This window comes from Actinoplanes sp. NPDC051851, from assembly GCF_040681165.1.
Taxonomy (GTDB): Bacteria; Actinomycetota; Actinomycetes; order Mycobacteriales; family Micromonosporaceae; genus Actinoplanes.
In genome coordinates, this window is the sequence record NZ_JBFAYF010000013.1 from 1 (window position 1) to 114,572 (window position 114,572).

At 72.8% G+C, this 114,572-nt stretch carries 105 protein-coding genes and 1 pseudogene (1 of these 106 running past the window's edge); 41 read left to right on the forward strand and 65 right to left on the reverse strand.

The window, feature by feature from the left end; genetic code table 11:
* The first annotated feature begins 176 nt into the window (after positions 1–176).
* Positions 177–779, forward strand: a complete 603-nt coding sequence (locus AB0M08_RS15285) for a hypothetical protein (RefSeq protein ID WP_364492897.1) — start codon at positions 177–179, stop codon at positions 777–779.
* Positions 780–784: 5 nt separating this feature from the next.
* Here the strand turns inward: AB0M08_RS15285 and AB0M08_RS15290 are convergent, their stop codons facing one another.
* Complete coding sequence (locus tag AB0M08_RS15290) at positions 785–1,624, reverse strand: NAD(P)H-binding protein (protein ID WP_364492899.1); 840 nt, start codon at positions 1,622–1,624, stop codon at positions 785–787.
* 85 nt (positions 1,625–1,709) lie between these two features.
* Here AB0M08_RS15290 and AB0M08_RS15295 point away from each other — a divergent pair, with 85 nt between their 5' ends.
* Positions 1,710–2,471 (forward strand): TetR/AcrR family transcriptional regulator, encoded by a 762-nt coding sequence (locus AB0M08_RS15295; protein WP_364492901.1) that lies wholly within the window; start codon positions 1,710–1,712, stop codon positions 2,469–2,471.
* On the opposite strand, the gene AB0M08_RS15300 is transcribed toward AB0M08_RS15295, so the two are convergent.
* From AB0M08_RS15300 to AB0M08_RS15380, 17 genes are all read right to left on the reverse strand, one after another.
* On the reverse strand, positions 2,419–3,078 hold the full coding sequence (locus tag AB0M08_RS15300; RefSeq protein WP_364492903.1) for an HAD family phosphatase: 660 nt from the start codon (positions 3,076–3,078) through the stop codon (positions 2,419–2,421). The genes AB0M08_RS15295 and AB0M08_RS15300 overlap by 53 nt on opposite strands.
* A complete protein-coding gene (locus AB0M08_RS15305) occupies positions 3,079–4,422 on the reverse strand; it encodes a hypothetical protein (protein WP_364492905.1) in 1,344 nt (447 codons plus the stop codon).
* Between the two features lie 42 nt (positions 4,423–4,464).
* On the reverse strand, positions 4,465–5,277 hold the full coding sequence (locus tag AB0M08_RS15310; protein WP_364492907.1) for an HAD family hydrolase: 813 nt from the start codon (positions 5,275–5,277) through the stop codon (positions 4,465–4,467).
* Positions 5,274–6,689, reverse strand: coding sequence for an AMP-binding protein (locus tag AB0M08_RS15315; protein WP_364492909.1), 1,416 nt, complete (start codon positions 6,687–6,689; stop codon positions 5,274–5,276). The genes AB0M08_RS15310 and AB0M08_RS15315 overlap by 4 nt, the downstream gene beginning before the upstream one ends.
* Complete coding sequence (locus AB0M08_RS15320; RefSeq protein WP_364492911.1) at positions 6,686–7,285, reverse strand: phosphopantetheine-binding protein; 600 nt, start codon at positions 7,283–7,285, stop codon at positions 6,686–6,688. Before AB0M08_RS15320 ends, AB0M08_RS15315 begins: the two co-directional genes overlap by 4 nt.
* 35 nt (positions 7,286–7,320) lie before the next feature.
* Positions 7,321–8,712: an aldehyde dehydrogenase family protein gene (locus AB0M08_RS15325; protein WP_364492913.1), complete on the reverse strand. Its 1,392-nt coding sequence runs from the start codon at positions 8,710–8,712 to the stop codon at positions 7,321–7,323.
* 20 nt (positions 8,713–8,732) lie between these two features.
* Entirely contained in the window at positions 8,733–9,845 is a 1,113-nt protein-coding gene (gene truD, locus AB0M08_RS15330) for a tRNA pseudouridine(13) synthase TruD (protein ID WP_364492915.1), read from the reverse strand.
* On the reverse strand, positions 9,842–11,401 hold the full coding sequence (locus tag AB0M08_RS15335) for a GMC family oxidoreductase (protein WP_364492917.1): 1,560 nt from the start codon (positions 11,399–11,401) through the stop codon (positions 9,842–9,844). The genes truD and AB0M08_RS15335 overlap by 4 nt, the downstream gene beginning before the upstream one ends.
* Entirely contained in the window at positions 11,391–11,978 is a 588-nt protein-coding gene (locus AB0M08_RS15340) for an AAA family ATPase (RefSeq protein ID WP_364492919.1), read from the reverse strand. Before AB0M08_RS15340 ends, AB0M08_RS15335 begins: the two co-directional genes overlap by 11 nt.
* Positions 11,971–13,233, reverse strand: coding sequence for an aminotransferase class III-fold pyridoxal phosphate-dependent enzyme (locus AB0M08_RS15345; protein WP_364492921.1), 1,263 nt, complete (start codon positions 13,231–13,233; stop codon positions 11,971–11,973). The genes AB0M08_RS15340 and AB0M08_RS15345 overlap by 8 nt, the downstream gene beginning before the upstream one ends.
* A 29-nt stretch (positions 13,234–13,262) precedes the next feature.
* Positions 13,263–14,516, reverse strand: coding sequence for a hypothetical protein (locus AB0M08_RS15350; protein WP_364492923.1), 1,254 nt, complete (start codon positions 14,514–14,516; stop codon positions 13,263–13,265).
* Positions 14,513–15,745: an acyl-CoA dehydrogenase family protein gene (locus AB0M08_RS15355; RefSeq protein ID WP_364492924.1), complete on the reverse strand. Its 1,233-nt coding sequence runs from the start codon at positions 15,743–15,745 to the stop codon at positions 14,513–14,515. Before AB0M08_RS15355 ends, AB0M08_RS15350 begins: the two co-directional genes overlap by 4 nt.
* Positions 15,742–17,118, reverse strand: coding sequence for a hypothetical protein (locus AB0M08_RS15360; protein ID WP_364492926.1), 1,377 nt, complete (start codon positions 17,116–17,118; stop codon positions 15,742–15,744). Before AB0M08_RS15360 ends, AB0M08_RS15355 begins: the two co-directional genes overlap by 4 nt.
* Positions 17,102–18,340: an aminotransferase class V-fold PLP-dependent enzyme gene (locus tag AB0M08_RS15365; RefSeq protein ID WP_364492928.1), complete on the reverse strand. Its 1,239-nt coding sequence runs from the start codon at positions 18,338–18,340 to the stop codon at positions 17,102–17,104. Before AB0M08_RS15365 ends, AB0M08_RS15360 begins: the two co-directional genes overlap by 17 nt.
* Positions 18,340–19,248: a TauD/TfdA family dioxygenase gene (locus AB0M08_RS15370; RefSeq protein WP_364492930.1), complete on the reverse strand. Its 909-nt coding sequence runs from the start codon at positions 19,246–19,248 to the stop codon at positions 18,340–18,342. Before AB0M08_RS15370 ends, AB0M08_RS15365 begins: the two co-directional genes overlap by 1 nt.
* A gap of 34 nt (positions 19,249–19,282) precedes the next feature.
* Positions 19,283–20,485, reverse strand: a complete 1,203-nt coding sequence (locus AB0M08_RS15375) for a condensation domain-containing protein (RefSeq protein ID WP_364492932.1) — start codon at positions 20,483–20,485, stop codon at positions 19,283–19,285.
* Positions 20,486–20,547: 62 nt separating this feature from the next.
* Positions 20,548–21,726: an MFS transporter gene (locus AB0M08_RS15380; protein WP_364492934.1), complete on the reverse strand. Its 1,179-nt coding sequence runs from the start codon at positions 21,724–21,726 to the stop codon at positions 20,548–20,550.
* Positions 21,727–22,477: 751 nt separating this feature from the next.
* Between AB0M08_RS15380 and AB0M08_RS15385 the strand changes: the two genes are divergently transcribed.
* Positions 22,478–25,846 carry a PAS domain S-box protein gene (locus AB0M08_RS15385; RefSeq protein WP_364492936.1) on the forward strand — a complete coding sequence of 1,123 codons (3,369 nt, stop codon included), beginning with the start codon at positions 22,478–22,480 and terminating at the stop codon, positions 25,844–25,846.
* Positions 25,847–25,906: 60 nt separating this feature from the next.
* On the opposite strand, the gene AB0M08_RS15390 is transcribed toward AB0M08_RS15385, so the two are convergent.
* On the reverse strand, positions 25,907–26,347 hold the full coding sequence (locus tag AB0M08_RS15390) for a hypothetical protein (RefSeq protein ID WP_364492938.1): 441 nt from the start codon (positions 26,345–26,347) through the stop codon (positions 25,907–25,909).
* A gap of 168 nt (positions 26,348–26,515) precedes the next feature.
* Positions 26,516–26,788 (reverse strand): hypothetical protein, encoded by a 273-nt coding sequence (locus tag AB0M08_RS15395; protein ID WP_364492940.1) that lies wholly within the window; start codon positions 26,786–26,788, stop codon positions 26,516–26,518.
* A gap of 84 nt (positions 26,789–26,872) precedes the next feature.
* Here AB0M08_RS15395 and AB0M08_RS15400 point away from each other — a divergent pair, with 84 nt between their 5' ends.
* The 3 genes from AB0M08_RS15400 to AB0M08_RS15410 all read left to right on the forward strand — a co-directional run bounded on the left by AB0M08_RS15400 (position 26,873) and on the right by AB0M08_RS15410 (position 31,080).
* Positions 26,873–28,771, forward strand: a complete 1,899-nt coding sequence (locus AB0M08_RS15400) for a hypothetical protein (protein ID WP_364492942.1) — start codon at positions 26,873–26,875, stop codon at positions 28,769–28,771.
* Positions 28,772–28,984: 213 nt separating this feature from the next.
* Positions 28,985–30,406 carry a hypothetical protein gene (locus tag AB0M08_RS15405; protein ID WP_364492944.1) on the forward strand — a complete coding sequence of 474 codons (1,422 nt, stop codon included), beginning with the start codon at positions 28,985–28,987 and terminating at the stop codon, positions 30,404–30,406.
* Positions 30,407–30,435: 29 nt separating this feature from the next.
* Positions 30,436–31,080 carry a SitI3 family protein gene (locus tag AB0M08_RS15410; protein ID WP_364492946.1) on the forward strand — a complete coding sequence of 215 codons (645 nt, stop codon included), beginning with the start codon at positions 30,436–30,438 and terminating at the stop codon, positions 31,078–31,080.
* Positions 31,081–31,190: 110 nt separating this feature from the next.
* On the opposite strand, the gene AB0M08_RS15415 is transcribed toward AB0M08_RS15410, so the two are convergent.
* Positions 31,191–32,735: an alpha-L-arabinofuranosidase B gene (locus AB0M08_RS15415; protein WP_364492948.1), complete on the reverse strand. Its 1,545-nt coding sequence runs from the start codon at positions 32,733–32,735 to the stop codon at positions 31,191–31,193.
* 112 nt (positions 32,736–32,847) lie between these two features.
* Positions 32,848–33,774: an Lrp/AsnC family transcriptional regulator gene (locus AB0M08_RS15420; protein WP_364492950.1), complete on the reverse strand. Its 927-nt coding sequence runs from the start codon at positions 33,772–33,774 to the stop codon at positions 32,848–32,850.
* 55 nt (positions 33,775–33,829) lie between these two features.
* Here AB0M08_RS15420 and AB0M08_RS15425 point away from each other — a divergent pair, with 55 nt between their 5' ends.
* From AB0M08_RS15425 to AB0M08_RS15435, 3 genes are read left to right on the forward strand one after another with little or no spacing between them, the layout of a single operon-like run.
* Positions 33,830–35,008 carry a cytochrome P450 gene (locus tag AB0M08_RS15425; RefSeq protein ID WP_364492952.1) on the forward strand — a complete coding sequence of 393 codons (1,179 nt, stop codon included), beginning with the start codon at positions 33,830–33,832 and terminating at the stop codon, positions 35,006–35,008.
* Between the two features lie 13 nt (positions 35,009–35,021).
* Entirely contained in the window at positions 35,022–35,999 is a 978-nt protein-coding gene (gene add / locus AB0M08_RS15430) for an adenosine deaminase (protein ID WP_364492954.1), read from the forward strand.
* Between the two features lie 20 nt (positions 36,000–36,019).
* Entirely contained in the window at positions 36,020–37,087 is a 1,068-nt protein-coding gene (locus AB0M08_RS15435; RefSeq protein WP_364492956.1) for an LLM class flavin-dependent oxidoreductase, read from the forward strand.
* A gap of 321 nt (positions 37,088–37,408) precedes the next feature.
* On the opposite strand, the gene AB0M08_RS15440 is transcribed toward AB0M08_RS15435, so the two are convergent.
* From AB0M08_RS15440 to AB0M08_RS15455, 4 genes are all read right to left on the reverse strand, one after another.
* Positions 37,409–38,026, reverse strand: coding sequence for an L-type lectin-domain containing protein (locus AB0M08_RS15440; RefSeq protein WP_364492958.1), 618 nt, complete (start codon positions 38,024–38,026; stop codon positions 37,409–37,411).
* A 365-nt stretch (positions 38,027–38,391) separates the two neighbouring features.
* Entirely contained in the window at positions 38,392–39,246 is an 855-nt protein-coding gene (locus tag AB0M08_RS15445) for a hypothetical protein (RefSeq protein ID WP_364492960.1), read from the reverse strand.
* Positions 39,247–39,523: 277 nt separating this feature from the next.
* Positions 39,524–40,198, reverse strand: coding sequence for a M15 family metallopeptidase (locus tag AB0M08_RS15450; RefSeq protein WP_364492962.1), 675 nt, complete (start codon positions 40,196–40,198; stop codon positions 39,524–39,526).
* A 254-nt stretch (positions 40,199–40,452) separates the two neighbouring features.
* Positions 40,453–41,295: a helix-turn-helix transcriptional regulator gene (locus AB0M08_RS15455; protein WP_364492964.1), complete on the reverse strand. Its 843-nt coding sequence runs from the start codon at positions 41,293–41,295 to the stop codon at positions 40,453–40,455.
* A gap of 103 nt (positions 41,296–41,398) precedes the next feature.
* Between AB0M08_RS15455 and AB0M08_RS15460 the strand changes: the two genes are divergently transcribed.
* From AB0M08_RS15460 to AB0M08_RS15485, 6 genes are all read left to right on the forward strand, one after another.
* A complete protein-coding gene (locus tag AB0M08_RS15460) occupies positions 41,399–42,103 on the forward strand; it encodes an SDR family NAD(P)-dependent oxidoreductase (RefSeq protein ID WP_364492966.1) in 705 nt (234 codons plus the stop codon).
* 405 nt (positions 42,104–42,508) lie between these two features.
* Positions 42,509–43,777 (forward strand): sensor domain-containing protein, encoded by a 1,269-nt coding sequence (locus AB0M08_RS15465; protein ID WP_364492968.1) that lies wholly within the window; start codon positions 42,509–42,511, stop codon positions 43,775–43,777.
* Positions 43,774–43,938: a hypothetical protein gene (locus tag AB0M08_RS15470; RefSeq protein ID WP_364492970.1), complete on the forward strand. Its 165-nt coding sequence runs from the start codon at positions 43,774–43,776 to the stop codon at positions 43,936–43,938. Before AB0M08_RS15465 ends, AB0M08_RS15470 begins: the two co-directional genes overlap by 4 nt.
* Positions 43,935–44,585: a response regulator transcription factor gene (locus tag AB0M08_RS15475; protein ID WP_364492972.1), complete on the forward strand. Its 651-nt coding sequence runs from the start codon at positions 43,935–43,937 to the stop codon at positions 44,583–44,585. The genes AB0M08_RS15470 and AB0M08_RS15475 overlap by 4 nt, the downstream gene beginning before the upstream one ends.
* A 475-nt stretch (positions 44,586–45,060) precedes the next feature.
* Entirely contained in the window at positions 45,061–45,681 is a 621-nt protein-coding gene (locus AB0M08_RS15480; RefSeq protein ID WP_364492974.1) for a permease-like cell division protein FtsX, read from the forward strand.
* 62 nt (positions 45,682–45,743) lie between these two features.
* Positions 45,744–46,370, forward strand: a complete 627-nt coding sequence (locus AB0M08_RS15485; protein ID WP_364492975.1) for a SigE family RNA polymerase sigma factor — start codon at positions 45,744–45,746, stop codon at positions 46,368–46,370.
* Positions 46,371–46,502: 132 nt separating this feature from the next.
* Here AB0M08_RS15485 and AB0M08_RS15490 read toward each other — a convergent pair whose 3' ends face one another.
* Together AB0M08_RS15490 and AB0M08_RS15495 are read right to left on the reverse strand one after the other, a co-directional pair.
* Positions 46,503–47,699, reverse strand: a complete 1,197-nt coding sequence (locus AB0M08_RS15490) for a GAF domain-containing sensor histidine kinase (protein WP_364492977.1) — start codon at positions 47,697–47,699, stop codon at positions 46,503–46,505.
* Positions 47,700–47,834: 135 nt separating this feature from the next.
* Positions 47,835–48,710, reverse strand: coding sequence for an alpha/beta hydrolase (locus AB0M08_RS15495; protein WP_364492979.1), 876 nt, complete (start codon positions 48,708–48,710; stop codon positions 47,835–47,837).
* A 95-nt stretch (positions 48,711–48,805) separates the two neighbouring features.
* Here AB0M08_RS15495 and AB0M08_RS15500 point away from each other — a divergent pair, with 95 nt between their 5' ends.
* The 3 genes from AB0M08_RS15500 (at position 48,806) to AB0M08_RS15510 (ending at position 51,079) form a co-directional block, all read left to right on the forward strand.
* Complete coding sequence (locus AB0M08_RS15500) at positions 48,806–49,822, forward strand: helix-turn-helix domain-containing protein (protein WP_364492981.1); 1,017 nt, start codon at positions 48,806–48,808, stop codon at positions 49,820–49,822.
* A 131-nt stretch (positions 49,823–49,953) separates the two neighbouring features.
* A complete protein-coding gene (locus AB0M08_RS15505; RefSeq protein ID WP_364492982.1) occupies positions 49,954–50,679 on the forward strand; it encodes a class I SAM-dependent methyltransferase in 726 nt (241 codons plus the stop codon).
* The gene (locus AB0M08_RS15510) at positions 50,672–51,079 is read left to right on the forward strand and encodes a hypothetical protein (RefSeq protein ID WP_364492984.1); all 408 of its coding nucleotides are present in this window, start codon (positions 50,672–50,674) and stop codon (positions 51,077–51,079) included. The genes AB0M08_RS15505 and AB0M08_RS15510 overlap by 8 nt, the downstream gene beginning before the upstream one ends.
* Positions 51,080–51,116: 37 nt before the next feature.
* On the opposite strand, the gene AB0M08_RS15515 is transcribed toward AB0M08_RS15510, so the two are convergent.
* The 3 genes from AB0M08_RS15515 to AB0M08_RS15525 all read right to left on the reverse strand — a co-directional run bounded on the left by AB0M08_RS15515 (position 51,117) and on the right by AB0M08_RS15525 (position 54,334).
* Entirely contained in the window at positions 51,117–53,183 is a 2,067-nt protein-coding gene (locus AB0M08_RS15515) for a UvrD-helicase domain-containing protein (protein ID WP_364492986.1), read from the reverse strand.
* 145 nt (positions 53,184–53,328) lie between these two features.
* Positions 53,329–53,568, reverse strand: a complete 240-nt coding sequence (locus AB0M08_RS15520; protein ID WP_364492988.1) for a hypothetical protein — start codon at positions 53,566–53,568, stop codon at positions 53,329–53,331.
* An 85-nt stretch (positions 53,569–53,653) separates the two neighbouring features.
* Complete coding sequence (locus tag AB0M08_RS15525) at positions 53,654–54,334, reverse strand: helix-turn-helix domain-containing protein (protein ID WP_364492990.1); 681 nt, start codon at positions 54,332–54,334, stop codon at positions 53,654–53,656.
* A 121-nt stretch (positions 54,335–54,455) separates the two neighbouring features.
* Here AB0M08_RS15525 and AB0M08_RS15530 point away from each other — a divergent pair, with 121 nt between their 5' ends.
* A complete protein-coding gene (locus AB0M08_RS15530; RefSeq protein ID WP_364492992.1) occupies positions 54,456–55,076 on the forward strand; it encodes an alpha/beta hydrolase in 621 nt (206 codons plus the stop codon).
* A 14-nt stretch (positions 55,077–55,090) separates the two neighbouring features.
* Here the strand turns inward: AB0M08_RS15530 and AB0M08_RS15535 are convergent, their stop codons facing one another.
* The gene (locus AB0M08_RS15535; protein WP_364492993.1) at positions 55,091–55,804 is read right to left on the reverse strand and encodes a TetR/AcrR family transcriptional regulator C-terminal domain-containing protein; all 714 of its coding nucleotides are present in this window, start codon (positions 55,802–55,804) and stop codon (positions 55,091–55,093) included.
* 61 nt (positions 55,805–55,865) lie between these two features.
* Positions 55,866–56,495, reverse strand: a complete 630-nt coding sequence (locus tag AB0M08_RS15540) for a DivIVA domain-containing protein (protein ID WP_364492995.1) — start codon at positions 56,493–56,495, stop codon at positions 55,866–55,868.
* Positions 56,496–56,796: 301 nt separating this feature from the next.
* Between AB0M08_RS15540 and AB0M08_RS15545 the strand changes: the two genes are divergently transcribed.
* Positions 56,797–57,792, forward strand: coding sequence for a LacI family DNA-binding transcriptional regulator (locus AB0M08_RS15545; protein WP_364492997.1), 996 nt, complete (start codon positions 56,797–56,799; stop codon positions 57,790–57,792).
* A 97-nt stretch (positions 57,793–57,889) separates the two neighbouring features.
* Here the strand turns inward: AB0M08_RS15545 and AB0M08_RS15550 are convergent, their stop codons facing one another.
* A complete protein-coding gene (locus AB0M08_RS15550) occupies positions 57,890–58,504 on the reverse strand; it encodes an MBL fold metallo-hydrolase (RefSeq protein WP_364492998.1) in 615 nt (204 codons plus the stop codon).
* A 167-nt stretch (positions 58,505–58,671) separates the two neighbouring features.
* On the opposite strand from AB0M08_RS15550, the gene AB0M08_RS15555 reads away from it, so the two are divergent.
* Together AB0M08_RS15555 and AB0M08_RS15560 are read left to right on the forward strand one after the other, a co-directional pair.
* On the forward strand, positions 58,672–59,688 hold the full coding sequence (locus AB0M08_RS15555; RefSeq protein ID WP_364493000.1) for a hypothetical protein: 1,017 nt from the start codon (positions 58,672–58,674) through the stop codon (positions 59,686–59,688).
* A gap of 59 nt (positions 59,689–59,747) precedes the next feature.
* A complete protein-coding gene (locus tag AB0M08_RS15560; RefSeq protein ID WP_364493002.1) occupies positions 59,748–60,353 on the forward strand; it encodes a hypothetical protein in 606 nt (201 codons plus the stop codon).
* Between the two features lie 26 nt (positions 60,354–60,379).
* On the opposite strand, the gene AB0M08_RS15565 is transcribed toward AB0M08_RS15560, so the two are convergent.
* A complete protein-coding gene (locus AB0M08_RS15565; protein WP_364493004.1) occupies positions 60,380–60,946 on the reverse strand; it encodes a helix-turn-helix domain-containing protein in 567 nt (188 codons plus the stop codon).
* A gap of 138 nt (positions 60,947–61,084) precedes the next feature.
* Here AB0M08_RS15565 and AB0M08_RS15570 point away from each other — a divergent pair, with 138 nt between their 5' ends.
* Positions 61,085–62,641, forward strand: coding sequence for an MDR family MFS transporter (locus tag AB0M08_RS15570; protein ID WP_364493006.1), 1,557 nt, complete (start codon positions 61,085–61,087; stop codon positions 62,639–62,641).
* 587 nt (positions 62,642–63,228) lie between these two features.
* Positions 63,229–64,053: an SAM-dependent methyltransferase gene (locus tag AB0M08_RS15575; protein ID WP_364493008.1), complete on the forward strand. Its 825-nt coding sequence runs from the start codon at positions 63,229–63,231 to the stop codon at positions 64,051–64,053.
* On the opposite strand, the gene AB0M08_RS15580 is transcribed toward AB0M08_RS15575, so the two are convergent.
* On the reverse strand, positions 64,054–64,665 hold the full coding sequence (locus AB0M08_RS15580) for a TetR/AcrR family transcriptional regulator (protein WP_364493010.1): 612 nt from the start codon (positions 64,663–64,665) through the stop codon (positions 64,054–64,056). It lies immediately after the preceding gene.
* 74 nt (positions 64,666–64,739) lie between these two features.
* Here AB0M08_RS15580 and AB0M08_RS15585 point away from each other — a divergent pair, with 74 nt between their 5' ends.
* Positions 64,740–65,507 carry an SDR family oxidoreductase gene (locus AB0M08_RS15585; protein WP_364493012.1) on the forward strand — a complete coding sequence of 256 codons (768 nt, stop codon included), beginning with the start codon at positions 64,740–64,742 and terminating at the stop codon, positions 65,505–65,507.
* 7 nt (positions 65,508–65,514) lie between these two features.
* On the opposite strand, the gene purU is transcribed toward AB0M08_RS15585, so the two are convergent.
* The 5 genes from purU to AB0M08_RS15610 form a co-directional block, all read right to left on the reverse strand.
* Positions 65,515–66,414, reverse strand: coding sequence for a formyltetrahydrofolate deformylase (purU, locus tag AB0M08_RS15590; protein WP_364493185.1), 900 nt, complete (start codon positions 66,412–66,414; stop codon positions 65,515–65,517).
* A 116-nt stretch (positions 66,415–66,530) separates the two neighbouring features.
* On the reverse strand, positions 66,531–67,370 hold the full coding sequence (locus AB0M08_RS15595; protein ID WP_364493014.1) for a hypothetical protein: 840 nt from the start codon (positions 67,368–67,370) through the stop codon (positions 66,531–66,533).
* A gap of 151 nt (positions 67,371–67,521) precedes the next feature.
* Positions 67,522–67,740: a hypothetical protein gene (locus tag AB0M08_RS15600; RefSeq protein WP_364493016.1), complete on the reverse strand. Its 219-nt coding sequence runs from the start codon at positions 67,738–67,740 to the stop codon at positions 67,522–67,524.
* Between the two features lie 53 nt (positions 67,741–67,793).
* The gene (locus AB0M08_RS15605) at positions 67,794–68,108 is read right to left on the reverse strand and encodes a VOC family protein (RefSeq protein ID WP_364493018.1); all 315 of its coding nucleotides are present in this window, start codon (positions 68,106–68,108) and stop codon (positions 67,794–67,796) included.
* A gap of 44 nt (positions 68,109–68,152) precedes the next feature.
* Positions 68,153–68,881: an SDR family oxidoreductase gene (locus tag AB0M08_RS15610; RefSeq protein WP_364493020.1), complete on the reverse strand. Its 729-nt coding sequence runs from the start codon at positions 68,879–68,881 to the stop codon at positions 68,153–68,155.
* 81 nt (positions 68,882–68,962) lie between these two features.
* Here AB0M08_RS15610 and AB0M08_RS15615 point away from each other — a divergent pair, with 81 nt between their 5' ends.
* Together AB0M08_RS15615 and AB0M08_RS15620 are read left to right on the forward strand one after the other, a co-directional pair.
* Entirely contained in the window at positions 68,963–69,550 is a 588-nt protein-coding gene (locus AB0M08_RS15615) for a TetR/AcrR family transcriptional regulator (protein ID WP_364493022.1), read from the forward strand.
* Positions 69,551–69,554: 4 nt separating this feature from the next.
* Complete coding sequence (locus AB0M08_RS15620; RefSeq protein WP_364493024.1) at positions 69,555–70,055, forward strand: Stf0 family sulfotransferase; 501 nt, start codon at positions 69,555–69,557, stop codon at positions 70,053–70,055.
* A 7-nt stretch (positions 70,056–70,062) separates the two neighbouring features.
* On the opposite strand, the gene AB0M08_RS15625 is transcribed toward AB0M08_RS15620, so the two are convergent.
* Positions 70,063–70,734, reverse strand: a complete 672-nt coding sequence (locus AB0M08_RS15625; protein ID WP_364493026.1) for a hypothetical protein — start codon at positions 70,732–70,734, stop codon at positions 70,063–70,065.
* Positions 70,735–70,833: 99 nt separating this feature from the next.
* Between AB0M08_RS15625 and AB0M08_RS15630 the strand changes: the two genes are divergently transcribed.
* Positions 70,834–71,505, forward strand: a complete 672-nt coding sequence (locus AB0M08_RS15630) for a uridylate kinase (RefSeq protein ID WP_364493027.1) — start codon at positions 70,834–70,836, stop codon at positions 71,503–71,505.
* Between the two features lie 6 nt (positions 71,506–71,511).
* Here AB0M08_RS15630 and hutI read toward each other — a convergent pair whose 3' ends face one another.
* From hutI to hutH, 5 genes are read right to left on the reverse strand one after another with little or no spacing between them, the layout of a single operon-like run.
* The gene (gene hutI, locus AB0M08_RS15635) at positions 71,512–72,672 is read right to left on the reverse strand and encodes an imidazolonepropionase (protein ID WP_364493029.1); all 1,161 of its coding nucleotides are present in this window, start codon (positions 72,670–72,672) and stop codon (positions 71,512–71,514) included.
* On the reverse strand, positions 72,669–73,892 hold the full coding sequence (locus AB0M08_RS15640; RefSeq protein ID WP_364493031.1) for a formimidoylglutamate deiminase: 1,224 nt from the start codon (positions 73,890–73,892) through the stop codon (positions 72,669–72,671). The genes hutI and AB0M08_RS15640 overlap by 4 nt, the downstream gene beginning before the upstream one ends.
* The gene (locus AB0M08_RS15645; protein ID WP_364493033.1) at positions 73,889–75,103 is read right to left on the reverse strand and encodes an allantoate amidohydrolase; all 1,215 of its coding nucleotides are present in this window, start codon (positions 75,101–75,103) and stop codon (positions 73,889–73,891) included. The genes AB0M08_RS15640 and AB0M08_RS15645 overlap by 4 nt, the downstream gene beginning before the upstream one ends.
* Positions 75,100–76,770 carry a urocanate hydratase gene (locus AB0M08_RS15650; protein WP_364493034.1) on the reverse strand — a complete coding sequence of 557 codons (1,671 nt, stop codon included), beginning with the start codon at positions 76,768–76,770 and terminating at the stop codon, positions 75,100–75,102. The genes AB0M08_RS15645 and AB0M08_RS15650 overlap by 4 nt, the downstream gene beginning before the upstream one ends.
* A gap of 17 nt (positions 76,771–76,787) precedes the next feature.
* Positions 76,788–78,338 (reverse strand): histidine ammonia-lyase, encoded by a 1,551-nt coding sequence (gene hutH / locus AB0M08_RS15655; RefSeq protein ID WP_364493036.1) that lies wholly within the window; start codon positions 78,336–78,338, stop codon positions 76,788–76,790.
* Positions 78,339–78,415: 77 nt separating this feature from the next.
* Between hutH and AB0M08_RS15660 the strand changes: the two genes are divergently transcribed.
* Positions 78,416–79,213, forward strand: coding sequence for an IclR family transcriptional regulator (locus tag AB0M08_RS15660; protein WP_364493038.1), 798 nt, complete (start codon positions 78,416–78,418; stop codon positions 79,211–79,213).
* A 103-nt stretch (positions 79,214–79,316) separates the two neighbouring features.
* On the opposite strand, the gene AB0M08_RS15665 is transcribed toward AB0M08_RS15660, so the two are convergent.
* Genes AB0M08_RS15665 through AB0M08_RS15680 form a run of 4 tightly spaced genes read right to left on the reverse strand, consistent with a single transcriptional unit; the run spans position 79,317 to position 84,808 of the window.
* Positions 79,317–80,516, reverse strand: a complete 1,200-nt coding sequence (locus AB0M08_RS15665; protein WP_364493040.1) for a cytochrome P450 — start codon at positions 80,514–80,516, stop codon at positions 79,317–79,319.
* Positions 80,517–80,532: 16 nt separating this feature from the next.
* On the reverse strand, positions 80,533–81,321 hold the full coding sequence (locus AB0M08_RS15670; RefSeq protein WP_364493042.1) for an endonuclease/exonuclease/phosphatase family protein: 789 nt from the start codon (positions 81,319–81,321) through the stop codon (positions 80,533–80,535).
* Positions 81,309–82,250, reverse strand: coding sequence for an FAD binding domain-containing protein (locus tag AB0M08_RS15675; protein ID WP_364493044.1), 942 nt, complete (start codon positions 82,248–82,250; stop codon positions 81,309–81,311). The genes AB0M08_RS15670 and AB0M08_RS15675 overlap by 13 nt, the downstream gene beginning before the upstream one ends.
* Positions 82,247–84,808 (reverse strand): molybdopterin cofactor-binding domain-containing protein, encoded by a 2,562-nt coding sequence (locus AB0M08_RS15680; protein ID WP_364493046.1) that lies wholly within the window; start codon positions 84,806–84,808, stop codon positions 82,247–82,249. The genes AB0M08_RS15675 and AB0M08_RS15680 overlap by 4 nt, the downstream gene beginning before the upstream one ends.
* Positions 84,809–84,933: 125 nt before the next feature.
* Between AB0M08_RS15680 and AB0M08_RS15685 the strand changes: the two genes are divergently transcribed.
* On the forward strand, positions 84,934–85,770 hold the full coding sequence (locus AB0M08_RS15685) for an SAM-dependent methyltransferase (RefSeq protein WP_364493048.1): 837 nt from the start codon (positions 84,934–84,936) through the stop codon (positions 85,768–85,770).
* 16 nt (positions 85,771–85,786) lie between these two features.
* On the opposite strand, the gene AB0M08_RS15690 is transcribed toward AB0M08_RS15685, so the two are convergent.
* Positions 85,787–86,443, reverse strand: a complete 657-nt coding sequence (locus AB0M08_RS15690; RefSeq protein ID WP_364493050.1) for a uridine kinase — start codon at positions 86,441–86,443, stop codon at positions 85,787–85,789.
* Positions 86,444–86,447: 4 nt separating this feature from the next.
* Entirely contained in the window at positions 86,448–87,239 is a 792-nt protein-coding gene (locus AB0M08_RS15695; RefSeq protein WP_364493052.1) for a helix-turn-helix transcriptional regulator, read from the reverse strand.
* Between the two features lie 81 nt (positions 87,240–87,320).
* On the opposite strand from AB0M08_RS15695, the gene AB0M08_RS15700 reads away from it, so the two are divergent.
* A complete protein-coding gene (locus tag AB0M08_RS15700) occupies positions 87,321–88,472 on the forward strand; it encodes an acyl-CoA dehydrogenase family protein (RefSeq protein ID WP_364493054.1) in 1,152 nt (383 codons plus the stop codon).
* A 36-nt stretch (positions 88,473–88,508) separates the two neighbouring features.
* Here AB0M08_RS15700 and AB0M08_RS15705 read toward each other — a convergent pair.
* From AB0M08_RS15705 to AB0M08_RS15720, 4 genes and pseudogenes are all read right to left on the reverse strand, one after another.
* Positions 88,509–88,706 (reverse strand): annotated as a pseudogene (locus tag AB0M08_RS15705) (RNA polymerase sigma factor); the annotation flags it as partial.
* Positions 88,707–88,991: 285 nt separating this feature from the next.
* Complete coding sequence (locus AB0M08_RS15710; RefSeq protein ID WP_364493056.1) at positions 88,992–89,915, reverse strand: STM4015 family protein; 924 nt, start codon at positions 89,913–89,915, stop codon at positions 88,992–88,994.
* Positions 89,916–90,009: 94 nt separating this feature from the next.
* Positions 90,010–90,561 (reverse strand): thymidine kinase, encoded by a 552-nt coding sequence (locus AB0M08_RS15715; protein WP_364493058.1) that lies wholly within the window; start codon positions 90,559–90,561, stop codon positions 90,010–90,012.
* Between the two features lie 99 nt (positions 90,562–90,660).
* Positions 90,661–91,221, reverse strand: a complete 561-nt coding sequence (locus AB0M08_RS15720) for a DinB family protein (protein ID WP_364493060.1) — start codon at positions 91,219–91,221, stop codon at positions 90,661–90,663.
* A 50-nt stretch (positions 91,222–91,271) separates the two neighbouring features.
* On the opposite strand from AB0M08_RS15720, the gene AB0M08_RS15725 reads away from it, so the two are divergent.
* Positions 91,272–91,751 (forward strand): GNAT family N-acetyltransferase, encoded by a 480-nt coding sequence (locus AB0M08_RS15725; RefSeq protein ID WP_364493062.1) that lies wholly within the window; start codon positions 91,272–91,274, stop codon positions 91,749–91,751.
* Between the two features lie 74 nt (positions 91,752–91,825).
* On the opposite strand, the gene AB0M08_RS15730 is transcribed toward AB0M08_RS15725, so the two are convergent.
* The 3 genes from AB0M08_RS15730 to AB0M08_RS15740 form a co-directional block, all read right to left on the reverse strand.
* Positions 91,826–93,100 (reverse strand): DUF6745 domain-containing protein, encoded by a 1,275-nt coding sequence (locus AB0M08_RS15730; protein WP_364493064.1) that lies wholly within the window; start codon positions 93,098–93,100, stop codon positions 91,826–91,828.
* Positions 93,101–93,112: 12 nt separating this feature from the next.
* A complete protein-coding gene (locus AB0M08_RS15735; protein WP_364493065.1) occupies positions 93,113–93,430 on the reverse strand; it encodes a hypothetical protein in 318 nt (105 codons plus the stop codon).
* A gap of 160 nt (positions 93,431–93,590) precedes the next feature.
* On the reverse strand, positions 93,591–94,067 hold the full coding sequence (locus AB0M08_RS15740; RefSeq protein WP_364493067.1) for a GNAT family N-acetyltransferase: 477 nt from the start codon (positions 94,065–94,067) through the stop codon (positions 93,591–93,593).
* A gap of 107 nt (positions 94,068–94,174) precedes the next feature.
* Between AB0M08_RS15740 and AB0M08_RS15745 the strand changes: the two genes are divergently transcribed.
* Both AB0M08_RS15745 and AB0M08_RS15750 read left to right on the forward strand, forming a co-directional pair.
* The gene (locus tag AB0M08_RS15745) at positions 94,175–96,460 is read left to right on the forward strand and encodes a hypothetical protein (protein WP_364493069.1); all 2,286 of its coding nucleotides are present in this window, start codon (positions 94,175–94,177) and stop codon (positions 96,458–96,460) included.
* Positions 96,457–99,453, forward strand: a complete 2,997-nt coding sequence (locus tag AB0M08_RS15750) for a hypothetical protein (protein ID WP_364493071.1) — start codon at positions 96,457–96,459, stop codon at positions 99,451–99,453. The genes AB0M08_RS15745 and AB0M08_RS15750 overlap by 4 nt, the downstream gene beginning before the upstream one ends.
* Positions 99,454–99,522: 69 nt before the next feature.
* Here AB0M08_RS15750 and AB0M08_RS15755 read toward each other — a convergent pair whose 3' ends face one another.
* A complete protein-coding gene (locus AB0M08_RS15755; RefSeq protein ID WP_364493072.1) occupies positions 99,523–100,176 on the reverse strand; it encodes a TetR/AcrR family transcriptional regulator in 654 nt (217 codons plus the stop codon).
* A 55-nt stretch (positions 100,177–100,231) separates the two neighbouring features.
* Here AB0M08_RS15755 and AB0M08_RS15760 point away from each other — a divergent pair, with 55 nt between their 5' ends.
* Positions 100,232–101,110, forward strand: coding sequence for a 2-dehydropantoate 2-reductase N-terminal domain-containing protein (locus AB0M08_RS15760; RefSeq protein ID WP_364493074.1), 879 nt, complete (start codon positions 100,232–100,234; stop codon positions 101,108–101,110).
* A gap of 1,190 nt (positions 101,111–102,300) precedes the next feature.
* Positions 102,301–102,588: a hypothetical protein gene (locus tag AB0M08_RS15765; RefSeq protein WP_364493076.1), complete on the forward strand. Its 288-nt coding sequence runs from the start codon at positions 102,301–102,303 to the stop codon at positions 102,586–102,588.
* A 96-nt stretch (positions 102,589–102,684) separates the two neighbouring features.
* Here AB0M08_RS15765 and AB0M08_RS15770 read toward each other — a convergent pair whose 3' ends face one another.
* Complete coding sequence (locus tag AB0M08_RS15770) at positions 102,685–105,813, reverse strand: CHAT domain-containing protein (RefSeq protein WP_364493078.1); 3,129 nt, start codon at positions 105,811–105,813, stop codon at positions 102,685–102,687.
* A 51-nt stretch (positions 105,814–105,864) separates the two neighbouring features.
* Positions 105,865–107,028, reverse strand: coding sequence for a helix-turn-helix domain-containing protein (locus tag AB0M08_RS15775; protein ID WP_364493080.1), 1,164 nt, complete (start codon positions 107,026–107,028; stop codon positions 105,865–105,867).
* A 95-nt stretch (positions 107,029–107,123) separates the two neighbouring features.
* Between AB0M08_RS15775 and AB0M08_RS15780 the strand changes: the two genes are divergently transcribed.
* Together AB0M08_RS15780 and AB0M08_RS15785 are read left to right on the forward strand one after the other, a co-directional pair.
* Positions 107,124–109,340 (forward strand): aminotransferase class III-fold pyridoxal phosphate-dependent enzyme, encoded by a 2,217-nt coding sequence (locus AB0M08_RS15780; RefSeq protein WP_364493081.1) that lies wholly within the window; start codon positions 107,124–107,126, stop codon positions 109,338–109,340.
* 2 nt (positions 109,341–109,342) lie between these two features.
* Entirely contained in the window at positions 109,343–110,935 is a 1,593-nt protein-coding gene (locus AB0M08_RS15785; protein ID WP_364493083.1) for an FGGY-family carbohydrate kinase, read from the forward strand.
* A 54-nt stretch (positions 110,936–110,989) separates the two neighbouring features.
* On the opposite strand, the gene AB0M08_RS15790 is transcribed toward AB0M08_RS15785, so the two are convergent.
* A complete protein-coding gene (locus AB0M08_RS15790) occupies positions 110,990–111,403 on the reverse strand; it encodes a hypothetical protein (protein ID WP_364493085.1) in 414 nt (137 codons plus the stop codon).
* A gap of 145 nt (positions 111,404–111,548) precedes the next feature.
* Here AB0M08_RS15790 and AB0M08_RS15795 point away from each other — a divergent pair, with 145 nt between their 5' ends.
* Complete coding sequence (locus AB0M08_RS15795; protein WP_364493087.1) at positions 111,549–112,034, forward strand: hypothetical protein; 486 nt, start codon at positions 111,549–111,551, stop codon at positions 112,032–112,034.
* Positions 112,035–112,166: 132 nt separating this feature from the next.
* Here the strand turns inward: AB0M08_RS15795 and AB0M08_RS15800 are convergent, their stop codons facing one another.
* Positions 112,167–113,966 carry a cellulose binding domain-containing protein gene (locus tag AB0M08_RS15800; RefSeq protein WP_364493089.1) on the reverse strand — a complete coding sequence of 600 codons (1,800 nt, stop codon included), beginning with the start codon at positions 113,964–113,966 and terminating at the stop codon, positions 112,167–112,169.
* A 140-nt stretch (positions 113,967–114,106) separates the two neighbouring features.
* Between AB0M08_RS15800 and AB0M08_RS15805 the strand changes: the two genes are divergently transcribed.
* Together AB0M08_RS15805 and AB0M08_RS15810 are read left to right on the forward strand one after the other, a co-directional pair.
* Complete coding sequence (locus AB0M08_RS15805; protein ID WP_364493091.1) at positions 114,107–114,301, forward strand: hypothetical protein; 195 nt, start codon at positions 114,107–114,109, stop codon at positions 114,299–114,301.
* A gap of 85 nt (positions 114,302–114,386) precedes the next feature.
* Positions 114,387–114,572: the 5' end (the start) of an HIT family protein gene (locus AB0M08_RS15810; RefSeq protein ID WP_364493093.1), read on the forward strand. It continues 210 nt past the right edge of the window; 186 of the gene's 396 nt are visible here — the first part of the coding sequence; it begins with the start codon at positions 114,387–114,389; its stop codon lies beyond the right edge, outside the window.

The following is a 114,572-nucleotide window of genomic DNA, read 5'->3' on the forward strand; positions in this document are numbered from 1 at the left end:
TTGTCTGGGGCGCGGGGGGGGGCGGGTGGGTTTGTGCGGGCCCCGCCCCCCGCCCCCGGCTGCCGTGTCCCGCGGCGTCGTGTTCAGTGCCGTCGGGTTCAGTGCCGTCGGGTTCAGTGCCGTCGGGTTCAGTGCCGTCGGGTTCAGTGCCGTCGCCGCCCTGCCGAAGAACGAGTGTGGGGAGACATTCCCGCCCGCCGCCGCGCCGCGCCTGGCGCCGGGTCTGCCTGTGCGCCACCGCCGCGGTCCTCGCGGTGGCGGCGGCCCAGCTGCGCCCGGCGGGTGCCCGCTTCACCGCCCGGACGTCGAACACCGGCGACGCGCTGTCCGCCGGCACGGTGGTGCTCTCCGGCACCATCCCGGCGAGCGGCACACTCTTCACGGTCACCGGCGCCATCCCCGGCAGCACCGCCATCACCTGCGTCATCACGGCGTACACGGGTTCGCTGCCCGCGACGGTCCGGATGTACGTGCCGACGGCGACCGGCACGCTCGGCTCGTACACGGTCTTCCGGCTCCAGATCGGCACCGGCAGCAACACCGACTGCAGCGACTTCAGCGCCACGAGCACCCTCTACAACACCACCGGCATGCGCGCCGGGGCGTACACGCTGGCGTCCTTCATCACCGCCAGCAACACCTGGGCGACCGGCGTCGGCGGCTGGGCCGCGACCACCAACACGACGCGTACCTGGAAACTCGAATGGATCGTGCAGAGCGACGACGCGGCCCAGTCCCAGTCCACGTCCTTCACCGCCCGCTGGGAGGCCCAGCGCTGACGGGTTCAGAGGGCGTCGCGGGCGCCGCGCGGCTCGCGGCCGAGGAACTCGCCGAGCAGCGGGTCGGTGCCGGCGAAGAAGCCACGCCGGGCCGCCTGGTAGAAGCCGAGCAGGAAGCGCGTCATGTGCTCCGGCTGGCCCGCCGCGAGCCGTTCCGCGACCCACTCCGCCTCGTCGACCTGCCGGAACCCGATCGTGCGGCCCGCTATCTCGGACGCGATCCCGGCCAGTTCGGTGAAGGTCACGGCCGTGGGCGCGGTGATCGTCACCGGGCCGTCGTACGCACCGTCGGACGTCAGGATCGCCGCTGCGGCCTCGGCCGCGTCCTCGCGTGCAGTCCACGACACCGGGCCGTCGCCGGGGACCACGATCTCCCCGGTCTCCCGCCACGGGCCGGCGAGCCACTGCAGGCTGTGCGCGTAGAAGCCGTTGCGCAGCGACGTCCACGCCACCCCGGACTCCGCCAGCAACCGCTCGGTCGCGGCGTGGTCCCGGCCCGGCCCGAACGGGTTCGCGGGCGCCGCCGCCTGGTGACTCGTGTACAGGATCCGCTTCACCCCGGCCGCGACCGCCGCGTCGACCGCAGCCCGGTGCAGCGCGACCGCGTCCGCCGCCGGATCGTTCGACGAGACGAGCAGCAGCTGGTCGGCCCCGGCGAAGGCGGCCGGCAGCGACGCCGGTTCGGCGTAGTCGCCGCGGCGCACCGCGATGCCGCGCCGCGCCCAGTGCTCCGCTTTCGCGGCGTCCCTGACGACCACGGTCAGTTCGCTCGGCGGCATGCGTTCGAGCAGGTGGCCCACGGTCGCACCGTTGAGTGCCCCGGTCGCCCCGGTCACGATGATCATTGATTCACCCTCCGCGTTATCACTGGAAACACTTCGACCGTAACGCCGATAATCAGTGATAGCAAGCCGGTGCTATCGTTGATTCGTGAGCGATGTGGTCAAGAACCGGGCGGACACCCGGGCGGCGATCGTCGACGCGGCCGCCGCCCTGCTGCGCGAGGACGGCCCGGCCGCCGTGACGACCCGCGGTGTCGCCGAGCGCGCCGGTGTGCAGGCCCCGGCCATCTACCGCCTCTTCGGCGACAAGGACGGCCTGCTCGACGCGGTCGCCGAGCAGGTGATGGCCACCTTCGTCGCGGACAAGGCCGCCGGGGTCGCCGCCGCGACGGCCCACGGCGCCGACCCGCTCGACGACCTGCGCGCGAGCTGGCGCAAACAGATCGATTTCGGTCTCACCAACCCGGCCGTGTTCCGCCTGCTGAGCGACCCCGACCGGGTGCTCGGCTCCCCCGCCGCCCGCCTCGGCAAGCAGATCCTGGAGACCCGCGTGCACCGCCTGGCCACCACCGGCCGCCTGCGGGTACCCGAATCCCAGGCGGTCGATCTCATCCAGGCCGCCAGCGTCGGCACCATCCAGACCCTGCTGGCGACGCCGGCGGCCGACCGCGACCCGACCCTGGCCGAGGTGATGATGGACGCGGTCCTGACCCGCATCCTGACCGGCGCCCCCGCCGCACCTTCCACCGCACCCGACGAGCCCCTCGCGGCGGCCATCGCCCTGCGCGCGCTCGCCCCTCAGCTGGTGGCGCTCACCCCGGCCGAGCGCCACCTACTGATCGACTGGCTCGACCGCGTCACCGCGGTGCCGGGTGGACCGGTGGGACATCCGCCCAGCTCAGCGCCGTGACGTCGGCGCCGGCGAGGATCTCGGCGGGGTGGGTGGTGGCGAGGCCGACGCAGCGCATGCCAGCGGCGCGGGCCGCGGCCACGCCGGTCGCCGAGTCCTCGATCACCACGCAGTCGGCCGGTGGCACGCCGAGGCGTTCGGCCGCCAGCAGGAAGACGTCCGGCGCCGGTTTCGGGCGTACGCCCGGGACGGAGAGGTCGACCACGCGGCCCCCGAACAGCCGGGAGAGGCCGGTCGCGGTGTCGGCCAGGGCCAGCAGGCTCGGCTCCATCGACGTGGCCACGCAGGTACCGACCTCGGGGTGCACCGTCGCGAAGTACTCCCGGAATCCGGGCACGAAGCGGACGCTGCGCGCGAGCAGGGCCGCCATCAGCACCCGGCGCTCCGCGGCCAGGGCGTCCGGCTCGTCGTCGAGGCCGCAGACGTCGATGATGATCTCGATGGCGGCGCGTTCGCCCCGCCCGGTCAGCAGCGGCTTGAGCGTGTCGCGCGGGTAGGCGCGGCCCCGCCGGTTCAGCAGCTCCGCCTGCGCCGCGTCCCAGGCGCCCTCGGTGTCCACCACGACACCCTCGGCATCGAAGATGATGGCCCGTCCCGTCGTGATCATCTAGGCCGCGGCCTCCCATAGGACGTCGAGGATCCCGCGGAGCACGGCCGCGGTCTCCTCCTTGGTCAGGATGTTGGTGCGGACCGTGAGCGAGGTCTTGCCCGCGAAGTCGCTGAACGAGGGGCCGACCCAGAGACCGAGCCGTGGCGGCTTGCCGTCCAGCACGGTCCGCACCCGGGGATCGGGCCGGCGCTCGGGGGGCGGGTGCGCCGCCCGGGGCGTACCGGAGGATCTGTCGTTGCGGTGGAACTGCCCCCGGGCGTCGTTGAACTCGAAGCGGACGTTCTGCGCCCGGAGGAGGCCGTCGCTCACCCCCGCCCGGCGCAGCGCGAACGGGTCGACGCCGGCCCTGGTGTAGGCGGTGAGCGCGGCCGCGAACGTGTCCCGGAAGACGGTGTCCGGTTCGGTGCCGTCGGTGTAGAGCATCGTCGCCTCGCTCTTCAGTCGCGTGACCGAGGACTGGCGCCGGGCGTCGCCCCGGTCGGCGTAGCTCAGGGTGACGCCGACCGCCCGCTGATCCAGGCGGCGGGCGACGGTGTGGCAGAACGCCGCCAGCAGCACCGTGGACGGGCTCGTCGACAGCCTGGTGGCGATCCGGTCGCAGAGCCGGGTCACGGCGGCGCCCTCGCAACGGGCCTCCTGACCGAGATCTGGTGACAGCCGCGTCCGCGGGACGATCGCGGCGGCCCGGAGGCGGTCCGCCACCTGCTCCCGGTGCGCGATGGCCGCCGCGGTCCGCGCCCGTCCGGCCGGTCCCTCCTCCCACGCCACCTGGTCCAGCTGATGAAAAACGGCCGGCGGCTCGGCGCCGTGGCCACCCGTGCCGATCTCCCGCATGACGTCCCGGGCCAGGTTCGAGAACCCCCAGCCGTCCACGAGCAGCCGGGACGCGGCGATCACCACGTTCTCGCCGGTACCCCGGTCGCCGGTCACCCCGATCCGGACCAGGTGGCGGCCGCCGACGTCGATCATCTCCCGGCCGAACTCCTTCGCCAGCACGTCGGCGCCGCCGTCCGACCGCACCTCGCCGACCACGATCGGGAAGGTCTCCGCCGGGTTCACCCGCTGGGCCGGCCGCGGCTCCGCCAGATCGTGGACCGTCGTCCGGAAGCACTCGTGCCGGGCGGCCACCCGGGTCAGCGCCCGCAGCAGGTCGTCGATCGGCAGGCGCCAGCGGCCCCGCAGGTGGAGGGTGGCGTGCAGGTCGAAGTTCGGGCGGGTCTCCGGCGGCAGCGCGAGATCCTCCCGGTACCCGTTGGTGATCTCCAGCTGGGCCCAGGAGAACGGCCCGGACCGGGCCGCCACCGCGGGCAGCGCACGTCGCACCGTCTCCCCTCGGCTCATCTGCTCCCCCTCACTTCTGCTCCCCCTCACTTCTGCTCCCCCTCACTCCGCGGCGTGGGCCGGCCGCCGGCTCTCGGTCTCCAGCAGCACGGCGACGCCGTCGTCCGCGCAGGCCGGGATGACGACGTCCGCCGCCGCGAGGACCTGCGGCGACGCGCCCTCGACGACCGCGCCGAGGTGCGCCCACCGGAGCATGTCGACGTCGTTCCAGCTGTCCCCGGCCGCGATCGTCGCCTCCGGCGGGATGCCCAGACGGGCCCGGAGGACCTCCAGCGTGCGGGCCTTGGAGACGCCCTCCGCGATCAGGTCGGCCCAGGTGTGCCCGCCGCGGCGGTAGACGACCGGCGTGTAGGCCCCGAGCTCCGTCAACCGGCGGCGCAGGTCCGCGACGTCGGCGCCGGCGGTACGCAGGAACAGGCGCGGCACCGGCCGGGCGCCGACCGTGGCCCAGTCCGCGACGCGCTGCGGGCCGCCGAACTCGTCCGCCGGCAGTTCCCGGGTGCCCAGGTAGGCGCCGGACTCCTCCTCGGCGACCAGGACCGGGTCGGGCAGCTCGGCGGCGAGCGCGGACAGGGCCCGGCCGTCGATCAGCCGCCGGTGCGCGGGTACGCCGTCCGGGCCGTACAGCAGGGCGCCGTCGGAGCAGACCGCCCAGCAGCCGCGCAGCTCGGCGTACGCGTCCGGCAGCGTCCGGGTGGTGGCCCACGGCCGTCCGGTGGCCAGCACCACGATCCATCCACGACGGCGGACCGCGTGCACCGCGCGGCGTACCCGGTCCGAGACCCGGCCGTCCCGTCCGACCAGGGTGCCGTCCAGGTCGAGGGCGACGAGCCGCCGGTCCGGTGCCGGGGTCATCGCGGGACCTGGTCGCGGTACCGGAAACGCTGCACCTTGCCGGCCGGGTTCCGCTCGATGGCGGGCACCAGGTCGACGTGGACCGGGACCTTGTGCGGCGAGAGGGAACGGCGGCAGTGTGCCTGGATGTCGGCGGCCGCCGGAGCCGGGCCGTCGCCGTCCACCACGACCACCGCCGCCGGAACCATGCCCAGCAGGCCGTCGGGGCGGCCGACGACGACCGCGTCCCGGATCCGCGGATGCCGGAGCAGCACCTCCTCGATCTCCCGTCCGCTGACGTTGGCGCCGCCGACGATGATCACGTCGTCGACGCGGTCGGTCAGGAAGAGATAGCCGTCCGCGTCCAGGTAGCCGAGGTCCCCCACGCTGCAGAAGCCGCCGGGCAGGGTACGCACGTGCCGCAGCCGGTCCGGGGACAGCCGCTGGGTGGCGGCCGAGCGCAGGTAGATCTCGCCGACCCGGCCCGGTGGCAGGCGCCGGCCCCGCGGGTCGACCACCCGTACCTGGGTCATGAACGGCCGGCCGACCGTGCCCGGGTGCGCCAGCCACTGGTCGCCGCCGCAGAACACCGCGCCGACCATCTGGGTCGACCCGTACAGCTCGTACACCCGGTCCGGGCCGATCCGGTCCATCCACGCCCTCTTGACCCGCTCCGGGCAGGGCGCGGCGGTGTGCATCATGCCGTCGAGGCGGGCGGTCACCGCCGCGAACGTCGGCTCGTGCGCGGCGATCAGGCCCATCTGGTGCGGTGTCGTCTGGAACCACGCCGGCGGGTACCGGCGGGCCGCGTCCCGGGCCGCCGGGAGGCTCCACCGCTCCAGGACGACGATGTGGTCGCCGCCGGCCAGGCCGGCGAGCGCGGAGGTGAACGGGGCGGTGTGCGACAGCGGGCCCATCACCAGCTGGACGCCGCCGGGCCGCCAGTTCATCCGGCCGAGCAGCAGTTGCTGGCTGGCCACCACGTCGCTGGGACGCCCGCGCACCGGGGTGAGGGTCGGCAGGCCGGTCGTGCCGCCGGACGGGAAGAACCAGGCGAGATCCGGCTCCACGCCGTCCACCGGCCCGGCCGTGGGGGAGGCCGGGCCGGACGTGCCGTGCAGCTTCCCGAGCAGCGCGGACCGCTCGTGCTCGGAGAGGCCGTACGGCACCACCAGCGGCGGACGGCCGCCGGCCCACGCGGCGACCACGGCGGCCAGGAACTCCGGCCCGTTCGGCGCCTCCACCACGACGGCCTCGCCGGCGCCGACCCGGACCACGGTGGGCCGGGCGGCGAGGGCGCCGGCCAGGTCGGCGAACGCGCGCCGGGTCAGCGTCCGCCACCGGCCCGCGTGGTCGCGGACCGAGACGGCCGGTGACGCCGGGTCGGCGGCCGCCCGGTCCCGCAGCGCCTGCCACACCGTGGGACGGTTCACCGACGGGTCTCCACGACCGGCTCGGCGGCGGGTTCGGCGGCGGGTTCGGCGACCGGCTCGGCGACCGGCTCGGCGGCGGGCTCGGCGGCGGGCTCGGCGACCGGCTCGATGCCCCCGGCGAGGGCCCGGATGGTGCCGGCCACGTAGAGGTCGGGCGCCGCGACCGGGACGCCGAACCGCTCCTCCGCCTGGTTGGCGATGAGCACCGCGGAGAACGAGTCCCCGCCCAGGTCCACGAAGTCGTCCTCGACGCCGACGCGGGGCACGTCGAGCACCGACTGCCAGCACTCGGCGAGCGCCGTCTCGACCGGGCCGTCCGGTGCCACGTACCGGTAGGCGTCCTGCTCCACGGCCTCGGCCAGCCACGCCGGGTCGGGATCGCCGCCGCCGGTACGGACGATCTCCTCGGCCACGATCACCAGGGCCGGCCCCGGTGCCCCCGCCTGTTCCAGGTGCAGCCGGAGCTGGAGCCCGCTCAGGAAATCGGGCGACGCCACCAGCAGCGCGGTCTCCCCGGTGCCGGGGAGGGTCCAGACGAGAGCCTCGCCGACACCGTCGTGGGCCAGTGCCGCCTGTTCGATGCTTGCCGTGTCCATGTCCTCTCCCAGGTGTGCGTACGGAACTTCTCGGTTCAGGCGGGCGGCGCGTACCAGAAGTCACGGGGCTTCCCGCCGGTGTGCACGGTGGTGACGCGGCGGCGCAGGCACTGCTCGTACCGCGACGCCAGGCCGGAGTCGCCCGCGTCGCGCCACCCGGTCCAGTGGTCGGCGCCGGGGAGGTTCACGATCGGGTCGTTGATGAAGACCATCCCGGCCTCCAGGCGGTCGGCGACCCGGTGCGCCCGGTCGACGTCCGTGCCGAAGACCGCCGCCGAGAGCGACAGCCGGGACTCGTTCGCCGCCGCGACCGCGGCGTCGTCGTCCTCGACGGCCAGGATCGGCACGACGTTGCCGAAGGTCTCCTCGCGGACCAGCTCGCACGCCTGGTCGCGGAGCCGGACCAGCGCGGGCGTCAGCCAGTTCCCGTCGCCGGGCGGCCCGGCCGGGCGTTCCCCGCCCAGCACCAGCTCGGCGCCGTGGGCGACCGCGTCCGCGAGCCGCGCCTCGACCCGGTCCCGCGCCTCGCGGCTGATGTACGGCCCGTAGTCGGTCCCCGGCACGAGCCCGGTCAGCACCGCCGCGATCCGCCCGGTGAGGTCCTCGGCGACGTCGCGGTGGGCCAGCACCCGCTTGACGCCGGCGCAGTCCTGTCCGCAGTGGTACGTGGCGCCCCAGGCGATGGCGGCCGCGGCCAGGTCCAGGTCCGCGTCGGGCAGCACGATCGCCGCGCTGTTGCCGCCCAGTTCCAGGGAGACCGGGGTCAGCCCGGCCCGGCGTACGACGTCCCGCCCGGCCTCGGCAGAACCCACGAAGAACACCTTGTCGACCGCGCCGACCAGGTGACGGCCGGTGTCGTCGCCGCCCGGCAGGACGGTGAACAGCGCCGCGGGCAGCCCGGCCCGGTCGGCCAGGTCGCGCAGCAGGCGCCCGGTCATGGTCGCGTGCTCGGAGGGCTTGAGCACCACGGCGTTCCCGGTCAGCAGCGCGGGCGCCAGGCACAGCGCGGGCGTGTAGAACGGGAAGTTCCACGGCATGATCAGGCCGAGTACGCCGTACGGCCGTGCGGAGAGGGTGGCCTCGGTCGCCGGGAAGACCTCGTCCGGCAGCTCCAGGGGCTCGGTCGCCTGCCGCCGGGCCCGGTCCAGGTGGTACCCGATCCCGTCGACGACGTCGAGGACCTCGCCGAGGGCGTCCCCGGGGATCTTGCCGGTCTCCCGGTGGATCACGTCGACGATCTCGTCCTGCCGCGCGGCGACGACCTCGCCCCACCGGCGGATCAGCGCGGCGCGCTCCGTGATGGCGCGGCCGGACCACTCCGGCTGGACCGCCCGGGCGGCGGCCACCGCGGCGGTGACCTGGTCGAGGGTGGAGGACGGGAAGCGGGCGAGGCGTTCCCCGGTGGCGGGGTCGACGGACTCGATCACGGGTGGCGGCACCTGCCCGGTCACAGCGACCGCAGCGCGAAGAGCTGGCGGACGGCGGCGGTCGCGTACACCCCGGAGGGCAGGAACAGGCCGAGGCGGACCCGGTGCCGCCCGGCGAACAGGTCGTCGGTGTCCAGGCCGGAGACCGCGATCTGGGTCTGGATGACGGTGGCGCGGACCGAGGCGTGCTCGGTGATCTCCCCGTCCTCGAAGGTGTAGCGGGCGTACGGCAGTTGGGCGGTGGCGGCGAGCACCTTCGCCACGGCGGCACCGGACCGGGCGTACGCGAAGGGGATGTCCTCGATCCGGACCGGGAGCGTGTCGTCCGGCGCGTTCTCCCGCAGCACCGCGGCCAGGTCGTCGTTCCAGGCCTTCGACGCGGTGGAGGCCAGGAAGAAGGAGACGGTACGGGAGTCCAGCGAGAGGAAGAAGTCCGCCGCGCTCCCCCGCCACTGCTGGGCGAGACCGCTCTCCGGCGTGCCGAGCGCCCGCAACTGCCCCAGCGCGTCGGACCACCGGCCCTCCAGGATGGCGGCGCCGACCAGGTGAGTACGTTTCGGCTGCCCGGGCACGCCGAAGCGCTGGGTGTCGTAGTAGTTCAGGAAGAGGTGGCTGATCTTCCGGGCCTCGGCGAGCGCACCGGCCGTCGCCTCGTCCAGGTTGCGGACGACGATCCGGAACGCGTTGCCCTCCAGCGCGCCGATCCGCAGCGGCACCGCGCCGTACCCGTAGTGCTGCAGGTCGATCCAGCGCGCGCCGCCCTCGGCCGCGACCCGGACGGCGCCCTCGCCGACGGCGTCCGCGGCGGTCACCGGCACCGCGACGACCTGCTGGGTGACGCCGTCCTCGTCCTTCAGACCGCCGTACGTCACCTCCCGGGTGGTCAGCCCGAGACGGCCGGCGACGAGCCGGATCGCCTCCATGGTCGTGTAGCCCCGCTTGCGCAGCAGGAGGTACCGGTACTCGGCGCCGTCCCGGGGGCGCAGGTCGAGGACCATCGCCTCCTTGACCAGGAAGTCCTCGTCGATCCACTTGATCGCCGGTGCCGGCGGGGAGGCCGCCGGGCCGCGCTCGGTGGTGAGTAACGGTGTGATGCCGTCGAACATCTCGTCCCCGATCCGGAGGTCGGTCATGGCAGGAGCCGCAGGGCGTTGCGGGCGACGGCCATGACGGTCAGGTTGGTGTTGGCGCGCAGCGTCCCGGGCAGCACCGAGGCGTCGGCGACGTACAGGTTGGTCACGCCCCGCACGGCCAGGTCCGGGGTGACGACGGCGCCCGGGTCGCCGGGACGGCCCAGCCGGGCGGTACCCATCGGGTGGTGCCCGGGCTGGACGTTGTCGAGGATCCAGTCGTCGAGGGCGTCGTCGAGGGCGAGCGTCCGGTCGTCCGGTCCGTGCCGGTCCCGGACGTGGGCGGCGAGCGCCCCGGTCCGCAGGCAGCGGTCGGCGAGCCGGACGCCCTCGCGATGGCGGCGGAGGTCCTCGGGGTGGTCGGCGTAGCGGTAGTCCACCCGGATCCGGCGGGCCCGGTCGATCCGGACCGTCCCGCGGACGCGCGGTGCCATCAGATTCGAGGTCAGCGACGAGGCGAGCTCCGCCGACCAGAGGCGGGCCACCTCCGGCAGATAGCCGGCGAGCGCGACGTGCCCGATCAGGCAGAGCTGCATGTCGTTGCCGGTATCGGAGGCCTCGGCGGTGTACCGGGCCAGCACCTGCACGCACGGCACCCCGGCCCGGGGCGTCTGCGCCGCCCGGAAGACCAGTGGCACCTGCGAGTGGTCGCTGAGGTTGCGGCCCACCCCGGGCAGGTCCACCACCACCTCGACGCCGGCCGCCCGGAGTTCGTCGCGGGGCCCGAGCCCGGAGCGCAGCAGGACGACCGGGGTCCCGAAGGCGCCGGCCGACAGGACCACGGTGCCGGCCTCGGCCTCCACCACCCGGCCGGTGGCCGCCTCCCGGTACGCGACCCCGACCACGCGACCGCGATCGATCAGCACCCGCTCGGCCCGGGCCCCGGCCGCTATGGTCAGCCGTCCCGCCCGGTCCGCCCGTTCGGTTCGTTCGGTTCGTTCGGTTCGTTCGGTTCGTTCGGTTCGTTCGGTGAGGTAGGCCTCGGCCGCCGAGAGGCGGCCGCCGTCCGGGGTGAGGTTGAGGGGCGCGACACCGCCGCCGGTGGTGTACGGCTGATTGTGATCGGCGACGACCGGCCAGCCGAGGTCCGCGACGCCGGCGAGCAGGGCCCGGGCCGGGCCGGTGAGGGTCCGCTCCCGCGGGCGGCGGATCCGGACCGGGCCGCGGTCGCCGTGGTCCCCGCCCGGGAAGTCGGTGTCGTGCTCCACCTCCCGCAGGCAGTCGGCGATCCGCTTCCACTCCCAGCCCGGCAGGTTCCCCGGGAAGTCGCCGGGCTCCGGCCAGAGCGCGATGCAGCTGTTGATCCGGGAGGTGCCGCCGACGACCCGCCCGCGGGGAATGGGCATCCGCCGGCCGCGCGGCCCGCGGCCCACCACGCCCCAGTCGTGCGAGCCGATGGCCGGGGTGGTGCCGTCGGCCAGCTCGGGCGGCAGGCCGTCCGCCGGGTAGTCCGGGCCGGCCTCGATCAGCAGCACGTCGGTGCCGGGGCGGGAGGAGAGGCCGCCGGCCAGCACGCATCCGGCCGAGCCCGCGCCCACGACGATGTGGCTATACCGCACGCGACACCTCGCCGTCCGGGGCGGCCAGCCATCGGGAGAGCTCGCGGGGGCGCGTGAACCGCCACAGCACCGGGCCGGGCGCGCCGTCCGGCAGGTGCGCGGCCAGGCTCCGCCGGGTGTTCCGGACGCCGCGCCACGCGTACCGGAACACGTGGTCGCGGCGCCAGAGGAACGACCAGGGTGACGGCTCCACGTTCCCGGCCCAGAGCGCCTCCTGGTGGATGCGGCGCAGCAGGGTCCGGCAGACCACGCTGGTGATCGAGAGCCGGGCCGGGTAGTCGAGCCAGATCACCAGCTGGGCCCGGGCCACCAGGGCCGGGGCGACCTCGTCGTACTGCCATTCGGTCACCCAGGCGCCGGCGCCGAGCCGCCGCAGCGCGCTCGCGGTGAACGCGGCGCGGGGCCGCCAGCCCGGTCCGTAGTAGAGCCCGTCCATGTCGATGTAGGGCACCCCGCGCCGGTCGGCGAGGCGGCGGGCCAGCGTCGTCTTGCCGGATCCGCTGGCGCCGGCCACCGCGATCCGGTCGAAGCCCACCGGCGTTCCCGGCGGGTCGCAGGGCGGGCGCGGCTCACGCACGGGCGGCCGCCACGGCCTCGAGGGTGGCGGCGACGATCTCCGCGACACCCTCCTCGTCGATGATCAGCGGCGGCACCGCCATCAGGTGCCGGCCCTGGCGGCGCAGCAGGACGCCCCGGTCCCGGACCGCGTCCAGCGCCCGCCCCGCGGTGTCGTCGTCGGCGAACTCGACGGCGGCGACCAGGCCGCGGCCGCGCACGTCGGCGACGTGCTCGTGGCCGAGCGCCTTCTCCAGGCCGGCGAGCAGTTCGCCGCCCCGGTGGGCCGCGTTGCCGCAGAGGTCGTCCTCCCGGATGACGTCGAGGACCTCGAGCGCCACCCGGCAGGCGGCCGCGTGCCCGCCGGTGGTGTGGCCGTGGCGCAGGATGCCGGCACCACCCGGCGCGAGGTAGCCGTCGTGCACGAACGGGCGGCAGCTGACCCCGCCGATCGGGATGTACCCGGAGCTCAGGCCCTTGCTGTAGGTGACGATGTCCGGGGTGATCCCCTCGTGCTCGAAGCCGAACATCCGGCCGGTCCGCCCGAACCCGCAGAACACCTCGTCGAGGACGAGCAGGGCGCCGTACCGGTCGCACAGCGCCCGCAACCCGGTGAGGAAGCCGTCCGGGAGGACGACGCCGCCACCGACGTTGAGCAGCGGTTCCACCACGACCGCGGCGGTGGGCGCCGCGCGCAGGGCCGCCTCGAAGCCGCCGAGCAGCGTGGCGGGGTCGCCCATCCGCAGGTCGCGGGCGGCGGACGGGAGCGGGATGTGCCGGACCGGGAGCCCGATCGCCGCGGGCGCCTCGTTGCCCGGCAGCCGGGTGAGCGACTTCGCCAGCAGGGTGGTGCCGTGGTAACCGGCCGCCAGGGAGACGATCTGCCGGCGCTCCTCGCCGTGGTTGGCGGCGTGGTCGAGGGCGATCCGGACCGCGAGTTCGGTCGCCTCCGAGCCGCTGTTGACCAGGCTGGTCCACCACGGGCCGTCGCCCGGGAGCAGGTCGGCGAGGGCCGCGGCGAGCCGCCGTGCCGGTGGGTGCGCCGCGACGCCGAGGTCGAAGTGGGCGATCGCCCGCAGCTGGTCGGCGGCGGCGTCGGCGAGGCGGGTGCTGCCGTGGCCGCAGTGCGCGTTCAGCGCCGCCGAGCTCGCGTCGAGGTACCGGCGGCCGGTGTCGTCGACGACCCGGTAGCCCTCGCCGCGGACGAACGTCGGCCGGAACCCCGGTTCGTCCATCGGGGACCAGGGATGCCAGAGGGGTGAGGCGGAGAAAGACATGATCGAAAACCTTTCGGGAGTACGAACGGTCAGGACCATCGCGCTTCGCGGGCCCACCACGCGTCGAAGTCCGCGAGTCGCGTGGTGACCGGCGTGCCCGGGTCGGCGCGGAAGCAGACCTCGACCACGGCGTCGGTCACCGCGCCCGGGCTGGACAGGTGCTGGCCCGGGCCGGCGAGCGCCCGGTAGGCGACCACACCGGGGATCGGGCAGGACGACGGGAGGGCGGTCAGCACGCCCGCGCGCGGCGGGAACCATCCCCATCCGTGCGGCATCTCCGGTACGGCGGCGAGCGCGGCCACCGGGACACCGAGCTGTCCGGTGACGGCCGCGCCGTAGAGGTTGACGCCGAACGCCCGCTCGTACGCCTCGACGATCCCGGCGCCGCCCGCCCGGCAGGCGATCTCGCAGAGCACCGGCTCGTCCGGCGCGGTGGCGAAGAACTCCGCGTGGAACGGGTGCCGTCCGGGTGCCGCCGGCAGCGCGGCGACGACCGCCCGGACGGAGCGGACCAGTGCGGCGCCGACCGGGTCGCCGGCCGGCAGCATCGCGCTGAGGTTCGGCTTCGAGTGGTACATGGTCTCCCACTGCGGGTGCAGGTACCGGGAGGGCCAGCACTGGACGACCGCGCCGTCGTCCATCAGGCCGTCCACGTGCCACATGTCGCCGTGCACGAACTCCTCGACGATCACGCCGGCCGGGTCGGCGAGCCCGGCGAGGACCCGGTCCAGGTGCGCGGTGTCGCGTACCACATGGGTGTTCTTGGAGGCGACGCCCCGGGCCGGCTTGACGACCAGGGGGAAGCCGCGGTCGTGGAGCAGCGCGGCGATCGCGGCCCGGTCGTCCGCGCGGGCCATCCGGGCGGTGGGCAGCCCGGCCGCCCGCAGATGCTCCTTCATCACGCTCTTGTCCCGGTACGCGGTGGCGCTCGCCGGCGACTGGCCGGCGATCCCGCACCGGTGGCGGATCCGGGCACAGCGCAGCACGTCCGCCTCGGTGGTGGAGATCAGGACGCCGGCCCGGGTGGTACGGCAGACCCGCTCGATGAGCTCCTCGGTCGCGGCGCCGTCGTAGTCGTCCAGGAGGCGTACCTCGGCACGTCGCCGCAGCCGGGCCAGGGCCTGCTCGTCGACCGCCGACGAGACGCAGGTCAGCACGGTCACCGGGCGGTCGACGCCGTCCAGCCAGGTGGCGAGCTCACCGAGGATCGGCCGCCGGTTCACGATCACCGCCGAGGGTCCCGGGCGGTTCACGGCCACGGCCGTGGGATCCGGGCGGCTCACCGTGCCGCTCCGGTGTCGGCGAGGAAGTCGGCCCAGCGTTCCGGTGGCGAGTACGGCCGCATGAACGCCGCGGCCTTGACGTCGCGGTAGACCCGGCCGAGCTCACTCGCCGCGCCGTAGCTCGCGCCGCCGCAGATCTCCATGGCCCGGTCCACCACCGCCCCCGCCGAGCGCTCCACCGCCAGCGCGGCGATCAGGCAGTCGGCGAGCAGGTCACGGCCCGCGCCGTCACCGGCACCGCGCGGCGCGGTCGACCGGAAGGCCTCGTCGACGCGCTCCGCCGCCGCACCGAGCACCGCGTTGACCTGCGCCATCGCGACGGTGAGCTCGGCGTACGCGGTACGGACCGCCGCCGCGGACCACCGGGACCCGGGGTCAGCGGCACCGGTGGTGAACCGGTCCCGCGCGACGTCGTACGCCGCGGCGGCCATCCCCGCGTAGGCGGCCACGATGGGGATGGACGCCGCGGCCCGGCCGGCGAAGTCACCCGGGTCGGGCGCGCCCCACGAACCACCGATCCGTACGTCCGCCGCCGGCAGCCGCACGTCGTCGAGCACCACCCGGCCGCTGCCCGAACAGCGCAGTCCCAGCCCGCTCCAGTCGTCGTGGACGGTCACCCCCGCCGTCCGTACGTCGATCATCGCGGTGGCCATCGCGTACCCGTCCTCGCCGGGGGTCCGTACCCGGGTGTAGAGGTGGGTGGCGCCCGGCGAGAGCGAGACCAGGATCTTGGTGCCGGTGACCGACCAGCCGTCGCCGGAACGGCGGGCCTCGGCGGCGACCCGCCACGCCTCCCGGCCGGGCTCCGCGACGGCCGACGCGAGCACCATCTCCCGGGCGCCGATCCGCCGCATCCAGCCGCGCCGGTGCTCCAGGTCGGCCGTGCCCGGGTGGGCCAGTTGACGGGCGAAGTAGCAGGTGAGCGCCAGATGCATGGAGGCGCCGATGCCGATCGAGCCGTTGATCCGGGCGAGTTCCCGGACCACCAGGCAGGTGTCGTGGAGCGAGGTGAGGCCGGTGCCGCCGAACTCCCGCGGCGCGTTGACGGCGAAGACCCCCGCGCCGCGCAGCCGTTCGACCGCGGCGGCCGCGAAGACACCGGCCTCGTCGGCCTCGGCCGCCTCCTTCCGTACGATGTCCGCCACGCTCGCCACCAGCGCGAGGGCGTCGTGCCCGGCGGGCGTACGCGGGTGCGGGGTGAACGACCCGCCGACCGGTGCCGGGCTCATGCCAGCGCCTCCTCGTCCGCGCTCACGAAGACCGGCCAGCCGAGTTCCCGGCCGAGACCGGCGACCGCCGCGGCGGCCGAGCCGTCCACCCCGGTGGGCAGCGGCGACCCGACGGCGACACCGTCCCGGTCGATCCGGTAGCGCACCTCCCCCGCCGCACGTCCGGTGCCCGCCGCGACCGTCGCGCAGAGCCCGGCCAGCGGGGTCGGCACGCCGTCCAGATCCGCCGGCAGCCGGAGCGCGTGCGAGGGCCGCCCCGCGACGAGCCGGCGGATCTCCCCGGCCAGTGCCGCCGCGTCGAGGCCGGCCAGCGGGTCGCCGGGCAGCTGGAGCGTCCGGGAGAAGAGGTAGACCGGGAAGTCCGGCGCGGCACCGCGCAGTCCCAGGCCGGACGCCAGCCGCGGGTTCACCTCGGTGGCCCGGAACCCGTCGGCGCCGAGGATGCCGTCGACGCTGAAGAACCCCCGGTAGCCGACCGCGGACCGCAGCTCCTCGCCGGTCCGGCGGGCCGCGTCACGGATCTCGGCGGCCCCGCCGGGCGGCGGCCGCCAGTGGGTGGAGGAGCCCGCGAAGACCAGGCGCCCGGACCCGGCCACCCGCAGCGTGACGATCTCGATCGGGTCGCAGACGCCCACGCCGCCGGCCGTCACGAGCCCGAGCACGCTGCACGGCGTGCCCTCGTAGAACGCCGAGACCCGGACCCGGCGGGCGTGTGCCGCGGCCCAGGCCAGGACCGTCTCCGGTACGCCCTCCCCGGGGCGGATCCAGCGCAGCCCCTCGGCGTCGCCGCGGTAGTCGGAGGAGGAGTCCAGCGCCACCAGCGCGCCGTCCGGGGTCGACAGCCCGCGGACCGCGGCGGCGATGCCCGGGGCGTCCGCGGCGAGGACCACCGACGGCGGGACCGGGACGCCGATGCGCCGGAAGACGTCGTCGGTCACGGTCTTGTCCTCGTACGCGGCCCACCGCGACGGGCGCCCGCCCACCACGGCACGGCCGGCCACCGTGGTGACCTCGAGGAAGTTCGTGCCGACGCAGAGCGCGCCGCCCTCCGGGTCGTGCGCGCGCAGCCAGTCCGCGGCCGCCCGGGGCAGGTCGCGCAGGCACGCGGCGAACCCGGCGCGGGAGAGCCCGGGCGTACCCGGCGCGGCCAGCACGTGGGCCGGGACCGGGGACGCGGGCGGCGGGCCGCCGCCCGCCGCGAGGACGCCGAGCACGGTCCCGCCGGCCCCGGCGATCTCCGCCACCAGCGAGTCCACCGCGGCGCCGAGCGACTCGGTCAGCACCACGTACCGGCCGCGCCAGTGGGCTCGGACCTCCTCGGCGAGGTCGTCCAGGATCGGCCGGTACGACGCCGGCTCACGACGGTTCGGCACGGAAGGGACCTCCCTGATCCGGTACGCGACGAGTCCGGAGCGCGTCGACCAGCGCGTCGACGGCCGCCTCGGTGGAGTAGGCGGAGAGCCCGGCGCGCACCGCGGTGGGCCGGGCCGGTGAGAGCCGCCGCAGGACGGCCGAGGCGTAGAACGAGCCGTGCCAGACCGCCACGCCGTGCCCGGCGAGCCGTGCGGCCGTCCGCTCCGGCTCCTCCCCCGCGACGTCGAAGGCGAGCACCGGCACGCCGCCCGGGTCGCCGGTGGGGGTGAGGATCCGGACGCCCGCGGTGTCGCGCAGTCCGGCGACGAGGCGGGCGAAGAGCGCCCGTTCGGCGGCCGCCATCCGGTCCCGGGGCCAGCTCCGGAGCACCCGGGCGGCGACCGCGAGACCCACCAGGCCCTCGTGGTTGTTGGTGCCGAGGGCGAGGTTCTCCCCGCCGGTGCGGCCCGCGCTGGGCACCTGCTCGGCCAGCCGCAGGGTGTCCGGCCCGATCCGGTCGGCGAGCCACAACACGCTCAGGTGCGGCCCATACCACTTGTAGGCGGAGGTGACCAGGGCGTCGCAGGGGACCTCCCGCAGATCCAGCACCCGGTGTGCCGTGGCCTGCACCGCGTCGACGAACACCCCGGCTCCGTGCGCGTGCGCCGCCTTCGTGATCGCGGCCAGGTCCGGGACGGCGCCGGTCACGTTCGACGCCGCCGTGACCGCGACCCATCGGGTACGCGGGCCGATCAGCGAGGTGACCGCGTCCACCGGCAGCGTGCCGTCGGGCGCCATCTCCGCGACGCGCACCACCACGCCGGCGCGCCACAGGGTGGCCCAGGGGTGCCGGTTCGCCTCGTGGTCGAGCGAGGTGCACACCACCTCGTCGCCCGGTGCCAGCCGCTCGCCGATCGCCCGGACGAAGAGGCTGGTCAGGGTGGTCATGTTGGCGCCGAAGACGGTGACGCCGCCGTCGGCGGCGAGCAGCGCCAGCACCTCCTCGTGGGCCCAGGCCTGCAACCGGTCGGTGAACCGGCTCTGTGGGAAGGCGCCACCGTCGTTGGTGACGTACGGGCTCCGCGCGTAGGCGGCCATCGCGTCGCCGACCGCGGCGTGCACGAGGGTGCCGCCGGGCGAGTCGAACCGGTGCTGGTCCGGGCGGTACCCGGGGAACTGCTCGGCCGGCGGGCGCCGCAGGAGGGCGTCGAGGTCGGCGGGGAGGAGATCCTGCGGCCGCATCAGCCCACCCGCTCCCCGTCGGCGACGATGGGCGTCTGGCCGTACCCGGTCTCGGCGGCCTCCCCTGCCGGGCGCTCCCCGGGCGCCCGGATCAGCAGCCGTTTGAGCCACCGGTCGGAACCGTCGAAGCGCGGGGTGAAGGCGGCGCGCCCGTGCACCACGGCGTCGTTGTCGAGCACGATCACGTCACCGGGCGCCAGCACCGCCTCCTCGCGGGCGGCGAGCAGCCCGGCCGTCAGCCGCCGGTAGGCCCCGGTGAAGGCGTCGTCGTCGGGCAGGACCGAGTACGCCGGGTCGAAGCGGAGACAGCGCCCGGCCGGCCCGGCCCAGGTGGTCGCCACGCCCGGCGCCGTCCCGGCGGTGAAGGTCCCCGGGTCGCCGTACGAGTCGTCCGGCAGGATCCGCACCGCCGGGCGTTCCAGCTGCGCCCAGTCGGCCGGGTCGAGGCGCACCCGCCGGACCCCGGCCACGTACGTACCGATCCGGGCCGTGTTCCGGACGCAGGCCAGCACGACCAGCCGGGCGCGCTGCGGGTGGAACGCGTCCTCGGTGTGCAGCAGCAGTTCGCTGGTGCTGCCGGCACCGGTCTGCGAACTCTCCTGTCCCCGGGACGGCAGCATGTTGTGCACCACCCGCCCGGCCTGCTGGTTGCGCCAGGTCATCGCCGGGCCCAGCGCCGCGCCCAGACCCCGCAGGGCCCGGTCGAACGCCGACCCGGTGCCGGCCTCGCGCCAGCTCTGCGGGGTCTCCTCGGTGGGCAGCACGTCGCCGAGCAGCCCGGGGAGGACGACGTGGCCGTCGCCGCCCGGGGCGGACAGGTGTGCGCGGATCCGGTCGGCGACGCCGTCCCACGGATCTCGGGCGGGGTGCGGGGCGGCCGTGTCACGGGCCGCGACATTGCTCGTCATCGCGCTGCGAGGTTCCTTTCGGGGATCCGGATGATCAATCGCCCTGCATGACCCGGGCGAGCTCACCGACGAAGGCCGCGACGTCCTCCCGGGCGAACCGCGTCGGGTGGAAGGAGCAGGAGAGCTCCAGCGAGGTGAGCCGCTGCACGAAGGCGATGTGCAGCCCCTCCTCGGTGACCGGCGCGGGGATGGTCACCGGGATGGCGGGGTGACCGAGAACGGTCATGCGGTCCGGCAGGCGCCGGGCGTTCAGGGTGACGACGACCGGCCGATGAGACGTTTCACTGGCGCCCGCGGCACGGCGCACCGTCGCGTACGGGGTGAACCGGTGCCCGCCCAGGCCCGCCCACACGCCGGTGGTGGTCTCGATCGCCGCGGCCAGCGAGGTGCGTACGGTCGGCAGCCGCACGGTGACGTCGTGGGCGAAGACGCCGATGGTGGTCTCGAACCCGGCGGGCCGGCCGTGGAAGGCGATCCGGACGACCGCCTCGCCGGCCTCGGACGCGTCCGCCAGGACCACGGTCAGGGCGGACATCCCGACGGCGAAGAGCGAGAGGCGCCGCGACCGGCTGAGGGCCACGGCCCGGCGCAGTGCCCGGCCGGTCAGGACGACCTTGACGTTGTCGGACGGCCCGGTGAGCGGTTCCCCGAGGCGCCGGGCGAACCGGATCGGGGTGTGCTGGTTGTGCGCCAGCCCGTCGAGGTGCCGGCGCCAGAACTCCAGGGCCGGACCGGGATCGCCGAAACGCTCCCGCTGCCACTCGACGAACTCCCGGTACGACCGCCCGGCCGGTGCCGCACCGGGGTCGCGCAGCTGCTCCCAGAAGACCCGTCCGGACATCCCGTCGAAGATCAGGTGGTGGAAGGCGAAGCCGAGGATCCGCCGCCCGCCCGGCACCTCGAGGACGCGGGCGGTCCAGAGCGGTTCGCCGTACCCGCGCACCTCGCCGGCCTGCTGTTCGAGCGAGCGGTGCGCCTGCGCCACGGTCATCGGGCCGTACTCCCCGGCCACCACGACCGGCCGGTCGTCGACGGAGAGGCCCTCGCCGTCGAACGACGCTCTCAGCAGCGGCTGGCGCGCCGCGACGGCCTCGATCGCGTCCCGCACCTCGCGGAGCGACAGGTCGTCGACGGCGACCGCGGTCGCCACGTTGGCGGGCCCGGCGCCGTTCTCCGCGAAGCGGCTCACGTAGCTCACCTGGCTGTGGCCGACCGGCCACGTCTGTCTCGTCGGCACGCCCCGTCCTCCCTCGGTCACGGCTCCCCCGGGCCCCGTTCCATCGATGCCGGCGGCCGGGCTCAGGCCGCCGCGGGGACCTCCTGCAGGACCTGCGGCGGGAACATCGACCGGAGCCGCAGCAGCAGGGGCGCGACGAGGAGCACGGCGGCGGTGACCGACAGCCAGAGCACCGCGTTGCCCACCGCCAGCAGGGTCGTGTAGACCAGCGGGCCGGCCACCTCGGCCACCCCCCACGCGGTCTGGAACACCGCGCTGTACCGGCCCTTCTGCCCCTCCGGCGCGGCCTCGTTGGCGGCGGAGAGCATCAGCGGCGTCGCGGTCGCCTCGGCCACGCCGCCGACCACCACGACCACGACCACGACGGGCACGACCAGGGCGCCGCGCACCAGAGCGTCGGGGACCAGGAGCAGGAGCGAGGCCGCGTACAGGCCGACCGAGACGAAGAGCATCCGGGAGCGCGGCAGCCGCCGGGACACCTTCAGCACCGGCCGCTGGGCCAGCGCGATCGCCACGTTGCCGATCACGATGGAGGCGGCGGGCAGCCAGGTCGGCCCGTGCAGCACCTCGATGATCACCAACGGCAGGATCAGCACGTACGACGCCGCCGCCAGGACGAAGAGCACCTGGGCCAGGCAGAGCTGCAGGTACGGCCGGTCCCGCCAGACGGAGCCCATGCTGGTCAGGGCGTCGGCGGTGCTCCCGATGGCGGGCCGGTCGAGCAGACGGCTGCCGAGGGCCGCGACCAGCAGCACCCCGGTGACCGCGAACGACGCGGAGTTCAGCCAGGCGATCAGGTGCAGGCCGCCCACCGAGTCGGCGAGCAGACCGGCGACACCGGCGCCGACCCCGAGCCCCATGATGCTGAGCACGCCGGAGAGGCCCAGGATGTTGTCGACACTGCGGCCGGCGAAGATGCTGGAGATCATCGGGGTCCGGGCCGTCCAGAGCATGCGCTCGCCGCAGGCGGTGACCGCCACCACGACCGCGATCAGCCACGGCGACTCGACGAACGGGTACGCCGCGAACGACAGCACCCGGACGACGTGGCTGGCGATGGCGACGAGCCCGGCGCCGTACCGGTCGGCGACGTGCCCGGAGGCGAAGCCGGCCATCAGGCCCACGAACGACCCGACGGTCATGGCCAGCCCGGTGGCGCCGAGGTCCTGCCCCTGGGCCCGGGTGAAGAAGATGATCGCGAACGGCATCCACATGCCGCTGCCGAGAGAATCGACGATCACCGAGAGAAGAAAAAGGTTCCGCTTTGTTGCGGAGAGACCAGGACGCACGCTCGTCCGCGACTCTTCCGGTTGCAAGAAATCCCCCGTCACAGGCTCACGAACGGCAGCACGGCCCCATTAGCCCGCCGCGCCTCAGATCGACGTTGATCATCAGGACGTCGCTCACTGTAATGTGCAACTTGCACACGGTCAACCGACCCGTCCCACGACGCGGCCGCCGCACACCGGCGACCCGAAACCTCGCCCACCAGCGGATACTCTCGCGATTGCCACCCTGACCAGGGGCACCCGACGCGAGCCCGAGCTCACGCAGTGTACCGAGGTGAAATCCCTCTGAAATCAGCCGGTCACATCAAGATGATCATCTAAAAAGCGGCACTGAAGGCCGATCGAGCATTCAGAAAGACGATGCGATAAATCGACTTCAGCGAATTGGATGCACGCTTTTTCAGTAGCGTCCGGCGACCCCGCCCACCCTGCCGATCCCCCGGCGCCACACCCACGGCACCCCGCGCGCCGCCGCCTCCGCAGCGGCATTCATCGAGGTTCCGCAATCGATGCGATCGGACACGTCGGCCGCTCGGAGCGGAAATCCTCCCGGAATACGATTACCCGAACCCGCCGGAACACCCGCACTCACGTTGAGTAGCGGCCCGGTCGCTCCACCGCGATCGCCCGATGTTCCGCATCCTGGGACAGGTCAGACGGCCACTCCGTTAAGACGACCCTGCCCGCCGACGATGGTGCGGGCATGGGCAGTTCACTGTTCGGCGAGGCGTCGTGGACCGCGACGGCGCTGCGGGACCCGGCCCGGCTGCAGGCCCTGCACGCCACCGGCCTGCTCGAGGAGTCCGCCAGCCCGCTGCTGGACCGGCTGACCCGGCTGGCGGGGCGCATGGTGCACGCGCCGGTCGTCCTGGTCTCGGTGGTGGCCGAGGACCGGCAGGTGTTCCCGAGCGCGGTGGGACTGCCCGAGCCCTGGGCCAGCAGCCGGCAGACCCCGCTGACGCACTCCTTCTGCCAGCACGTCGTCGTCGGCGACGCCCCGCTGATCGTCACCGACGCCCGCACCGACCACCGGGTACGCGGCAACCGGGCGATCACCGACATCGGGGTCGCCGCCTACGCCGGTTTCCCGCTGCGCTCGCCGCGGGGGCAGACGCTGGGCTCGTTCTGCGTGATCGACACCGAGCCCCGGCAGTGGTCCGCCGAGGAGCTGGCCGTGGTGGCGGACCTCGCCGCCGCGGTGGAGGCCGAGATCGAGGTCCGGCTGACCCACGCCGAGCTGATCAGCGAGTCCCGGCGCCGGCAGGAGATCCTCGACGCGGCGGCGGACGCGGTCGTGCACGACATCAGCGAGAGCGAGGCCCGGTTCCGCTCCCTCTTCGAGTCCTCGCCGATCGGGATGGCCCTGGTCGGGCTGGACGGCGCCTGGCTGCGCGTCAACCCCGCGGTCGCCGCGATCACCGGGTACACCGAGCAGGAGCTGCTGGCGGTGGACTTCCAGCGCATCACCCACCCCGACGACCTCGACGCGGACCTGGCCCTGGTCGAACGGCTGGTCGCGGGCGACATCGCCGACTACCGGCTGCACAAGCGCTACCTGCGGCGCGACGGCGGCGCGGTGTGGTGCCTGCTCTCGGTCACCCTGGTCCGCGACGAGACCGGCCGGCCGCAGCACTTCCTGGCCCAGATCGTCGAGGTCGACGCCGAACGCCGGAACCAGGAACTGCTCGACGTCACCTTCGCCTCGTCGCCGGACCTGCACCTGGTCACCACCGCGGACGGCACGGTGGTACGCACCAACGCCGCCTGGAGCCACGTCCTCGGGTGGTCCGCCGAGGAGCTGGCCGGCACGGACGCGACCGCGCTGATCCACCCCGACGACCTGGCCGCCACCCAGGCCGCGGCCCGCGCGGCCGCCTCCGGCGAGGCACCCGAGGGCCACGCCGTCACCGTGGTGAACCGGTACCGGGCCCGGTCCGGCGAGTACCGCTGGCTCCAGTGGCACGGCGCCGCGCTGCCCGATCAGGGCCTGATGGTCGCCAACGCCCGCGACATCACCGAGGAGATCACCTCCCGCCGCGACGCCGAGGCGGCCGCCGCCCGCGAGACCGAGCGGCTGCGCGCCACCATCGCCGTCCAGCGCGAGGTCGCCGCGGTGGCCGCCGACCGCGACGCGGCCCTGCGGCTGGTCGCCGAGCGCACCCTGCAGGCGATGCCCGCGGCCCAGGGCGCCGTGGTCGGCCTGGTCGACGGCGCCGAGGTGCGCGGGGTGGCCGCCGCCGGCACCATGACCGCGTACTCCGACGTCCGGGTCGGTATCGCCGGATCGCTCGCCGGCCGGGTCGTCACCACCGGCACCACCCTGCGCTGCGACGACATCACCACCGACGCGCGCGTCGACCGGGAGAGCAGCCTGGCCGCCGCGGTCGGCTCGATGATCGTGGCACCGCTCTTCGCCGGCGGCGCCGTGTTCGGCACCCTCGGGGTGGCCAGCACGTCGGCGTACGCCTTCGACGACGCGGACACCCAGCAGCTCACCCTGCTCGCCGACGCGCTCAGCGGCGCCCTGCGCCACGCCGACGACACCGCGCACCGGGCCGAGCTGCTGCAGCGGGCCAACGCCGCGGTCGCCGCCCTGGAGATCAGCGAGAAGCAGCTCCACCAGCGGGCCCAGCTGCTCGACCTCACCCAGGACGCGGTGATCGTCCGCGACCTGGACGGGCGGATCACCTCCTGGAACCCGGCCGCGGCGCACATCTACGGCTGGGCCCCGGAGATCGCCGCCGGGCACGACCTCGACCGGCTGCTGGGCACCCTCTGGTCCGCGGGCCTCACCCGGCAGCGGATCACCGAGGAGCTGCACCGCCACGGCACCTGGGCCGGCGAGCTGGAACACCGCCGCGCCGACGGCCGCCGGGTCACCGTACTGTCCCGCCAGGCCCTGCAGCGCGACGCGGACGGCACCCCGATCGCCGTCCTCGCCATCAACACCGACATCACCGCCCGCCGCGACGCCGAACAGGCGCTCCGGGACAGTGAGCAGCGCTTCCGGTCACAGTTCGCGCACTCGGCGATCGGCCAGCTCATCCGCGGCGTCGACGACCGCATCCAGGAGGTGAACCCGGCGCTCGCCACCATGCTCGGCTACCCGCCCGAAGACCTGGTCGGCACCACGATGACCCAGTACTTCGCCCCGGAGGCGCACGCCGCGCAGATCCGCGCGCTGGCCGGCATCTTCGCCGGCCAGGCCGACTCGTACGAGCAGGAGTGCCGGCTGGTCAGCGCCGACGGCAGCCAGCGGGAGGTCGCCGTCACGGTCTCCGCGATCCGCGACGAGACCGGGCACCCCGAACGGTTCGTCGGCCTCATCCAGGACATCAGCGACCGCCGGGCCGCCGAGACCGCCCGGGACGCCGCGATCGCCGACCTGAACGACCGCAACACCGACCTCGAGGCCGCCAACCACCTCAAACAGGACCTCATCGGCATGCTCGGCCACGAGATGGGCAACCCGCTCTGCGCCATCCTCGGCTACACCGAGACGATCGCCGAGGAGTGGGGCGACCTCCCCGCCGCCCAGCAGAAACGCATGCTCCAGGCGATCGACCGCAACGCCCACCTGCTCGACGGCATCCTCCTCGAGGTGCTCACCATGGTCACCGCCGACGCCGGCCGGCTCACCGCCACGCCGGAGACCGTCCCGGTCGCCGAATACCTCGACACCGTCCGCGCCAACACCGACAGCTCCGGTACGGCCATCGCCTGCCCCGCCGGGCTCACCGCGTCGGTGCAGCCCGGCCACCTCACGCAGATCCTGACCAACCTGATCTCCAACGCCACCAAGTACGGCGGCGGCGCCACGCTGATGGCCGCCACCGCCGAGGGCCCCACCGTCCGGATCGCCGTCCACGACGCGGGCCCCGGCGTCCCACCCGAGATGCGCTCCCAGCTCTTCGACCGCTTCACCCGCGCCCAGGACACCGCGGGCACGGTCAAGGGCACCGGCCTGGGCCTCTACATCGTCCGCGAGCTCGCCCGCGCCAACGGCGGCGACATCCGCTACGAGCCCGCCCCCACCCGCGGCTCCATCTTCGTCCTGACCCTCCCGGCGTGACCCGCGCGAGCGGCGGAGGCCGGTCGGCTCCCCGGCCACCGTCCGCCCGGGACGCCCGGCCTACCTCGGACGCCTCTCCGGGCGGTCGACGTCGAGGAGGATCCGGATCGCCTCCCGTGCCCGCCGCCGCAGGGTCCAGGGCGGCGCCGCGGCGATCACCGCGAGGGTCGCGGACGCCTCCCGGCTCAGCTCGGCGCCGAGGTCGCGCAGCGTCGCCTGACTCGTGCGGTACCGCAGCCAGACCTGCGCCGGCCCGGTGAAGGGCAGCACCGCGATCAGCACGAGGCCCGGCCGCATCGCCCAGTCGTGTCGCAGGAGCCGGAGGATCAGCACGTAGACCATCGCCCCGGCGGCGTAGGCGGTGGCGAGTGCGGTCCGGGCGACCAGGGCGTCCGGGTGGTTCGGTCCGCCGCGGACGTCGGCCCGGTCGACCTCGGCGGCGAGCCGGGCGACGGCCCGGTCGGGCGCCCGGCCGGCGCCCTTGAGGATACGGAACAGCACGGCGCCCCCATCGCTATCCATTGACAGATGTCTCTACATTGAACAGTGCTCTGCAACCCGTGGGCAACGGGTCTCCCCCGTCGTCCCGTCGGCCGCCGATCGGCGTCATCGAGGAGCGCTCGCGATGGTCTCGCTCGAACACCGCACCACGTCACCGCCGCCGTCCCGTCACCGCCGGGGCGCCCGCAGCCGGCCGGTGCCCCGGCAGGCCGGGCACGGGCAGGGCGCGGCGCCGACCTCCTCGAAGCCCTCGCCGGTGAAGTTCAGGGTGCGGCGCGGCTCCCAGCCGATCCACCCGCTGCCGAGGCAGTGCAGGCACTGCGGGCGGATGCGCGGGATGCTCCACCGGCGGGACCGCAGGAGCTGCCCGGCGAGCACCGCGAGCCCGGCGAAGAGCGCCACCCCGATGACCGCCAGCATGCCGAGCAGACCCGCATCCATGCGGCCATCATCGCGCCGTTCCCGCGTCCTGTCGCTCCCCCCGGTTCAGCCGACCGAACCCACCCGCCAGGAGGTGCCCACCCGATGAACTCGCCGACACCCGATGCACTGTCGAAGCTGGCGACCCCCGGAGAGCGCCTCGGCTGGATCTTCAACGACCGCAACCTGTACCGGCACCGGTACCCGGAGGCCGAGCCGGAACCCGCCGAACTGCCGCGCCGTCTGCTCGACCGGCAGACCGAGGCCGGCGCGAACACCTCCCGGAAGGTCCTCTACTCGCTCGGCATCGCCGCCGTGCTCGCGGCGGTGGCCGACTACGTCGACCACCGGCTCGCCGTGCTCCTGGTGGCCGGCGGGATCGGCGCCGCGGTCTTCTTCGGCCGTGATCGGCGACGTGCCGCGAACGCGCTCGGCCGGGCCCAGCACCGGATCCTGGAACGGCACCGCCGGGCCCACCAGGCCTGGGACGAGCGCCGTCGGCAGCATCACCGGGAACAGCGGGAGCGGGTCGACGGGCTGACCGAGTGGAGCGCCGCCACGCCGTCGCCCGGCTCCCGGCGGATCGACGTCATCGGCGGCACCGGGTACGGCTGGGAGGCGGTGCTCTCCGTCCTCGGCGGGTCGCTGCTGGCCACCCGGGGCCCGATGGTGCTGGTCGACTTCACCGGCGACGCGCTCTGCGGCGAGCTGATGACGCTCGCCACGGGCACCGGACGGCGGGTCCAGTCGTACCGTTTCCCGGAGCAGCTCCCCCAGGTCGATCTGATCAGCGGTCTCGGCGCCGACGGCTTCGTCGACTGCCTGGTCGAGGCGATGCACGGCGACGCGCAGGGCGCCAGCCGGGCCGAGCGCAGCCAGGACGCCATGCTGTTGAGCGAGGTCTGCGCGATCCTCGGCCCCACTCTCCGCGTCGACCGACTGCTCGCCGCGCTGCGGGTACTGGCCGACCGCCCGCCGTCGGCCCTGCTCGCCTCCGGCGAGGTCGACCGGCTCCTCGTCCTCTACTCCGACGACGTACGCCGGCAGCGGTCCCAGCAGGTGAGCCGGATCGAGGCGTTCCTGCACCCGCTCGAGTCACTGGGCAGCGAGCCGTCCACGTCGGGCGACGCCGACCTGACCTGCCTGATCGCCGAGGGCGACCGGCGCAGCGCCCAGGCCGAGCTGCTCAAGGACCTGCTGGTGCAGTGGCTCTCCCGCCGGATCCGGCGGCAGGGCGCCACGAACGGTTCGCTGGTCCTGATCGGCGCCGACGAGGTGCACCACCGGTCGCTGGAGAACCTCAGCGCCCTCTGCGAACGGCGCGGCATCCGGCTGGTCCTGTTCTTCGCCCACCTGCGCGAGCACGCACTGCAGACCATCGGCGGCGGCGAGGTCGCCCTGATGCGGCTCGGCAACCACGACGAGGCCCGTCAGGCGGCCGAGTTCATCGGCAAGGGCCACCGGTTCGTGCTCTCCCAGCTCACCCGCACGCTGGGCGGCAACGACACCCACACCCTTGCTGACACGTACGGGGAGACGGAGACGCAGGGTGGGCAGACCGGATGGAGCGAAGGCAGCAACCGCAAGGCCTACCAGTTCTTCGCCGACGGCTACAACTCCGGTAAGAGCGGCGGCGACAGCTGGGGCACGACCCGCAACTGGGGCCAGACCGAGTCGCGCGCGATCGGCGACAACTGGAGCGACGCCCAGTCCGCCCAGCGCGTCTACGAGTACACCCTGGAACCCCGGGTGCTCCAGGATCTCCCCGACTACGCGATGATCCTGGTCAAGCACCAGGGCCGCGGCTCGGTGGTCCAGGCCGTCGAGGTCAACCCCGACATCGTCACCCTGCCCCGCGTCTCGATGACCCCGGTCGAGCTGCCGCCCCTGCCCGACCCGTCCGCGGCCCTGATCCCGGGCGTCCAGAACCCCCGCCAGGTGCTCGCCGCGCGCCCGAAACCACGGCGTACCCCGGAAGCCCGCACGAGGGATCCCCGACATTGACGAACCGGATCGACGCCTGGCTCCGGGCCGCCGGAACGTACCGGGTCACGCAGCTGCCCCGGCATCCGCGGCCGCCGCAGGCCCTGCCGTACGGAGACCTCGTGCGCCGCCAGCGGCTCGCCGCGGTGGTCGCCGCTTACCACGCCGGGCTCACCCGGCCGACCTCGCCGACGACCGGATCGCCACCGAGGATCTCCGGCCGTCGCTCGACGAGTGCCTGCTGCGGGTCTGGCACGCGGGTTTCGCCTGGCTGCTACTGGCCCGACCGGTGCCGCTCAGCGCGATCGCCACCGAGGCGGCCACCCCCTCGACCTGGACCAGCTCGTCAAGCACAACGTCGTCTTCGAGATCGAGGACGTCGGCGACGACCAGGACAAGGCGTTCCTGATGGGCGCCCTGCTGATCCAGCTCACCGAACGGCTGCGCGTGGAGGCCCACCGCGACAAGGCCGTCCTGCGGGCCGGGCTGCGGCACCTGAGCATCTTCGAGGAGGCGCACCGCCTGCTCCGCCAGACCGAGGGCTACGGACCGGCCTCCCACGCCGTCGAGCTGTTCGCCTCGCTGTTGGCCGAGATCCGGGCGTACGGCGAAGGTCTGGTCATCGCCGAGCAGATCCCCAGCAAGCTCGTCCACGACGTCGTCAAGAACACCGCCGTCAAGATCATGCACCGGCTGCCCGCCCAGGACGACCGCCAGGTGGTCGGCGCCACCGTCAACCTCACCGACGCGCAGTCCCGCTACCTGGTCACCCTCCCGCCCGGCACCGCCGCCGTCTTCAACGACGGCATGGACCACCCGATCCTGGTCCGAATGCCCGACGGCACCGACCGCGAGAACGGCCACCGGCAGCCCGCCTCGGTGGTCGGCCTGATCCGCCGGCGCAGCGACAGCTGCGGCACCGAATGCCTCACCAGCCCGTGCACCCAGCGCGACATGAGCGACGCCCAGCACCGCCTGGCCACCAACTCGTGGATCGTCCTCTGGGCCGAGCTCGCCGTGCTGGCCCACCTCACCGGCTGGTGGACACCAGCACCGCAGGATCCGTTCCTCGACGCCCTGCGCGCCATGCCCTCCCGAGTACGCGACTGCACGATCTCGCACGCCGTCGACGCCGCCGTGCAGACCCGGGCGACCGCCACCACGGACTACAACCCGGCCGAACTGGCCACCCACATCACCGACGTGCTGCGCCGCCACCTCGCCAGCCACCCACTCTGCGACGGCGACGAGCCGCGCTGGGTGTCCCGCCCGTACCGCTGGGGCCCGGTACGCGACGCGCTGCGCGTCCGCTGCCGCGACCACCCGGACGGCGACCGGCACCCGCGCAGCGAGGAGTGGCGCGCCTTCCACGGCCGCGAGATCACCGGCCTGACCGCGGCCGAGCAGCTGCAGTCCGTCCAGGCGTGGTTCCTCCGCGACCTCCAGGACAACGCGGCCCGCCGGATCATCGCGTGGGGCGCCCGCCCGTACTCCGCGGTGGAGGAGGTAGTCGGCACCCGCCGCGACGACCCGGACTGGACCGGCCGCCTCACCGAGTTCCTCGGCGACCACTTCACCGTCCAGGACGTCTGGCCCCAGGACTACCTCAGCCACGGCCCGGCCGAAGATGATCGGAGCCATCCCGATGAGGAGTGAGGACCCGACCCACCCGAGCAGAACCCCGGATGCCCCGCAGGACCGCGGCAACACGCGCGGACCTGGTCGCCCGTCACACGCTGAATCCAGCGGTGCCCGAGATAGCGCGGGGACAAGCCGCCCCCGTGGTGAACGGCCTTCTGGGGACGAACCCCACAGAGGCGCACCCACGGACAAGCAGTCCACTCAGAGCGCTGGAGTCCGCAGTGGAGACGACGCCCTCGGCCGAGGATCTATCCGAGCGGGGTCTTCGAGGGACGACACCCCGGTGCGGGGACGGACCCGGGCAGACACACCGCCGCTCAGACCACGGCTACGCTCGGCTGGGCGCTCTCGATGCGACGCCTCTGCGAGAGGACCCGGAGGAACAGGCTCCGATCGCGGAGAGCCTCGGCTTCACCAACCGGCTCTCGGTGACCTACCGGTTGGCGAACCGCGCCACGGATCAGGCACGGGATGAGGCGATATCCGCCACCATCCGGTCGGTGCTGGCCTTCTTCGACCACTATCCGTCCGACGGCGCGCTCCTGTTCAACGACTCACGGGTCATCCTTCAGCGGGTTCACGGAGCAGTGGTGATCGACAGGGATTGGGAGGACTGGACAGACATACCGGACATGCGGGAGATCATCAATGGTCTCGAAGCCCGCGTTCTGCCACAGCCCCTGCTGTGACATCCCGAGCCCGAGCAAAGCCCTCACGCCTCGATCGTGGCCCGGCACCGCCGGACCGGACAGAGCAACCGGGCGGAATCGAGAGGATTCCGCCCGGTCGGGGGAACGGGTCAGGACCAACCGGTGGCGACGACCCAGCTCGTGTCATCCCCGAAGAGGGAAGACGCGTCGAAGGTGTGGACGCCGCCGTTGTTCGCGATGTAGACGCTGTTGTTGTAGTGGCGGATGTAGCGGGTCCGGTAGTTGTACGACTTGAACGAGCTGCCCGTGCCGTTGAAGCTGGTCTGCGGGCAGAACGTGGCGTCCTCCTTGAACAGCTTGCTGCTGTCGTTCGCGGCGAGGGACAGCTGGAAGGCGGAGTGCCGCAGGTAGCTGCCCGAGGTGTCCTTCGACTCGAACGAGACGCACTCGCTGTTCGCCAGGCCGGCGCGGACGTAGAAGGTGGACTGGCCCTTCAGCGTCGACGTGCTGGAGGACGTGACGACCTGCGTGGACACCGTCGTACCGGAATGGCTGATGTATCGGGTTGTGCAGCAAGCGGTCGTCGCCTTGAGAGACACCGAAGCGCCGACGGTCAGCGCCGTGCCGCTCGTGATGGCGCGAGTCGCGTAGCCGGCCGAGACGATGTTCGCCTGGACCGAGTTCTCGGTGGCGTCGGTCGGGTAGCCGGAGGTCATCACGCCCTCGTAGAACGTGCCCTGTGCGCTGACGCTGTTGTCGCCGCCGATGCCCAGGATGATCGCGCCCTCCTTGCTCATCGGGTTGTAGCCCGAGGCGGTGGGTCGCACGCCGCTGTAGTACGTGGAGAGCGCGCCGGACGCCGCGTTGCCGCCGCGGATCGCCCAGAGGTTCGCGGTGCCCTTGACCACGGCGGTGGTGAACCGGTTGGTGATGGTCGGGTCGCCCGCGTTGTAGCCCGAGTTCACGCCCGAGAACAGTCCGTTCTCCAGGTCAGCCATGATCCACGGGCCGCTGCCGGCGCCGGAGCCCCAGGAGGTGCTGTTGCCGAAGTAGATCGCCTCCATGTGGCCGTTGCCGGTGTCCAGGCTGGAGGTCTCGGCGTTGCCGTAGTCGAAGCAGCAGCCGCCGTTGTAGTGGGTGCCGTCGATGATGGCGTACATGCCCTCGGCCGCGTCGCCCGTCGCGATCCCGCTGGTGTTGTTGTTGCGGTAGCCGGTGCCGGGCGAGACGAAGACGCCGTACGCCTTGCTGCCGTTGACCGTGACCGGGGCGGCGTCCGCGGCGGCCAGGTTGTCGTAGTTGTTGACGTCCGGGCCGTTGAAGCCGCCGGGCGGGGCCTGGGTCAGGTTGTTCCCGTGGCCGGACTGGTCGTAGATGACAGTGATGAGGCACGTGGTGCCGGAGCAGAACGTGTCCTGGGCGGCGGCGTTGGCGGTGCCGCCGGCGGCGAGCGGGGCGATGTTCAGCGTGGTGCTGTCCGAGGCGCGTTTCACCTGGTACAGCGATCCGGTGTACGCGCCGTAGAGCGCCCGCGTGGTGCTGTGCGCGGCGACGCAGGGGGTGCCGCCGCTGGCGTAGATGTCGCAGGGGCCGGTGGTGGCGGCCTGCGAGACGCCGGCGTTGACCAGGACTCCGGCGATGATGGCGCCCGCGGTGGCGATGCCGAGCGCGAGGCTTCGAGCTTTTCGGGGCATGTCGTGGCTCTCTTCCGATGAGGACGGAGGAACCAGGAGGGCATCGCGGGGAGCCCGCCCTCCTGTGAGCGTTAACATAGCCGTGTAACCCGCGTCACGCAATGGACACAATTCAATGGAGGAACGGGTCGGGCAGCCGCCGTTCGCGCACGCCAGAGCTCCACGCCAGACGATGCCGCAGCACGGTGACCGGCAGGACAGCGTGGGATCGCACCCCCGGTAAGGCTGCCAGGACGGCGGTCAGCGAGGCAAGGCCCTCGGACGTCGGCGCCGCCACCGAACAGTGCAGATTGTGCACACCGGCGACCTCGGCCAGGTAGTCGACACCGGGCATTCCTGTGAGCGCTACCAGCGCGGCGGCCCGCTCCTGGGCGCCGACCCGGAGCGTCACCAGGGCCTGCGCGGCGGGGCGGCGGACGACCGTGCGCAACCGGATGGCGCCACTCTCCAGCAGGCGCAGCACCCGGGTACGCACGGCGGCGACCGACAGACCCACCTGAGCGGCCAGATCCGTGTAGGCGGCCCGCCCGTCCACCCGCAGCAGCTCGGCCAGCTGGTGGTCGACGGCGTCCAGCGCCCGGCCCGGCGCGACGACCCACGGCCCCGGATCGGTGTTGGCGTTGACACCCGCGCCCGGCCCCGCGTGCAGGCGCAGGTAGACGTCGACCTGCACGTCCCGCACCCAGGGCAGCGCCCCGATCCGCTCCACCGAGGCGTGCACCGCACCCAGATCAGACGCGGACATCTGCACGAGCAGCGCTGGGGAATCAGCAACCCGGGCGATCCACGCGGAGTCGTCGAATTCGGGAGCCACCACCGGCTCCTCGCCGGCCGTCACCGTGATCAGGTGGATGATCGGCTGGCCGAGGACCGACGGGTGCGCCTGGGCGTGGACCCCGACCATCCGGGACGCGATCAACCGGTTGACCCGCTCACGGGCGGCGCTCGGTGAGATCCCGGCCCGCGCGGCGAGCTCCCGGAACGAGGCACGCCCGTCGCGGGCCAGGGCGGCGATGAGCAGTTCGTCCCGATCATCCACGCGAGTGTCATCCCTCCGAAACAGCACCGGCACGTTCGCAGTGTTTTTTACACCAATGGCAGTCAAGACTAAAGAACGAGCGGTCGACGACCTCCCGTGGATGGACGTCGACGACCCGCAGCTGGCCGAGGACCCGGCGGCCTTCCTCGCCCGGCACCGGCCGGGCGACTGGGCGTACCGGAGCCGCCGCGGTGTCGAGATCATCCGCTACGAGCCGGTCTGGCGCTTCCTCACCGACCGGCGGCTCGCTCCGGACGTCGCCGACCTGCGGGCCGCCTCCGGCCTGGGCGAGGTCAACGCGTTCAACGGGATGCTCGCCGCAAACGGCGCGCACCACGCCCGGCTCCGGGGTTCGGCCGCCGCCTACTTCTCCCCCGCCCGGGTCGAACAGTGGCGCCCGTTCGTCCAGGACGCCTGCCGTCGGCTGATGGCCGGAAACGGTCAGACCGTCGACCTGATCCCCGCGCTCTGCGCCCCGCTGCCCGGGCTGGTCTTCACCCGGATGATCGGCGCGCCGGAGTCCGACGCCGCCCGGCTCTGCGCCTGGTCCGACGCGCTTCTCAAGATCTTCTACCAGGACCCGGCGAACCGCGACGAGATCCTCGCGGCCGACGAGGCGCTGCGGGAGTACGTCCTCGACCAGCTCGCCGCCCGTCGCGCGAACCCCGGTGACGACCTGCTCTCCGCGATGGCCGCCCGGCTGGACGACGACGCCGAGCTGACCGGGCTCGCCGCCGAGCTGCTCTCCGCCAGCACCGACAACACCACCAGCCAGCTCGGCGCCGCCCTGATGCACGCGCTGGCCGACCCGGCGATCTGGGCGGCGCTGGCCGAGGACCCGACGATGCCCGCCACGGTCGCGGCCGAGGCGGAGCGGCTCACCCCACGGGTCGGCTTCATCAACCGCAAGGCCAACACCCACGTGGTGATCGACGATCTCGCCATCCCGGCGGGCACCTGGATCCGCTGCTCGGTGCTCGCCGGTCACCACGACGAGTCCGTTTTCGATAATCCGACGGCGTTCCAGCCGCGGCGCGCCGATCAACGCCGGTCGCTGGTCTTCGGCGCCGGGCCGCACTACTGCATCGGTGCCGGGCTCGCCCAGGTCGAGATCGAGGAGGCGCTGCGGCACCTGGCTACGGCGTACCCGGGAATGCATTTGATCGAAGAACCGGTCTGGCAGAAGTCCGAAGTGCTCGCGGCCGTCACGTCACTCCCCGTCGCTCTCAGTTAAGGAATCGACTCTCATGAAAGACCTGCGTGCCCTACCCAAGGCACACCTGCATATCCACCTCGAGGCGACGTTGCGGCCGTCAACCCTTGCCGAGCTGGCCGAAGCGGCCGGTGTGCCGCTGCCGCGCACGAGCGGCTTCACCGGGTTCAGCGAGTTCTCCACCGCCTACCTGAGCCTACTCACGGTAATCAACACCCCGGAACGGCTGGCCCGGCTCGTCGACGAGGCGGTCGAGGACGCGGCCGCCGAGGGCGCCGTGGTGATCGAACTGGCCACCACGCCGACCTTCTACACGTCGATCTTCGGCTCGATCGACGCCGTCATTCACCACCTTTGCGAGTACGCCGAAGCCTCCGCCGCCAAGCACGGGGTATGGACCGGCATCGTGGTGGCGATCGATCGAACCGGCGGTCCCGAGTCCGCTTTAGATCTCGCCGAGGCGGCGGCCCGATTCGCCGGGCGGGGCGTCACCGGACTCGGACTGCACTCCGAGGAGCGCGGCTTCCCGGCGCGCGACTTCACCCGCCCGTTCGCCGTGGCACGCGAGGCGGGGCTGCTCGCCGTCCCGCACGCGGGCGAACTGGTCGGCCCGGAGTCGGTCCGCGAGGCCGTCGGCCTGCTCGGCGCGGACCGGATCCAGCACGGAGTACGCTCGATCGAGGATCCCGCGCTGGTCGCCGAGCTCGCGGCCTCCGGCACGGTCCTCGACGTCTGCCCGACCTCGAACCTGCTGCTCGACGTGGTCCCGAGCCTCGACGTGCACCCGCTCCCGGCGCTGCTCGCGGCCGGCGTCCGCTGCTCGATCAACGCCGACGACCCGACGCTCTTCGGCGTGGGCCTGCTCGACGAGTACGAGACGTCCCGCTCGATCCTGGGCCTCGACGACGCGTCCCTGGCGGCGTGCGCCCGCACATCGGTGCAGGCCAGCGCGGCCCCGTCCACGATCAAGGCCGACGCCGAGGCGGCCATCGACCGCTGGCTGGCGAACTGAGGGCTGAACCACATCGGGGAATGCCGTCGGCCCCCGAGGCGGTTCCCGCGGACGTGCACAAGAAGATCGGGTTCCTGTCGTTCGGCCACTGGCGCAACGTGAACGGTTCACAGACGCGCAGCGCCGCGGACTCCCTGCTCCAGACGATCGAGCTGGCGGTCGCCGCCGAGGAGCTGGGCGTCGACGGCGCGTTCGTCCGCGTCCATCACTTCGAGCGCCAGCTGGCCTCGCCGTTCCCGCTGCTCGCGGCGATCGCGGCACGCACCAGCCGGATCGAGATGGGCACCGGCGTGATCGACATGCGCTACGAGAACCCGCTCTACATGGCCGAGGAGGCGGCCGCTACCGATCTGATCAGTAGCGGACGGCTCCAGCTCGGCGTGAGCCGCGGATCCCCGGAGACCGCGCTGCGCGGCGCCGAGGCGTTCGGCTACGTGCCGGCCGAGGGCGAGACCGCCGCCGACGACGCGCGCAGCAAGACCGAGATCTTCCTCTCGGCGATCGGCGGCACCCCGGTCGCGCGCACCGACCCGGCCAGGACCGGCGGTGTCAGCGGCGGCCTCGCGATCCAGCCACAAGCCCCTGGCCTGCGCGAACGCATCTGGTGGGGCGCCGGAACCAGGGCAACCGCGACATGGGCCGCGACCCTCGGCATGAACCTGCAGAGCTCGACCCTGCTCAGCGAGGACACCGGCGTACCCTTCGACCGCCTCCAGGCCGAACAGATCGAGCTCTACCGCCAGGCCTTCGAGGAGGCCGGTCACGGCCGGGAGCCGAAGGTCTCCGTCTCGCGCAGCGTGCTCCCCGTCACCGAGGAGATCGACAGGATCTATTTCGGTCGCGAGGACGATCAGGATCAGGTCGGCCTCCTCGAGGGTGTCCGCTCGCGATTCGGCCGCACCTACTCCGGCGACCCCGATCGCATCGCCGAGGAGCTCGCCGCCGACGAGGCCGTCCAGGCCGCCGACACGGTCCTCTTCACCGTCCCCAACCAACTCGGCGTCGCCTACAACGCCCGCCTCCTGGAAACGATCACCAAACACATCGCCCCCGCCATCGGCTGGACCCCCAAGATCAACCCCCTGTGATCGTACGGTCCTCGCCCCACCCACCCGGCTCAAAAGGCCACCGCCGTCGGGCCACCCCCAACCCGTCGGGCCACCCCTACCTCGTCGGGGTGCCCGCCACCGTGGCCGTCCCCGACGTCGGACGCCGCTGGCCAATTCCGGCGAGATCGTCACCGACGGGGTTCGCGGCTGGCGTTCACGGGTGTCTCGGCGGGTTTGAGTGACCTCTGGATGCCAGCTCTCCCGGCGCGGCTGGCGTTCACGGGTCTCTCGGGGCGCCTGAGACACCCCGGATCGCCAGCCACCCGGCCTCACCGAGCGGGCGCTCCCCTCACCCCGTGCTCACCGCCGTCGAGGCGCCGGTGGCCGGGCGCTCACCTCCCACGACAGAATGTCCTGCTGAGACACGACGTCCCCGGTAGCCCCGGTGAACCCGGCCCACGCGCTACCCGCCCCGAGCCGCCCGGCCAGGTCGATCCGCTGATCGATGACGAGCTGCTGCTCCGGCTCACCCTGGTCCGGCGTACCCACATGCACCTGCAGGTGGTGACTCCGCGCGTCATACCCGACCCGGGCCCGGAACGGCGCCCCGAACAGCGGGATATCCGGATCCGCGGTGACCAGATGCGCATCCGGATTCCCGTTCACCACCAGCCCGACATGGTTGTCGCTCGGATCCGGCGCATTCTTGAAGTCGTCGAACTCGATCGCGACGCTGTTCCTGATCCCCCGGTACCCGAGTCCGCCGCCCCAACCGCCCAGCGCCCGGGTCCCCTCGGTCTGCAACACGATCGCGATCCCATCCGCCCCGGACCGCCCTTCATGCAGAAAAGCGTCGAACGTCGTCTCGAACGAGCGCCGCAGGTCGACCTTGTGGGTGGCCCACGCCGCCCCCATCTGCTGATGCCCACCGCTGGTCAGCCGCAGCACGCGTTCCCGCCACGGCCCGAACCGCCCCACCGTGGCGCTCCCCACCACCGACACGGCCCCGGGTTTGTCAAAATACGGAAACCCACCAGGCGCCGCTGTCGCGGGTGCCGCATTCACCAGCAGAAACGGCACGGCCAGTACGCCCCCGGCAGCACATTTCCACACCTCTCGAAGTCCCACGTCCCCACTCCCCTCAATGTCCCCAACACACCCCTGATCACCAGCCACCCACGGCGGCGGCATCGACACCTTTCCCGGCCAGCGCTCCCCCGGCCGGCGCTCCGGGGTGCCTCAACCGCTCCGAGGCACCCCGCAGACTCAGCTCCCCGGCCGGCACTCGGGCACGGAATCAATCAGCCGTGACGCCCCTGAACGCCGGCCCGCGACAAACCGGCTCAGCGCGGACCCGGCCCCTGAGGCCCGGCCGGGCCAGCCGGACGCACCGGCTCGTTGACCATCGGCGGCCGCACAGGCTCGTTCACGACAGCCGGAGCGACCGGACGACCGGGCTCCTTCACCACCGGCGGGGCCACCGGACGACCGGGCTCCTTCACCACCGGCGGAGCCACCGGACGACCGGGCTCCTTCACCACCGGCGGAGCCACCGGACGAGCCGGCTCGTTCACCACGGCCGGAACAACCGGACGAGCCGGCTCGTTCACCACGGCCGGAACAACCGGACGACCCGGCTCTCGAACGGCGGGTGGCAGGACCGGCTGGCCCGGTGCCATGACGGCGGCCGCCGCCGGCGGCTTGCCCAGGGCAGCCGGGAGCTCCGGCTTCGCCGGTAGGGCCGGCGGGTTGATGACCAGCGGGTTTCCCGGACGGTTCGGCACGGCCGCGGTCACCGGGCGCGCCGGAGCAGCCGGCCCGCCGGCCGCGGCGGGCGGACGACCGGGCTGCGACAGGATGACCGGCGGCGCCGGGACCGGCCGTGGCCGGGGCTGCGAGGCGATCACGGGACGGCCGGGCTTGTGGGCGATGAGCTGCCACAGATCGCGGAAGGCGCCCTTGTTGACCTTGTCGCAGTCGAACTGCGCCCACCGCCTGTCCGCCTTGCCGCTCCGGCCGACCCACTGGCAGTCGTCGCGATCGGGGAAGTACCCGACCACATCCGAGTCGTAGGGCGCCGGTGCCACGTGGGTCTGGGACTCGAGTGTGCCCGTCGCGGCCTGTGCCGGACCGGCCGCGAACGCGATCCCGGAGACCACGCCGGTCGCCGCCAATACCAGTGCTTTCACCGTACTCATGTCTCACTCTTCCGTCGGTGTTTCATGACCGGTCGAGTAGAGCACAGCAATAGGCACCGCAATTGTCTTCCAGCTTTTCTCCGCGTACGGTAGCAGCGCGCGGGATAATTGCCCGCCACCGAGCATTCCACCACGTTACCGAGCTCACAGAATAGTCTTCCCGAATTCGGGTAATCCCGCCCGCCCTTTCGGGTATTCGCCGGCACCCGCCCGCACCCCACCCCGTCTCGAGTGTGAGGTTCCGGCCACTCGCGCACCGCAGCCTCACCCGGCGAGGTCAGGTGCCGCTCGTCGACCAGTGCCAGGGCTCGGGCCGGTAGTTGTGCAGACCGAAGCGCCCGGCGTGCACCGTCAGCCAGGCGAAGCAGCGGGAGCCGCGCGGACAGTTCAGGAAGTCGATCGCCAGGCCACGCTCGTGCATCGAGGTACCGGGCCGTGCGGTGTGCGGCCGGCATCGTTCCGGTGGCTTGGAGTAGATCGAGTACCGGGTCGCGGGGCTTCCGCAGTTCTGGCGGCGCAGCCTGACCTGGTGCCGCGCCGCCCGGTATCCGTTGCCGCAGAGCCACAGCCCGGACCGCCGCGCGGCGGCCAGCATCCGCTTCACCCGCCATCGGATCCGCGCGGAGACGACGATCGCCCCGCCGCCCGGACAGCGCGCGGCGGCCAGTGCCCCGGCATCGTCGACCCGCCCGACGGGGACCGAGAGCCCGGACGGTCCGAGAGTGGTGGCGTCGGGCACGAGCACCCGTGCGGGGCGCGGGCTGCCGTGGTGGGGACGGGTCCGGGCCGGGCGGGAGACGCCGCCATGGGCACGGGCATGATCAGAATGGGCGGCGCGGGCGACATGGGCGGCGCGGGCGACATGGGCGGCGCGGGCGAACGCCGGCTGCGGCGCGAGGGCGAGAGTGGCGACGACGGGGCTGAGGGTGGCGGTGACCGCGAGGGCGATCAACCGCCGGATTCTGGCTCCAGGCATAGAGGTGTCCCCGAAAGAGTGATGGAATGCCGAACGCCCAGTGGGGGCGGGACATGTCCGAAACTAGGTCGGGGACGACGCTCCGCAAAGCGCGGAACCGGTATCCAGGACTTTTTCCGCCGCATCAGCGACAGGCGGCGTACCCGAATCGGCAATCGACCCTTTGGAGGGGCGTTCCGGGCTACCCCGAACGGATGGCCGGAATGCGCGCCGGAATGGTCGCGAGCCTATTACGGGGTCATCGATTGAACCCCGATGACGCTGAGTAGCCTCATGCGATCGGCGGAGTCGGTACCGGCCGGCGCGGTGTACAGAACGATCTTGAGGTCGGTGCCCGGCGCGATGAGGACGTCGCAGTCGATGGCGAACGGCCCGACCTCGGGATGGTCGACCACCTTGCCGCTGGACTCGTGGCGGCCGACCGCGCCGCCGTCCCAGAGCCGGGCGAAGTCCGGGCTGACTTTCCGCAGTTCAGCGACGAGCGAGCGGAGCCCGGTGTCGGCGGGATAGCACGCGGTGGCGGCCCGGAGATCGGTGACCAGGGCTGTCCGGAACGTCGCACGCTGCTCGTCGGTCTCGATCACCCGGGAGGGCACCCCGGTGAACTCGCGCCAGGCGATGTTGCGCTCACGGCTCCCGCGGGCGGGCTGGTCACCCAGTACCGCGGCGGCAAGCGGGTTCCAGATAAGGAGGTTCCAGGAGACGTCACACACAGTTACGGCTGCCCCGTCGAGTTGCTCCAGGAGGCGGCGTACCCCGGAAGTGATCTGGGGGTTGATCTGGCCCGGACATGGCGCGGTCTCACCGGCGAGGATGTAGAGGTGCTCGCGCTCCGCGGAGGAGAGCTGCAGCGCACGCGCGAGCGCCGCGAGCACCTGCCGCGACGGTGACGTGGCGCGCCCCTGCTCCAGCCGGACGATGTAGTCCACCGAGAGTCCGGCGAGCTGGGCCAGTTCCTCGCGGCGCAGTCCGGCCGCCCGTCGTACGCCGCCGCCGGGCATCCCGACCGCCTCGGGGTTCATCCGATCGCGCCAGCCGCGTAGCGCTCTGCCGAGTTCCCGTGATCCGCCCACGTTGACCAGTATCGGTCGCCTTCGCCGGAACAGCCTGGTACTGGCAGTCCCATGGCCGAGGCGGGCACTGTCTATGCCCGCCCGGCGCTCGAATGATGGACGTATGACGATCACCTTGATCACCGGAGCGAACAAGGGTCTCGGCTACGAGACCGCCCGCCAACTGATCGAAGCCGGACACACGGTCTACGTCGCGGCCCGCGACACCACCCGCGGAAAGGAGGCCGCCACCCGGCTGGGCGCCGCATTCGTGCAACTCGACGTGACCGACGACGTTTCGGTGGCGGCCGCCGCCGCACAGATCCGCGAGGAACGGGGCCGCCTCGACGTGCTGATCAACAACGCAGGAATCGCGGGCACCGGCAAGGTCGGCCCGCGGATCGGCTCACTGACCGCCACCGAACTATCGACGACATTCGACACCAATGTGTACGGCCCGGTCCGGGTGACGAACGCTTTCCTCCCGTTGTTGCAGCTCAGCGATAACCCCGTGGTGGTGAACGTGAGCAGCGGCCTGGGCTCGATCGCGGTCTGCATCGACCCGGACCGCGTCGAGTTCCAGGTGGTGACTATCGACTACAACGCCTCGAAGGCCGCCCTGGTGATGGCGAACGCCCAGTACGCGAAGGCGTTCCCGGCCATCCGCTTCAACGCGGTCGACCCCGGCTACACCGCCACGGACCTGAACGACAATTCCGGCCCGCAAACGGTCGCCGAGGGCGCCGAGATCCTCGTCCGGATGGCCCGGATCGGTCAGGACGGCCCCACGGGAGGCTTCTTCGACCGCCACGGCGTCGTCCCCTGGTAGCACCCAACGGTGCCGGCCGGTCGCCGCTGGCACGCCGATCGCTCACGCGATCTCCACACCCACCTGGACCAGGCCTTCACCGACTCGCGCTTCGCGGCCGACTCCCTCCGATGAGTTCAGTTTGGCGGTACGCCGCCGGCAGCGCCAGCAGGCCGGCCACCCGCCGTTCTGGGGGCAAACCCCCACCCGAAGACGGGTGCCTGCCGGGTCGTGCCGAGGCTCTCCCCTGACTAGCGTCTCCTCCGTCACCACCACGAAGGAGAGGACGACATGGGCCTCCCGGCGGCAGAAACCCACACGGCAAAAGCAGCCCACACGACAGAAGCAGCGGCTCTGAGCAGGACGGCGGCGCTCGCCCGCACGGCGGCCCGGGCGCCGTTCAGCCGACGTCAGGGACGCGAACTGATGTACTGTCTGGCCGGGTTGCCGTCCATCCTGGTCAATCCAGTGACACTGGTCGTCGTCACGGCCGATGTGGCCTGGTTGATGACCGGTTCCGAGCGGGGAAACCCGGCGCCCGCCGACCTGGCTGTCGGCGTCTCCTGTGCGGGGCTCCTGCTGGTCCTGCTGGTGTGGACCGGGGCGGCCCGCCGGCTCGGTACGGTGCAGCGCCGGATCGCGGCCCGGCTGCTCGATGTGCACGTCGCGGCCCCGCCACCCGGCCGGCGGAGTCCCGGTGACGGGGCCGGCTGGCGGGTCGTCGCCTACCACCTGGTCAAACTGCCGGTCGGCCTGATCGAGCTGTACGCGGTGTTCCTCTGGGCCGGCGGGCTGGTCAACCTGGGCTACCCGCTCTGGTGGGGCGCGTTCCGGAACCATCCGGCGGGTTCCCGGCTCGACCCGGTGCCGGTGTTCACGCCGTTCGGGCTGTTCGGCGAGGGCACGTTCCACGTCGCGACGCTGCCCGGCACGTTCGCCGCCGCGGCGGCCGGGACCGGGATGCTGCTGGCGGCGCCGTGGGTGAGCCGGGCGGTCACGTCCGCGGACGTCCGGCTGATCCATCGCCTGCTCGGGCACGCGCGGCTGGCCCAGCGGGTCCACGACCTGGAGCAGAGCCGGGCGCTGGCCGTGGACGACGCGGCGGCCCTGCTGCGCCGACTGGAACGGGACCTGCACGACGGCGCGCAGATCCGGCTGGCCACGCTCGCCATGAACCTCGGCATGGCGCGGGAGAAGCTCGGCCCCGACGGCGAGGTCCGGGACGCCGCGGCCGCCCGCGAGCTGGTCGACACCGCGCTGCGGGGCGCCAAGGACGCACTGCGCGAACTCCGCGACCTGGCTCGTGGGCTCCACCCGCCGGTGCTCGACAACGGGCTGGGCGACGCGCTGGCCTCCCTCGCCGCCGACAGCGCGATCCCCGTCGATCTGCGGGTCGCGATCCCGGTCAGGCCCACGCCCGCGATCGAGTCCATCGCGTACTTCTGCGCCGCCGAACTGCTGGCCAACGCCGCGAAGCACAGCTACGCGAACCGCATCGAGGTCCACTTGGCCGGCGAACGCGACGTCCTCCTGCTCAGCGTCACCGACGACGGCACCGGCGGCGCCGACCCGGCCCGGGGCACCGGCCTGTCCGGCCTGTCCCAGCGGGTCGCCGTCGTGGACGGCCACCTCACGATCACCAGCCCGCCCTCCGGCCCGACCACGATCACCGTCAACCTCCCCCTCCGCGCATGACCAGCCACGCCATGACCGCCGAACCCTCGCCGCGCGCTACTGTCCACGCCGTGATCGCCGGGCTTCCACCACTCACGACCGACCGCGCCATGACCGCCGGGCTCATCACTGCGTGCCTGACCAACCATGTCGTTTTCGGGGAAATCCCGGTGTGCCGATGAGCGTTCGTGTGGTGATCGCCGAGGATGCGGTCCTGTTCCGGGCCGGGCTCACGCGGTTGATCGAGGACCACGGCCACCGGGTGTGCGCCGCCGTCGGGGATGCCGGCGCGCTGCTGGACGCGGTCGACGAGCATCGGCCCGATGTCGTGATCGCCGACATCCGGATGCCGCCCACGCACACCGACGAGGGTCTGCGCGCCGCGCTGGAGATCCGGAGCCGTCACCCACAGACCGGGGTGCTGGTCCTGTCGCAGTATGTCGAGACCAGATACACGGCCCGGCTGCTCCAGGGGAACGCGGCCGGTGCCGGGTACCTGCTGAAGGAGCGGGTGTCCGACGTGGCCGAGTTCGCCGCGGCGCTGGAGCGGGTCGCCACCGGGGGTACGGCGCTCGACCCCGAGGTCGTCGGCCGGCTGCTCCGGGCGGGCAACCACACCGCCGGGCTGGCGACGCTCACCCCACGGGAACGCCATGTGCTCGCGCTGATGGCGGAAGGCCGCTCCAACGCCGGGGTCGCCGACGCGCTCGCCGTGAGCGGTGGCACCGTGGAGAAGCACGTGGCGAGCATCTTCGACAAGCTGGGCCTGCCCCCGGACGAGGCCGACAACCGCCGCGTCCTCGCCGTCCTGCGCTACCTCGGCCCATGACCCGCCCGCGAGCGGGCGCGGGACGCGGGGGCGCGAGCGGGCGCGGGGCGCGGGGGCGCGAGCGGGCGCGGGGCGCGGGGGCGCGAGCGGGCGCGGGGGCGCGGGACGCGACCCGGGCGCCTACCCCGCATCCCGACACCGCGCCCCATCCGGGCTGAACTCCCACGCCCGGAGTCGCCCGCCCCCGACCGGCACAGCAACGGCCACGCGCAGAACACGGAGCACCGGCACGCACGAGCACGACCCCGCACCGCGCACGAGCACAGGCATGCGCGGCCCGCGAGCGCAAGCACGGGCATGCGCGCGAGCACAGGCACAGGCACAGGCATGCGCGCGAGCACAGGCACAGGCACAGGCATGCGCGCGAGCACGGGCACAGGCACGGGCATGCGCGGCGCACGGTGTGGGTGGGGGTGTGACCGGATTGCCGGGTCGGCCAGTCCTATGAGCAGAGACCTGACTTGGAGGAGTGGCTGTGGAACCGAGCCTGCGGGAACAGTTCGACCTGGCGGTGAAGGACGATCCCGGCGCCGATCACGGGGCGATGGCGGTGGCGGCGATCGCTGAGGGTGGGCGGATCCGGGAGCGGCGACGGCGGGTGGTGGCCGTGAGTGCGGCGGCCGGTGTGGTGGCCGTGCTCGGTGCTGTGACCGGTGTGAGCCTCGCGGGTGGCACGCCGTCGTCGTCTACGCCGCCGGTGACGATCGAGGCGGCGATGGCGCCGTCCGCGGCGCCGGGGTGCTGGGCGAAAACGGTGAAGTCCGGCGCCACCGATGCGGTCGTCTTTCTGGACGAGGGCGTCACGGCCGAGCGGCAGGCCGCGCTGGCAGACGCGCTGAACGGCGATTCACGTGTGGAAACGGTGCTCTTCGACAGCCGGGATCAGGCGTACCAGCGGTTCCGTGCCCGGTGGGCCGACGAGCCGGACCTGGTCACGGCGGTCGCGGCGGACCAGTTCCCGCAGTCGTACCGGGTACGGCTGTCGGAACCGGACCAGTTCACGGCGTTCCGGGCGGAGTACGCGTCGACGGACGGCGTCCAACTGGTCATCGGCCGGAAGTGCCCGGCGTCCGCCCCGGTCGGAGGGGTTCTGTGACCCTGTTCAGCGGCAGAAGGACCGGTGGGAGAGCCGGCGGACAGGAGAACAGCCGAGCCGGCGTGCGAAGCGGCGAACAAGCCGGCGAACGGGGCGGCGAGTGGGGCGACGAACGAGCTGGCGAGCGGGGCAACGAGCGGAGCGGCGAACAAGCCGGCGAACGGGCCGGCGGACGGGGCGGCGGCAGGCGGCGGGCCGTGGTGGTGCGGGATGCGGAGTTCACCGCGTTCGTGGAGGCGTCCGGGACCCGGCTGCGGCGCGCCGCCTACCTGATGTGCCGGGATTGGCACCTCGCGGAAGACCTGGCGCAGCACACGTTCGCCAAGGTGTACGCCTCGTGGGAGCGGATCCGGGACGGGGGCAGCGTGGATGCGTACAGCAGAAGGGTGTTGATGAACCTGGTCTTCGATCGGCAGGGGCGCTGCAGCAGCTCCGAGGTCGTCCTCGCCGAGATGCCGGAACACGCGGCCGACGGTGGGACTCCGGAGCTGCGGCTCGCTCTCGTCGACGCGCTGGCGCGGCTCAGCGTCGAGGATCGGGCGGTGCTGGTGCTGCGGCACGCCGAGGATCACAGCGTGGAGACCGTGGCCTCGATCCTCGGTGTCTCGGCCTCGGTGGTCAAGATGCGCAACGCGCGGGCACTGACCCGGCTGCGCTCCCTGCTCGGCGAGGACTTCCTGGTCCACTGACGGGTTCTGGCTGGTGCTCCGGGGTGTCTCAGACTGGTGGGCTGGCGATCCGGGGTGGCTCGGCCGGCCGGCTGGCGATCCGGGGTGTCTCAGCACGGCGGGCTGGCGATCCGGGGTATGGGGGTGGAACGGTCAGAGGAGGTGCGTACCGGGGAGGATGATGCGGGCGGTGACGCCGGCGCCGGGGCGGCTCTCCAGGCGCAGGCCGCCGCCCTGCGCCTCCACGATGCGGCGGCTGATCGACAGGCCGAGGCCGAGGCCGGGCATCTCGTCGCGCTGGGCGACCTCGCCGCGGGCGAAGGGCGCGCCGAGCGTCGCGAGCTCGCTCTCGGGCAGGCCGGGGCCGTGATCACGAATGGTCAGTGTGGGCTGCGGGTAGCTGTCGAGCGTGACGATCACCGGCTTGTCCGGGCCGCCGAAACAGAACGCGTTGCTCAGCAGGTGACCGATCGCGACCTCCAGCAGGCGCGGGTCGGCGGTGATCCAGACCGGTGCCTCCGGCAGGTCCAGCCGCAGCTGATCGGTACGCTCGGTGACCTGGGCCACCGACGCGCGCACCACGCCCGCGAAGTCGGTGAGGTGACGGTCGCCGACCGGCTCGTGCACCTGGTGGTTCACCGCCCTGAGCAGGTTGTCCACCGTACGGCAGAGGCGTTCGGCATTGCGGGTGATGGCGTCCACCCGACGCTCGAAACCGGGGGCGATCGCGCCCGGCGTGTCGGTGAGCAGCTCCAGGTTGCCGCGGATCGTGGCAAGCGGCGTACGGATCTCGTGGGAGATCGCCGAGACCACGTCATCCTGATCTGCGGCGACCGGAAAAGCCCGGTGCGTGAGCATGTGCCGCAGACCGGTCTCCGCGTCGATGCGACGGGCGATCCGGGACAGCAGGCGTACGGTGGCCTCGGTGTTGCGGCGGCGTGGGGCGTCGTCGAAGACGCAGAGCGCGCCGACGATCTGGCCCTCGTGGTGCAGCGGCGCGGCGCCGAGGAAGCGGACGTGTTCGGTGCCGCGGACCAGCGGGTGGGTGGAGAGGCGCGGGTCGCGGCTGGCGTCGTCGATCACCATGGTGTTCGCGGCGGACGAGACGATGTCGCAGAGGGACATGGACTGCGGCACGTCGACGACCGTCTGGATGCCGAGCGTGGCGGCGAAGTGCGCGCTGCCACCGCCGATCACCTTGAGCGCGGCCATCGGCGCCTGGCAGGCCTCGGCGGCGAGTTCCAGCACCTCCGGGACCTCGGCGACCGCGGCGCGGTAGCGTTCCGCGGCCAGGAAGCGGGACTCCACGGCGGGGGCGTCCGGCTGGCTGCGCATCATCGGGACCGTCATGGCTCGCTTCCTCCAGTGACGTCGCCTCGGGGGCGGCGAACGTATCCGCGAGAATCGGCCGGGCGGGACGGTGGCCCAGTGATCGCGGGTTGTGGTTCGGGTGCAGCGGCGTGGCAGGGCGATGGCCACGATGACTCAACCGGCCAGCGCCCGCCGGAGCGCGGCGGTCAGCGTCGCGATCTGCCGTTGGGAGATGTCGGCGGACTGGATGGCGAGGGACCCGTGAAAGGTCCCCGGCCACTGGTGCAGCTCCACCGGGACACCCTCGTGCAGCAGGCGTACGGCGTAGTCGATGTCCTCGTCCCGGTTCGGGTCGAGTTCGGCGGTCGCGATGTACGCCGGTGGCAGCCCGGACAGGTCGGTCTCCCGGGCGGGTGCCGCGTACCGGGTGGCCTCGGCGTCCCCGAGATAGTGCCGCCAGCCCGCGGCCACCTTGCCGCGGTCCAGCCAGGGCGTGTCGGTGAACGCCCGCGCCGACCAGGTCCGCTGCCGGTCGTCGAGGCCCGCCTCGTTGAGCAGTTGCAACCGGATCGCCGGGCCGTCCTCGTCGCGGGCCCGCAACGCGATCCCGGCGGCCAGGGCGCCCCCGGCGCTGTGCCCGCCGACCGCGATCGGCCCGCCCCGCTCGGCGGCCCAGGTCAGCACCGCGTACGCGTCGTCCAGCGCCGCCGGGAACCGGTTCTCCGGGGACAGCCGGTACTCCACCGAGATCACCACCGCGCCGGAGAGCCCGGCGATCGCCGCCGCCCACGGGTGCTCGGTGTCCAGGGTGCCCATCACCGAGCCCCCGCCGTGCAGCCAGATCACCGTTCCCCGGGCGCCGTCCGGCCGGTAGACGCGGACCGGGACCGGTGGATCGGCCGGGACCAGCAGATCCTCGATCGTCATCGCCGAGGTGTCCGGCACCGGGCGGCTCGCCGCGATGGCGGTCAGATTCTTGCGGGCGGTCACCGGGTCGGTCAGGTCGTTGGGCGGCAGGAACGGGAGGAAGGCTTCGAGTTCGGGATCCATACCGGTCATCGTCCAGGCTGCCACCCGGCCCATCATCCGCCAACCGTCGCGCATCCGGCACCGCTCGCGCGCCGATCGGCTCTATGCTCCGCTGTATGGAGGCGCTTGCGGTTCGCCTGTCCGGCTTGGACTCGTACGTCGAGGACGCCATCCGGGTCGTCGCGTTCTACGACACGCTGATGCGGCGCCGCGTCGACCTGCCCGCGCTGGCCCGCGCCTCCGCCGGGCTGGCCGAGTGCGTCACCGGCATCCGCCTGCACGGATCGGGCCGGACCCTGCGGTACGCCCCGGACGGCCGTCCCGCCACGACCACGCCGGGCCCGCCGTCGAGCGCGTTCCCGATCACCCTGGACGACGAGGAGATCGGCACCGCCTGGCTGGAGCGCGCCTCTCCCCCGCTCCCCCTCGACGAGGTGCTGCTCGACCGGCTCGCCATCGCCGCGGCCACGGTCGTCGAGCGCCACGGCCCGGCCCGGACCACGATGGCCGACCCCGCGCTGGTCGAGCTGGTGATCAGCCCGGACGCCGACGATCCTTCCCGTACGCGCGCCCTGCGCCTGCTCGGGTTCCCCACCGGCGTACCGCTGCACGTCGCCGCGGTCCGCTCCGGCCTCCCCCTGGACCGGATCGCGGCCGCGCTCTGCCCGTCCCGCCCGGTGAAGGCCGCACCGCTCACCGACGCCGCGGTCATCCTGGCGACCGGTTTCGACCTGTCCGCGATGCCGGACGGGGTCCGCGCGGGTGTCGGCTCCTCGTGGCGTGCGGCGCGCACGGCGCTGCGGTTCGCCACGACCCGCGAGCCGGTGATCCGCTTCGACGACCTGGGCGCGCTCGCTCTGCTCGCCGAGGTGCCCGGGCCGGTCGCCCGCGCGAATCCGGACGTTTCAGCGATCGATCGCCTCGCCGGGTCACCGGAGGATCTGGCCACGCTCGACGCGTACTGTGTCGCGGGCTCCGTCCGGCGCGCCGCCGACCTGCTCCACCTGCACCACAGCAGCGTGGCGCGCCGGGTCGAGCAGATCGGCCGCGCCCTGGGCGTCGACCTGACCACGCCGCCGGGGGTGACCCGCGCCCGGATCGCCCTCACCACGTGGCGCCTGCTGACCGGCTGAGCGAGACCTCACCACGTGGCCCCTGCTGACCGGCTGAGCGAGACCTCACCACCTGGCGCCTGCTGACCGGGTGACGCGCGGCGAGCGTTCGGTTCAAGACGACGGCGGTGGGCGGCACGGAGACTGCCGGCATGACGACCTACACGCCGGCGCTGGGACGGTTCGCGCCCACCCGGTTCTACGACTCCGTGGTGGCCCTGACCCGGGAGCGGCTGTGGCGGGCGCTGACCGTCATGCACGTCGCGCCCCGGGCCGGGGAGACCATCGTCGATGTCGGCTGCGGGACCGGGTCGCTGATCGCGACGATCAACCGGGTCGAGCCCCGGGCCCGCGTCGTCGGCGTCGATCCGGATCCGGAGATGCTCGCGATCGCGGAACGCAGAGCCGACGCCCGGTGGCTGACCGGAATGGGTGACTCACTGGTCGCGTCGCTCGGGCCGGAATCGGCGGACACCGTCGTCTCCAGTCTGGTGCTGCATCAGTGCCCGATGACGGCCAAGCGGGCGATTCTTCGCGAGATGGCCGCCGTTCTGCGTCCCGAGGGCCGGCTGGTGATCGCCGATTACGGGCTGCAGCGCACGCGATCGATGCGGCTCGCCTTCCGCGCGGTGCAGTTCGCCGACGGGAGAGAGGACACCCAACCCCATGCCGATGGCCTGCTTCCCGAGCTGATCACTCTGGCCGGGTTTGCGGACGTACGCGAGAAGGAAGTGGTTTCGACGGCGACCGGGTCCATTTCCATCTATGTGGCCGGCCTATCGAAAACGCTCGGCGAATCGGGCGGTGAAGAGGTCGGCGCCCTTACGCTCCCGGACCACCTCGACGGGGGCCGCGGCGGGACCGTCCGGGGTGGGTAGCCGGCCGACGCCCGCGTGGGGACCGAGCGGGAGCAGGATCCGCCGGACCGCCGACGGGGAGTGGAGCGACGAGGGCGGGGCACCGGCGAGCCGCGCGCGGATGTTGCCGGCCACGATCGCCGCGGCGCTGGACTGGGAGAAGAGCCGCGTCGCGCACCAGTTGACCCGGATGGAGAGCCGCGACCTCGTCAGCCGGACCGACCACGAGTCCAACGGGCGCCGGACCGGAGTCGGGTTGACCGGGAAGGGACGCGAAGCCGCGGAGAACGCCGTCCTCGGTCACGGGGAGAACATTCGGCGCCACTTCTTCGCGGGATTGACCGGTGACCAGGCCGCGGTCCTACGGGAATGGAGCCGTTCGACGATCGGGTGCATCGCCGCAGGAGAGGCCGCCTGTTGAGCGCGGGGTGGGCGCGAGGACCGTACGGGAAAAGGTTTCAGGAATTCACCAGGAGTTGGCCGAGCTCCTGCGTGCATCGGGTGAGGGCGACGTAGAGGGCGTTCCCGCCGCGCGGGGTGGCGGCGATGGTGTGCGGATCGATCAGCAGGGTCGCGTCCCATTCGAGGCCCTTGGACTGGGTCGCCGTCATGATCGGGACGTCGGGGAGCACCGGGATCAAGGCCGGGATCAGGGACGATGGGGCGATCACGCCGACCGTGCCGCCGGACCAGCGCTCGCGCATGTCCTGCACGGCCGAGGTGGCGGCGTCGAGCAACTCCGCGGGCGTGACCGTTCTTTCCCATGGCGGGACACCCGAGGAACGGACCGCGCGCGGCGGGGTGTTGCGGCTGCCGGCCTTCGCCAGGATCGGGGCGGTCAGGTCCATCACCTCGCGCGGCGTGCGGTAGCAGATGGTCAGCTCGGCCGGGGTCCAGCGGTCGCCGAGAGTCGCGCTGACCGCTTCTGACCAGCTGGTGTGCCGGTGCGCGGCCTCCGCCTGGTCGATGTCGCCGACCGCGGTGATCGAGCGCGCGGGGCAGCGGCGCAGCACCATCCGCCACTGCATCTCGGAGAGCTCCTGCGCCTCGTCGATCACCACGTGTCCGTACGTCCAGTCCCGCCGGGCCCGGGCCAGGTCGGCGATCGACTCACCCTCCGGCGCCGGCTTCTCGATCTCCGCCTCGCCCAGCAGGTCGGCGATCGCGTCGAGCAGCGGGATGTCACTCGCGGACAGCGCCCCGGGCTCGGCGGCGACCAGTTCGATCTCGTCCGCGGCGAGGTCAGGGGTGAGCTTGGCGAGCAGGGCGGCGTCGCCGAGCAGCCGGCGCAGCGCGGCCTGCGGGGTGCGGGTCGGCCACCAGGTCTCGATGAAACGCTCGACCGCCGGGCTCTCCGCGATCTCGTCGCGCAACTCCTCGACCGACGGCGCGTCGTCCGCGTCGCTGCCGGGGGCCGGCGGCGGATCGTTCTTCCGGCGGCGATCGAAACGGGCCAGCAACTCCTCCAGTCCCTCCTCCATCTCGTCGAGCAGGGCGGCCCGGCGATCGACGATCATCTCGGCCAGGACCTGGTGGAGCTGCTCGGCGAAGGCCGCCCGGGCCCGGTGGTACGAGCGACCCGAGACGGCGGCGGCACGCAGCCCGGACACCCGGTCGGCGCCGATCACGTAGGACTCGCCCGCCCAGCGCAGGGTCAGGTCACGGGGACGTGGGAGCAGGGCGCGCACGTACCGTTCCATCGCGGACTGCCACAGCCCCCGGCCCTTGATCTCGGCGAGCTCGCGAGGTTCGGTGCGCGCCACGGCCACGCCCGGGATCAGGGTGTCGCAGGTCGCGGAGACCACGGCGGTCTCGCCGAGCGCCGGCAGGACCTGGGCGATGTAGTCGAGGAAGCGGGGCGACGGGCCGAGCACGAGAACCGCCTGGTCGGCCATCCGGCGGTGGGTGAAGAGCAGGTACGCCACCCGGTGCAGCGCGACCACGGTCTTCCCGGTGCCCGGACCACCCTGGACGATCAGCGGGCCGGTCGCCTCGGCGCGGATGATCGCGTCCTGCTCGGTCTGCAGCGTCGAGATCGCCGTCGCCATGTGGCCGGTGCGCCGCTGGTCCAGGGCGGAGAGCAGCGCGCCCTCGCCGACCAGGTCGCCGCCCGCGGCCCCGTCGAGGGGTTCGTCGTCGACGCCGGTGACCACGGACCCGGTGGCCCGGATATGGCGGCGGCGGGCCTGACCCTGGGGTTCGCGGGCGGTCGCCGTGTAGAACGGGCGGGCCGCACCGGCACGCCAGTCGAGGACGACGGGGTCGGCGTCGCCCTCGCGCAGTCCGATTCTGCCCACGTGCAGGGTGGTGCCGTCGAGGGCGTCGAGGCGGCCGAAGACCAGGCCGTCGCGGGCGCGGAGCAGTTCCTGGCGCTGCTGCTCCAGCGAACGTCGGCGGGCGCGGCCGACGTCGTCGGTGGACGCGCCGGCGATCTCGGTGGCCAGATGGGCGGCCAGGCGGTCGTGGAGGGTCATGGCCGTATCGAGGAATTCCTGTTCCTCGGCGACGGCATCCGGTCGGCTCATGGCGGGCACAGTAGTTTCCGGAATGGCGCGAATGCCAGCGCGACCCGTGTGATGAAACGAATATTGCCGTACCGCCCAGAATCGTGGCCTACGATTTTCGCGGAATATTTGACAATGGCTTTTCGATCTGTTCTCGGAGTTTTTCTCAGGGGCGGGTGAGCGCTATGCCGACCCCGGCCGCGACGGCGACCGCGACGCAGGCGAGGAGCACGCCGGGGCCGCCCCAGATCACCATCAGGATGGAGAGCGCGGCCCAGAGCAGCACGCCGCCGACGGCCACCAGGACCAGCGGCAACCGTGGGGTGACGGAGCCGAACGCCGGGTCCTCGTCCACCAGCCGGCGGACGATCTCCTCGAACTCCCGCCGCGTCTGCCTCGCCGACATTACGGAATACACCGCCCATCACCACATCGTGTCCCGGGGCAGTAAACCTCCCCCTCGGCGCGCTGGCAATCGGCCCGCGGCCCCGTCACGGAACTGTCATCTGCCGGTCGCCACGCAGGACCGGGAGCACCGCGGCGGGTGTCAATCCGATCATCTCCCGCATGCGGCGCGTGAGGTGGGCCTGGTCGGCGAAGCCCGCCGTCGCCGCGGCCCCGGCGAGCGACTCCCCGGCCCGGAGCGCCTCCGCCGCCCGGTGCAGGCCCGACCACGCCCGCCACCTGGTCAGCGGCATCCCGAGCTGCGCGTGCGCCAGCGCCCGCAGCCGCGGCGCCGACAGCCCGACCTCGGCCGCGAGCGCGGGCATCGCGACCGGCCGCTCCCGCAGGATCGCCAGCGCCGCCAGCAGGCGCGGATCGAGCGCCGCGGAGAAGCCCCGATCCAGCTCGGCCTCGCCCAGATCCCGCAGTTCCGGTGCCGCGACCAGACGCCCCGCGCAACGCCGCCGGAGCAGATCCGCGAGAGCCGAATGCGGCTCGACGTACATGGTGCGCAGGGCGGAAGCGGGGAGCAGGCGGTGCCGCACCATCGGCGGAACCAGGAGCACACCGGCGCGATGCTCGGCACCCTCCGCATCGAGCATCGCCACCTCGCCCCGGACGGCGACGGCGATCTGGAAGGCGGCGTGGGAATGGAGACGGCCGTCCCCGCTCGGACCTCGGTAGACGGCGTATCCCGCACCGACGCTGAAGCTGACCGCGGCGGACACCGGTCAACTATAGGGTGGCCCGTTCCGCCGCGCCGTTCCCCCCGTTCCCCCCGTTATCCCCATGTGTCCCGGGATACCGGCGGCACGTGCTCGTGACCGCAGAACAGGAAGACGAACCGTCGTGCACCCGCTACCGCCACGCCGCACCACGCACGCCTTCGGCACCCCCAAGAACCTTCTCGTGTACGACCGGTGGGGCCGATTCGGCCGTCCGATGATCCTGCTGCACGGGCTCCGCTACGACCGGACCATGTGGTGGCCGGTCGCCGCCGAGCTGCACGGGGCCGGTTCGGTGCTCGCCGTCGACCTGCCCGGACACGGCGAGTCGGCGCCCCGGGACGACTGCGCGCCCGACCGGCTCGCCCACGACCTGGCCATGCTGGTGCTCCGCCTGGATCTGCGGCGCGCCCCGGTGCTGGTCGCCCACGCCGAGTCCGCCCTGCTCGCGGAGGTCTTCGCGGCCCGCTACGCGACCCACACCGTGATCGCCGTGGACACCGCCGCGCCCGGCGGGGAGTGCGACCTGGACGGCGTGCCGGAGCCGTACCGCCAGTTCGCCGTGCGCCGCCCGGGCACCGCCCCGCTCCGCCCGTTCCGGTCCTGGTCCGATGCCCTGGCCACCACGACGGCGCCCGCCCAGGTCCGGGCCGGCGCGCTGCCCGAGGCGCACCTCGGCGGCGACCGCCTCCCCCACCTGCGCGACCCCGCGGGTTTCGCCGGCCTCCTCCGCGGCATCCGCTGACCCCGCGGCCGGCGTCAGCGGGGCAGACTGGTGCTCAGGCCGTCGAGGACCATCGTCAGGCGGCGCTCGAAGACCGTGTCCTGGGACAGGCCGTCGTCCGTGTCCCGGATGATCCGTTCCAGGTGCGGGTGGTTGCCCTCGCTCAGGACCTTCGTCAGGTACGGCGTGATCCAGTCCTGCCAGCCCGGCTCGGAGAGGCCGGCCCGCCGCCGCGCCTCGGACTCCGACAGTTCGGCCTGGACGAACCCCTGGGTGAACTGCATCGTCGTCGCCACCCGGTCCATCATCTGGTCGACGGTCAGCCCCAGGCCGTCCACGCAGGAGGTGGCGTACTCCAGGATCCGCAGCGCGTTCGGCCCCAGCGGCGGGCGGCTGCCGAGCGGCGCGGCCCACGGGTGCCGGAGGCTCAGCGCCCGCATCGCCCGGGCCAGCCGGGTCAGCCCGGTTCGCCAGTCGCCCTGCGGACCGCTGCTCAGCCCCGCGACGACCTCGCCGAGCACGTGGTCGTACATCAGCTCGATCAGGTCGTCACGGGTGGCGACGTGCCGGTAGAGCGACATCGTCCCGCGGTCGATCCGCGCCGCGACCTTGCGCATCGAGACGGCGTCGAGGCCCTCCCGGTCGGCGATGGCGATCGCGGCGCGGATGATGGCGGTGTAGTCGATGGTGCGCGTGGACCGGCCCGGCCTCGCGATCCACGACCAGATGATCGGTTTCGCAGACGGCACCAGAGGCCCCTCCTCTTGAGACGGCAGGCGTTCGACCGTACGCGACAACGGGGCGTGACCGTCAGGCCCGAGCGGAACCGGGCGCACCGCCGGTGAGGTCGTGCAGGCGGCGGGCCATGTCGTCGGCGAGGGCCTCCCGGTAGCGCCGGGCCATCTGGCAGAGGTCGTCGATGCCCTTGAGCGTGGCGTCGCGGCTGGGGCCGAGCCCGGCGATCGTCTCCGCGTGCGTGTGCCGCGCGTCGGCGACGATCGTGGACGCGCGCAGCTCGGCGTCGCTGACGATCAGGGCGGCCTCGGTGGTGGCCTTGCGCAGCAGCGCCTCGGTCTCCCGGCGGGCCTCGGCCATGTGCTGGTCGGCGGTGCGTTCGGCCATCTCCATCATCCGCGGGTCGACCGGCGCCGACGGCGGCGTCACGGACCGGGCGGCGAGCCGGGCCTGGAGCAGTTCGTCCTCCAGGGCGCGGGCGCGCTCCTCGGCCTCGGCGCACTGTTTCTCCAGTCGGCGCAGGTGGCCGACCATGTCGCCGTACTGCAGGTGTTCGGCGAGGGCCTGGTTCTCGGCGGCCAGGCGTCGCATCTCCTCGGCCACGTCCTCGAGGAACAGGTCGACTTCGCCCTCGTGATAGCCACGCGATCCGACGGCGGGCCGCTGGAACGCCATGGCGTCGATGTCACGCGGGGTGAGCGGCACGGGATCATCCCTTTCCCTGAGAGTCTGTGCACGTTCCCACATCGCCGGTTGAACAGCGATCAGACGGACCGGCCGCCTCGTGATCGCGTAGTCACGTGCACCGATACCTCCCGATGGCCGCCGAAGAAGTCGATCGACACGGAATGATCCAAATGCGCCGAGACAACGTTGTCAGAAGTAGACGCGACCCGTCATTCAATGTCAACACCGTGCATCTGTACGCAATCCTTACAGTTACTCGCCCCCGGGAGGTCAACTCGTGCGTGGCAACAGGCTCACCGGCCCTCCGGGGCGCCCGACCATGAAGGACGTCGCCCGCGTCGCGGGAGTCAGCCTGAAGACGGTGTCCCGCGTGGTCAACGGCGAGGGCTCGGTCTCCGCGCCGCTCGCCGCCCAGGTCAACGACGCCATCGCGACCCTCAACTACCGCCTCGACCACGGCGCCAGCACCCTGCGCCGGGGCGACCACCGCACCGGCACGATCGGGCTGATGGTCGAGGACGTGGCCAACCCGTTCTTCGCCGCCCTGCACCGCGCGGTCGAGGACGTCGCCCGCCTGCACGACACCCACGTGCTGATCGGCAGCGTCGGCGCCTGCCCGGAACGCGAGGGCGAGCTGGCCAGGGCTTTCATCACGCGCCGGGCGGACGGCCTGATCATCGTGCCGCTCGGCCCGGACGGGACCAGCCTCGACGATGAGCTGCACACCGACACCCCGGTCGTGTTCGTCGACCGCCCCGGGTACGGGATCGCCGCCGACACCGTGCTCTCCACCAACGTCGCCGGCGCCGCCGAGGCCACCCGTCACCTGATCAGGAACGGTCATACCCGGATCGCCTGCATCGGCGACCGCCCGGTGGTGCCGACCGCACGCCAGCGCCGGGCCGGCTACCTGTCGGCGCTGCGCGAGGCGGGTGTCCGCCCCGATCCGGCCCTCATCGTCGAGGGCGTGACCAGCACCGACGCGGCCGTCCGGGCGGTGCTGGAGCTACTGGGCCACGACGATCCCCCGACGGCGCTCTTCACCACCCGGAACACGGTCACCACCGGGGCCGTACGGGCGCTGCGCGCACTCGACCGCCAGGACCGGGTCGCGCTGGTCGGTTTCGACGACTTCCCCCTCGCCGACCTGCTCGACCCGCCGGTCACCGTGATCGCCCAGGACCCGGTGACGATGGGCCGGACCGCGGCGCAGGCCCTGTTCCGCCGGATCAACGGGGACGCCGGCCCGCCCACCCGGTTCGCGATCCCGACCAGGCTGATCCCCCGCGGCTCCGGCGAACTGCGCCCACGGTGACTCACGGGACGCTCAGCCTCACGGGACGCTCAGCCTCACGGGACGCTCAGCCTCACGGGACGCTCAGCCTCACGGGACGATCAGCCTCACGGGACGCTCAGCCGAGCTCGACCGAGCCGCCCAGCGCGATCCGGGCGTACGTGGTGGCCGGTTCGTCCTCCAGCCAGCCGTCGAAGTTCGCCAGGCCGAGCGCGCTGAGGTTGACGTCGTGGATCGGGAACGTCCGGGCCGGCCGGATCGCGCGCACGAACTCGATCGCCTCGCGCAGCTTCAGCCACGGCCCGGAGGCCGGCACCAGCAGCGTCTCCACCGGCTCCTCGGGCACGAAGAGCGCGTCACCCGGATGGTAGACGCCCTCGACGAGATAGCCGAGGTTCGGGCACCCCGGCAGCCCGTCGATGATCTCGGCGTGCTCCCCGCCGACGGCCGTCACCTGAAAACCGTCCGCGCTGAAGGTCTCCCCGGGCTGCACCGCCGTCGCCTTCAAGGTCAAGGCCAGGCTCGGGTACGCGAACACGCCGAGCCCCGGGTCGACCGCCCGGGCCGCCGCGATCTTGTCCACGTCGACGTGATCCTCGTGCTCGTGACTGATCAGCACGGCCGTGGCCCCGTCCAGCGCCTCCGCCTCGGAGAACACTCCCGGATCGATCACGAGAACCCGGTCACCGTCCTCGATCCGAATACACGCATGGGAATACTTCGTCAGGCGCATCCGGCCAACCTACCCGCGCGCCACCGGCCACAGTGCCCTGTACGCGGCGATGGACGTACCGGAAAGCGGTCTTGAATGATCTCTGCCGCATCCCGGACACCGCGCCGACGCGATTGTCGCACCGGTGGGGAGTCGCTCGGCGGCGTGACTGCCCTAGGCTGTCCGGGGTGAGCAGCTTCCCGGCACAGGCCGCCCATGTCCGGAACACCGGGCTGCCGCCGCGCCGAAGACTGCTCGCCCTCCGCGAGTGCGTCCTGCACTTCGCGCCGTACGGTTTCCGCGCCACCTGGCACCACCTGGTCCTGCACGCGGGGATCCCGGTCTGCCTGGAGGCGGATCCCGCGTCGCTCACCCGTGCTCTCGACGAGCTCGAGGACGCCCGGCGACTCTGGCTGACCGAGGCGCGGGCGTTCGCGCTGCGGCGCCGGCGGGAGAAGGCCGCCGGACGGCGCACCCCGGGCCGCGAGGAGTCCTGGCACGTTTCACCCGGGTGGCTGGCCTGGTGCCCGGATCCGGAGCGGCACCCGGCCGAGCCCCTGCCTGTGGTGGTGGACCGGCTGATCACCGCGTACCGGTCCGGCGAGTCCCCGGCCGGCCGCTGCCCGGCCTGCGGGACCGTCCGGCCGCCGAGGGACTGTCCGCAGTGCGGGGTGACGTCCTGGGATCCGGTCGGCACCCGGCTTCCCGCGTCACGGCGTACCGGCCTGCCGTGGTCCCTGATCTGGCACCGCGCGATCCGGTGGGACACCACGGTCGGCGCCGGCGACATCGCGGAGTTCCGGGCCGAGTACACCCCGACCAGCGACGACGGCCGCTTCGGGATCTTCCAGCTCTACATCCGCGACGTGGCGCTGGGCGACGCCTCCACCACCGCCCTGTACCCGCACCTTCAGGACCTGCGGCACCTCTGCGGCCTCGCCGAGAGCCCGGGTGCCCGGCCCGCGCGGCGGCTCTACCTCGGCGACACCTTCGACCATCTGAGCCTGACCCTGGAGGCCACCGGCGACGATCTGGTCTTCGCCTTCCGCACCTACCGGGGATACGGCGCGCCGCCGCCGTGGGCACCACCACCCGGACGGCGGATGCGCCTGGCGGTCCGCCGCTCCGAGGTGATCGACGCCTGCCGAGCGGCCGAACTCCGCTTCCAGCGCGTCCTCGAGAGGGACCGGGCCACACCGCCGTGAACCGTCCACGAACCGGTGATTTCAGCGTTTCTTCAGGTCAAGCGGGGCATCGTGTACACGTGGAGAACCGAGGACATCACGCGGCCGTCGTCACCTTCGCCCAGTGGGAACCCCTCGCCCGCCGCGCCCTCGCCGACCGTGGGATATCCCGCCGCGAGGCCAACACCCTGATCCGGGGCGCGCACGCCTGGTTCGAGGCCAGCGCCGAGAGTCCCTGCCAGGCCCTCGGTACGCCCGACGAGTTCGCCGACGACATCGTCACCGACCGGCCCCGGCGCCGGAGCTCCCCGCTGGCACGCTGGGGTCTGACCATCGCGGCGTCCCTGATCAGCACCGGGATCACCCTCGCCGACCTGCCCGCACGGCGGGTCGACGACACCTCGGCGCTCGGCGTCTTCCTCGCGTCGCTCGCCCTGTGCTGCCTGCTCGCGTACCCCCGCAAGCCCCGCACCTCGGCGAGCGACCCCTGGTTCGACCGTCCGGAGAACCGGCTCTCCCCGCCCCGGGTGGACTGGAGCGCGGTGCTGGCCACCCAGTCCCGCCTGCTGCGCGCGGGCAATCCGGCGACCTGCACCCCGGCGATCCCGGCCGCCCGCGCCCGGACGCGGCGCGCCACCGGTCCGGAGCGCCCCCGGACGCCGCGGACGCCGTACCGGCCCCGTTAGCCCGCGTCTCGTCAGCCCGCGTCTCGTCAGTCCTTGATCAGCTGATGGGCGATGTCCCTGGCCACCTTCGCGATCTCCTCGTCGGTGGCGTTCAGGTCCCGGGCAGCCATCAGCACCACGTTCACGCTCAGTAGCGCCGCCCGGATCCGCAGCGTCTCCTCCAGGGTCGCGTCCGGCCCCGTCACCAGGTCGAAGAGCTCGGTGAACCGGTCGAACCCCTTGCCCGGGTGTGGCTTCAGGTCACGGACGACCTGCTGGTTGGCCATCGCGAACCGCATCGCCGGCAGGCCCTCGCCGGTGACCATGTCCACCATCCGGTCGACCATCTGGACGCGCAGGTCGGGGCCGGGCGGCTGCTCCTTCGCCCAGGCGACCATCTCGTCGAGCGAGGCCAGATGCGCCTCGAAGATCGACGCGACGATGCTCTCCTTGCTGCTGAAGTGGTAGTAGAGCGCCGCCTTGGTGATCTCCAGCCGCTCGGCGATCTCCCGGAGCGAGGTCGCTTCGTACCCCTTCTCGGTGAACAGCTCGATGGCCACCGCACGGATCGCCGCCTTCGTGTCGGCGCCGCGCCGCTGTCCCGCCGTAACCATCGTGCCGTGTCCTTCCCTCGTTCTTCTCGCCCTCGTTCTTCTTGACGATCGTGGTCGCCCGGGGCCGGATTGCCAACTTACCGTGCGGCAAGTAGTCTACTGACCGGCCGGTAAGTGAGGAACCGAAAGGCGTCTACCGTGACCGAAGAAGCTGCCAAACCCACTACGTTCACCCATCGCGAGATCATGGTGACCATGAGTGGCCTCGTGGTGGCGATGCTGCTCGCCATGCTGGACAACATGATCGTGGCGCCCGCACTGCCCACGATCGTCGGCGACCTGAGCGGCCTGGACCACCTGGCCTGGGTGACCACCGGCTACATCCTGGCCTCCACGGTCGCCACCCCGATCTGGGGCAAGCTCGGCGACCTGCTCGGCCGCCGCATCACCTTCCTCTCCTCGATCGTGATCTTCCTGATCGGCTCGGCCCTCTGCGGCATGTCGCAGAACATGGGCGAGCTGGTCGGCTTCCGCGCCCTCCAGGGCCTCGGCGCCGGCGGCCTGATGGTCGGCGTGATGTCGGTGCTCGCCGACATCGTCCCGCCCCGCGACCGTGCCAAGTACCAGGGCGTGATGATGGCGGTCATGCCGGTCGCCATGATCGGCGGCCCGCTGGTCGGCGGTTTCATCACCGACAACCTGAACTGGCGCTGGGCGTTCTACGTCAACCTGCCGCTCGGCGTCGTCGCCCTCGGCGTCTGCTGGTTCGTCCTGGCCAAGCTCCCTCGCGGCGCCGGCGACGTCCGCATCGACTGGCTCGGCACCGCGCTGCTCACCACCTGGATCACCACGCTCGTCCTGATCACCACCTGGGGCGGCAGCCGGTACGACTGGAGCTCGCCGACCATTCTCGGCCTGCTCGCCGTCACCGTGGCCGCGTTCGTCGCCTTCGTGACGGTCGAGCGCCGCGCCGCCGAGCCGATCATGCCCCTCGCGGTCTTCGCCAATCGCAACTTCACCCTCGCCGGCGTCCTCAGCCTCATCGTCGGCTTCGCGATGTTCGGCGGCATCACCCTGCTGCCGCAGTTCCAGCAGTACGTCCAGGGCTCCTCGGCCACCAACAGCGGCCTGCTCCTGATGCCCATGATGATCGCCGCCATGGTCGTCTCCCTGGCCGGCGGACAATTGATCACCCGAACCGGCCACTACAAGGCCCTCCCCATCATCGGCACCATCCTGATGACCATCGGCCTGGCCCTCTTCGCCACCATGGGCACCGACACGTCACGCCTGGTCACCGGCGCGTACATGGCCGTCCTCGGCGCCGGCATGGGCTGTCTGATGCAGACCACCATGCTGATCGCCCAGAACAGCGCACCCCTGAACGCGATCGGTGCCGCCACGGGGGCGGCCACCTTCCTCCGCAACATGGGCGGCTCGCTCGGCGTCTCCCTGCTGAGCACCCTCTACACGAACACGCTGCTCGACTCCCTCGCCGACAGCACCGGCGGCACCGCCTCCTCGGCCGGCGGCTCCGCGGCCGGCATGACCCCGGCCGCCCTGCGCGCCCTGCCCGAATCCGTCCAGCACGCATTCGCCCAGGCCGTCACCGACGGCATCGGCGCCGCCTTCACCTGGGGCGCGATCGCCGCCGCCACCGGCATCGTGGTCGCCCTCTTCATCCGCCAGATCCCCCTGCGCGGCCACACCGACGCCCCGAAGCCGGCCACCGAGCCCGCCCCGGTCACCGTCTGACGGCCCCCAACCCCGGCCTGGTGCGGCGCCTGCCTCCGCACCAGGCCGTTCCTTTCCGGGTACGCCCGAATTCGGCACTCGACACGCCGTTCCGCCCACACCCGGCGGGCGACGACACGGCTGACAGCGACCGGATTCCCCACGTCAGCGCCGGCCCGGTTTCATGATCAACCGCAGGGATGATCTTCGTGGCTGGCGTTCACGGGTCAATCGGAGCGCCCGAGACACCCCGGACCACCAGCCGACCGGCCCGAGACACCCGGAACGCCAGCCCACCGCCCGCAGGCGCCGCCCAGCCGGTCCACGACCGAACCCTGGCCGGCGGAACCGCCGATCCACGACGGCGAGTGCGGCGGGCGAACGGCCGGCGACGACTCAGGTAACGGCGGCCGGATTCCGTGCGGACAGCGCCAGCCCGGCGCCAGGGCGGCGGGGTGCGGGCGACGGCTGGCGGCCACGCGGGCAACAGCTGGCGGCCACGCGGGCGACGCCCTGGCGGCCACGCGGGCGACAGCGGCGGGATTCCGTGCGCGAGCGCTGGCCCCCACGCGGCTGACGTACTCAAATATTTCGATTAGCATCCCCGCATGGCCGCGGAGGAGACGGCGCCGCCGGGCGTCGATGTGACGACACCCAGCATCGCGCGCGTCTACGACTTCATGGTCGGGGGCAAGGACAACTTCGCGATCGACCGGATGGCCGCCGGGCGCGCCCTGGAGATCATGCCGGACGCGCAGGAGGCCGGACGGGCCTGCCGGGCGTTCCTGCGCCGCGTCGTGCACCACCTCGCCGCCGAGCAGGGCATCCGGCAGTTCCTCGACATCGGGTCCGGGCTGCCCACCGCCACCAACGTGCACCAGGTCGCGAAGGACGCCGATCCGAGCGTCAAGGTGGTCTACGTCGACAACGACCCGATGGTCCTGGTCCACGGGCGGGCGCTGCTCGCCGACGAGGGCACCAGCACCATCATCGAGGGCGACGTACGCTCCCCCGAGGCGATCCTGAACCACCCGGTCGTCCGGGAGTACCTGGACTTCGAGGAGCCGGTCGGCCTGCTGCTCCTGTCGATCCTGCACCACCTGCACGACGACGAGGACCCGGGCCGGATCGCCGACCTGCTGCGGGACGCGCTGCCGCCGGGGAGTTTCCTGGCGATCATCCACTTCTGGGATCCGGCGGACGAGCACCCTGAGACGTCGCTCACGGTGAAGGACGCCGAGCGGGTCTTCAACGAGACGCTGGGCACCGGCCGGTGGCGGCGGCGCGCGGAGATCGAGGCGTACTTCGGCGACTTCGAACTCCTCGCACCGGGGCTGGTCCCGCTCGCCGAGTGGCGTCCCGCCGCCGAGGCGGAGGCCGCCCAGCGGGACAGCTACTACACGATGATCGGCGGCGTGGCGTTCAAACGCTGATCACGGGACCGGCCACGGGGCCATGGCCAGGTCGGCGGTCGCGAGGAGTTCGGCCGTGGTCGCGCCGTCGCGGGCACGCTGGGACATGCCCCCGATGACGGTCGCGAAGTAGGCGGCCAGCGCGCGCGGGTCGGCCGTCTCCGGGAGTTCGCCGCCGTCCCGGGCTGCGGCCAGGCGCTTCTCGAAGGTGTCCAGGTCGGCGTTGCGCAGGTCGCACAGGTACGCGGCGACGTCGCCGTCGGCCGCGGTGACGTTGGCCGCGGCGCTGCACTGCAGGCTGCCCGGGGGCGTGGCCGGGTCGGTGTAGAGCGCCGCCGCGTCGCGCAGGATGCGGTGGAAGGACTCGTAGGCGGTGGCCTCCCCGGACATGGCGGCGCAGATGAAACCGCCGACCGGGGACCGGCCGTGCGTCTCGACGGCCTCCTTGAACAGTGCCTTCTTGTCACCGAAGGCGGCGTAGAGGCTGCCGGGGCGGATACCCATCTCGCGGGTGAGGTCGCTGATCGACGTCGCCTCGTAGCCGTGCTCCCAGAACAGACGGGTGGCGGCGGCCAACGCCGTCGCGCGATCGAAGGCCGGGGGCCGGCCGCGGCGGGCGGGTGACGTGTCCACCCCCTCATTCTAGAGCGATCACTCAAGAGTGGTGTACGGTCCTTCTTGAATGATCACTCAAAAAAGGAGCTGTCATGTCCGGAGCACTGCGCGGCAAGGTCGCCCTCGTCACCGGTGGTAGTCACGGCATCGGCCGGGCGATCGCCGAACGCTTCGCCCGGGACGGGGCGACCGTCGCGATCGGTTACGGTCACGACGAGCAGGCGGCCGTCGACACCGTGGAGGGGATCGGCAAGGAGGGCGGGCGCGCCTTCGCCGTACACGCGGAACTCGGCTCCCACGGCGACGCCGCCCGGCTCTGGGCGGCCTTCGACGAAGCGGGCGGGGCGGACGCGCCCGGCGGGAAGCTCGACATCCTCGTCCACAACGCCGCCAGTTCGTACCCCGTCCGGCTCCCCGAGCTCACCGAGCAGCAGTTCGACGAGGTCTTCGCCGTCAGCGTCCGGTCGCCGTTCTTCATCACCAAGCTCGCCCTGCCGCGGCTGCGCGACGGTGGCCGGGTCGTCAACATCTCCAGCCTGGCGGGCACCCTCGCCACCCCGCAGATGATCGCCTACGGCGCCGGCAAGGCGGCGCTGGACGCCTTCACCCGCAGCCTGGCGGTGGAGCTCGGCCCACGCGGGATCACCGTCAACGCGGTCTCCCCCGGCGTCACCAGGACCAGGAACAGCGCGTGGCTCGAGGACGACCCGCAGGCCATGGAGGCGGCACGGGCACGCAGCGCGCTCGGCCGGCTCGGCGAACCGGCCGACGTGGCCGACGTCGTCGCCTTCCTCGCCTCCCACGACGGGCGCTGGGTGACCGGCCAGATCATCGACGCCTCGGGCGGCACCGCGCTCTGAACCGGCCCTAGGGGAAGACGATCGTGTGGTTGCCGTGCCGGATCACCCGGTCGTCGCTGTGCCACGAGACCGCCCGGGAGAGCACGTCCCGCTCCACGTCCGCGCCCCGGCGCTGCAGGTCGGCGACGGTGTGCGCGTGGTCGACCCGGACCACGTCCTGCTCGATGATCGGGCCCTCGTCGAGGTCCTCGGTCACGTAGTGCGCGGTCGCCCCGATCAGCTTCACGCCACGCTGCTTGGCCTTCGCGTACGGCCCCGCCCCGATGAAGGCCGGCAGGAAGCTGTGGTGGATGTTGATGATCGGCACGCCGACCCGCTCGATGAAGTCCCCCGAGAGGATCTGCATGTACCGGGCCAGCACGATGAAGTCGACGTTCCCGGCGAGCAGCTTGAGGTGCTCCGCCTCGGCCGCCGACTTGTCCGGACCGGCGGACGGCACGTGGAAGAACGGGATCCCGAAGGACCGCACCTCGGCCGCGGTGTCCGCGTGGTTCGAGATCACCATCGCCACGTTGACCGGCAGATCGCCGCGCCGGTGCCGCCAGAGCAGGTCGAGCAGGCAGTGGTCGGACTTCGAGGCGAAGATCGCCACCCGCTTCGGGATGGACATGTCCCGCAGCGTGTAGTCGAGGTCGAACCCCTCCGAGAGCTGCGCCTGCAGGTCCGCGTCGATCTTCGGCAGCACGGCCTTCAGGTTCGCCACGCTGAACACGGTCCGCTGGAAGAACGCCCCACCGGCCGGATCGTCCGAGTACTGGTCCAGCGACACGATGTTGGCGTCGTGCTTCCCGAGCACCGCGCTGATCGCCGCGACGATCCCGGTCCGGTCCTTCCCGTGCACGATCAGCGAGGCGTGGGTCGGTGCCGGGGCGGGCGCCCTGCGCTGGAGTGGTGCTTCCTGTGCCAGGGTCACGTCCGCCGGCCTTCCTGTCGCTGCTCCGATGATCGCGACAGACCATACTTGCCGCCGCCCCCGTTCCCACCCCCGATCCCAGAACACATGGCGGTGGTCACTCTCCGTCGTCAGCTTCCGCTTCCTTTTTCTCCGGTACGCAGGGAGAGCACGATGGGCTCCGCCCCACCCAGAAGCCCTCTGGCATACACGAGCCTTCCCGCACCCTGCCACGCGATGCCGTACACCAGCCGGTCAGGATCGGTGCCCGCCGTGAGGTCCGGCGTCGGGAACTCCGCCCGGACCACCCCGGTCGCCGCGTCCACGACGACCACCCGCTGCGTCCACCCGTCACCAGCCGTGCCGGTCACCAGCATCGCCACCTGCCGGTCGTCCGGGGAGAGCGCCATCGTGACGCGGTCGCATCCGGCGATCGACGGCAGCAGCGTCGCGACCCGCTCCCCGGTGGCGGTGTCCAGGATCTCGGCCGAGCAGGCGTCCCCGCTCCGGCCCGGCCACTCGACGATCCGATCCTCGGTGGCGTGCATCCCCTGCACCGTCGACTCGGACTCCGCGCTGTTCGCGGGCTCCAGCAGCCGCACGGCCCCGGTGGCGATCCGGTAGGTGACCAGCACCGGCTGCGACCCGCCCGGGTTCCGCAACTGCCACTGGAACAGCGTGGTGCTGTTCCCCGCCATCGGCATCCCCCGGCGCACGTTCATCCCGGTCAGGCCGGACCCCGTCATGGACACCGCAGTCCCCGCATTCCCCGCGGCGTCCTGCACCACGACCTGACCGTCGTACCCGCTGGTCCGGTCGGCGGAAGCCACATAACGGACGATTGCCAGCCCGCCACCCGGCAGCTGCACCGGTCCGCCGGTGCGATGGTGGGCGCCGGCCATCGCCGGCACGACCTCGGTGAGCACCGGCACGCCGTCGACGACGCGGAGAGCCCGAACAGCACGCGGCACACCACGACCGCGCGGGCGGCCACCGGCAGCTTCGCCAGCGCCGCCACCGCGACCCCGTCCGGCGCCGGCAGGTCCACGCTCGGCAGATCGTTCTCGGTCTCCGGCATCGACCGTTCGCGCTTCAGTTTGCGCCGCCACGAGGTCGCCCAGTTCAGCCCGACCCGGAACACCCACCCGCCGGCCGGTCGTAGCCGGACACCTTCGCCCAGCTGACGAACGCCCGCGCCATGCCCTCGTCGGCGGCTTCCCGCGCGAGGTGCACATCGCCCAGCGCGACCGCGAGCGCCCGGTACACCTGGTCGAAGGAGTCCGCATAGAACCTCTCGAAGGAGGCCGGCCCCGGCCCGGCACGGTCGCGTCCGTCCGGCACGATGTCAGTCTCCATACCGGATACACGCACGAACCCGCCGGTCCGCTCCCGGCTCAGTCTCCCCGCACGACGAACTCGTTGCCCTCCGGATCGGCGAGCACCACGTGCCCCTCCTCGGGCCGCTGCCCGACGTCGAGGTGACGGCCGCCGAGCCGCAGCGCCGTCGCCACGGTCTGCTGCTGGTCGGCGAGGTCGGCGCTGGTCAGATGCGGATGAAGGCGGCGACCCGGGCCCGCGCCCGGCCCGCGCTCCGCAACGAAGCGGAGCCCGACCGGAACGCCGGCACCGGCGATCTCCCGGCCGAGCATGCCGGCCCAGAAATCCGCCAGCCGCCCGGGGTCGCGGGCATCGAGGGTCGCCGTCAGCATCACCGCACGGTAGGCACCGCCCGGCGCGGCGGCAACGGATTGACTCACGCGGCCATCAGCGCGGCGATCTGCTCGTCGACCCACGGGTAGAACTGCTCCGCCGGGGTGTTCAGGCGGGACTTCAGTTCGCGGGTCTGGTCGTCGGCGATGACCTCGATCGTGCCGTCCGCGACCGCGTCGTAGGCCTGGGCGACCACGCTGTCCGGGGTCACCTTCGGTACGTTCCAGACCGCCGACATCGGCGTGTCGATCATCCCGACGAGCAGGCCGATCACCCGGGTGCCCTGGGGGCGCAGGATCGCGCGGAGGCCGTTGGTCGCGGACCAGAGGGCCGCCTTCGACGCCGCGTAGCCCGTCGGCATGCTGACCCACGCCGCCGAGGAGAGGATGTTCAGCACCGTGCCGCCGCCGTTGGCCGCGAGCACCGGGGTGAAGGCGTGCGTGAGCCGGAGCGTACCGAAGAAATTGGTCTCGAAAATCGACCGGAGCGCCTCCTCCGTTCCCGAGATCAGGTCGCCGACGGGCGCCACGGCCGCGTTGTTGATCAGCAGGTCGACATCGGGCGCGGCCGCGGCGGCACGGGCGTCGTCGGCGGGCACGGTCAGGTCCAGGGTGAGCGGGTGGATCCGGCTGTCGTCCCACGACCGGGGCGTCCGGGCTGCGGCGTAGACCTTGGCCGCGCCCCGCTCCAGCGCCTGCGCCACGAACGCGGTGCCGAGCCCGCCGTTGGCCCCGGTCACGAGTACGACACGGCCCTGCAGAGAGGTGGTCATCTAGACTCCTTCAAAGAAGTGGGGAAGCTCCCCGGAAAAACTATGTGGGGAGAGTCCCCAGTTAGTCAAGAAGGAGTGGCGATGGCTACTGCCCGGAACACCGCCGGAGAGGCGAAACGCCCGCTGCGGGCCGACGCGCAGCGCAACCGGGACGCGATCCTCGCCGCGGCCCGCGAGATCTTCGACGCCGAGGGCGTGCTCGCCTCACTCGACGGGATCGCCCTGCGCGCCGGCGTCGGCAACGCGACCCTCTACCGCAACTTCCCGACCCGCGACGACCTGCTCACCGCGGTGATGGAGACCGCGGTCGCCGCCGCCCTGACCGAGGCCGATCAGATCGCGAAGACCCGGCCGCCCCGGGAGGCCCTCGCCGAGTGGCTGTTCCTGCTCACCTGGCGCCTGCGCATCTGGCACGACCTCCCCTACTGCCTGGCGACCGCCCACGCCGACGCCGCATCGGCGATGGCGCCGACCGGCAACCCGCTCAAGGACCGCATCGGCCACTTCCTCGACGCGGCCCGCACCTCCGGCGACGCGGTCCGGGACGTCACCGTGGACGACGCCTACGAGCTGATCCTCGCCCTCTCCTGGGCGGTCGACCAGTTCGCCGACGACCAGGCCACCGCCCGCCGCCGGGTGACGATGGCGACGGCCGGCCTGTTCACCTAGCCGAATGACCGACGCCTACCTCGTCTGCGCCACGCCACGCACCGGCAGCTCCCTGCTCCTCGGCCTGCTGGAGTCGACGGGCGTCTGCGGCCACCCGCAGTCCTACTTCCGCGCCCCGGACCGCCCCCTCTGGGCCGCACGCTGGGGCCTGGCCCCGGACCACCGTCCCGCGGAGTTCCTGGCGGCGGCCCGCCGCGCCGGCACCACCCCCAACGGCGTCTTCGGCGCGAAGCTGATGTGGGGCGCCCTGGACGAGGTCCCGATCGACGGCGACGTCCGCTACCTCTCCCTGACGCGCGACGACGTCGTCGCGCAGGCGGTCTCCTGGCTGCGCGCCGACCAGACCGGCCTCTGGTACGCCGGCGGCAACGGCGAGATCAGCGGCCTCCACCTCACCGGCCGCGAGCCGGCCTTCGACCCCGACGCCATCCCGATCCCCCGCCACCACCGCCAGGCCGACACTCTCAACCAGGAATGGATCGCTCGCTTCAGGGCACTCCGGTAACCGCTCGTCAGCTCCAGTCCGCCGGCGCCTCGACGAGCTTGCAGCGGAGTGCGTCGCGGATCAACGAAGCGTCCTGGCCGAACGGGCCGCTGAGATCCCAGTACTCGTGACTCAGCGCGTCGTCATGTTCGAGTCGGCCGATCAGGTCGGCGATCTCGTTCAGCTCGAAGTAGGTGGCGGCCGCGATGAACGCGGCGATCTGGTCGGCGGTGCAGACGTCCAGTGGCCAGGCGGCGCCATTCGCCATCGCGCCGTTGTGGAACCACATCAGGTAGGAGAGATGCACCAGGCCGATCGGGCCCTCGGCCGCGATCCAGGGTTCCATGTCGAGGGCACGGTCGACGACCGACTCGACCCGGTCGCGATCGAGGTATTCGCCGGCGCCCCAACACCAATCCAGCGAGGGCACCCAGGTGTAGTCCGCGCCGGGCATGCGCAGAATCTCCAGGCCACGGGAACGGGGCAGGTCGTTCGTACCGGACTCGATCAGGTGAAGATCCCGGCCACGGAAACGCCGCTCGACCCGGCACCGGTCCCGCTCGCTGACCCACACCATCACGCCGTCATGCTCGAACACCGGCTTCGTCCTCGGGTCGGCCGCCGCGTACTCCGCTTCGAGATCGGCGGGATCGATGACGCGCTGCCGTTCGCGAGCCTTGTACAACCGCAGTCTGATCACGCCTCCAGTGTGCGGCCAGGATCCTGCGCGGCGGCGGGACCGGAGACTCACCGGCGAAAGAACCGGCCGACGTCGGCCGGCTGCGGCATCATCCGTTCGATGACTACACGACGGCGGCGACTGGTCGGTGCGGTGGCCGAGCGGGCTCTGGCGCTGCGGCTGGAGCATCCGGCGCGCGTCGGGATCGATGGGCACTCCGCGGCCGGCAAGACCACGTTCGCCGACGAGCTGGCGGATGTCCTGCGGGCGACAACGGCGCGGCCGGTGCTGCGCGTCATGATCGACCAGTTCAAACGGCATGTCGACCTGCGTACGCGGTATCCGGCCGGGTCGCCGGAGAGCTACTACTTCGAGATGTTCGACGTCGACGCCATCCGTGACGAGCTGCTGGCGCCGCTCGGGCCGGGAGGCGACCGCCGCTACCGCACACAGATCATGGACGTCAGCGGTCGCCTGCCGATCGACTCCGGCGTCCACGTGAGCCCCGACGACGCGATCCTCGTGGCCGACGGCGCGTTCCTGCAGAAGCCGGGTCTGGCGGTGCACTGGGACCTGATCGTCTACCTGCACATCGACATCGCGGACGTGCTGCACCGCGGCGCCGACCGGGACCGGGCGTGGATGGACTCGCGGGAAGCGGCGGCCGAGCGGTACCGCACCTACTACATCCCCGGCGAGGAGCTCTACCTGGCCGAGGTCCGCCCCGCCGATCGAGCCCACATCGTCATCGACAATCGTAACTTCGATGCACCCGGCATCCTGCGCGACTGAGAGGGCTCAAGGGCGAGGAAGCCAGGTGGTGGTGCGCCGGCCACGCTGCCAGACGTCCTTCACGAGGTGGACGCCCGGGCGGTAGGCGAGGTGCACGAAAGACGGGGCGTCCAGCAGGACCAGGTCCGCCTGGGCGCCCACCACGATCCGGCCGATGTCGGTGCGGCGCAAGGCCTGCGCGCCGCCGCTGGTTGCCGCGAGCAGCGCTTCCGTCGGTGTCATGTGCATTTCGCGTACGGCGAGAGCGATGCAGAACGGCATCGAGCTGGTGAACGACGATCCGGGGTTGCAGTCGGTCGCGATCGCGTAGGACACCCCGGCGTCTCGCAGCCGGTCGATCCGCGGGAACGGCTGGCGGGTGGAGAACTCCGCCCCGGGCACGAACGTCGCCACCGTGGACGAACCGGCGAGCGCATCCACGTCCTCGTCGGTCAGGAACGTGCAGTGGTCGACACTGGCCGCGCCCAGCTCCACGCCGAGCCGGGCGGCGCCGGACGGGCCGAGCTGGTTGGCGTGCATCCGCACCCCGAGGCCCCGCGACGCCCCGGCGGTCAGGATCCGGCGCGCCTGGTCGACGTCGAACGCCCCGCGATCGCAGAACACGTCGATCCACGTGGCGATCCCCACGACCGCGTCGAGCATCTCCCCCGCGACCAGGTCCACGTAGGCGTCCGGTGACGCCCCGGCGGGCACCACGTGTGCCCCGAGGAACGTCACCTCGCTGGTGAACCGGGACGCCACCTCGAGGCTGCGCCGCTCGTCGGCGACGGTCAGCCCGTACCCCGACTTGATCTCGATGGTGGTGGTGCCGGAGCGCAGCGCCTCGTCGAGCAGCCGCCCGGTGTGTGCCGCGAGCGCCTCGTCGGACGCCGCCCGGGTCGCCGCGACGGTCCGCCGGATGCCGCCCGCGGTGTACGGCTGCCCCGACATCCGCGCGTCGAACTCGTCGGCCCGGTCCCCGGCGAAGACCAGGTGGGAGTGGCTGTCCACGAAGCCGGGCACGACCGCGGCGCCCCGCGCGTCCACGCTCTCGTCCGCGGCCGGCGCCTGCGAAGCGGATCCCACCCAGGCGATGGTCGAGCCGTCGACGACCACCGCCGCGTCCCGCAGGACTCCCTCGGGACCGGCGGTGAACAGCTCACCGATGTTGGTGAGGACGAAACTCATCCGGCGATCCTCTCGAACAACCGCGCGGCCCGGTCCAGGTCCGGTGCCCCGCGGACCACCCCCTGGGTGATCACCGTGCGCACGTCGGCCGCGGCCGCCGCCATGAACAGCTCCTCCGGCTGGCAGCCGACGGTCCGCATCGACGCGGCGTCCACCTCGACCAGGTCGAGCGTCGCGTCCTGCTGCAGCGCCCGATGGCCCGCCGCCGCACCGGCCGTCCAGAGCTCGGCCGGGGTGAAGATACCGCGCCTGCCGGACGCCAGCCGGGCACCGCGCTCGACGAGCCGCAGCTCCTCGAAGGGATCGACGGTCACGTTCTGATCAGAGCCGACGGTGATCCGGGCGCCCGCGTCGGCGAGGTCCCGGGCCCGGCCCAGCCCGTCGCCGAGGTCACCCTCGGTGGTCGGGCACATCGAGACGAAGACCCGGGCCTCACCCAGCGTGCGCACGTCGTCGTCGGTGAGGTGGGTGGCGTGCACGACCGTGGTCCGCCCGGAGAGCGCACCCGCCTCCTCGAGGACCCCGGTCGGGGTCAGGCCGGTCGCGGCGAGGCACTCCACGTTCTCGGCCGGCTGTTCGGAGAGGTGCACGTGCAGCGGGACGTCGTCGGGGAGCCCGCGGACCGCCGCCGCCATCTCGTCCGGGGCGACCGCCCGTACCGAATGGAAAGCCGCACCCAGAACGACCCCCGGCAACAGTGACCGAAGCTCGTGCCAGCGCTCCAGCCATCGGTCGACGCTCGCGTCGCCGAAGCGCCGCTGCTCCGGCAGGAGCGGGCGGCCGAAGCCGCCGCGCAGATACAGCGTGTCGAGCAGCGTGAGACGGATGCCGGCTTCGTGGGCCGCGGCGGCGATCGCCGCTTCCATCTCATGTTTCGGGTACGCCCGCCCGCCCGCATCGTGGTGCACGTAGTGGAACTCGCCGACCGAGGCATACCCGGCGGCGACCATCTCCGCGTAGACCAGCGACGCCGCCTCGAACATCAGATCCGGGTCGAGCCGCCCGGCGACCGCGTACATCTCGGTCCGCCAGCGCCAGAAGTCGCCGCCGCCCGCGTTCGTGCGACCGCGCAGCAGCCGGTGGAACGCGTGCGAGTGGGTGTTGGCGAAGGCGGGGACGACCGTGCCGAGCCGCACGTCCGGCGCGGGCGAGTCGATCTCGAGGACCGCGTCGTGCCGCACCTCGCCGGGGAGGATGAGGCGTTTCGCGAAGACTCTCATGCCAGCTCCGCGAGGCAGGCGGTCAGCGCGACGACGCCCCGCTCGATGTCCTCCGGCGACGCGGTCTCGGCGGGCGCGTGGGAGACGCCCTCCGGATTGCGGACGAAGAGCATCGCCGAGGGCACGAACTCGGCGAGCACGCCCGCGTCGTGCCCGGCACCGGTCGGGATCCGCGGCACGCCGCCGAGGACGCCGTCGAGCCGTTCGGTGAGCGCGGCGTCGAACGCCACCCGGGTCGAGAACGACTCCTCGTGCACGGTGACCGCGCAGCCCTCGTCGGTCGCGGCCCGCTCGGCGGCCCCGGTGACGGCCGCGACCAGGTCCCGGACGTCGTGATCCTTTTCGGCCCGCGCGTCGAGCCAGAGCTCCACCCGGGAGGCGATCGCGTTGGTCCCGCCGGGCGTCACGTTGATCCGGCCGACCGTCGCGCGGGCCTTCGCGGCGGCCGGTGCCTCCACCGCGGCCCGGCGCACCGCCTTGATGGTGTCGGCCGCCGCGACCACCGGATCCCGCCGGGAGTCGAGTTCGGTGGAGCCCGCGTGGTCGCCCCGGCCGGTGATCGTCAGCTTCCAGCGGCCGTGCGCGAGGATCGTGGTGGCCAGGCCGATCGGCTCGTCGCGCGGGGCGAGCTGTCTGCCCTGCTCGACGTGGAGTTCGAGGATCAGGCCGATCCTCGCCAGGCGGTCCTGGTCGGGTCCGATGCCGGCGGGGTCGACGCCGTTCTCGGCGAGGACGTCGCGCAGCCGGTGGCCGGCGCTGTCGGTCAGGGCGAGCGCGGTCTCCGGCGGGGTGACGCCGGTGAGCAGCCGCGAACCGAGGCAGGCGATCCCGAACCGGGCGCCCTCCTCCTCGGCGAAGACCACCACCGCGAGTGATCGTTCCAGGACATGCCCGTCCGCCTTGAGACGGGCCACCGCGTCCAGGGCGCTGACCACGCCGAGCGGGCCGTCCAGCGCGCCGCCGCCGGGCACCGAGTCGAGGTGACTGCCGGTGACGACCGCCGGGTAGACCGGGCCGTCCGCCGGATGCCACCAGGCCCAGAGGTTCGCGTTGCGGTCCTGCTCGACGTCGAGGCCGAGGTTCTTCGCCGTGGTGGTGAACCAGTCGCGCAGCGCCCGGTCAGCGTCGTCGAGCAGGTGGCGGGAGTGGCCGCCGCGGACCGGGTCGCGGCCGATGCCGTCGATCTCCCGGAGGTACTGCAGCGCGGTCACTCGGTCTCCAGCATCGGAATGTGCAGGCCACGCTCGCGGGCGACCTCGGCGGCGTGCTCGTACCCGGCGTCGACGTGCCGCATGACGCCGGTGCCCGGGTCGTTGGTGAGCACCCGTTCGATCTTCTGCGCGGCGAGCGCGGTCCCGTCGGCGACGGTGACCTGCCCGGCGTGGATCGAGCGGCCGATGCCGACGCCGCCGCCGTGGTGCAGCGACACCCAGGTCGCCCCGGACGCCGTGTTCAGCAGCGCGTTGAGCAGCGGCCAGTCGGCGATCGCGTCCGAGCCGTCCTTCATACCCTCGGTCTCCCGGTACGGCGAGGCGACCGAGCCGGAGTCGAGGTGGTCACGACCGATCACGATCGGCGCGCTCAGCTCACCGGAGGCGACCATCTCGTTGAACTTGAGGCCCGCGAGGTGTCGTTCCTTGTAGCCGAGCCAGCAGATCCGGGCGGGCAGGCCCTCGAAGTGCACCTTCTCGCCGGCCGCGCGCAGCCACCGGGCCAGGGGCTCGTTGTCGGGGAAGAGGTCGATGATCGCCTGGTCGGTCTTGGCGATGTCGGCCGGGTCGCCGGAGAGCGCCGCCCAGCGGAACGGCCCGCGGCCCTCCTCGAACTGCGGGCGGATGTAGGCGGGGACGAAGCCGGGGAACGCGAACGCCCGGTCGTAGCCGCCGAGCTCGGCCTCGGCGCGGATCGAGTTGCCGTAGTCGAAGACGTCGGCGCCGCGGTCCAGGAAGCCGACCATCGCCTCGACGTGCTTGGCCATGCTGGCCCGCGCGGCTTTGGTGAAGCCCTCCGGGTCGGCGGCGGCGCGCTCGTGCCACTGCTCGACGGTGATCCCCTCGGGCAGGTAGCTGAGCGGGTCGTGCGCGCTGGTCTGGTCGGTGACGATGTCGATCGGCGCGTTCATTTCGAGGAGCTGGGCGAAGACGGTCGCGGCGTTGCCGACCAGGCCGACCGACAGTGCCCGCCCCTCGTTCTTGGCGGCGACCACTTTCGCCAGGGCCTCGTCGAGGTCGTGGGTCATCTCGTCCAGGTAGCGGTGCTCGACCCGGCGCCGGAGCCGGGCCGCGTCCACGTCGACGACCAGGATCGCGCCGCCGTTCAACGTGACCGCGAGGGGCTGCGCGCCGCCCATCCCGCCCGCGCCGCCGGTCAGCGTCAGGGTGCCCGCGAGCGAGGTCGCGCCCCGCTTGGCGGCGACCGCGGCGAACGTCTCGTAGGTGCCCTGCAGGATGCCCTGGGTGCCGATGTAGATCCACGAACCGGCGGTCATCTGTCCGTACATGGTCAGCCCCGCCTGCTCCAGGCGCCGGAACTCGGGCCAGTTCGCCCAGTCGCCGACCAGGTTGGAGTTGGCGATCAGCACGCGCGGCGCCCACTCGTGGGTGCGGAACACGCCGACCGGCTTACCGGATTGGACCAGCAGCGTCTCATCCGCTTCCAGGTCGCGCAGCGTCGCCACGATCGCGTCGAACGCCGCCCAGCTCCGCACCGCGCGCCCGGTCCCGCCGTAGACGACCAGGTCGTCGGGGCGCTCGGCGACCTCGGCGTCCAGGTTGTTCATCAGCATCCGCATCGGGGCCTCGGTCTGCCACGACTTCGCGGTGATCTCGGGGCCGCGCGGGGCCCGGACCGGCCGGGCGCCCTTGGAGAAATCGGTCATGAGGGGAATGCCTCTCTTCACAGGCCGGCAGCGTGGACAACAGATCCGGAACGGACAGCGGTGGTCACCGCAGCGATGTCAGGCGCCAGGAAGCGGTCGGTTCCGGGACCTGCCACCTTCTCCCGTACGAGACTCAGCACCGCGCCCGTGGCGGGCCCGGGCTGGATCGGGGCGCGGAGGTCGATCGCTCGCGCCGCCGTCATGATCTCGATGGCGAGGACCTGGGCGAGCCCGTCCACGGCCCTGCGGAGCTTGCGGGCGGCGGCCCAGCCCATCGAGACGTGATCCTCCTGCATCGCCGAGGAGGGGATCGAGTCGACCGAGGCGGGCACCGCGAGGCGCTTCAGCTCGCTGGTGATCCCGGCCGCGGTGTACTGGGCGATCATCAGCCCCGAGTCCACCCCGACCTCGTCGGCGAGGAACGGCGGCAGCCCGTGGCTCCGGTTCGGGTCGAGCATCCGGTCGGTACGCCGCTCCGACATGCTCGCCACGTCGGCCACCGCGACGGCGAGGAAGTCCAGCACGTACGCGACCGGCGCGCCGTGGAAGTTCCCGTTCGACTCGACCCGCCCGTCGAGCGTGACCACCGGGTTGTCGACCGCCGAGGCGAGCTCCCGCTCGGCGATCGTCCGCGCGTGCTCGATCGTGTCCCGGGCCGCGCCGTGCACCTGGGGCGCGCAGCGCAGCGAGTAGGCGTCCTGCACCCGGGTGCACTCCGGGCCCTGGTGACTCGCGATCAGCGGGGAGCCCTGGAGGAGCCGCCGGAAGTTCGCCGCCGACGCGGCCTGCCCCAGCTGTGGCCGGAGCGCCTGGAGGTCCGCGGCGAAGACCGCGTCGGTGCCGAGCAGCGCCTCGACGCTCATCGCGCCGGAGACGTCCGCGGTGGTCAGCAGCATGTCGAGGTCGGCGAGGGCGAGCACCAGCTGGCCGAGCATGCCGTCGGTGCCGTTGATCAGCGCGAGGCCCTCCTTCTCGGCGAGCAGCACCGGCGCGATCCCGGCCTCGGCGAGCGCCTCCCCGCCGTCGAGCAGCTCGCCGTCGCGGTTGCGGGCCCGGCCCTCGCCCATCAGCACCAGCGCGCAGTGCGCCAGCGGGGCGAGGTCGCCGGAGCAGCCCAGGGAGCCGTACTCGTGGACCACCGGGGTGATCCCGGCGTTGAGGATCGCGGCGTACGTCTCGGCGACCACCGGCCGTACCCCGGTCCGCCCGGTGAGCAGCGTCGACAGCCGCAGCGTCATCAGCGCCCGGACCACCTCGCGCTCCACCTCCGGCCCGGAGCCGGCCGCGTGCGAGCGCACCAGGCTCTGCTGCAGCTGGACCCGCCGGTCGGTGGAGATGAACGTGGTGGCGAGCGCCCCGAACCCGGTGCTGATCCCGTAGTGCGGCTCGCTGTCGTCCGCGAGCGCCTCGATCAGCCGACGGCTCTCCGCCACCCCTTCGAGGGCCTCTTTGTCGACGTCGATATGCGCATCGTCCCGGGCGATCGCGACCACGTCCGCGGCGCTGGGCGCACCGGCGCCGAGCAGCACGGACCCGGTCCGGCCGGGAGAGACAGAGGTGAAGGCCATGACTCATCCGAACACACCCGGACGGCGCCGCGGGAGGTCACCGAGGGAACCGCTGTCCCACATGTGAGACTCGACGGGTGGCCGTAACACCATCCCGCCCCCAGTCCCCGGCCGCGCACCAGACGCTGCGGATCCTCAGCTACCTCTCCACCCAGCGCGGCCCGGTCCCCGCCGCGATGATCACCACGACGCTGGGGTTGCCGCGCTCCACGGTCTACCGCCTCCTCGGCGTCCTGGAGGAGCACGGCTTCGTCATCCACTACCCGGACGTGGAGCGCTACGGCATCGGCATCGCCGCCTTCGAGATGAGCTCCGGCTTCGCCCGCCAGGAGCCCCTCGCCCGCCTCGGCGCCCCGATCCTCGCCGCCCTCGTCGACCGGGTCGGCCAGTCCGCCCACCTCTCGGTCCTGCACGGCCGCGACGTCATCTACCTGGTCGAGGAGCGCGCCCCACGCCGCCCGCCGCTGGTCACCAACGTCGGCGTCCGCCTCCCCAGCCACATCACCGCCAGCGGCCGCGCCCAGCTGGCCGCCCTCCCCGACGTCCAGCTCCGCGCCCTCTTCCCCAGCCGCGCCGCCTTCGCCGACCGCACCTCCCCGACCGACCGCGGCGACGCCAGCCCCACCCGTCTCTCCGAACTCCGCGCCATCCTGGTCCGCGAGCGCCGCCAGGGTTACGCCCTGGAGGACGGCGAGGTCACCGAAGGGCTGGTGTCGGTGGCGGTCGCCATCCGGGACCGCTCCGGCTGGCCGATCGCGGGCATCGCCGTCACCTACCCGGCCGCCCACATCACCGACCGCGACCGCCCCCACCTGGTCGACCAGGTCCGCCACCACGCGACCGAGCTCTCCCGCCGTATCCGCGGCCGCGTCTGATCACCGCACACGCCCGAACCATCGAGATCGTGGCAAGCTGCGCCCACATATCGACCGCCACCAGCCACGATCTGCCTGGCGATGCGATGGGCGCTCGGGGTGGTCAGGTCCAGAGGACGTGCAGGGTGGTCGGCTTGCGGAAGACCAGGCCCTGCGGCGCCGTCGGGTGGGAGGGGTCGAGGCGCAGCGCCGGGAGGCGGGTGAGCAGGTGGTGGAGGGCGATGCGGGTCTCCAGGCGGGCCAGGTGCGCGGCGATGCAGTGGTGCGGGCCGTGGGCGAAGGCCAACTGGAGGCGCGCGTTCTCCCGGCGTACCTGAAAAAGGTCTGGATCGGTAAAAACGGCCGGGTCGCGGTTGGCGGCGGTGAGGGAGACGCTGACCAGGTCGCCGCGGTGGATCGTGGCCGGGCCGAGGACGGTGTCGCGGGTGGCGTAGCGGTCGACGACGGCGGCGCCCGGCTCGAGGCGGAGGGACTCCTCGATCGCGTTCTCCAGCAGGGCGGGGTCGGACCGGACGAGTGCGAGCTGGGCGGGGTGCGCCAGCAGGTGCAGCAGGGCGTTGGTGATCATCGCCTCGGTGGTCTCGATGCCGCCGAACATCATCACCGCGGCGTTGGACGCGACCTCGTCGGGCGTCAGCCGGTCGGCGGCGGTGACCAGCAGCGACGCGGTGTCACGGTCCGTAATGGTGGCCTCGACCGCGGCGCGCAACTGGGCGTAGGCGGCGGCGCCGGCCGGTGACGCCGCGTGACCGGCGGTGATGTCCGAGACGGCCTGCACGATCGCGTCGTACCAGGAGAGCAGCGTCTCCGGGGTGGCGCCGGTCAGGCCGAGGGCCTCGGTCATGACGGCGACCGCGAGCGGGCCGGCGAAGGTGCGCCGCAGTTCGGCGGCGCCGGCCGGCTCCAGGGCGGTGACCAGGCGGTCGGTCTCGCGGTCGATGAACGCGGCGAAACCGTCGTGGACCCGGCGAGGGCGGAACGGGGCGTTGAACGGCTCGCGGTGGCGGGCGTGCGGGGCGCCGTCGGTGGAGAGCATGCTTGGGCCGACGACCTGCGCGGTGGAGAACCGGGGATCGTCCACGGTGTACGTCACGGCGTCACGCATCACGTCCAGAGCGAGGTCACGGCGGGTGACCAGCCAGCCGCCCAGCTCGGGCAGCCAGGAGACCGGCTCGTCGGCGCGGAGCAGGGCGAGGCGCGGGTGCGGGTCGTCGGCCAGTGCGGCGAGGGTGGTCGCCGCGCCGAGCGGGAAGAAGCCGCGCGGGTCAGAGCTGCCCGGGAGAGATGTGGCGGTGCCGGTCATGATCAAGATTAGCAAGTCAGAGGTCGAGGAGCAGGGCGCGGTGGTCGGAGACCTCGGGCTCCTTCACGATCTCGAAGTGCTTTACCGCGGCGGGATCGGAGATCAGGAGGTAGCTCGCGTGCCGGATCGGCTTCGGATAGCGCGACGTGCGGGTGTCGGCGGCACCCACCAGATCAGTCAGGCCCGCCTCGGAGAGGATCTCGAACGTCTCGCTGTCGGGGAGCAGGTTCAGGTCGCCGCAGACCACCACGATGTCCTTCGTGTCGCGGATACGGCGTACCAGAGAAAGAAGCCTTTCCGCCTGATGACGACGTGCCGGGGTGTCGCCCTTGCCGAGGGGATCACGAAGGCCGTGGGTCTGGAGCACCCAGACGGTGCGGCCCGCGTGATCGACGGTGCGCAGCGCGAGGGCGGCGCGGGGGCGGTCGGCGGGCCACTCCGGGTGATCGGTGAACTCACCGTGGACGAAATCGGACACGACACCGGTGACGGGCAGGTCCTCGGCGAGGAAGGTCGCCAGGCCGAAGTCCTGCCGGTAGCGGTGGCCGGCGTCGTCGTGCACCGGGCCGGAGTCGCTCGCCACGAAGAACGGCTGGTGCCGGGGCAGGGCGCCGCGCACGTCGTCGAGGAGGGTGGCCCGCTGCGGCAGGGTCCGCTCCCCGTCGGCGAAGCGGGTCTCACCGGTCAGGCCCGGGGTCCGGGTCACCTCCTGGAGGCAGAGGACGTCGGCGCCGCAGCCGGGCAACCAGCCGAGCAGTTCGCCGGCCATCGCGCCGCCCCAGGCGTTGACGCTCACGATCCGCACGGCAGCGACCTCATCAGCACCTCCAGCGTCGCGTCCCGGAGCAGGCCCACCTTATATCCGTTCTGCGCCAGAGGGGTGCAGCCCTCACCCGCGTGAGCCGCCGCCGCGTGGAGCACCTCCGGGTCGGCCGCCCGGCCGATCAGCGCGGCCTCCACCCCGCCGAGCCGCACCGGGGTGCGCGCGACCCCGCCCGCCGTCACCGCCGCGACGGTGATCACCGATTCCGCGACGACCAGCCGGGCGACGACCTCGAGCAGCGGCCAGTCGCCGTCCGCGCGGGCGGCGACCCGCAGATAACCGGCACGCTCCCCCGCGACGGGCGCCGGAAGGCCGACGGCGACCAGCACGTCCCGGTCCGCCAGCGTGTGGTCCCGGGTCGGATCGGACCCGTCGCCGTACAGCTCGCCCAGCGTGATCCGCCCCCGGCCATGGACCTCGACGCCGGCGCCGTACGCGAGCAGCGCGGTCGCCAGCGACGACGGGTGCGGCGCCACACACGGCCCCTGGTCGATCACCGCGGAGTAGAGGTTCACCCCGGCGCGGGCCGGGCACCCGTCCCCGCCGGTCCGGTGGCAGGAGAAGAGCGGATTGCGGTGGTACCAGCAGCGGTTGCTCTGCAGGAGGTTCCCGCCGACGGTGGCGACCGCCCGGATCTGCGGGGTGCCCACCTCGGCGGCCGTCGCGGCCAACGCCGGATAGGACGCGGCGAGCCGGGCGTCGGCCGCGATCTCCGCGATCGTGGTGGTCGCGCCGAGCCGGGCCGCGCCGTCGTCGCCCCAGGTCACGCCGCGCAGCGCGGGCACCCCGTGCAGGTCGACGAAGGAGACCGGGGTGCGCCGGACCGGCACCTCGGTCCCGCCGGCGCGCAGGTCACCGCCGGAGACGGCGAGCGCCTCGACGACCTCGGCCACCGTGGACGGGCGGCTCACCGGCCGAGCCCTTCCCGCAGCCGGTCCGAGCGGATCGGCAGGTCGCGGGGGCGCCAGCCGGTCGCGGCGTACACCGCGTTCCCGATCGACGCCGCCATGCCGACCGTGGAGATCTCACCGAGCCCGACACCGCGTCCGGTCACGTGATCCCAGCCCTCCTGATGGAAGTGAACATCGATCTCCGGGGTGTCCCCGATCCCCGGGATCCGGTAGTCGTCGAGCGTGTCGGAGAGGACCACCCCGGTCGCCGGGTCGACGTGCCGCTCCTCGAAGAGGGTGTAGCCGACGCCCTGGATCACGCCGCCCTCGCACTGGGCCCGGGCCAGCCGCTCCGAGTAGATGCGCCCGGCGGCCACCCCGCACCACACCCGGGTGACCCGGACCGTCGCGAGCCGGGTGTCCACCTCGACCTCGCTGAGGTGCACCGCCCCGGCGAAACCGCGGCCGATCGCGAGCCCGCCGATCGGGAACGGGGTCACGTAGCCGAGGCGGTCGCGGCGCCGCCGGCCGACCACCCGCAGGCCCTCGGACGCGTCCAGCGCCGCCTCGACCGGGCCGTCCGGGAGCGCGGCGCGCAGCCGTGCGGCCGCGTCGGTGGCGGCCGGGCCGAGCGACGGGGTCGCGCTGCTCGCCGCCGAGGCCGGGCCGGGCACGGTGCCGGTCCGGCCGACCTCGGCCCGCACCCGGCCCGCGGGCAGCCCCAGCTCGGCACGGATCAGCTCGGCGATGACCGTACGGCTGCCGGTGCCGATGTCCTGGGTGGCGCACCGGGCGACCACCACGCCCCGCTCGACCACGAGCTCGACCTCGGCGGCCGGGTCGAGCAGGTAGAGCCAGTTGGTGGCCGACACACCGACGCCCCGGCGGAACCGGCCGGTCGCCGAGCCCGCCGGCTGCCGCCCGGTCCAGGCCGGCAGCGCGGCGGCCCAGTCGTAGAGGGCGCGCCGCTTCGGGTTGCCGTCCCAGCGCCGGCGCAGCGCGATCGGGTCCTCGCCGACCCGCTCGGCGATCTCGTCGACCGTCTGCTCCAGCGCCCAGACCATGGGTGGGCCGCCGGGACCGCGGAAGGGCGCGCCCGGCGGCCGGTGGGTCAGCACGTCGTAGTCCCGCAGCCGGCGGGGCGCGTTGCCGTAGATGTAGCGGGCCAGGGCGGCGGAGTTGCACCCGATCGCGGTCCCGCCGTCGCCCCACGCGTCCATGCTCATCGCCGCGAGATCGCCCGCGGCGTCGGCGAGCACGGCGAGCTCGATCCGGGTGGCCGGGCGGCTGCCGCCGTCGACCAGCTCCTCGGCCCGGTCCAGGACCACCCGGACCGGTGTCGCGGCGGCCCGGGCCAGCTCGACCGCCGCGACCAGCTCGCTGGTGACGTGGACCTTGGCCCCGAAGCCGCCGCCCACGTGGTCGGCGACGACGTGGACCCGGCCGGGCTTGAGGTCCCACCGCTTCGCCACCGCGGCGGCGACCCGGCCGACGGCCTGGGTGGAGAGGTGCAGGTGCAGGTCGCCGTGCTCGTCCCAGTGGGCCACGCAGGCGTGCGGCTCCATCGCGGTATGCGCCTGGGCCGCCGTGGTGAACGTCGCCGCGACCAGGCGGTCGTCGCCGCGCTCGCGGGCCTCGTCGATCCGCTTGACCGCGGTGCCCGCCCGCCAGCTCGCCTGGGACGGCCCGCGCAGGTTGCCGGTCCACGCGGCGGGGCTCAGCGGCGCCTCGTTCGACCGCGGGGCGGTCCGCCGGGACGCCTTCGTGTCGTAGACCGCGGGCGCGCCGGGCTTCTCCGCCTCGACCGTGGTCAGCACCGCGGGGAGCGGCGCGTACTCCACCTCGGCCGTCGCGGCGGCGGCCAGCGCGGCGGCTCGGGTCGGCGCGGCGACCGCGGCGATCGGCTGACCGACGTACCGCACCGTACGGTCCGCGCCGAGCAGGTCCACCACGGTGGCGCCGGGCACCCGGACCGTACCGACCCGGGCGTGCGGATGCGCCGACCGGATGATCACCCCGTCGAGCTGGCCCGGCAGCCGTACGTCGGTCGTGTAGCGGGCCCGCCCGGTGACCTTCGCCCAGGCCTCCACCCGGACCGGCGCCGGATCGTCGTGGTCGTGCCGCCCCGCGCAGGCGGCCGCGATCGCCGCGAGGATCGGCTCGTACGCGCCGCACCGGCACAGGTTCCCGGCCATCGCGCGGGCGATCTCCGCCCGGTCCGGCGCGACGTCGCCGTGCTCGGCGCGCCACCGGTCGGTGAAGGCCGCGGCCGCCACCACGAACCCCGGTGTGCAGTAGCCGCACTGCATGGCGTCGTGGGCGACGAAGGCGCGCTGCACCGGGTGGGCACCGCCGAGCCCCTCGACCGTGGTGACCGCGCGGCCCTCGATCCCGGCGGCCGGGGTACGGCACCCGGCGACCGGCGTCCCCTCGACGAGCAGCGTGCACGCGCCACAGGTCCCGGTGCCGCAGGCCGCCTTGCCACCGGTCAGGCCGAGCCGGTCGCGCAGCACATCCGTCGCCGCCTCGTCGGGGCCGGCGTCCACGGTCGTGGTCTTGCCGTTGACGCTCAGCTCCATCGCTGGCTCCTTGGAAGAACGGTGGCGATGTACACAGTGGATCAGAGGCGGCTATCGTAGCGGCACGTTCCGGCGCCGTGGCACATCGGCGCGAAACGATATGCGCGAACGATGCGGAGGAGACCATGCCGGGCAGCCAGATCGCCGGAGACCCGTCGACCGGCAACCACGACCGGCCCCCGATCGACACCACCCGGCCGAACATCGCCCGGCTCTACGACTACCTGCTCGGCGGCAAGGACAACTTCGAGGCCGACCGGCTCCTCGGCGACCGGATCAAGACCGCCATGCCGGCCGTCTGCCTCGGCGTGGAGCAGCAGCGCGACGCGCTCCGCCGGGTGGTCCGCTACCTGGTCGCCGAGGCCGGGATCCGGCAGATCATCGACGTCGGATCGGGCCTGCCGACCGCGGGCAACGTGCACCAGATCGCCCAGGAGATCGCCCCGGAGACCCGGGTCGTCTACGTCGACAACGACCCGGTGGTCCTCGCCCACTCGCGCGCACTGATGGCGGGCAACCGGGAGACCCTCACGGTCGAGGGCGACTTCCGGCGGCCCGCGGAGCTCCTCGCCCACCCCGAGCTCACCCGGCACGTCGACCTTTCGCGCCCGGTCGCCCTGCTCCTCTGCGGCATCGTGCACCACATCACCGACGACGAGGACCCGGCCACCAGCCTCGCCGCGTACCGGGCCGCGCTGCCGGCGGGCAGCTACGTCTTCATCCACCACCTGCTCGCGACCGACGACCCGACCGTCGCCGCGGCCCAGGCCGAGCTGCAGCAGGGCACCGGCCGCGGCCAGTTCCGCCCGCTCGACCAGATCGCGTCCTACTTCGACGGGCTGGAGCTGATCGAGCCGGGCATCGTCACGGCCAGCGAGTGGCGGCCGGAGCCCGGCACCCCGCGGGCGGCCGACCACCCGGTGCTCCGCCTGGCCGCGGTCGGCGTCGGCCACAAACCCTGACCACGGGGCCCGGCCCTCACACCAGGATCCGCGGGGCGTCCACGTCCGCGTTGTCGATCAGCACGTCGGCCCGCCGCCGCGGCGAACAGGCGGCGTAGTAGATCCGCTGCGCCCCGACGTACCGCCGCATGCTCGGGTGATCCGGATCGGCGTTCGTCCCGTCCCGCACCGCCATCCGCCGCGCCGTCACCGCGAACGGCACGTCCAGGAAGACCGACAGGTCCCACACCCCGGCCAGCTCGTCCCGGTGCAGGAAGAGCCCGTCCACGATCAGCACGGTCCCCGGCGCGGCGCTCAGCGGCTCCGGATCCAGCACGGCGTCGCTGACCAGATCGTGCCCGACAGCCCGATAGCGCCGGTCCCCTTTCGACCCGAAGGGCTCCAGAACATAACTATAAAACCTTTTATAATCGTACGAATCCTCCCAGAAGCCGTTCGGCGACTCCCGCCCCTGCCGATAGCGCACCGCCCGGACATGGTGGAAGTCGTCCAGCGACACGTGCACGACGGGGCGGCCGTCCGCCCGCACCGCCGCCGCAAGCTCCCCGGCGAACACGCTCTTCCCCGATCCGTCAGGCCCGTCCACACCCACCCGGGGACAGCCGCCGTCACATAACACCGGAATCCGCCCGACGACACGGTCGATGACATCCCGCCGCACCGTGCCCACCATCCGCTCAGGATCCCAGTACGGCCAGCGCCTCGGCCGTCCGGGAGCCCGGCTCGGCCTGGTAGACGACGAGCATCTGGTCCTCGTCACCCGCGACGAGGAACTTGTCGTAGTGCAGCTCCAGCTCGCCCACCCGGGGATGCCGTACGTGATGGATCCCGGTCGTCGGGCGGGCCACCACCTCGTGCCGGCCCCAGCAGCGGCGGAAGACCTCGCTCGCCGCGGTCAGCTCGTCGACCAGCTCGGTCAGGCGCGGATCAGCGGGCTCGGCACCGGCCGTGCCGCGCAGGATCGCGATCAGCGCGCGGATCTCGGGCGACGCGGCGAGCGCCGCGGCGGCCGGGTCCAGCAGGACGGCCCGCAGCAGGTTGACGCCGGGCGTGTAGAGCGGTGACAGCGCGGTCGCCAGCCGGTTGGCGGCGAGCACGTCCAGGTAGCGGCCCTGAATGAACGCGGGCGTGTGCTCCCACGAGTCCAGCAGCCGGATCACGCTGGGGCGCACCCGCTCGGGCCGCGACGGGCGCGACGGGGCGAACGCCAGCTCGTGCAGGTGGGTGGCCGCCGCGCTGTCCAGGTCCAGGGCGCGGGCGATCGCCTCCAGCACCTTCGCCGACGGGTTGCGGTCGCGGCCCTGTTCGAGGCGGGTGTAGTACTCCGTGCTGATCCCGGCGAGGAACGCCAGCTCGTCGCGGCGCAGGCCCTTCACCCGGCGGTGGCCGTTGACCGTGATGCCCATCGCCTCGGGCCTGGCCTGCTCCCGCCGGGCACGAAGATAATCGCCGATCGGGGTGCTCGCCACGCATCGACGATACTGGCCCTCGTGGCACCCCCCTCAGCGGGGACTGGTTGCTTGCGCCCGGTCCGTGTGAGGCTGCCCGCCATGATCAGAAACGACCGTCTTGACGCGCTTGTCGCCGGGTTGCCGGACCACGAGGCGGAGCTGGTGTCCACGGCCTCCTCGCTCGCCGCCACGCTGAACGCCGAGCACGCCGACACGCTGCGCAGACTCCCCGAGGAGACGGTTGCGGGGCTGCGCAAGGCGGGGCTCTTCCGGCTCGCGACGCCGCGTACCCTGGAAGGAACGCAGGCGGGATCCCGCGCGGTGACCGCGATCGCCGCCGAGGTCGCGCGGGGTTGCTCGTCGGCCGCGTGGGTGCTGACCGTCTACTACAGCGGCGGCCTCGCCCTGGGCCTCTTCCCCGAGGCCGTGCAGCGGCGCGTCTGGGAGGCCGACCCCGACGCGACGGTCTGCGGCTCGTCCGGCACGGGCGCCCCGGCCCGCCCGGTCGACGGCGGCTACCTGATCAGCGGCCGCTGGGGCTGGGCCTCCGGCGCCCACCACGCCGACTGGATCGTCCTCGACATCGTCCGCGCCGCCCCGTCCGACGCCATCGGCTCCCCGGCCTCCCCCACCGCCCGCGTCGCTCCCGCCGCCGGCTCCCCGGCCGATCGTGGGCTGGCGCTGGTCCCGATGCGTGATCTGCCGATCGAGGACACCTGGCACATGGCCGGCATGCGCGGCACCGGCAGCGACACGGTGATCGCCGACGACGTCTTCGTCCCGCACGACCAGGTGCTCTTCCTCTCGACGCCCGGCCTCCCCCGCCCGCAGGGCCTGGACAGCACGCTCGCCGGCCCGCTCCTCGGCATGGGCATGGCCGTTTACGATCACGTCCTGCCGCTCCTGCGGGAGCGCGCCGCCACCGTACCCGCCCTCCGGTACGCGATCGCCGACGCCGCCCTGCTGATCGACAACGCGGTACTCCAGGCGTCCCGATCCGCACGCCTGGTCGACAGCGGCACCCGGCTGACCCCACTCCAGGAGGTCCGCGTACGGATGGACGGCGCCCTGGCCGCACGCCAGATCCGCCGCTCCGCGGAGAGCCTGCTCGACGTGGCCGGCGCCGCCCGATTCGCCGACGCCAGCCCGGCCCAGCGCATCTGGCGCGACCTGAACACCGCCATGCGCCATCCCGTCTTCGTCCTGGAGCTGATCCGCGACCGCTACGCCCACCTCCTCCTCGCCGACTGACCCGGAGAACTCCGGCCCGGCACGGCCTCCGGGCGCCCGCGCGATCTCCGCCACGGTCAGACCACCGACCATCCGCAACGCCAGGGCGACTCGCGCCTCCATCCCCGGCGCCGGATGACAGCGGGTGAGGAGCAGCCGCAACCGGTCGTCCTCGATGACGCCCGCGGCCGGGCCGGCGTCGTCGTGCAGCAGCCGGGCCTCCCGGTGTTTCCCGTCCCGCCGGCTCTCCCCGCGCTCACTCCCCGCGGTGCGCGGCCGCGATGACCGGCTCCCAGCCGTGACCCTGCTGGTCAATTCTGGACCGCCCGGGTGGGACGCCGGATCCCGCGGCGAGTGCCCGTCCGAAACACGCGCCGCCCGCGGATCGTCGATTCCGTCGGCCAGGTTTCGGTCGGCCAGGTTTCGGTCGCGAGCCCGCCGGGCGGCCGTGCCCGCAGGCCGGACGGGTCGGTGGCGTTGTGGCTGGAGTCGGGGAAGGGCCGCGATCTCCGCCCCACTCCGGCACTCGCCGGAGGAAAACTACTCGGAGACGGCCGTGTACCGCCCCCACTCCTCTTCCTCCTGCTCGTCGGAGACGTCGACCGCGACGCCGGGCAGCTCGTCGACGAGACGCTGGGCCAGATCCGGCGACATGAAGTGGTGGCTGAGGTCCAGCGTCTTCAGATGGGTCAGCGGCTGCCCCGTCAGCAGCGACTCGCCGCCCACGTCACCCATCACCCCGAACGACAGGTCGAGGGAGCTCAGCCGCGCGACCACCGGTGCCGCCGCCACCGCCGCCGCGACCTCGTCGGCGATCTCCGCGTTGCGCAGGCCGAGGTGGGTGAGGGCGGGCAGCGCGCGCCCGGCCAGGATCGGGGCGAGGTCGTCCGCGCGGGCGTCGCCACCGTACTCGTCCACGCCGAGCCAGAGCTCCAGGTGTGTCAGGTTCGGCAGGTCGCAGGCCCCGACGGCGCGCACCACCGTGGCGGGCAGCCCACCCGACTGGAACACCAGCTCGCGCAGCCCCTCGTGCCGCACCGGGCTCAGCTCGAGATCCTGCGCGCCACGGATCCAGAGGTGCTCCAGCAGCGGGAACGCCTCCAGGACCGGTGTCACGTCACCCTGGTGGATCCAGGAGATCTCGCACTGCTCGCCGCTCAGCTCGCCGATGAAGAGCGCGCGGAGAGCCGCGAGGCGGGACGCGTGGCGCAGGAGTAGCCCGTACGGGAAAGGGGTGTCGTAGGCCGAACCCCACTCGCCGATGATCAGGGCGGTCGGCCCGGACGGACCGGACCGCTCCAGCATCCGCTCGAAGGCCGCCTCGAACTCCTCCTCGGAGGCCTCGAAGTCCTCCATGTCGATCCGCCAGGCGACCGCCGCCGGATCGGCCGGCCTCGCGTCCTCGTCCTCCGACTGCACGACGGGCAACCCCGCGAACGTCGTCAGGAAATGGTGGATGGACACCGCGGACCCCCTCGGCCGTAGTTCAGGTGCCGAGAACGTAGCAGCCACCACCGACACTTTCCGGCGGATCGAGGATCAGGGCAGGGACCACGAATCAGGGCAGGACCACGCACCGGCGGCAGCGGGCCTCGTAGGTGTACGTCCCGTCGTCCGGCAGCGCGGTCGACGGCGCCAGCTCCCGGATGAACGGCTTCCCGTGCTCCAGCACCTGGGTGTGCGTGGCGTCCAACGACCGGCACACGTCACAGACCGCCCGCCGGTAGATCACCTTCTCCGGCGCCAACTCGAACAGCGCCCGCACCGGCCCGAACAGCTGCCCCCGGTGGTCCAGGTCGATCCCGGCCACGACCACCTTGATCCCCCGCCGGACCGCGACGCCGAGCTCCGCTATGTCCGCCACGGTGAACATGTGGATCTCGTCGACGCCGATCCACTCGATGCCCTCGCCCGCCACCCCGGCCAGCGTGTGCACCTTGACCGTCTCCAGGCTCCCGCCGGAGCGCGAGGTCACCGCGGTGTCCCGCCCGTGCCGCGCCGACTGGTACACACGATGCGGGATGCCGGCGTGCTGCAGCGGCGACAGCAGGCTGATCATCTCCAGCGACTTGCCGCCCTTCATCGGGCCGAGGATCACGGTCAGGTCCATCCGCAGAACCCTGCCATCCGCCCCCGGCGCCCGGCCATCACCCACCCGTCCCGAGACACCTGCCACAAGACAGATCAAGTTCCTTCCCCCGTACGCCCATCACTGCCCCGTACGCCCGTCGACGCACTCCCGGAGCAGATCGGCATGACCGCAGTGCCGCGCGTACTCCTCGACCATGTGGATCAGGATGTCCCGAACCGTGGTCTCGTCCCCGTTCGGCAGCACCACGGTCGCGCCCAGGTCCGTCGCGGTGTCGAGCCACGCGTCGGCCGCCGCGACCTGGGCCTTCCACGTGCCGAAGGCGTCCTCGACCACCGCGGGATCGGCCACCGCCCCGTCGAAGTCGACGTCCCGGCGCTCGGCGGACCAGTAGATCTGCGGCACCTCGCCGTTGCCGCGCAGACACCGGTGGAACCAGTGGTGCTCCACCTTGGCCAGGTGCCGGACCAGCCCGAGCAGGCTCATCGTCGACGGCGGCACCGAGCGGGTGGCCAGCTGCTCCGGGGTGAGCCCGTCACACTTCATCCCGAGGGTGAGCCGGAAGTGCGTCAGGTATTCCCGAATCGTCGCCAGCTCCCCGACCGGGCTCCCCATCCCCCGCGGATCCTCCTCGGGCCGCGCCCACATCCCGCCGAATCCGACCACGTGCTGATCTGTCATTCTCGATACCTTGGCCCACCCGGAGCCCTCGGCCAAGCGATTATGTCCCGATGAATCCGACTGTTCGTCCCGCGACCCCGGCCGACGACGCATTCCTGCTGGCCACCCTGGGCGACGCGTTCGGCGGCACCCGGATGGCCGTGCACGGCGAGCTGCTCGACGCCCGCGGCGACGCGGCGGCCATCGCGTGGCGTGACGATCGCCCGATCGGCCTCCTCACCTACCGCGACGACGGCACCGGCGGCTGGGAGATCCTCGCGCTGGCCGCCGCCGAACAGCGCTCGGGCGCCGGCACCGCCCTGCTCGCGTGGATCCGCGACCTGGCCCGGCACCGGGCCGTCACCCGCCTGTGGCTGATCACCACGAACGAGAACGTCGACGCCCTGCGCTTCTACCAGCGCCGCGGCTTCGACCTGGTCGCCCTCCACCGCGACGCCGTCACCCGCGCCCGCGAGCTGAAGCCGTCCATCCCCTTGGAGGAGGACGGCATCCCGCTCCGCCACGAGCTGGAACTCGAACTCCGCCCCTGACCACCGCCCGCAGCCGGGCACCCCGGAAGCCGCGCCTGCCGGAAGCCGCGCCTGCCGGAAGCCGTTCGCCGGGATCAGGTCTGGATCAGGGGCTGGTACTCCTCCGCGGTCAGGCCGAACGTCCACGCCACACCCTCGCGGGCCGTCCTGGTCCGGGGTGGGACGCGCAGCCAGTACACCCGGCTGGTCCCGTCCGGCTCCGGGGTGGCGTTGACCACCTCCACCATGACCAGCGGCTCGTCGCCGTCGAGGCTCAGGTACCAGAGCGTGCCGGTCTCGTCCGTGTGCATCGTGCGGGCGTCGGCCTCGCGCAGATACCGCTCGTACCCGAAGTGCTCCAGCATCACCCGGCGGATCTCGGCGTTCTTCTCCCGGCGGATCCGGGACACGGTCAGCGACGGCAGCTCGGCGGCGAGCTCGACCGGGATCGGCATGCCCCGCCAGGCCCAGAGCCCGTACCCGTCGGCGAACTCCATGGCCGCGCCCTCGCCCCGGTGCAGCCGCCCGACGTTGTCCCGGGCCAGCGTCACCGGGCGCTCGGTCACCACCGCGACCCGCTCGTTCGCCCACCACCAGCCGGTGTGCCGGGCCACCGTGGCGAGCCCGGTCAGCCCGCTCATCAGCCCGGCCCCGGGACAGAGCCGGTCCGCCGCCTCGAAGGTGTTCAGCCAGGTCCCGTCGTGCTGCCCGTAGATCGCGTCGAGCACGACCATCCGCACCGCCCGCCCGTCCAGGACCGGCCCACTCGCGCCACGGCCACCCGCCGCCTCACCACCCGCGCCACGGCCACCCGCCGCCTCACCACTCGCCGCCGGACCGTTCGCCGCACGGCCGTTCGCCGTCGGGCCGGGGTCGCTGGGCAGGTCGGCCGCGAGGTCCTCGCCCAGCCGGAGCCGGAGCCGCGCCGCGATCAGGTCCATCACCAGGGCCCAGGAGCGCCGCCCGGCCGCCGCGCTGAGCTGGGCCCAGCCGTCGTTCCCGAGAGCCGCGGCGGCCGCCTTCCGTGCGGCGGCCCAGGGTTCGGTACGCACCTGCCGCCGCACCGACGCCCCGGCCACGTCGCCCGGTGTCCACCCCTGTCGCAGCAGCTCGGCACGCACCTCGGCGAGCCAGCCCGGCGCCTCGTCGCCCACCTCCCGCCCGGTGAGCAGCGCGACCGCCGCGGCACCGGCGCGTGGCGAGCCGAACCGGTAGACGCGCTCCGGAGCGGGCAGCCCGGCGAGCCGGTACGCCTCCCGTACCCCGGAAGCCGCAGTTTCATCGTCACCCGGGCCGGTCTCGACCGCCGCGGCCAGCCACTGGTCCTCGACGGCCGCGGCCATCGCCTCCTGCGCGTGGGTCAGCCTCATCGTCGCTCCCCCTCAGTCCGCGACCGGCCGGAACGCGCCCGGGATGTACTCCCGCTGGCGGATCACCCGGTAGTGCCCGCCCGGCAGCGAGATCGGCCCGTGCTCCTCGTGGGTGACCCGCCCGTGCGCCGGCACCTCGACGAACATCCGCTCCGGATCGTCCACGTCCGCGAGCAGCCGCAGGCCGGGCCCACCGACGACGTGCGCGTGCCCGGTGGCCTCGCCGCGCGCCAGCACCATCCGCCCGCGCCGGTCCCGTGGCACCGGCACACAGTCCGGCACCGCACCCGCCGCCACCGGAACGAGCAGCACATCCCCTTGCCGGTACATCGGTCCTCCCCCGACCTCGTCCTCCAGTCGACGCGAACGCTAGTCCGGGGGTACGACACTTTCGCCCGCCCGCACCCGGAGGTGGTGCACCGGCCAGACCCGGCGCGCACGGCCCTGGCTGACACACAGCCAGAACAGGGAGAGCCGAATGGGCGTACCGCTAAAGGGTTTTCCGCATCTGTTGAGTGATCACCGAGAAGCCGGCGGAGGAGTAGAGCGCGATCGCGATCGTGTTGGTGCCGAAGACATTCAGTTCCAGGGCGGTCGCGCCCGCCGAACGGGCCGCCTCCTCGGTCGCCGCGACGAGCGCCCGCCCGAGCCCGGAACCCCGATGTGATTCGCTGATCTCTATGTCATAGAGGTACGCGCACCCGAGCACGCCCCGCGGATGACCGAGTCCGATCCAGACCTGCCCGACCGGCGTGCCGTCGTCCAGAACGCCCTTCAACAGCAGGTGCCCGGGCGTGGACAGACCCTGGGGGAGCAGCGCGTCGTTGCCCTCCCGGGCGAGCCCCAGCGCCTCCCCGGAATCCCACGTCCCGGCCTCGATCTTCGCGTCGGCGAACGCCCGGTCGAGGTGAGCGCGCCAGTCCTGGAATTCGGTGTCGGTCATCGGGCGCAGGGTCAGCGACGGCATCCCCTGAGGATGCCACCCCCGATCGAGTGGAATTGCTTGGTTCTGTTTCGGAGTGGCCGGGAGGATGGGCCGGGGCTACCCGGATACGGAACCGCGATGGGGGGCGGATGACCGAGCGACAGCGTATTTCTCGCCTTCTTGACGAGGCCGTCGAGCAGGAGGGATTCGTCGCCGATCACCCGGCGCGACGGTACGTCGACCAGCGGGCGCTGCGTGCCGTGGAACGTGCGGCGGCCGCGGTCAGGCAGGTGGCCGCGGAGCCGGTCCGGGTGGGGCTGGCCGGGGAGTTCACCACCGGGAAGTCCGTGCTGATCTCGGTGCTGCTGGGCCGCCCGGACCTCCTCCCGGCCAAGCGGCGGGCCACCACCGGGGTGATCACGGAGATCCGGCCCCGGCTGACCGGCACGCCGGGCCCCGATGTGGACGCCGAGGTGCACTATCTGGACAGCGGCGCGGTCGCCGCGTACCGGGAGCGCCTCGTCGAGGAGCTGGCCGCCGAGGCCGCCCGGCGCGGGCTGGCGAAACCGGACACCGGCGACTGGGACGCGCTGACCGCCTGGTGCCGCGACACGCTCTGGCCGGTGCACGGCATGCAGGACACGATCCGCGAGCTGATCGCCCTGCGGGACGCGGTCCGGGTGCACGGCCGGGTGATCGGTTCGCCGCCGCAGCGGGCCGGCTGGGAGACCGTCCGCGAGCACCTGCTGACCATCGCCGGCGACAGCGGCGGCGAACCCGCCTGGGCCGGCCCGCCCCCGGGAGCGGGTGCCCCGGTCAGCCGCCTGGTCGACCGGGTGGTGCTGACCGTCGAGGTGCACCCGGCCAACTGGCCGCTGGACCGCGACCGGCTCGGCGACGACGTGGTGCTGCTGGACACCCCGGGACGCGGCGCCGCGCCGACCCGGGTCCGCGACGCGATGCTGCTGGAGCGGGAGTTCCCCCGGCTGGACGCGCTGGTCCTGCTCTCCCAGCCGATAAAACCGGACTCCGCCGCGATCGGCGAGATCCGCCGGGACTTCTCCCGGGCCGGCGGCAGGCACGAGATCGCCGTGGTCAACATGTTCGACCAGCTCACCACCTGGGCCACCGACCTCGAGTCCGGCTTCGGCCCGCTGACCGAGAACGATCTGATCGGCCACGCGGACCACGAGGATCTGCACGCCGCCTGGCAGACCGCGGTGGGCGGCGGCGACGGCGACCGGGTCGCGCTCACCTCGGTGGTCACCGCGTGGGCGCTGCGCCCGTCCGGCCCGCCGCCGGTGCCGCTGCCGCAGGGCATCGACGAGGCCGGCTGGCGGACGATGCTCTGCCGGGGCGCCTCGGCGTGGCGGGCGATCGCGTCCCGGGTGGAGCCGCAGACCGGGGTGGCCACCGCGCTGACCGAGTTCGGCGCGGACGGCGGGCTCGGGCGACTGCGCCGATTGATCACCGAGCAGGCCGCCCGTAACGGCCTCGACCGCAAGTCCGAACGGCTGCGGCAGCGGGTCGCCGAGCTGACCGCGCTGGTCGAGCAGGTCCGCGGGCAGCTGGTGGGCTGGCAGGCCACGGCCGCCGACGATCACGACCGGCAACGCCAGGAGCTGCGGCAACTGCTGCGCGGGACGGCGCGTGCCGAGTTGCGGCGCACCCGGGACCGCTGCGAGGTGGAGGTACTCTCGACCCGTTTCACGATGGCCGACGGGCGGACCGGTCTCGCGGTGGTGCGCGCCCAGGCTCTGGAAGCGGTCTTCGCCTGGCCGATCTGGGACGTGCTCCAGGGCAGCGTGATCGCCGAGGAGCAGCGGGTCCGGCTCGAGGTGGCCGACGTGCCCCGGATCACCGACGAGCTGCTGGAGCCGTTCGAGGAGACCGTCGAGGCGGTGCGCGCCCGGGCGGTGGCGACCGCGGACGCGATGGTGGGCCACTGGCTGGACCGCCGCAACACCGAGCTGGCCCCGCATCTCGACGAGGCCCGCCGGGTGATCGCCGGCTTCGTGGACCGGCTCGGCGACGGCCATCAGGAGGTCCGGGTCTGGTGGAGCCGCGCGCTGCAGGCCAAGTGGCTGAAGAAGCTCGGCGCCGCCATGTCCGCTCCGGATCAGCCGAAGCCGCACGAGTTGTTCCCGTTGCGGGCCGGCGTGCCGCTGCCCTGGGCGCTCCCGGACCGGCATCAACAACATCAGATTCAAATTGCCCGCGTACGCCACGAGTGCGCGCTCGCGGCCGAACGCGCCGCCTGCACCGCGCTCTACCTGCGGCTGGAGTCCCGCACGCAGGCGATCCGGGAGGCCCTCGACCCGATGATCAAAGTGCCGCGCGTCGACGACTTCCTCCTGACGGCGTACCCGATGGATCTGACGCCGCCCCCGCCGGAGACGCACGACGACCTGGACGACGACGGGGTTCTCCTGTGACCGCATCGCTGCAGCTCAGCTTCGCCGTCGACGGCGCTCCCGGGGACCCGGCCGCCACCCGGCTGCACCTGCCGGTGGAGGAGGGCACCGTGGTGCTGCCCGAACTGCTGCTCCGGCCGACCGGGCATCCCGTCTACCTCTACCAGTTGGAGTGCCGGGCCGAGGACGCGCCGCCCGCGCTGGCCGAGCAGATCGGCGGACTGTGGAACGCCCGCGAGGTGATGGTCGGTCCCCCGGGGCACACCCTGCCCGGCGGGGTCCTGCGGGTCGGGGACGCCGAACAGATGCAGGTCACGCTGACCGCCTCGATCCGGTCGAGCGACCCCGGCGCGGCGAACGGGTGGGCCGCCGAGACGGTGCCGCTGCGCCGCTCGATCGCGCTGAGCTGGACCCCGTTCGCCGTGCCGGCACCGGGGACGAAGGAGCCGGGCTACGACGGCCTCGCGGTGATCGATTTCGGTACCAGCGGCTGCACGGTGACGCTCTGGGACACCCGGGTGGCGCCCGATCCGCTGCTCCCGGCCAGCCAGGCGGTGCAGCTCGAGGCCGCGCTCGCCGGCCTGCCCGACATCGCGGCGCCGCCGTGGCTGGCCGACGCGTGGGCGTCGACCTGTGCCGAGGTCGTCCGGCAGCGCGATCTCTACGTGGCGCTGGAGGTCCTCGAGGACCGGGTGCGCACCGCTCCCCCGGCGTACCGGCAGTGGCTGATCGAACGGCTGCACGAGCTCTACGCCGCCACGTTCGGGTCCGCCGCGCTCGAGCTGTGGAGTCTCGTACCGGTCCAGCTGCACGGCTCGGCGACCGAGATCCCGAGCATCATCACCGTGACCGGTACGCCCGGCGCGTACACCGTGGACGTCGGCGGCTTCGCCGGTGGGGACATCACCCTCCACGGGCTGAAGCGGCACTTCGCGGCGCTGCCGTCCCGGGAGCTCGCGGCCGCCGGGTTCGACACCGACGAGGTGGTGGCCCGGGCGGTCGCGTCCCTGCTGGACCGGACCAACGCCTTCATCCAGCGGGCCCGCCCCGACGACCCGCCGCTGCGCAACCGCGTCCTGGTCACCTATCCGACCTCGCTGCCCGGTGCCGCGCGTACCCGGTTGAAACGCCTGGTGGCGGCCGCGACCGGGCTGCCGGTCGCGGAGATCAACACCCGCTACGACGAGGCGATCGCGGCCGGCTTCTACTTCGCCATGCGCGACCTGGGCAGCTCCCCCGAGCTCGGCGTGGACGCGCTGCTCGCCCGGATGCACACCAGCACCGGCTCGGACCGGATCTGCACCGACCACCTGCTGGTCGTCGACATCGGCGGTGGCACCACCGACATCGCGCTGTTCAAGCTGACCCTGCGCGAGGTCACCGTCGACCTGCCCGACCTGCCGCCCGCCCAGCGCGGACGGCTCTTCGAGTACAGCCCGGACCTGCGCGGCAGCAGTGGCCTGGCGAACCGCGGCGGCGACTACCTGACCTGGTGCGTCTTCCACTGGCTCAAGGCGGCGCTGGCCTCCGCCGATCTGGCCGGGCGTGAGCTGGGCTTCCTCAGCGGTGGGCAGGCCTGGCCGCAGAACGCGCCGATCCCGCCGTGGCGCGACGAGGTGGAGCGGATCGTGCCGACCCGGTACCGGGAGAACCCCGATCGGCGGGCCGCGTTCCGGGAGCTGTGGGCGATCGCCGAGCACGCGAAGATCGAGTACCTGGGACAGGGTGAGGACTTCACCGGCTCCTTCGGCGAGCTGGGCCCGGTCACCCTGACGGCGGACGGGTTCGACGCGATCGCGCGTACCGCGGTGGCCCGCCTCGCCGAGCTGGCCGTCGCCCTGGTCCGCAGCCGGTTCACCAGCCCGGACGACCAGGTGGACCGGCTGGTGCTGGCCGGTAAGGCGAGCGGCCTGCGGCAGGTCCGCGAGGTCTTCGAGGAGGAGTTCGCCAAGGCGTTCGCCGCCGACCCGGACCGCCGGTGGGATCCCACGGTGCTGCGCGTCGACCCGGCCGGCGCGAAGAGCGCGGCCTCCACCGGCGCCGCCTGGGCGGAACGGATGCGGATCCTGGCCAACCGCCCGGAGCGCGCCGCCGACGTGATCCGCCGCGGCGGCCTGGACATCCGGGTCGACGTGGACAACGTCTTCCAGACCCTGCCGGCCGCGTTCACCCTGGTCCGCGGCGCCCGCCCGGAGACGATCTTCCAGGCCAACGAGCCGTTCCGCGCGGGCCCCGGCGACGAGCGGCTGCTCTGGGCCGACCTGGACCAGCTCCCCGGCCAGGTGGTGGTGCACCGGGTGATCGACGGCAGTCTCCCGGCCCGCTGGGGCAGCTACAACGTCGCCAACACCGCCGAGCAGCAGGCCTACGCCCCCGCCATGCCCTCGACCGAGAACGATCGCTCCGACGATGCCTGGCTCGCCTCGGTCGACGCCCGCTTGGAGATCAACACCGAGCTGGACCTGACCCTGCACCTCTGGCACACCGGACCGGAGAACGAGTACGCCCGCCGCCCCGTCCACGTCCTGACCGACACCGGCGTCGACCTGCCCGCCACCGGCGACCGCCTCGACCAGGCCGCCCGCATCCGCCTCCCGATGGGCAACGCCAGCGGACAGCACAGAGACAAGACCGTTTTCCCGTACGCCGCCAAGGGCTGGACACATTGGTTCGTCCACGGCACCGGCGTCAACGCCCGCCGGTTGCGCGGCCTGCTCAGCCCCGAGCCCCTCCCGGTACCCACCGAGACCGGCTGGACCTTCCGCATCACCGACGGCGACGAGGCCCCGCACACCGTCCTGTGGCGCCGCGGCGGCCCGGCCGCGGAGTCGGGCTCGTGGTTCGCCGCCCTCGACGAGACCGGCCAGCTCCGGGTGGTGCGAGGCCACCCGCCGTACCTGACGACATCCACGCTGGCCGAAATGGACCGCCACCCGGGCGCGGTGCTCTCGGTCCCGATGGACGGCCGCAGCCGCGAGACCGACTCCGCCGACCCCCACAACGGCGACCAGTGATCCGCTGACCGGACGGCCCGCCACCCGCCGCCCGGCCGCCCGGTCAACGGCGCGCTGCCGGCCGCACGCTCATCGCGCCGGCCCGGTCGGGGGTGCGCTCATCGCCGCCGCCAGGAAGGTGAGCGCCCACCGCCGGTTCGCCTCGCCCGCGGCCGGGGGCTGAGTCCGTCCCCCGATACGGTCCACGGCCATCACCGCGAGGATCCCCCGGGTCCGGAAGACCAGCTCCTCCGGGGTGATCCCGGGCAGCGCGCGCGTGAATGCCGCCAGATAGCGGTCCTGAACGGCTTCCTCGGCGGCCCCCATCCAGCCGTGCATCTCCTCCGCCGGGTCGACGAGGATCGCCACGATCAGCCGGGATCGTCGCGCGCTCCCGGCCTCGCCGCCGCTCCCGCTCTCGCTCCCGCTCTCGCCGCCGCTCTCGCTCTCGTCGTCGAACAGCGGCCTCGCGAACGCCTCCACCAGCTCGGCGACCGACGGCTCCGGAACGCCGTCGAGCAGTCGGTCGAGGGCCGCACCCTGTGCCGCCGTGATCGGTTCGATCACCCGCCGCCCGACCGCCGCCATCAGGTCCGCCTTCGACCCGAAGTGATAGCCGACCGCCGCCAGGTTCGCCCCGGCCGCCTCGGTCACCGCCCGCACCGAGGTCCCGCTGAATCCGCGCTCCGCGAAGAGCCGCTCAGCCGCGTCGAGGATCCGGGTCCGGGTGTCGGTCTGCGCCATGGCTGCGTACTCTAACGTACGATCGTTTGAAACGAACGTTTGAATGAGGCCCACCATGAAGATGCTGTTCTACGGCGCCGGGGTGGTCAGCAGCGTGCTCGCCGCCCGCCTGCACGAGGCCGGCCAGGACGTCACGCTCCTGGCCCGGGGTGCGCGCCTGACCGCCCTGCGCGAACACGGCGTGCGCCTCGCGCCGGGATGCGACGCGGCCGTCCGCAGCGTCGGGGTCCCGGTGGTCGACCGCCCGGCCGACGGCTACGACCTGATCGCGGTCCCGGTCCGCACCCACCAGGTGGACGCCGTCCTGGAGTCCCTCGCCCCGGTCTCCGGCGACGTGCTGTTCCTGCTCAACTGGGCCGCCGGCGCCGCACCACTGGACGCGGTCCTCGGCACCGGCCGCACCCTGCTCGGCTTCCCCAACGTCGGCGGCACGATGGACGGTGACGTGGTCCGCCACCGTCCGCCCGGCTTCCTGACCCGCCGCGTCGCGATGCCGATCGGCGAGCCCGACGGCCGCCCGACCCCACGGCTGGCCCGGATCGTGCACACGTTCCGCACCGCGGGCCTCCGGGCGAAGCCCTCCCCCCACATGGACGCCTGGCTCCGCACCCACGCCGCTTTCGAGGTCCCGCTCGGCCGCGCGGTGCACGCCGCGGGCGGCCCCGCCGCGCTCGCCGACGACCCGGCCGCCCTCCGCGCGACGATCCACCACATCCGCCGGAGCCTCGCCGCCCTGCCGGCGCCCCCGGCCCCCCGCACCTTCGGCGCCCTGCACACCATCCCCGAGGCCGTCCTCGTCCCGGTCCTGCGCCATTTCCTGCGCAGCCGGACCGCCACCCACAGCGGCCTCAGCGACACCTCCCCCACCGCAGCGGCCGAGTACGACCACCTCATCGCCCAGTTGCACGCGGCCACGGAGACCACCCGCCTCTGACCACGACACGACCGTCAGCGCCCCGCCCCGTGGCGGCGACCCCTCGTCCCGCCGCAGCTCGGCGGCCGACGCCATTCAGACGAAGACGATGTCTCCCGGTTCGGGAGGCAGGTCCGGCGACCCGTGACACAAACCCGGCAGACCGGGTGAAAACCATCAGGCTGGCTCAGCACCGCCGCAAAGGTTCCCAGAAACGCATTTTCTACACTTTAAATAGAAAGTATAACTATCGTGACTTAGACCCCATATAGCTGAGTACCGGATGGCCTCTCATGAACAACGATGTCGGTCCCGAGCCTGTACCCGTCACGGCGCGAGGCCGCGCTTCTGTTCCAGAACTATCGACGCCATCGCCCGCTCCCGAGCGATGGCACGTTCCGAAGCTGGTCTATCGGAGCCTCCTCGGTATCGGTGCTCTGGCTGGGGCGATCGCCACTATCCTGGCGCTGCTTCCACCTGGCGACGCGGAGGACGCCGCCACGCTGCAGTTGTCGATCGTCCAGGGTGTACCTCTCAGCGAGTACCAGAATCGCTCGAACGACTCGCGGTTCAGCCACGCCGGCATGTACCTGGAAGCCCTTCCCTCAGCCACAGCCCGGGATCCCGCCAGCGGCATACCGCCGAATCATCCGGACACCGACGGACTCCGCCCCTATTCACACAGTGGCGGCCGGGATCACGGGGCCGGCCCTGGTTCCGCCCCGACCCGGCCTGTGACGGGAATCCCGCCCGTCGGTGGCCCGAGTCCGACGCCACCAACGGTGAAGGCGGCGGCTCCGTCCGCTGATGGTCCGATCGCGGCTCCGCCGTCGTCGAGGTGGCACGCTCAGGCAGCCAACGGTCTGAGCACGGCTCCTTCACCGTCGAGGCGGCGCGACCAGGTGAGCGGCGGCCCGAACTCGACTCGATCGCCGTCCAGGAAGGGCAGCCTGTCCACCGAAGGCACGAGACCGATCCCGTCACCATCGTGGGCGTCGCGGATGCCTTCCGATGCTCCTTCCGGCGGAGGCACCAGCCCATCGTGCTGCCCGGCGAGAGCTGAGGTTCTGGGCGAGACTCTGCTGCTGGAGACCACGCCTTCGGGAGAGACTCGGAGAATCTCCCCCGAAGAAGCGAGAGACATCGAGATTTCCAGGCTCGAGAGCCTACTCGAGTCCGGCGAGACCCGCCGGGGGCGCGACGGGAAGCCGGTGGGCGTCGAGGTCAGCGCAGAATTCGATCTTCGGGGATTACGGGGCGAACCGATCAGCCTGTTCTGGAGCGTGGTACGCCCGAACGGGGGCGAGCGCCTCTCCGGCCGATGGCGCGACCACAATCTCGGATTCCAGCTATTACCCGGCAGCGATCACGCCACCGGGAGTAAGTCATTCTGGGTTCCTCTGCCGAAGAGCCGAAACGGATCTTTCATCATTCAGGCCAGCCTGATGGCGAAAGGCGCTGTCGCGCTGGCCTCGGCAGAGACCGAGGAGTTCTCCTGACACTCCAGCGTCATCATCGGGCATCCAGCGAGGGGAGACACCCTCGCTGAGCCCGATAGGACGAGGCCGGCGCGCGGCACACGCATCTCGTGTCGGTCAGCGGCCCAGGTGGACGAAGGCGGCCCAGGCGTGGTCGGTGCCGCCGCCCGCCGTGGCCAGTTCGGGCGGCATCTCCGGCAGCCCGGCACCCGCCGGGTCGAGCATGGCGAGCTGGGCCAGCCGGAGCGCGTCCGCCGGTGGGTGGCCGGAGACCGTCAGGTGGTGGTGGAGCGCGTACATCAGGCGGGCCGTGTCCGGGTCCGGGACCGGCCAGAGCGAACCGAAGACCGTGTGCGCGCCGCCCGCCAGGAAGGCGGTGGCCAGGCTGACCGCCTCGTCGTGCTGGGAGCCCACGGCGCCGGTGGAGCACGCGGAGAGGACCACCCGGTCGAGGTCGAGACCCGCGGACCGGGCGTCGGCGAGCAGCCGCAGCACCGGCAGGTCGCCGCCGGCGAGGGCGAGACGGGCCTCGGCCGGGCGGGCCGGGTCGACGTGCCCGTGGCAGGCGAGGTGCAGCAGCGACGGGCCCCGGCCGGGCGTGGCGATCCAGTCGAGTACGTCGGCCGGGGTGGCGCGGTCGAGCAGCGTACCCCCGGGGTGGAAGTCGCGGTGGACGGCGCGGGCCTCGGCCACGGCGTAGGGCAGCGGCGGGGTGCTCGCGGAGTCGCCGACGATCAGCGCGGACCGCGGCGGGCGCAGCGGCCGGCCGGCGGTGGCGCAGAACATCCGGGCCGAGACGTGGTACGACACGACGAGGCGTTCGATCGCGTAGTGCCGTCCGGTGTGGTCGTCGTGGCGGGCGGCGTGCCAGGGAACCCGCCCGAGCATCCCGGTCGGCACCAGCACCAGCCGGGCGGGCCGCCGCAGCCGCCATCCCCCGGCGTACTCGACGAGCGCCTTCATGCAGGCCCGCCACGCCCAACGGCACACCCGGTCGAGCGCACCGTCCCCGTCATCACCGTGGTCGGGGCCGAGATCCCGCGCGACGGAGGAGGAAGGCCCAGGATCCCGCACGACGGAGGCGGAACCGCGCAGCATCGGCACCTGACCCGGGTCCAGATCGGGCAGGGGCAGGACCGCGACGGGACCGGCCACCGGCACCACCACGGCCATCCCGGCGCAGGCCTCGCCGGCGGGCACGAGGTACACGAGCGCGTCCGACCCGGTCGCGGTCAGCGCGTGCCGGATCTCGTCCGGTTCCGGCGTGCCGAACACCTCGGAGCCGGCGGTCAGCGCGTGCAGCGCCCGCACCCGCAGGTTGTCATCGGGTGCGCCGCCCGCCCCGCCGTTCGCCCGCCAGGCGGCCGCCAGCTCCGGATGCCCCGCCCCGGCCAGCCGGTCCGGCATGGACCGGGAGGCCGTCGCCGCGTGCAGGGCCAGCCCCCGCCCCGCGTCCAGGACCGCCACCAGATCGGCCCCGGCCGCCCGGTCGGACCCGTCGGCCCGGGCAACGCCGCCGGCCAGGTCCGACACACACCAGCCCGCCACGGTACGCACATGCCGCGCCACCCAGACAGCCGACTCGAGCGCCCGCCCGGTGTCCGCCTGGATCATCGCCGCCCACGTGTACGCGAGCAGCCCCGAACGCCCGGCGGCCCGGCTCCCGGCGAGGTCGGGTTTCGCCCCGTACCGCAGGCTCATTCCGTGCTCCACCGCCAGCTGGGGCCAGAGCGCGTGATGCGGCCCGCCGGCCAGCGCACACGCCGCCGCGAGATGCCCGGTCGCCCGCTCGGCCGCGCCGTGGTCGGCCCGATCCCGGCGCGCCACCTCCAACTCGGCCACGCCCGCGTTGTCGCAGGCCGTGATCCGCAGCGCCGGGTAGTCCTCCGGGATGTGTTCGAGGATCTCTGCCGAGACGACCGCGAGCCGCCGCAGCGCGACGAGATCACCCCGCCCCGCCGCGTCGCGAACCTCGGCGAGCAGGGCACCGAGCCGTCCCGCCGCGTCGAGCGGAGAGGTGGGCGCGCCGCCGTCCGCGACCGGGGCCCCACCGCCGAGCAGCCCGGCGAGGAGTCCCCGCATCGTGACCGGCACCTGATCATCCGCGGGCAAACCGTCAAGAGCCTTCTCCAGTACGGCCTTCGCCGCCGCCTCGTCGCCTCCCGAGGCGATCCGCTTCGACTCGCCCGCCGCCTCGATGATGGTGGCCAGGCTGCGCATCGCCGGGTCGGCCGCGGCACGGAGCTGCGCGACGGCCTCGGCGAGCGCGGCCAGGTCACCCTCCAGGACGGCGCGGTTGGCCCGGGCCAGCGCGAGGCTCTCGGTGAGGTTCGCCCGCCGGCCGTCGGAGAAGCGGTCGCTCGCGGCGAACCGGCCGGCGGCGGAGACACCGCGGTCGAGGTCGCCCTCGGTCCCGGCGATGCCGTCCAGCTGGGACCGGGCGGCGTCCAGTTCGGCGCGCAGGTGCGGGTCGGGCAGCTCGACGTCCCGGTACCGGTCGACCAGGTCCCGGACCAGGGTGAAGTCGTGCGCCCGGTCCTCCCGGACCGCGGTGCCGATCTCCACCATGGCCACGGTGCCGGCCAGCAGCGTCTGCATGGGCACCGAGACGTCGCCGGGATCGTCGAGCAGTTCCCGGCCCCGGTCGGCGTACACCCGGAACCGCTCCGGGGTGAGCCGGCCCTCGTGGTACAGGCCGAAGGCGGTCCGCAGCTGCTCACGGACGATCTGGCAGCGCATGTCGCCCTCGGGGTCGCGGCTGCTCGCCGTCGCGAAGCGGCGCAGCGCCTCGGCGAGGCCGTCGGCGTCCCCGGTGGCGGTCGCGCCGACCAGGTGGATCCAGCCGGACAGGTACCAGGAGTCGGCGTCGTCGAAGGCGCCGGTGGCGATCGCGGCGAGACGCTCGGCCTCCGCGATGTCTTCCGGCGCCCGGGTACGTTCGGCCCGGTAGGTGAGCAGGGTCCCGCAGAAGTAGGCGGCGCCCGGGTCGTCCGGTGCCACGCCGAGAACCTCCCGCCAGAGGCCGATGGCGCGGTCGGCGTCGTCGAAGTGGGTACGGTCGGCGTCCCAGCGGGCGTGGTACGCCATCGCGAGCAGCCGGGCCAGGGCCTCGCCCCGGGGTGCGCGCTCGCCGTCCCGGATCAGCGCGTCGAGTTCGGCCGTGCCGGCGCTCTCGCCGCCGGTCAGCCGTTCCCACCAGCCGTGCAGGGCGGCGAGGGCCGGGTGCGTGTCGTCATTCTCAGTCATCGCCCGGGACTGGCGGACGGCATGGACCGAAAAGCGGAGTAGTGACCGGTATCAGACACGGGGACGGGTGGAGACCAGGACCAGCTGGAGTTCGAAGCGGGCCGCAGGGTCGTCCAGGTCGTCGCCGAGCAGGTCGCGCAGGCGGTGCAGGCGGTAGCTGACGGTCTGCGGGTGCACGAAGAGCTCGGCGGCCACGGCCGTACGGGAACCCCAGTGGCGCAACCAGCTCTCCAGGGTGAGCAGCAGCTGATCGCGCTGGCCGGGGCGGAGTCCCGCCAGCGGCGCGAGGCGCCGCGCGGCGAGCACGGCCAGCGCGCCCGGCTCGCCCCGCAGGGCCAGCGCGGCGAGGTGGTCCTCGACGAAGACCGGTTCCCGGCCGGTGCCGAAGCCGGTGCGCTCGGCCAGCAGCACCGACTGGGGCACCTCGGTCCACGGCGCGGGCGGGCCGACCACCGCGCTCCGGCCGCGCAGCGCCTCGGTGAGCGCGGCCCGGTCGGTCCGCGGCCCGGCCCGCAGCAGCAGCACGGCGTCGTGGCCCCGCTCGGCGACCACGCCGTCGGTGGCGAACCGGAACCGGGCGTCGCGCGCCTGGTCGGGCGGCAGCAGCACCGGGACCACGGTGTCCAGGACCGGCCAGCCGATCACGGCGGCGGCGTCCCGGGCGGTGTCCGGCGAGGCGCCGCCGCGCAGCAGCAGGTCGGCGACCTGACGGCGGCGCCGCTCCCCCTCGCCGGCCTGTTCGCGCAGCTGGCGGGCGAGTCCCTCGGTGCAGGCGGTGGCGAGCTCGTCGACGTAGGCGCTGGTCGCGTCGGAGAGGTCGATGATCTCGTCGACGCTGACCTGGCGGGACTCGGCGAGCGCCTGCGACGCGGCCCGCAACATCAGCCGGGCGGCGGTGCGCAGGGCCGCGAGCAGCGTCTCCGGCCCCCGGTTCTCCCGGGCCTCGGCGGCGCCGAGCGCCACGAAGACCTCCCGGATGCCGGGCGGCAGCGCGGGTTCGCCGGTGCCGGCCAGGTCGATGAAGCGCTCCAGGGCGACCTGCACGGCGGTCCGCACGTCGCGCTCGAACTTCTCCCCGCCGGAAGCGGCGAAATCGGGCAGCGTCTCGGTGACCGCCCCGGCGATCGACCGCACGGCGTCGGGCAGCCGCGGTCGCATGGCGCCGGCCAGGTCGGTGGGGAGACGACGCCAGGGCGTCGCCGGATCGGTGGTCATCGCCCGCGATTTTGTCACCGCGTTATAAACGTACGGCCTCAGATTGCTGCCGTCACGACGGTGCTTCGCTCGGCGTTCCGCATGACGATGACACCGTGAAATATCAGATGTCCCGTTCCCACGTCGTCGAGATGTGCCGGACGATGCTCGACCGCGGCTACCTGAAGGCCACCGAGGGCAACGTCTCGGTGCGCATCCCGGGCCACGAGCTGTACGCCGTCACACCGAGCAACTACGACTACGACAAGATGCGGGTCGAGGACGTCTGCATCGTCGACTTCAACGGCAAGCACGTGCCGGACGAGGGCGGCGCGGGTGGCCTGGTGCCGTCGATCGAGTGCGGGATGCACGCGAACATCTACCGCGAGCGCCCGGACGTCAACGCGATCGTGCACACCCACCAGCCGTACGCCTCGGCGCTGGCCTTCCTCCGCAAGCCGATCCCGGCGCTCACCGACGAGCAGGTGCGCTTCCTCGGCAAGGAGGTCGCGATCATCGACTACGCGCCGTCGGGCACCGGCTTCCTCGCCAAGAACGTGCAGAAGAAGGTGAAGAGCGGCGACAACGCCTTCATCATCGCCAACCACGGCGTGGTCGCGGTCGGCACCGACCCGTCGCGGGCCGTCTTCAACATGGCGCTGCTGGAGAAGGTGTCGATCGCCTACCTGATGGCGCTGACCTCGGAGGCCGGCAAGGTCTACACGATCCCGGACACCATCCGCGAGATCGCCTTCTCGAAGCTGAAGAAGGACGAGAAGCGGATCGCCTCGCAGATCGTCGACGCCGTGGAGCCGATCCGGGTCGCCGAGGACGAGGAGCTGCCGTCGGTCGCCGACGTCCCGGAGATCGCGGCGGAGACCGAAGAGCACGGCTACATGATCAGTGAGTACCTCGACGTCGAGGACACCATGCGGCGGCTCAAGGCTCTCGTCGCCCAGCCGGTCCGCGGGCTGCGGCACGACGCGCTGCTCGACGTGCTCAACTACTTCGAGACCAAGTGCACGGCCAGTAGGGAGATCACCGACCGGGCCAAGAAGCGCATCCCCGGCGGCGTCCAGCACAACCTGGCCTTCAACTACCCGTTCCCGCTCGCCATCGATAAGGCCGAGGGCGCGCACCTGACCGACCGGGACGGCAACGTCTACATCGACTTCCTGCAGGCCGGCGGCCCGACCATCCTGGGCAGCAACTACGGCCCGGTCAACGAGCAGGTCGCGGCGGTGGTCAAGGAGAGCGGTCCGGTCACCGGCCTCTTCCACGAGTACGAGTTGAAGCTCGCCGAGATCATCAACAGGTACATGCCGCACATCGAGATGTACCGGTCGCTCGGTTCCGGCACGGAGGCCGTGATGGCGGCGGTCCGCGCGGCGCGGGCGCACACCGGCAAGAAGATGGTCATCAAGGTCGGCGGCGCGTACCACGGCTGGTCGGACACGGTCGTCTACGGGCTCCGGGTGCCGGGCAGCTTCCGGATGAACGCCAAGGGCATCCCGTGGGGGGCCACCGGGCGTACCCGGGAGGCCTTCCCGCACGACCTGGGCACCCTCAAGCGCAAGCTGATCGAGAACCGGCTGCGCGGTGGCACCGCCGCGGTGATCGTCGAGCCGTTCGGCCCGGAGTCCGGCACCCGGCCGGTGCCGCACGGGTACAACGCCGCGGTCCGCAAGCTCTGCGACGAGTTCGGCGCCCTGCTGATCTTCGACGAGGTGGTCACCGGCTTCCGGAGCGGCATGGGCGGCGCGGCCGGCTACTTCGGGGTCACCCCGGACCTGACCGTCTTCGGCAAGGCCGTCTCCGGCGGTTACCCGATGGCCGGCGGCGTCGGCGGCAGCACGACGGTGATGAGCGCGTTCGGCTCCGGGCTGGACGGCAAGAGCGGCGCGCACATCCAGGTCGGCGGCACGCTCTCGGCGAACCCGCTCTCCTGCGCGGCCGGGTACTTCGCGATCCAGGAGATGGCCCGCACGAACGCGCCGGTGATCGCCGGGCGGGCCGGTGACCGGCTCACCCGGGGCCTGCAGAAGCTGATCGACAAGTACGGTCTCCCGTACGTCGCGTACAACCAGGGGTCGATCGTCCACCTGGAGTGCAGCGGCGTGATGCTGCTCGACATGCGCAACCCGGTCAAGCTGCTCAAGGAGAACAAGGGCCGCAAGGTGCTGATGGAGCAGATGGGCGCGGCGTACGCGGCGCACGGCATCATCACCCTCGCCGGGTCGCGGATGTACACCTCGCTCGCCGACACCGACGAGGTCATCGACGACGCTCTGAACCGGTTCGACCAGGTCTTCGCGCTGGTCGAGGGGGTCTGACGTTGACCATCGCCCCTCAGGTCCTGGCGATCGACCTCGGCACCTCCGGGATGAAGGCCGCCCTGGTCGCCGCCGACGGCGCCGTCACGGGCTGGGCCGAGCGCCCGGTGCCGCTGCACGTCCTGCCCGGCGGCGGCGCCGAGCAGGACCCGGTCGCCTGGTGGGACGCGCTCGCCGAGGTCGTCGCCGACCTCGGGCGGGCGTACCCGGACCACGTGCGGGCGGTGACCACGATCTGCTCCTCGACCCAGGGCGAGGGGACGATCGCGGTGGACGCGGACGGGAACCCGCTCACCCGATGCGTCTCGTGGCTGGACATGCGAGGCGCGGCGCATCTGCGCAAGCAGTTCGGCGGCTTCCCGGCGTACCAGGGAATGGGTCTGGGAAGGATCGCACGGTGGCTGCGGCTCACCGGTGGGATGCCGTCGGTGACCGGAAAGGATCCGGCGGCGCACATGCTGCTGATCCGCGACGAGATGCCCGAGGTGTACGCCCGGACGGCGACGTTCCTCAACGTGCTCGACTGGATCAACCTGAAGCTCACCGGCCGCACGGTGGCGACCGTCGACTCGATCCTGACCTCCTGGGTCACCGACAACCGGAAGCCCGAGGCGATCCGGTACGCCCCGTCGCTGGTCGCCGCCAGCGGGATCGACCGGGACAAGTTCCCGCCGATCGTGAAATGCACCGAGGTGATCGGCACGCTCGCCCCCAGTGCTGCCGATCACCTCGGGCTCCCCTGCTCGATCCGGGTCGTCGCCGGCGCGATCGACAACACCGCGGCCGCGATCGGCGCCGGTACGGTCCGCGACAACGAGCCGCACCTGTACCTGGGCACCTCGTCGTGGATCGCCGCGCACGTCCCGGCGAAGAAGACCGACGTGTTCAGCGGCATCGCGTCGATCCCGTGCGCCATCCCGGACCGCTACCTGATGACCGCGCTGCAGGCCACCGCCGGCGCCAACCTGACCTGGCTGCGCGACAAGATCGTCGAGTTCGACGACCCGCTGGTCTCGGCAGGCCACGTCACCCGCGACGAGGGCAGCATCTTCGACGCCTTCGACAAGATCATCCCGTCGGTGCCGGCGGGCTCCGACGGGGTCCTCTACATGCCGTGGCTCTACGGCGAGCGCGCCCCGGTCGACGACCCGAACCTGCGGGCCGGCTTCCTGAACATCTCCCTGGAGACGAACCGCTCGGACCTGCTGCGCGCGGTCTTCGAGGGGGTCGCGCTGAACACCCGCTGGATGATGGCCCCGGTCAACAGATTCCTCGGCGCACCGGTCTCCACGATGGTCATCACCGGCGGGGCGGCGCGCTCCAGCTCGTGGTGCCAGATCTTCGCCGACGTACTCGGCGTGGAGATCCGCCGCGACGCGAACCCGGTCACGGTCAACGCGCGCGGCGCCGGCTGGATCGGTGCGGTCGGCGCCGGGATGATCTCCTTCTCCGACATCTCGGACCTCGCCCGCAACGACGACGTGTTCACGCCGGGCGCCGACCACGAGACCTACAACGGCATCTTCGAGACCTACACCTGCCTGCACAAACAGCTGGCCCCGGTCTACAAGCGCCTCCACCAGAAGAAGGCCTGAGCCGTGCCCTCCCCTCGATCGCGGCCATCCCACCACGATCGCAGTGGCGGGAGCTCACGTGTCGTAGAGGCCGTCCCACGGGTCGTCGAAGCCCAGCATGTCCGGCACCAGCTCGGCGTGGTCCTCGCCGTCGTACTCCTCCGAACCGTCGATCAGCCCGAACACGTGGCCGTCCACCTCCACCTGGAACAGGCCGACGGCGATGTCCCCGAAGGCCCGCCCCGGCAGCGCGCCGAGCCACCCGGTCAGCAGCTCCGACGCCTCCCCGGGCGACCCGGCGGCCCGGATCTCCGACTCGCGGTGGCGTCCCCCGGCGTCGAAGCGGTGCAGCACCGCATACCAGCGCTTGTCGCCGGGCACGAGCACCGCGGTGACCGACCCGAAGAACTGCCCGTCGTCATAGGTGCCGATGGTGTCGGTCCGGTAGCCGGGTTCGTGCGCGATCGGCACACGCGAGGGAATCGCCATGCCGCGGACACTAGACCGTGGGTACGACGATTTTCCGGTTGATCGAGTGTGGTGACATGGGAGCATAGACCGGCCCGATCCGCGGTGGGACGCGCTGAGCGAGGATCTGCGCGACCGGCTCGACGTCCTGCTGATCGCCGGCCGGTTGCTCCAGGGCGTCCGGCTGATGCGCCTGGAGGGCGGGCTGGAGCCGGTCCCCGGGCTGTACCAGGCCCAGGACCTACTGGTGGCCCGCCGTGCGGAGCTCGACGAGCAGGGCCGTCTCGCGCCACCGGCACCGCCGCCCACGGTGGCGGAGCTGATCGCGACGGCCGCCCTGGTCACCGATCCCCTGGCCGCCGTCGAGGCGACGTGGGACGGCGACACGCAGGGCTGGTTCGTACGCCTGCAGGTGATCGTGCGACGGCCCGGCCGCGATCACGCCCGCTTCGACGAGACGCCGCTGACGACGTACCGCGACGGCGGCGACATGCGCCTGTTCACCGGGGAGGTCCCGCCGTGGCCGGAGGCACAGCGGGCCGCCGAGCAGGGGCAGGCCGTCGCCCGGCACTTCGGCGTCCCGTTCCACTTCAGCAGCCCCGACGAGGCGGACGACCTCACGCCTCGCTGGTGGGACGCCCAGCCGGGCTGAGGGACACGCCACGTGCCGGCCGGGCGCTGACCACCGAGCGGGTGGCCAAGCGCCCGGCCGGACTCGATCCTTCCGGGCTGCTCGGCGGGATGAAAGCGGAGACGGCCGGCACCGAGATGGTGCGGCGAGCGTCTACGACGTAGCCGTGGTGCAGACCGTTCCGTTCAGGGTGAAGACCGACGGCAGGACGTTCGGGCCGCTGTAGGAGCCCACGAACCCCACGTTCGCCGAGGCGCCGGCCGCCAATCCCCCGTCGCTGGTCACCCGTACGGTCCGGCCGGTCTGCTCCCAGGTGGCGCTCCAGCCCCCGCTCAGGTCCTGCCACGTGGTGGGCCAGCTGAACGTCAGGGTCCACCCGGTGATCGGGGTCGCCCCGCTGTTGGTGACGTCGATGGAGCCGACGTACCCGCTCCCCCAGTCGCTGGTGTCCCGGAAGCGCACCGTGCACGACGAGGTCGCCGGGGTCCCGGTGACGAAGGTCAGCGGTGCCGAGGGGGCCGACACCCGCCCGCTGCCGTCGCGGGCCAGCACGTTCACCGTGTACCGGTGGCCCGGCTCCAGGTTACCCACGGTCAGCGACGTCCCGGTGGTCTCGCCGAGCTGCTCGGCCGCGCCACCGTTCTGCCGGTAGACCTCGTACTTCACGCCCGTCCCGGTGGCCGTCCAGGAGAGCGTCGCGGTGTGATCGGTCACGGTCACCGACGGCCTTCCGGGCGCCACCGGCACCGTGCTGGCGGCGTCGGCCGGGTGCAGGGTCATCAGGCTTATCGAGTACGGCGGCAGATACGGCGGCAGAGCCTCCCCGCCCTCGGACGACGTGGGCGCCCCACCGGTGAACGTCTCCACCACCGGCGCCGCGGACGAGGGCGTGAACCCGTTGACGTGCAGCGCGACGGTCCGCGCCGCGTCCGGATCCTTGTTGATCAGCAGCACCGCGAGGTCCCCGTTCGCCCGGCGCACCGCGTGCGCGCCGACCAGCGGGTCGTCCGTGCCGGTGCCGACGAACCGGTCACCGGGCTGCGCGAAGTCCCCGACCATCGAGAGCGCGTAGTAGGGGGCGAACGGCGTGTTCAGCGCCGGTTCGCACACCGTACCGTCGGAAGTGCAGTTTCCGCTGGACAGCAGCCCGTAGTCACCGTAGTCCGTCTGTCCGGCCACGGTCGACACGGTGCCGAGGCCGTTGTGGACGTTCCACCACTGGACGGTGAAGACGCCCTGGGCGAGCAGGCCGCTGTAGACGTCCGCGAGGTAGAGCGCTCCCGGCGTGGTGTTCCGCCCGACCTCGACATTCGTCTCCGTCATGCTTATTCCGATCCGGTCGGCGCTGCTTCCGGCGTACGCGGAGATCTGCTGCCGCAGGAGGTAGACGGCGTCGGTGATGTGCGCGGTCCTGGTGAGGGTCTCGGCCGGTGTGGCGCCGCCGGGGTACCAGTGGACGTCGGCGAAGTCGATGGCCGAACCCGCGCGGGTGAGCACCTCCTGGTTCCAGGTACCCGCGTCGCCGGTGCCGACCAGGCCGTCCGGCCAGTTCGCCGGCATGGTCAGCACCGCACCGATCTTGATGGTCGGGTCGACGGCCTTCATCGCCCGCGAGTAGGCGACGACGGTCGCGGCGTACTCCTTCGGGCTCTTGTCGGCGTGCTCGTCGGCCTCCCAGGCGGCGCCGTAGTGGCCGTTGCCGTAGTTCTCGTTCCCGATCGTCCAGTACCTCGCGCCGTAACCCTTGGTCACGTTGGCGTAGCGCACCCAGTCGGCGGCCTCCTGCGCGGTCCCGGTCCCGTAGTTCGCGATGATCATCGGTTCGGCGCCGGTCCGCCGGGCGCCGGCCATGAACGTGTCGAAGTCGGTGTCCGGCGCGACGTAGCCGCCGGGCGCGCTGTTGTCGGCCCAGTGGTAGATGTCGGCGTACGAGCCGCCGGGGTAGCGCAGCATCGTGACTCCGGCGTCCTTCAGCAGTCCGGCGACGGCGGGGGGTGCCGAGCTGCGAGTCCCAGACGGCGTGGTTGACACCGAGCGCGACGTCACCGACGGCGGCGAGCCCGGCGCGCACATCGACGTCGACGGCGACGGTCGTGCTGTCGGCGACCGCGCTGTCGACGACCGTGCTGTCGACGACCATGCTGTCGGCGATCGTGCTGTCTGCCGGTGCTGCCGCGCCGGCGGCGGGAGGGGATACGGCGGTGAGCGCGGCGAGCAGGACGGTGCTCGCGAGCGCGCGCCGGAGAAGGGGTTTCGGCACGTCGATCTCCCTGGAAGCGACGGAATGATTGGGAGCGCTCCCATCGTCGGCGCACCAGCGAAGTGTGTCAATGCGATGTCGCCCGGGTTGCGTACCCGGCCAGAATGGAGCGCATGGCCACCGTCTTCACGAAGATCATCAACGGCGAACTGCCCGGTCGGATCGTCCACAGCGACGACCGGGTCGCCGCGTTCCTCACCATCGCCCCGCTCAACGCCGGGCACACGCTGGTCGTCCCGCGCGCCGAGGTCGACGAGTGGACCGACCTGGACCCCGAGGTCTGGTCCCACGCGATGACC

Coding starts and splice junctions, on each gene's coding strand:
- AB0M08_RS15290 (WP_364492899.1), bottom strand. CDS start 1,624: ATGATCATCGTGACCGGGGCGACCGGGGCACTCAACGGTGCGACCGTG.
- AB0M08_RS15300 (WP_364492903.1), bottom strand. CDS start 3,078: ATGATCACGACGGGACGGGCCATCATCTTCGATGCCGAGGGTGTCGTG.
- AB0M08_RS15305 (WP_364492905.1), bottom strand. CDS start 4,422: ATGAGCCGAGGGGAGACGGTGCGACGTGCGCTGCCCGCGGTGGCGGCC.
- AB0M08_RS15310 (WP_364492907.1), bottom strand. CDS start 5,277: ATGACCCCGGCACCGGACCGGCGGCTCGTCGCCCTCGACCTGGACGGC.
- AB0M08_RS15320 (WP_364492911.1), bottom strand. CDS start 7,285: ATGGACACGGCAAGCATCGAACAGGCGGCACTGGCCCACGACGGTGTC.
- truD (WP_364492915.1), bottom strand. CDS start 9,845: ATGACCGACCTCCGGATCGGGGACGAGATGTTCGACGGCATCACACCG.
- AB0M08_RS15345 (WP_364492921.1), bottom strand. CDS start 13,233: ATGTCTTTCTCCGCCTCACCCCTCTGGCATCCCTGGTCCCCGATGGAC.
- AB0M08_RS15355 (WP_364492924.1), bottom strand. CDS start 15,745: ATGAGCCCGGCACCGGTCGGCGGGTCGTTCACCCCGCACCCGCGTACG.
- AB0M08_RS15365 (WP_364492928.1), bottom strand. CDS start 18,340: ATGCGGCCGCAGGATCTCCTCCCCGCCGACCTCGACGCCCTCCTGCGG.
- AB0M08_RS15370 (WP_364492930.1), bottom strand. CDS start 19,248: ATGACGAGCAATGTCGCGGCCCGTGACACGGCCGCCCCGCACCCCGCC.
- AB0M08_RS15385 (WP_364492936.1), top strand. CDS start 22,478: ATGGGCAGTTCACTGTTCGGCGAGGCGTCGTGGACCGCGACGGCGCTG.
- AB0M08_RS15395 (WP_364492940.1), bottom strand. CDS start 26,788: ATGGATGCGGGTCTGCTCGGCATGCTGGCGGTCATCGGGGTGGCGCTC.
- AB0M08_RS15400 (WP_364492942.1), top strand. CDS start 26,873: ATGAACTCGCCGACACCCGATGCACTGTCGAAGCTGGCGACCCCCGGA.
- AB0M08_RS15410 (WP_364492946.1), top strand. CDS start 30,436: ATGCCCCGCAGGACCGCGGCAACACGCGCGGACCTGGTCGCCCGTCAC.
- AB0M08_RS15415 (WP_364492948.1), bottom strand. CDS start 32,735: ATGCCCCGAAAAGCTCGAAGCCTCGCGCTCGGCATCGCCACCGCGGGC.
- AB0M08_RS15425 (WP_364492952.1), top strand. CDS start 33,830: ATGGCAGTCAAGACTAAAGAACGAGCGGTCGACGACCTCCCGTGGATG.
- add (WP_364492954.1), top strand. CDS start 35,022: ATGAAAGACCTGCGTGCCCTACCCAAGGCACACCTGCATATCCACCTC.
- AB0M08_RS15435 (WP_364492956.1), top strand. CDS start 36,020: ATGCCGTCGGCCCCCGAGGCGGTTCCCGCGGACGTGCACAAGAAGATC.
- AB0M08_RS15445 (WP_364492960.1), bottom strand. CDS start 39,246: ATGAGTACGGTGAAAGCACTGGTATTGGCGGCGACCGGCGTGGTCTCC.
- AB0M08_RS15460 (WP_364492966.1), top strand. CDS start 41,399: ATGACGATCACCTTGATCACCGGAGCGAACAAGGGTCTCGGCTACGAG.
- AB0M08_RS15465 (WP_364492968.1), top strand. CDS start 42,509: ATGTACTGTCTGGCCGGGTTGCCGTCCATCCTGGTCAATCCAGTGACA.
- AB0M08_RS15470 (WP_364492970.1), top strand. CDS start 43,774: ATGACCAGCCACGCCATGACCGCCGAACCCTCGCCGCGCGCTACTGTC.
- AB0M08_RS15475 (WP_364492972.1), top strand. CDS start 43,935: ATGAGCGTTCGTGTGGTGATCGCCGAGGATGCGGTCCTGTTCCGGGCC.
- AB0M08_RS15490 (WP_364492977.1), bottom strand. CDS start 47,699: ATGACGGTCCCGATGATGCGCAGCCAGCCGGACGCCCCCGCCGTGGAG.
- AB0M08_RS15495 (WP_364492979.1), bottom strand. CDS start 48,710: ATGGATCCCGAACTCGAAGCCTTCCTCCCGTTCCTGCCGCCCAACGAC.
- AB0M08_RS15500 (WP_364492981.1), top strand. CDS start 48,806: ATGGAGGCGCTTGCGGTTCGCCTGTCCGGCTTGGACTCGTACGTCGAG.
- AB0M08_RS15505 (WP_364492982.1), top strand. CDS start 49,954: ATGACGACCTACACGCCGGCGCTGGGACGGTTCGCGCCCACCCGGTTC.
- AB0M08_RS15515 (WP_364492986.1), bottom strand. CDS start 53,183: ATGAGCCGACCGGATGCCGTCGCCGAGGAACAGGAATTCCTCGATACG.
- AB0M08_RS15520 (WP_364492988.1), bottom strand. CDS start 53,568: ATGTCGGCGAGGCAGACGCGGCGGGAGTTCGAGGAGATCGTCCGCCGG.
- AB0M08_RS15545 (WP_364492997.1), top strand. CDS start 56,797: ATGAAGGACGTCGCCCGCGTCGCGGGAGTCAGCCTGAAGACGGTGTCC.
- AB0M08_RS15550 (WP_364492998.1), bottom strand. CDS start 58,504: ATGCGCCTGACGAAGTATTCCCATGCGTGTATTCGGATCGAGGACGGT.
- AB0M08_RS15565 (WP_364493004.1), bottom strand. CDS start 60,946: ATGGTTACGGCGGGACAGCGGCGCGGCGCCGACACGAAGGCGGCGATC.
- AB0M08_RS15575 (WP_364493008.1), top strand. CDS start 63,229: ATGGCCGCGGAGGAGACGGCGCCGCCGGGCGTCGATGTGACGACACCC.
- AB0M08_RS15585 (WP_364493012.1), top strand. CDS start 64,740: ATGTCCGGAGCACTGCGCGGCAAGGTCGCCCTCGTCACCGGTGGTAGT.
- AB0M08_RS15605 (WP_364493018.1), bottom strand. CDS start 68,108: ATGCTGACGGCGACCCTCGATGCCCGCGACCCCGGGCGGCTGGCGGAT.
- AB0M08_RS15610 (WP_364493020.1), bottom strand. CDS start 68,881: ATGACCACCTCTCTGCAGGGCCGTGTCGTACTCGTGACCGGGGCCAAC.
- AB0M08_RS15615 (WP_364493022.1), top strand. CDS start 68,963: ATGGCTACTGCCCGGAACACCGCCGGAGAGGCGAAACGCCCGCTGCGG.
- AB0M08_RS15620 (WP_364493024.1), top strand. CDS start 69,555: ATGACCGACGCCTACCTCGTCTGCGCCACGCCACGCACCGGCAGCTCC.
- AB0M08_RS15630 (WP_364493027.1), top strand. CDS start 70,834: ATGACTACACGACGGCGGCGACTGGTCGGTGCGGTGGCCGAGCGGGCT.
- hutI (WP_364493029.1), bottom strand. CDS start 72,672: ATGAGTTTCGTCCTCACCAACATCGGTGAGCTGTTCACCGCCGGTCCC.
- AB0M08_RS15640 (WP_364493031.1), bottom strand. CDS start 73,892: ATGAGAGTCTTCGCGAAACGCCTCATCCTCCCCGGCGAGGTGCGGCAC.
- AB0M08_RS15650 (WP_364493034.1), bottom strand. CDS start 76,770: ATGACCGATTTCTCCAAGGGCGCCCGGCCGGTCCGGGCCCCGCGCGGC.
- hutH (WP_364493036.1), bottom strand. CDS start 78,338: ATGGCCTTCACCTCTGTCTCTCCCGGCCGGACCGGGTCCGTGCTGCTC.
- AB0M08_RS15665 (WP_364493040.1), bottom strand. CDS start 80,516: ATGACCGGCACCGCCACATCTCTCCCGGGCAGCTCTGACCCGCGCGGC.
- AB0M08_RS15680 (WP_364493046.1), bottom strand. CDS start 84,808: ATGGAGCTGAGCGTCAACGGCAAGACCACGACCGTGGACGCCGGCCCC.
- AB0M08_RS15685 (WP_364493048.1), top strand. CDS start 84,934: ATGCCGGGCAGCCAGATCGCCGGAGACCCGTCGACCGGCAACCACGAC.
- AB0M08_RS15690 (WP_364493050.1), bottom strand. CDS start 86,443: ATGGTGGGCACGGTGCGGCGGGATGTCATCGACCGTGTCGTCGGGCGG.
- AB0M08_RS15700 (WP_364493054.1), top strand. CDS start 87,321: ATGATCAGAAACGACCGTCTTGACGCGCTTGTCGCCGGGTTGCCGGAC.
- AB0M08_RS15715 (WP_364493058.1), bottom strand. CDS start 90,561: ATGGACCTGACCGTGATCCTCGGCCCGATGAAGGGCGGCAAGTCGCTG.
- AB0M08_RS15720 (WP_364493060.1), bottom strand. CDS start 91,221: ATGACAGATCAGCACGTGGTCGGATTCGGCGGGATGTGGGCGCGGCCC.
- AB0M08_RS15725 (WP_364493062.1), top strand. CDS start 91,272: ATGAATCCGACTGTTCGTCCCGCGACCCCGGCCGACGACGCATTCCTG.
- AB0M08_RS15730 (WP_364493064.1), bottom strand. CDS start 93,100: ATGAGGCTGACCCACGCGCAGGAGGCGATGGCCGCGGCCGTCGAGGAC.
- AB0M08_RS15735 (WP_364493065.1), bottom strand. CDS start 93,430: ATGTACCGGCAAGGGGATGTGCTGCTCGTTCCGGTGGCGGCGGGTGCG.
- AB0M08_RS15740 (WP_364493067.1), bottom strand. CDS start 94,067: ATGCCGTCGCTGACCCTGCGCCCGATGACCGACACCGAATTCCAGGAC.
- AB0M08_RS15745 (WP_364493069.1), top strand. CDS start 94,175: ATGACCGAGCGACAGCGTATTTCTCGCCTTCTTGACGAGGCCGTCGAG.
- AB0M08_RS15755 (WP_364493072.1), bottom strand. CDS start 100,176: ATGGCGCAGACCGACACCCGGACCCGGATCCTCGACGCGGCTGAGCGG.
- AB0M08_RS15760 (WP_364493074.1), top strand. CDS start 100,232: ATGAAGATGCTGTTCTACGGCGCCGGGGTGGTCAGCAGCGTGCTCGCC.
- AB0M08_RS15770 (WP_364493078.1), bottom strand. CDS start 105,813: ATGACTGAGAATGACGACACGCACCCGGCCCTCGCCGCCCTGCACGGC.
- AB0M08_RS15775 (WP_364493080.1), bottom strand. CDS start 107,028: ATGACCACCGATCCGGCGACGCCCTGGCGTCGTCTCCCCACCGACCTG.
- AB0M08_RS15790 (WP_364493085.1), bottom strand. CDS start 111,403: ATGGCGATTCCCTCGCGTGTGCCGATCGCGCACGAACCCGGCTACCGG.
- AB0M08_RS15800 (WP_364493089.1), bottom strand. CDS start 113,966: ATGCTGCGCTACCCCGGCGGCTCGTACGCCGACATCTACCACTGGGCC.